The sequence below is a fragment of the Peribacillus sp. FSL P2-0133 genome (genome assembly GCF_037975445.1).
GTDB classification, from domain to species: domain Bacteria; phylum Bacillota; class Bacilli; order Bacillales; family DSM-1321; genus Peribacillus; species Peribacillus simplex_E.
This window is the reverse complement of sequence record NZ_CP150254.1, coordinates 4,146,828-4,262,170: the sequence shown is the minus strand read 5'-3', so window position 1 is coordinate 4,262,170 and position 115,343 is coordinate 4,146,828. Positions and strand designations below refer to the sequence as shown.

The following is a 115,343-nucleotide window of genomic DNA, read 5'->3' as shown; positions in this document are numbered from 1 at the left end:
GAAAAGCGTCTAGAGAAGCTGGAAGTGGATATTTATAACCATCTTAAACCGTGGGATCGTGTTCAGATTGCCCGGCATCCAGCCCGTCCGACGACGCTTGATTACATTCCGCTATTATTCAATGACTTCATCGAGTTTCATGGTGATCGTTATTATGGGGATGATGAAGCGATTGTCGCTGGAATCGCAGAATTTGATGGACTTGCCGTGACTGTCATCGGTCATCAGCGAGGTAAGGATACGAAGGAAAACATCCGTCGTAACTTTGGCATGCCCCATCCTGAAGGCTATCGAAAAGCTTTACGTTTGATGAAACAGGCGGAAAAATTCAACCGTCCGATTATTTGTTTCATTGATACGAAGGGAGCTTTCCCTGGTAAAGCTGCTGAAGAGCGCGGGCAAAGTGAAGCCATTGCGAAAAACCTTTTCGAAATGGCGGGGCTGAAGGTGCCGGTCATCAGTATTGTCATCGGTGAAGGCGGAAGCGGCGGTGCATTGGCACTTGGCGTCGGGGACCGAATTTTCATGCTTGAGAACTCAACATATTCGGTAATTTCCCCTGAAGGGGCTGCAGCCTTGCTGTGGAAGGATGCCTCTCAGGCTAAGAGGGCTGCGGAATCGATGAAAATCACGGCTCCCGATTTAAACCGCTTAGGAGTCATCGATGAGATCATTCCTGAAGTGAGGGGCGGCGCCCATCGGGATTCAAATTTACAGGCAGAAGCCATCAAGGATATCCTGAAACGTTCATTCAATGAACTTCTGCCATTGAATAGTGATGATCTTATCAACCAGCGTTATATGAAATTCAAGAAAATCGGTGAATATGAATTTGCAAAACAGCCTGAGGGAGAGCCTAAGGAAGTTGAACAGCATTCATAAACACATTTACAAAAGGGAAAACGTGCTGCCTTGGGCAACACGTTTTTTCATCCTTTCATGGGCACATATGTATTCATTACAGAAACGTGTAAAGAATATGGTTTGTGTGTAGAATGTAAACTTTTGCGCCATTTTACTTCAATTTCTGATGAGAATCGGTTAGGCTTATAACATCAAGTGAGCATCTTACTGCTTATTGAAGCTTGAAAAAGGGTACAATGATATAACGAGGCTAAAAATTGATTAGTGCTGTAGAGAGGTGACATTTATGAAAAGAATAGGTGTATTGACAAGTGGAGGAGATTCTCCTGGCATGAATGCGGCAGTCCGAGCGGTTGTCCGGAAAGCAATTTTTCATGAAATTGAGGTCTTCGGTATTTATCATGGCTATCAGGGACTGATAAATGGAAATATAAAGAAGCTTGAACTTGGATCGGTCGGGGATATCATTCATCGAGGCGGCACGATGTTACATACGGCTCGCTGTCCGGAATTTAAGACGGAGGAAGGCCAGCTGAAAGCGATTGAACAATTGAATAAACTTGGTATCGAGGGCATTGTCATCATTGGTGGCGATGGTTCATACCGCGGAGCGAAAGCTTTAACGGAAAGGGGCTTCCCTTGTATCGGAGTTCCTGGAACGATTGATAATGACATACCGGGTACGGATTTCACGATTGGTTTTGATACGGCCCTTAATACAGTCATCGATGCTATCGATAAAATTCGGGATACGGCCACTTCTCATGAAAGGACTTATGTGGTTGAAGTGATGGGAAGAGATGCCGGCGATATTGCGCTTTGGGCTGGATTGGCTGGCGGAGCTGAAACGATTCTTTGTCCTGAATATGAATATGATATAGAAGATCTGATTGGAAAGCTGAACCGCGGACATGACCGTGGGAAAAAGCATAGTATCATCATTGTAGCTGAAGGTGTTGGAAGTGCCGTTGATATCTCCAGGAAAATTGAGGAAAAGGCAGGGTTTGAAACCCGTGTAACGGTCCTGGGCCATGTCCAGCGCGGAGGATCTCCTTCGGCAAATGACCGTGTATTGGCAAGCCGGCTTGGAGCAAAAGCCGTTGAACTGCTTCTTGAAGGAAAAGGAGGCAGGGCTGTCGGGATAGAACAAAATCAACTCGTTGATTATGATATCATCGAAGCTCTTGCTAAACCGCATACAATTGATAAGAAAATGTATGAATTATCTGCTGAGCTATCCATTTAATCATTATTGATAGGAATGTTTAAAGAAGACATAAAACACTGCGCCCCTGTCTTCAAAAGGTGGACAGGCGGCAGTTTTCCTTAAAGGAGGATGACAATATGCGTAAAACCAAGATTGTTTGTACGATTGGCCCCGCAAGTGAAAGTATAGAAAAGCTGGTTCAATTAATAGAGGCGGGGATGAATGTAGCACGGCTTAACTTTTCTCATGGAAATCATGAAGAACATGCCGCTAGAATACGCAATATTAGAGAAGCGAGCGAAAAAGCGGGTAAACAGGTTGCTATCCTGTTGGATACAAAAGGACCTGAAATACGGACAAATAATATGGAGAATGATTCCATAGAGCTTGTAGCCGGCAATGAAATCATTATTTCCATGAATGAAGTCCTGGGAACACCTGAAAAATTCTCCATTACCTATGAAGGGCTTCTGCATGATGTCCACCCAGGATCTAAAATCCTTTTGGATGATGGATTGATTGGGCTTGAAGTGTTGAAGATAGATAAGGTAAGAAAAGAAATCCATACCAAGATCTTGAATAGCGGTACACTTAAAAACAAAAAAGGCGTGAATGTACCTGGAGTTTCGGTTAACCTGCCTGGCATAACGGAGAAAGATGAACAGGATATCCTTTTTGGAATCGAACAGGGTATTGACTTCATTGCTGCCTCATTTGTACGCAGGGCTTCCGATGTGCTTGAAGTAAGTGAATTATTGCAGCAAAATGGAGCGGAACATATTCAAATCATCCCTAAGATCGAAAATCAAGAGGGTGTAGACCGTCTTGATGAAATCTTGGAAGTTTCAGATGGCTTGATGGTAGCGCGTGGAGACTTGGGAGTGGAAATTCCCGCAGAAGAAGTGCCATTAGTCCAAAAACAAATGATCAAAAAATGTAATAATGCTGGAAAACCAGTAATAACGGCTACACAAATGCTCGATTCGATGCAGCGTAATCCAAGGCCGACCCGTGCAGAAGCAAGTGACGTGGCCAATGCCATATTTGATGGAACGGATGCAATCATGCTTTCTGGTGAAACAGCTGCTGGAACCTATCCTGTCGAAGCGGTGCAAACGATGCATAACATTGCTTCACGTGCTGAAACTGCCCTCGATTATCGGGATATATTATCACTCAGAAGCAAAGTGAACCGTCATAATGTCACTGATGCTATTGGCCAATCCGTTGCCCACACCGCGCTTAATCTTAATGCAGGGGCAATCATCACCCCTACGGAAAGCGGTCATACGGCCAGGATGATTTCCAAATACCGCCCTAAAGCACCGATCATTGCGGTTACATCCAATGATCATGTTACTAGAGGGCTTGCATTGGTTTGGGGAGTCTATCCGCAGATTGGTCCAAAAGCAACTACTACCGATGAAATGCTTCAAACCGCAATAGATGAAAGCTTGCATTCCGGCTTAGTTTCCCATGGGGATTTAGTCGTCATTACAGCCGGTGTGCCTGTAGGTGAAACAGGTACGACTAACTTGATGAAAATTCATGTGTTAGGAGAGGTTCTTTTGAAGGCTCAAGGAATCGGCAGGAAATCAGCTAAAGGTGAAGTGGTTATTGCTAAGAATGCCAAGGAAGCTTTGGAAAAAGTGACGGAAGGCTCTGTATTGGTTACGATCGGTTCGGACCGCGAAATGATGCCGGCGATTGAAAAGTGTGCGGCCTTGATTACGGAAGAAGGCGGTTTGACAAGCCATGCAGCTGTTGTAGGAGTCACATTGGGCATACCGGTCATCGTTGGGGCGGAGGACGCGACCAAGGTTTTCAAGGATGGTCAAAGAATAACAGTCGATGCAGGTCGCGGAGTCATTTACGATGGACATGCCAACGTTTTGTAAAACGAAATTTTGGCTGATTCCGTGCCGATGAGGTAAGATGGATGTACCGCACCAGAAATGGGCTGTGCAGGAGGAATGTAGATGAAATATTTTTTAATGTTTATCATTGCGATGCCGGTCGTTGAAATTATTGTCCTTTTGCTGTCAGGCAACCTGATTGGTTTTTGGCCAACGCTGTTCCTGATTGTAGCCACAGGCTTGATCGGAGCTTATTTGGCTAAACGGCAAGGGATGGAAACGTGGAAAAAGGCACAGGAACAGATTCGTTACGGAATGATGCCAGGAAATGAAATCATTGATGGAATCTGTATCTTTATCGGAGCTGCACTGTTGCTGTCCCCTGGGCTCATCTCGGATATCATGGGATTGATCCTAGTGTTTCCGCCAACCCGGAATCTCCTCAAACCGATTGTTATCCGGTTTATCATGAACAGGGTGAATAAAGGGAAAGTTACTATCATTCAGCATAAATAATATAAGGCTGTCTAAAGGCTTAAGCTTTTAGGCAGCCTTTTTTGGTCTGGAAAAAAGGTCAACAAAAGCATCCAAGTTTTTTATAGGGTGCTTTTTTTGATTAACAAATAGGAGTTTTAATGTTAATCGGATTTTGCCTGTTTCACAATTAAATGATGAATTCCACGAGAATGAAAAAGTGTATAATAACAGGATTTTTAAAGATTAACCCTTTGAAAACATTGGTAAATCAGGCTTTTCCATGCTTGAAAATCTTTTTTTAGATTTTTTAGAAAAAACTGGTGACAAATTTATACAACGTGTTATATAATACAAACAGGAAATAAAACAACTGTATTATAACATAAAAGAGTTGGAAAGGATGTGGAGAGGCAACATGATTACGGAAGCAAAAGGCTTACAAATTACAGGCAACATTAAGCCAGGATATGAACAGATACTTACAACGGAAGCTCTTCAATTCATCGAAAGAATTGAACGGCATTTCAATGAAAGAAGGGCAGAACTTCTAGAACGGCGGAAAAGCGTTCAGGAAGAACTGAATCAAGGTAAGCTTCCTGATTTCCTTGAAGAAACGAAGCATATTCGCGAAAGTGATTGGACGATTGCGCCCCTCCCGAATGATTTGCAGGACCGCAGGGTTGAAATCACTGGACCTGTTGATCGCAAAATGATCATTAATGCCATGAACTCAGGTGCCAATGTATTCATGGCGGACTTTGAAGATGCCAATTCACCCACTTGGGAGAATTGCATTGATGGCCAATTGAATCTGCGGGATGCAATCCGCGGAACCATTTCATTTAAAAATCCAAATGGCAAAGTGTATGAACTAAATGAAAGAACAGCTGTCCTAAAGGTAAGGCCACGCGGCTGGCATTTGGAGGAAAAACATGTCCTTTTGGATGGACAGCCTATATCAGCCAGCATTTTTGATTTTGGACTGTACTTTTACCACAACGCAAAGGCGTTGGTCGAAAAACAAAGTGGTCCATACTTTTACTTACCAAAAATGGAAAGCCATCTCGAAGCAAGATTATGGAATGACATATTCGTATATGCACAGAACGATTTGAGAATTTCGCAAGGAACCATCAAGGCAACGGTCTTGATAGAAACGATTCTTGCTGCATTCGAAATGGACGAAATTCTGTACGAGCTGAAAGAACATTCGGCAGGCCTGAACTGTGGACGCTGGGATTATATCTTTAGTTTCCTGAAAAAATTCCGTCACTCGGATGATGTCATCTTCCCAGACCGGCAGCAGGTCACGATGACCGTCCCGAACATGAGGGCGTATTCCTTACTGGCAATCAAAACATGTCACACTCGTAATGCTCCTGCAATCGGCGGGATGGCGGCGCAAATTCCTGTTAAAAATGACCCGGTTAAGAACGATGAGGCTTTTGCAAAAGTAAAGGCAGATAAAGAACGCGAAGCAAGAGACGGTCATGATGGAACATGGGTTGCCCATCCAGGTATGGTAAGCACGGCAAAAGAGGTTTTTGACCTGCTCGTCCCAAAACCGAATCAAATTTTCCGAAAACGGGAAGATGTCCATGTAACAGCTCAAGAGTTGCTGGCTGTACCGGAGGGAACGATCACAGAGGCAGGATTAAGAACGAATATTAACGTTGGCATCCAATATATCGCCTCCTGGTTAAGCGGCAGAGGTGCGGCACCCATCAATAACTTAATGGAAGATGCTGCAACCGCTGAAATTTCAAGGGCTCAAGTTTGGCAATGGATCCGTCATCCAAAAGGCATTCTCGAAGATGGCAGGAAAATAACCAAGGAATTATTCCATCAAATCAAAGAAGAAGAATTGGCGGTCATTAAATCGGAAGTAGGGGAAGGAACTTTCAAATCAGGAAAGTTTGAAGAGTCTACTAAACTATTTGAACAATTGATTGAAGCGGATGACTTTGCAGATTTCTTAACGAATGCCGCATACGAAAAATTATCTTAATATTCAAAATATAAATTAGGAGGAAATAAAGATGATGAATGAGAGAGCGCAAAAATTACAACAAAGCTGGGAAAATGACTCACGGTGGACTGGTATTAAACGTCCTTATACTGCCGAAGAAGTTATTAAACTAAGAGGTTCCATCGATATTGAACAAACATTGGCACGCCGTGGTTCTGAAAAACTATGGGATCTATTGAATACGGAGGATTTCATCAATGCATTAGGAGCATTGACTGGTAACCAAGCCATGCAGCAGGTGAAAGCTGGTTTAAAAGCAATCTACTTAAGCGGCTGGCAAGTGGCGGCAGATGCTAACATCGCAGGGCAAATGTACCCTGACCAAAGTTTATATCCAGCCAATTCCGTGCCGCAAGTAGTTAAACGCATTAATCAGACACTTCAGCGTGCAGACCAAATCAGCTTTGCTGAAGGAAAAGATGATATCGATTGGTTCGCTCCAATCGTGGCGGATGCTGAAGCAGGCTTTGGCGGTTCCCTTAACGTCTTCGAATTAATGAAAGGCATGATCGAAGCTGGAGCGGCAGGCGTTCATTTTGAAGACCAGCTTTCTTCCGAGAAAAAATGCGGTCACCTGGGCGGTAAAGTCCTTCTTCCAACCCAAACGGCAGTACGTAATTTAGTTTCCGCCCGATTGGCAGCCGACGTAATGGGTACACCGACTATCTTGATTGCCCGTACGGATGCTGATGCTGCAGATTTGATCACCGATGATATCGATCCGGTCGATGCACCATTCATCACTGGTGAAAGGACTCCAGAAGGATTCTACCGCACGAATGCAGGTCTTGACCAAGCAATTGCAAGAGGCCTTGCTTATGCGCCGTATGCCGACCTTATCTGGTGTGAGACTTCTGAACCTAATCTAGCGGATGCTCGCCGCTTTGCCGAAGCGATCCATGCAGAGTTCCCGGGCAAACTGCTAGCTTACAATTGTTCTCCATCATTTAATTGGAAAGCGAAATTAAGTGATGAAGAGATTGCAAATTATCAGGTGGAATTGGGTAAATTGGGTTATAAATTCCAATTCGTTACACTTGCAGGATTCCATTCATTGAATCATAGCATGTTCAACCTTGCTCTTGGTTATAAAGACCGCGGCATGGCTGCATACTCAGAACTTCAACAAGCGGAGTTCGCTAGTGAGCCCGACGGCTATACAGCAACACGTCATCAGCGTGAAGTGGGAACTGGTTACTTTGATGAAGTGGCACAAGTCGTTTCTGGTGGAACATCATCCACAACAGCGCTTGCAGGTTCTACTGAAACAGAACAATTCGAGACGTCAAAATAATTTTAGCTTAAAAACAAAGATCCGCCTTGTACTCAAGGCGGATTTTTAAATGGAAATGGGTGAATGCTAATAGTGTATGGAATATCTTAAGTCGTTTTCTTCGTATCCCCGATGATGAAAGTCCATATGGCCTTGAAGACATTGGCACGCTGGAGTGTATTGAATATGACAAGTACGACAGGTCCTGCAATCAGACCTAGGAAACCGATCAATTTGAAGCCGATGAACAAAGCGATGAGAGTGGCAAGCGGATCCAAACCAATACTGGAAGAAAGTACTTTTGGCTCTATTAACTGACGCTGGACAACGACGATTATGTAAAGAACGGACAAACCGATTGCAAGACTTGTATTCCCGGCAATGAATTCAAAGATGATCCAAGGAATGAAAATCGTACCTGTCCCTAAATAGGGGATGATATCGACCAGTCCGCATATCAGGGCAATGGTAATTGAATAATTCACCCCCAATATGAGAAATCCGATTAAAATCGTCACAGTCGTCAATGAAACAAGAGTGAATTGTGCACGGATAAATCCGAACAAAGCCCGTTTTAAGTCCCTGAATAAACGCTTGGCACCCGCAAAAATCTTATCAGGCAACACTTTTCCGGTCATGCGGCTAAAGGTATCCCAATCTTTGCTGATGAAGAAAGTGCCCAGCAGGGTAAAAAGGAGTGCTGTTGCTGTAGTTGGAAACCATCCGATGATTGTGGGGATGTTCTTCAAGAAAGCTTGAATGAAGCCGCTTACTCCGGTAGTGATCGATTCACCGATATTTTGGATATTCTTGAGGACTGTGTCCTGCTGTTCGGTATCCAAATTATTGAACATGGCAGCTATTTGATTATAAAAAGGGATGACGGTGGACGCGATGTATGTTTCTATATAATCCACGATGGTTTCAATATGTTTCGGGATGACTCCGGCCAGGTAATTGGTCCCTGAAATGATCTCTGTGACCAGTAAGGTGATAAGACCCGCAAATAAAAGGAAAATGAGTAAAAGGGAAACGAATACAGCCAACCCCCGTGGCAGCCTTCCTTTCCTTTCGAAAAAAGTGACCAGGGGATTCATCAAGAAAGCGATTATCATGGCAATGATGAATGGATATGTATATTTAGATAAATAAAACAAGGCGATTCCGCCTAAAATAATCCCTCCGATGACCAGTAAAGAGCGAATGAAACGATACATATATACCGGATTCAAGTCATATCCTCCTTCAATCATAAAGTTTGTATTATAATTGTAACGATGATGGAAAAGAAAGGAAAGATTCTTTCATCTTTCGGCTTAACTTTTTTCCGCCGATGCATCGTTCCATAAATCATTTTTCTCTCAGGAAACATGGGAGTTTGTTATGTTAAAATAACAAAAACAGAAGGAAGAAGGTGAAGGGAGAATGATCAACGGTCCTGTAGTATTTTTAATTCTGCTTGCTGCAATCGGTTGGTTTGGGAAAAACACCTCACTGATCATGGCTGCGGGTTTTCTTTTAAGCATGAAACTGATTGGCCTTGACGCTAAAGTGTTTCCATACCTGGAAGCGAAAGGAATCAACCTGGGCGTTACGATCATTACGATTTCGGTACTCATACCCATAGCAAACGGGGCGATAGGTTTCAAGGAACTCGGAGACGCAATAAAATCTCCCTATGCCTGGATTGCGCTTGCATCTGGAATAGCGGTTGCGCTCATAGCGAAAAATGGGATTACGCTCCTATCACATGATCCGCACATTACCACGGCTCTTGTTTTTGGGACGATTCTTGCAGTCGCATTATTCAAAGGTGTGGCTGTCGGTCCGTTAATCGGGGCGGGAATTGCTTATTTATGCATGCAAATCTTCAATTTTTTTAAATGAAGCGAGTGGCAAAGGGGAGAAAAGTCCGTCAGTTCTGGGGATATAAATTTTCTATTTAATGTTTCGTTTATTCTGCTTTGAGGCAAATTTTCAAAAAAAACGTTTTGAATCGCATAAAAAAAAGCAAGAGAATATGTAGCTAATTTTTCTAATAAAATAATAATTTTTTCACATTTTAAGTGCTTTTCATTCCCAAAAAAGTGTTTATTGTTTATAATAATGGTGTAACTGCTCTGATTTATTAAAATTGGGATTCAGAATATCATTGATATTTTTGAGGAATCTTAAAAAAAAGATGTAGTTATTGAGCAAGCGCTCACTAGGAATAGCTACAAGCATTATTTTTAGAATTTCGTTTAAAAGATTATCGTACATTTTACTATTGTTGGGGTCATATTCTGTGAACGCTTCCAATACAAGATGTATGTCTTCTGCTAAAAAATAGATGGTTGTTTACAATAGCTAATTTCTTGGAAGCGCTATATTTATACGCTAATAGCAAGGGCATAGGGGAATATTTAGGAAAAGGAGAGATTTAGTATGACAGCAACAAAAGGTCTTGAAGGTGTGGTAGCAACAACTTCATCAGTAAGCTCCATTATCGATGACACATTAACGTATGTAGGTTATGACATCGATGATTTAGCTTCTAACGCAACATTCGAGGAAGTAATCTATCTTTTATGGCACGGAGCTCTTCCGAACAAAAGCCAATTAAAAGAATTAACTCAACAGCTTGCTGAAAATGCTGAAATTCCAGCTGAAGTGGTTAATCACTTCAAAACATACCCAATCGATAAAGTACATCCAATGGGAGCTCTTCGCACTGCAGTATCTCTTCTGGGTCTTTATGATGAAGAAGCAGATGTAATGAGTGAAGATGCTAACTATCGTAAAGCAATCCGCATCCAAGCAAAAATCCCTACATTGGTAACAACTTTCGCTCGCATCCGTCAAGGGAAAGAAGCTGTTGCTCCACGTACAGATTTAAGCTTTGCTGCTAACTTCTTATATATGTTAAGCGGTAACGAACCAACGGCAATCGAAGAAGAAGCATTCAACAAAGCATTGGTTCTTCATGCTGACCATGAATTAAACGCTTCTACATTCACTGCACGCGTTTGTGTGGCTACATTATCTGATATCTATTCTGGCGTAACTTCTGCCATTGGCGCTTTAAAAGGCCCTCTTCACGGCGGAGCTAACGAACAAGTCATGAAAATGCTTACAGATATTGGTTCAGTTGAAAACGTTGAGCCATATATCAACGAAAAATTAGCCAATAAAGAAAAAATCATGGGCTTTGGCCACCGTGTATACCGTAAAGGTGATCCCCGTGCTAAACACCTTAAAGAAATGTCAAAAAAACTGACTGAACTTACTGGACAACCTCAATATTATGATATGTCCATCAAAATTCATGAAATCGTAACCGGTCAAAAAAATCTTCCACCGAACGTGGATTTCTATTCTGCTTCCGTATACCACAGTTTAGGTATCGAGCATGACCTATTTACACCAATCTTTGCTGTAAGCCGTGCTTCAGGCTGGATCGCTCATATCCTTGAGCAATATTCAAACAACCGCCTTATCCGTCCGCGTGCAGAGTATGTTGGACCAGGTATGCAAAAATACGTACCGATTGAAAAACGCTAATTAAAAGTTTTTTCGAAAAATCATTTTTTATTTCATCGAATTTGTAGTAAATTAATAGATGTGAGTAAAAAAGGTTAGTGGTTCTGCCTCATTAAATGGCAGGCCATCTAACCTTTGAATTTGAATCGGAGGTAAGAGACATGACACAAAGCCAAAAAATCACAGTTACTAACGGTGCTCTTAACGTACCAAACAATCCAATCGTTCCTTATATTGAGGGAGACGGAATCGGTCCTGATATCTGGGCTGCAGCATCCCGCGTTTTAGACGCAGCAGTTGAAAAAGCGTACAATGGCGAAAAGAAAATCGAATGGAAAGAAGTTTTAGCTGGACAAAAAGCATTTGACCAAACGGGCGAATGGCTTCCACAAGAAACTCTTGATGTCATTAACGAATATCTAATCGCTATTAAAGGACCTCTTACAACTCCAATCGGTGGCGGTATCCGCTCATTGAACGTTGCATTGCGTCAAGTATTGGACTTATTCGTATGTCTTCGTCCAGTACGTTACTTTGATGGTGTACCTTCACCGGTTAAACGTCCTGAAGACACTGACATGGTCATCTTCCGTGAAAACACTGAAGATATCTATGCTGGTATCGAATATGCAAAAGGTTCTGACCAAGCGAAGAAATTAATCGACTTCCTACAAAATGAATTCGGTGTTACAAACATCCGTTTCCCAGAAACTTCTGGTATCGGGATCAAACCGATCTCTGAAGAAGGAACGAAACGTCTTGTTCGCTCTGCACTTAACTATGCGATCAAAGAAGGCCGTAAGTCATTAACGCTTGTTCATAAAGGTAACATCATGAAATTCACTGAAGGTGCATTCAAAACTTGGGGTTATGAAGTTGCAGAACAAGAATTCGCCGATAAAGTGTTCACATGGAACCAATATGACAAAATTAAAGAAGCTGAAGGCACTGAAGCTGCTAACAAAGCACAATCTGCTGCTGAAGCTGAAGGCAAAATCATCGTTAAAGATTCCATTGCTGATATCTTCTTACAACAAATCCTGACTCGTCCTAAAGAGTTTGATGTTGTTGCAACAATGAACTTGAACGGAGATTACATTTCTGATGCATTAGCTGCACAAGTTGGCGGAATCGGTATCGCTCCAGGAGCAAACATCAACTACGAAACTGGACATGCCATCTTCGAAGCAACTCACGGAACGGCTCCTAAATATGCTGGTCTTGATAAAGTTAACCCATCTTCAGTTCTTCTTTCAGGCGTTCTTTTACTTGAGCACCTTGGCTGGAACGAAGCTGCAGACAGCATCACTAAATCAGTGGAACAAACAATTGCTTCTAAAGTTGTTACATACGACTTTGCCCGCCTAATGGAAGGTGCAACTGAAGTTAAATGTTCTGAGTTCGCAGACGAGCTTATCAAAAACCTTAAATAATTCATTATATGCTTTCTGGAAAAGTGCCTGAATGGGCTGCTTTTCCAGGAAGCTTATATATTATTTTCATGAGGATGTTAAAAGTATTCCAAAAGTATTCATATATTTTAAGGAGGAAATAACATGTCTAAACGTAAAAAAATCACAGTTGTAGGTGCTGGATTCACTGGTGCTACAGCAGCATTCCTAGCCGCTCAAAAAGAACTTGGCGATATCGTTTTAGTTGATATCCCGCAAGCTGAAAACCCTACTAAAGGTAAAGCCCTTGATATGGCGGAAGCAGGACCTGTCCTAGGTTTCGATGCTAACATCATCGGTACATCCGACTATGCAGAAACAGCTGATTCCGACGTAGTGATCATCACTGCCGGAATTGCCCGTAAACCCGGCATGAGCCGTGACGACTTAGTTCAAACTAACCAAAAAGTTATGAAATCAGTAACTAAAGAAGTCGTTAAATATTCCCCTAACACAACCATCATCGTTTTGACTAACCCTGTAGATGCAATGACTTACACTGTTTACAAAGAATCAGGTTTCCCTAAAGAACGCGTTATCGGACAATCAGGTGTCCTTGATACAGCTCGTTTCCGTACTTTCGTAGCTCAAGAATTAAACTTATCGGTTAAAGATGTAACTGGTTTCGTGCTTGGCGGACACGGAGATGATATGGTTCCATTGGTACGCTACTCTTATGCAGGCGGAATTCCTTTGGAAACATTGATCCCTAAAGATCGTTTAGAAGCAATCGTGGCTCGTACCCGCACTGGCGGCGGAGAAATCGTCAACCTTCTTGGAAACGGAAGCGCCTATTATGCACCAGCTGCATCTCTAGTGGAAATGGCTGAAGCGATCCTTAAAGACCAACGTCGCGTTCTTCCGTCCATCGCTTATCTTGAAGGTGAATACGGATTTGAAGGTATCTACCTCGGAGTGCCGACTGTTCTGGGTGCAAACGGTATTGAACAAATCATCGAACTTGAATTGACTGAAAACGAAAAAGCGGCACTTTCAAAATCAGTTGAATCAGTTAAAGCAGTAATGCAAGTCCTTCAATAAGTGATCATGATCAGACTGTTCGGATATAGGAAGAAAAGGCCATGGTCTTTTTCCGGTTCCGGGCAGTTTTTTTTCGCTTCAAAAGTCCTGGGAACTTATAAACACCCTGCTGAAGATAAGGAATAACTTACTTTCCGTTTTTTTTATGTGTAAATTTCATATAATATTCTTTATAATGGAATTGGATGAGTAGACCAAGAAATTGGTCTTTTGGGTAATACATAATTCAGGAGGATCTAATGTCAAAGAAAATTCTCGTAGTGGATGATGAACAATCAATAGTTACCTTACTTCAGTACAATTTAGAACAAGCAGGCTATTCGGTAATCACAGCTTTGGATGGAGAACAAGGGCTGGAGGCTGCCGTGGATATACGCCCCGATTTAGTGGTATTGGATTTGATGCTGCCTAAAATGGACGGGCTTGAAGTATGTAAGCAGCTTCGCCAGCAAAAAATCAATATACCGATCTTGATGCTGACAGCTAAGGACGATGAATTTGACAAGGTGCTGGGACTTGAACTAGGGGCGGATGATTATTTGACCAAGCCATTCAGTCCTAGGGAGGTAGTGGCCCGTATTAAAGCCATTTTAAGAAGATCCCAGTTACAAGCTAACGGCAGTGATTCAAGTCAGGATCAAGAAGATGGCCTATTGAAATTAGGGGAATTGAAAGTGTTCCCGGAACGATACGAAGCATTCTTTGATGAACAGCAATTAGAATTGACTCCAAAGGAATTTGAATTACTTTTATACTTGGCGAAGAATAAAGGAAGAGTGCTGACCAGGGATCAACTGCTCAGTGCGGTATGGAATTATGATTTCGCGGGAGACTCACGAATCGTCGATGTCCATATTAGCCATCTTCGTGAAAAAATAGAAAAAGATACAAAAAAACCTTTATATATCAAAACGATAAGGGGCTTGGGGTATAAGCTTGAGGAGCCTAAAAAAGAATGACGACCTATCGTAAAAAGCTCTTATATACCCTCATCACATTGGTGATGGTCGTCCTGATGGCCGTGGGCTTTTTATTAGGACACTTGTTCAAAAGCTATTATATTAAAACATTCAATGACCGTATACAGAACGAAACATTTTTCATTTCTACATATATTCAGGAGCATGGCGGAATCGAGTCCTTTTTGGAAAAAGGGAAGACGGCAAAACTGACACCCCTTTTAGATTCGAATTTAACCATTCTCTCCACGAATGGGGAAATATTATACGATTCGACATCATCCAATGAAATATTTAAAGGCCATGCCAATGTCCTTCGTAAAATAACTTTGGAAAAAGGGCTTAAGCAAGGGGAAGGGTATGAAGTGGTCGAAGGCGAATCGGACCTCCATTATTATTGGAAGACGGTTGAAAAGGATGGAGAGATTGAAGGCTTTGTCGTACATAGCAATGAAATAGAGGCCATCAATCAAGTTAATAAACAAATGTGGCAAATATTGATTATTTGTTTAGGGGTTGCCTTAATCATCATTCTCATGCTTGCGAGCAAAATCACTTCATATTATACGCGTCCGATCGAGGAGGCGACGATGGCGGCCATTGAACTGGCAAAAGGGAATTATGGAACCCGGACATTCGGGCGGCATTCCGATGAAACGGGAATGCTGACAACTTCCTTGAACATATTGGCGAGGAATCTTCAGGAAACAGAGATAGCGAGGGAAATGAATCAGGATCGTTTGGAAACACTTGTTGAAAACATCGGTAGTGGTGTCTTGCTGATCGACAGTAAAGGGTATACCACATTAATCAACCGGGAATTCAAGAAAAGCTTCCGTGTGAACTCCGCTACGTTTTTGTTTCAGGAATATTATTCGGTCATTAAAGATCAGGAAGTCATAGCCATCATCGAAGAAATCTTTCGAACGGAAAAAACGATTAAACGACAGGTGAAGATACCGCTTGCCATAGAACGTAAGCATTTTGAGATTTACGGTGCTCCCATTATCGGGAATCATGATGAATGGAAGGGGATCCTCCTCATTTTCCATGATATTACCGAATTGAAAAGGCTCGAGCAGATGCGGAAGGATTTCGTGGCTAATGTGTCCCATGAATTGAGAACCCCGATCACTTCTATTAAAGGCTTTTCTGAAACATTGTTGGATGGCGCCTTAAAAGACGAAAAGACCTTAAAGCACTTTTTATCGATTATCCTGAAAGAAAGTGATCGGCTGCAAGAACTCATTCAGGAGCTTCTGAATTTATCCAAAATGGAGCAACAGGAATTCGTTTTAAACGCAGGGGTCGTGGATATTACGAAAGTGCTTGGCGAAATACAAGAAATGCTTATAGGCAAGCTGAAAGAAAAAGAAGTATCCCTTGAAATTAAAACATCACCGGAGCCAGTATTCATTGAAGGGGAATCTGACAGGATCAAACAGGTTTTCATCAATTTGATTACGAACGCATTGACCTATACACCAAATGGCGGCAGGGTCACCGTTGATATTATTGAAAATGAACAGACGGTCGATATAGCAGTGCAAGACAGCGGGATCGGCATCGAAGAAAAAGAACTGCCGAGGATCTTTGAACGGTTTTACCGGATCGATAAGGCGAGGAGCCGCGATTCAGGAGGAACGGGCATTGGACTGGCAATCGTCAAGCATATAATAGAAGTCCATAAAGGTAAAATCAATGTGGAAAGCACACCTGGAACCGGGACGACTTTTACAGTCACATTAAATAAAAGCTTAAAAGGAATGTAGCGGATTTCTTATTTACATGTCCTTTACAATTCCTTAAAACGGACTTCATAATGCAGGGGTACAATGGTTGTACAACCCCTCATCCAAGGAGTTAAACATTGACAGAGACATAGTCTCTGTCTTTTAATTTTGGCTATATTCCCCGGGAACCATTCCTCTATCCTATTTTCCTGGGAAAATATTTGATTTTTATGAAACTTTAGGCCCTTCCTTGCGTAAATAAGATATAACTGCAAAGAAGGGGTGATACATATCGTTAGCTTAAAAAGGATATATACGATCACAGGACTTGTCTTTCTTATTTTAATTTTAGGTGTAGTTGCGATATCGACCTGGTACACGGTTGATGAATCCGATCAAGCTGTCATAATGACGTTTGGTAAAGTGGAGCAAACGATAACGGAACCAGGACTTCACTTTAAACTGCCTTGGCCCGTTCAATCGGTCGAGAAATTATCCAAAGAAACATTCAGTCTTAAATTTGGATATAAGGAAGAGGATGGAGAGGTGAAGGATTACCCGAGTGAGACTAAAATGATTACGGGTGATGAAAATATTGTGCTGGCCGACCTGGTGGTCCAGTGGAAAATCACCGACCCTCCAAAATATCTATACAATGCGGATGATCCAGAAAAAATATTATACGATACGACTTCAGCTGCATTACGGAGCATTATCGGCAGCACGAAAATCGATGATGCCCTTACATCCGGTAAAGCGCAAATCGAAGCGGATGTACGCGATTTATTGTCACAGCTAATGGAGAAATATGATGTCGGGATTTCCATATCTGCGGTTAAACTCCAGGACGTGGAGTTGCCGAATGAGGAAGTGCGGAAAGCATTTACCAATGTAACGGATGCCCGGGAAACTGCGAATACGAAAATCAACGAAGCGGATAAATATGAAAATAAGCGTATGAATGAAGCGGAAGGGGAAAAAGATGCCCTCATTTCACAGGCTAATGGGGATAAGGCTGCCCGTACGGAAGCTGCCCGCGGTGATGTAGCTGTTTTTGAAAAATTACTCAGTGAGTATAAGGGCAATAAGGGGATTACGAAGGACCGCCTTATTATTGAAACCCTTGAGGAAGTAATGCCGAATGCAGAGATTTATATTATGAATGATGATGGAAACACTATGAAGTACTTGCCGCTTCGCTCGCTCGAAAAGGAGGAAACGAAAAAAACTCCTGCCCCTGATGAAGCCGCTATACCCGAAGAAGAAACGAAAATAGGGAATGCATCGGAAGAAAAAGCGACAGGGGAAGGGGGCACTAAACAATGAGCGGAAAAATAATAGATTTCTCTGAGTTGAAAAAAGGGGATTTTCATTGGAGGGGCTATGTGAGAATCGGCATTTTCCTGATTATTTTCATCGCGTTGCTGCTAATCATCCTCACCAATGTCTATATCGTCAAAGAGGGAGAATACAAAGTCGTCCGCCAATTCGGTGAGGTGGTAAGGATCGATAAGACCCCGGGATTGAAGGCGAAGGTGCCATTCATTCAGAGTGTCATGACCTTGCCGAAGTATCAGATGACTTCTGATGTTTCCGAAGCGGAAATCAATACGAAAGATAAAAAGCGGATGCTGATCGATAACTATGCAGTTTGGAGAATAGAAGATCCGAAGAAATTGATTACAAATGCAAGGACACTTGAGAATGCCGAAACGAAAATGGAAGAGTTCATCTATTCGGCAGTTCGTTCAGAGCTGGGCCAGCTGAATTATGATGAGATCATCAATGATGAGAAATCATCCAGGGGAAGTTTAAACGACCGCATAACCGAAAAAGTCAACGAACTGCTGCAAAAGGACAGTTATGGAATCAGCTTGACGGATGTCCGGATAAAGCGGACTGACTTACCCTCCGAAAACGAAGCATCCGTCTTCAAGAGGATGATTTCCGAGCGGGAATCGAAAGCGCAAGAATACCTATCCAAAGGTGATGCGAAGAAAAACCGTATCATTGCGGATACTGATCGGAAAGTGAAAGAATTGCTCTCTACTGCAGAGGCTGATGCAGAAGTGATCAGGGCTGAAGGAGAAGGGGAAGCAGCGAAAATCTATAATAAGTCGTTTTCCAAAGATCCCGAATTCTATAAACTATACCGGACTCTTGAATCCTACAAAAAAACGATTGGAGATCAAACGGTCATCGTTCTGCCTTCGGATTCCCCTTATGCCAGCTTGTTAATGGGAAATACTAAATAACCTTGATGCCGTCATTTTTCTTTCCGCTTCTACTCATGGTAGAATAGAGAAAGAAAATGAACGGCTTTTTGCGTTTTTATATAGAAGCTATAACTACATAAACATGTATGACTGGAGGAAGACGGATTTGGATAAAAAGTTAGTACTCATAGATGGAAACAGCATTGCTTACCGTGCGTTTTTTGCGCTTCCGCTCTTGAATAATGATAAGGGGGTCCATACGAATTCCGTGTACGGATTCACCATGATGCTCAACCGCATTCTTGAAGAAGAAAAGCCAACGCACATACTTGTGGCATTCGATGCGGGTAAAACGACATTCAGACATGCATCATTTAAAGAATATAAGGGTGGGCGCCAAAAAACGCCGCCAGAATTATCGGAGCAATTCCCTTTCATTCGCGAACTGCTTGATTGTTTTCAAATAAAAAGGTATGAACTGGAGAACTACGAAGCCGATGATATTATCGGTACGCTGTCTTTACAAGCGGAAAAAGATGGTTTTGAAGTGAAGGTCATTTCCGGTGATAAGGATTTAACACAATTATCCTCCCCTAGTACGACGGTTTCCATCACGAAAAAGGGGATTACTGAAATTGAGGAATACACTCCAAAGCATATACATGAAAAATACGGTCTATCCCCTTTGCAAATCATTGATTTAAAAGGGTTGATGGGAGATGCTTCCGACAATATTCCCGGTATTCCAGGTGTTGGTGAAAAGACCGCCCTTAAATTATTGCATCAATTTGAAACGGTTGAAAACCTTCTGCAGTCGATTGATGAGGTAAGCGGACAAAAATTGAAAGAGAAAATAGAAGAACATAGAGACCTGGCCCTATTAAGCAAAGAGCTGGCTACGATAACGAGGGAAGCGCCACTTGAAGTTTCCGTAAACGAGACCGAGTACACTGGCATGGACCAGGATAGAGTCATCTCATTCTATAAGGAGCTTGGCTTTTCGACTTTGCTCGATAAATTGGATATAACGGAAAGTGCACCGCTTGAACAGGAGAAGATAGAGGTGCACACTGCCGAAATGACAGAAGCAATGTTTGCAGATGAAAGTGCCTTATATGTTGAGATATTAGAAGATAATTATCATCGTGCCGATATAATGGGGATCGCCATCAGTAATGAACAAGGTAATTTTTACTTCAATGGGGATGATGCTCTGAGTTCCGGGGCATTTAAATCCTGGGCAGAGGATGAAACAAAAAAGAAAACGGTATTCGATGCGAAGCGTACGGTTGTGGCACTGCGTCATCGAGGAGTCGAAATAAAGGGCATCGATTTTGATGTATTTTTGGCATCCTATATCCTGAATCCCGCAGAGTCAGTGGACGAAGTGGCAGAAATCACGAAAACACAAGGTGCGATCCGTCTTGAAACAGATGATGTTTTTTATGGAAAAGGTGCAAAACGCAAAATACCTGAGGAAGCGGAATTGAGGGAGCATATCGCCAGAAAATCGAAGGCGATCCTTTCTCTGAAAGAACCAATGATTGAAAAGCTGCAAGAGTTCGAGCAATTTCACCTATTTACGGAACTGGAGCTGCCACTGTCGATCATCCTGGCCAATATGGAATGGCAGGGAATCAAGGTGGATATAGGCCGATTGAAAAACATGGGACAGGAATTAGCCATTCGCTTAAGAAACATCGAAGCCCGAATTTTTGATTTGGCTGGAGAGGCGTTCAATATCAATTCACCTAAACAGCTCGGGGCCATCCTGTTTGAAAAGTTGGAGCTTCCTGTCATGAAGAAAACCAAAACAGGTTATTCGACTTCAGCCGATGTGCTGGAAAAACTGGAGAGCAAGCATGATATCGTTAAGGAGATATTGCTGTATCGCCAGCTTGGTAAGTTGCAATCAACTTATATTGAAGGGTTGCTTAAAGTGGTCAATGGCAAAACGGACAAGGTGCACACCCGGTTCAACCAAGCATTGACCCAGACCGGCCGGTTAAGTTCTACAGATCCCAATCTGCAGAATATCCCGATCAGACTGGAAGAAGGCAGGAAAATCAGGCAGGCCTTCATTCCTTCCGAAAAGGATTGGATCATTTTTGCTGCCGACTACTCCCAGATCGAGTTACGCGTCCTGGCGCATATCGCCAATGACAGCGGATTGGTGGAAGCATTCCAGGCCGGGATGGACATCCATACAAGGACAGCTATGGATGTATTCCATGTACCGGCAGAGCAAGTCACTTCGAACATGAGGCGCCATGCCAAAGCGGTCAACTTCGGAATCGTTTATGGTATAAGTGACTACGGGCTATCGCAAAGTCTTGGCATCACGAGAAAAGAAGCCGGAGAGTTCATCGAGAAGTATTTAAGAAGCTTTCCTGGTGTTCAGGAATATATGGAAGAAAGCATACATGAGGCCCGTCAAAAAGGATATAGCACGACTCTGATGCAAAGAAGGCGCTATATACCTGAGATAACAAGCAGGAATTTCAACATCAGGAGCTTTGCCGAACGGACAGCGATGAACACGCCGATTCAAGGCAGTGCCGCGGATATCATCAAGCTAGCCATGATAAACATGAATAAGCGCCTGAAACGGGAAGGTCTTAAAACGAGAATGCTTCTTCAGGTGCATGATGAATTGATTTTTGAAACTCCTCCTGAGGAACTCGAAATCCTTAAAGTGATCGTTCCGGAGGAAATGGAAAATGCCATTGAATTGAACGTGCCCCTTAAAGTGGATTATGCTTTCGGGCCAACATGGTTTGATGCCAAATAATAAAAGATAGGTGATTGCAATGCCAGAACTTCCAGAAGTGGAAACAGTCAGAAGAACGTTAGAGCAGCTCGTGCTCGGAAAAGAGATCAAGGAAGTGTCAGTCTTCTGGCCAAAGATCATAAAAGCGCCTGAGCCTGTCGAACAGTTTCAGGATGCTTTAAGGGGACAGACAATTTCTGGAATAGGCCGTCGGGGCAAGTTCCTCATTTTCACCTTGGATGATTATTCGTTGGTTTCGCATTTAAGAATGGAAGGGAAATACGGCGTGCATCCAAAAGAAGAGCCGTATGATAAGCATACCCATGTGATCTTCACTTTCACGGATGGCAGTGAACTTAGGTACAGGGATGTCCGGAAATTCGGAACGATGCATCTATTTGCCAAAGGGGAAGAACTTGAGCGGCTGCCACTGTTGCATTTAGGGCCTGAACCGCTGTCTGAAGATTTTACTGTCGAGGGGCTAAGTAGCAAGTTGGCAAGAACCAACAGGAAAATCAAGCCCGTTCTCCTTGATCAAACGGTTGTCGTCGGGATTGGGAATATATATGTAGACGAGTCGTTATTCCGTTCCGGTATCCATCCGGAGAGAATCGCTTCTTCACTCTCGTTGCAGGAAATCAAAACGTTGCATGCAGAAATCATTGCGACGTTAGGTGAAGCTGTGGAAAAAGGCGGGAGTACGATTCGTTCATACATTAATTCCCAAGGGCAAATCGGCATGTTTCAGTTGGAACTGAATGTTTATGGCCGAAAAGGCGAGAATTGCAAAATATGCGGCACGCCCCTTGAAAAACTGGTTGTTGCAGGACGCGGCACACATATTTGCCCGTCATGCCAGCCGCTAAAATAGTTAATGTTTTTTCAAACACATCGGATGGGCTCCATCCATATACTAGGGTAGCAACGAGTAGGGAAGGAGTATTATTCCGATGTGGCTACAAATTATTTTTCTCGCTTTTGCAGTTAGTATTGACGGATTTGGCGTAGGTTTGACATTCGGTATGCGGAAGATGAAAATCCCCTTAAGGTCAATAGCGGTCATCTCATTTTGTTCTGCATTGAGTTTAGGTATTGCGATGGTCATCGGACAATTCATCAGTCAGCTCATATCGATCGGGGCGGCTGAAAAAACGGGTGGCATCATCCTCATTTTCCTTGGTGCCTGGATGGTATACCAGTATTTTAAGCCTGAAAAAGATTTGAAAGAAGATAGATATCATGAAAAAATCATCTTTAATTTTGAAATTAAATCACTTGGGGTAGTCATTAATATTTTACAAAAACCATTGAATGCCGATTTTGATAAATCAGGTACGATTACGGGTGTTGAAGCGCTTGTTCTGGGGTTTGCACTTTCGCTGGATGCGTTCGGGGCCGGAGTTGGAGCGGCTATGATCGGCATTTCGCCGATTATCCTCGCAGGGTGCATCGCTGTTATGAGTTCAATTTTCATTTGGAGCGGAATTCAAAGCGGGAAATTGCTTTCAAATAATAAAGTTGTCCAGCATTTGACCTTTCTTCCAGGTGTACTATTGATTATCATCGGTTTATTCAAGTTATGATGCATGGTTAAAAGGGGGAGCTTATGGGACAAATCATTGGAATCACCGGAGGCATCGCCAGTGGGAAAAGCACCGTCAGCCTTTGTTTACAGGAACTCGGATTCACGATTGTCGATGCAGATCTGGCTTCCCGTGCTGTCGTTGAGCCAGGAGAAGAGGCCTATCATCAAGTTGTGAAGGCATTTGGTGAAGATATCTTATTGCCGGATGGGAATATAGATCGCGTAAAGCTCGGGTCGATCATATTTAATGATCAGGAAAAGAGATTGCTATTGAATGGCATCGTGCATCCTGCCGTCAGGAATTGGATGCGCCTCAAAACGGAAGAGGCACTATCATCAGGGGAAGAAACGGTGTTCATGGATATTCCGCTCCTATTCGAAAGTAAGCTGACATTCATGGTGGAAAAGTCGCTTTTGATCTATGTGGATGAGCAAGTTCAATTGCAGCGATTAATGAACAGGAATGGTCTTTCGGAGACGGAGGCACTTGCCAGGATCAATTCGCAAATGCCCTTGGCCGATAAAAAGGCTTTAGCGGATGCCGTCATCGACAATAATGGGGACATTAATGAAACGAAGAGGCAAGTGAAGTCCATACTTAGCGAATGGCATGTCATATAATTATGATAAAAAGAAGAAACCACCCGGTTTCTTCTTTTTGTGTTGAAAAAATAAGTACAATCCGCATTTTTATTAGCACAATTCCTTTGAATTATGTTATACTAATTACATGTGAAGGGTAATAAGTATAACATTAATATTTTCTGGAGGGTCCGAACAATGAATTCAAGAATAGCGATTAACGGGTTTGGGAGAATTGGAAGAATGGTTTTCCGAAAGGCCATATTAGATGAGAGTTTGGACATTGTTGCCATTAATGCAAGCTATCCAGCTGAAACTTTAGCACACTTACTAAAATATGATACGATACATGGAAAATTCGACGGTATCATTATAGCGGAAGATGATTCACTAATAGTGAATGGCCGCCGAGTAAAACTAATAAATAACCGCGATCCAAAGCTATTGCCTTGGAAAGAGATGAACATAGATATTGTAATTGAAGCTACGGGCAAATTCAATGATCGTTCTAAAGCGGCTCTTCATTTAGATGCAGGAGCAAAAAGAGTTATTTTATCAGCGCCGGGTAAAAATGAAGACGTTACCATTGTAATGGGTGTAAATCAGGAAGTGCTGGAAATTGACAAGCATTTCGTCATATCTAATGCATCTTGTACAACCAACTGTCTTGGACCGGTTGCAAAAGTGCTTGATGAAAAATTCGGCATAAACAACGGTTTAATGACAACGATCCATTCTTATACAAATGATCAAAATAATATTGATAACCCGCACAAAGACTTAAGACGTGCCCGTGCCGCTGCGGAAAGCATGATTCCTACGACTACAGGAGCTGCAAAAGCCATCTCACTAGTGTTGCCGCAATTAAAAGGCAAGCTTCATGGAATGGCGATCCGCGTACCGACACCTAACGTATCTCTAGTTGATCTTGTTGTGGATTTAAACCGTGATGTCACGATTGATGAAGTGAACCAAGCCTTCATCGATGCTTCAGAGAATGAACTCAAAGGAATTATGGAATTCACGATGGAACCTTTAGTTTCAAGTGATTTCAAAACGAATCCTCACTCTGCAATCATCGATGGTTTGACGACGATGATGATTGGGGACAGGAAAGTGAAAGTCCTTGCATGGTATGATAATGAGTGGGGTTACTCCAACCGGGTAGTGGATCTTGTGAAATTGGTGGGATCCGAGTTGAAAAAAACTTCCGAAGTCGAACTATCAGTAAAATAATGAAATAAAATCGAGCCTGCTAAAATTTTTTAGCGGGCTCAGTTTGTAGTCAAAAGGGTTTCAAAATGGTCACATTCCGAAACCTTTTTGATTTTTATTGGATTTGAAGCAGTTATAGAGAATGTTGACCCAACGCATACCATGCTTTTCTTTTGCATCTGCGGCAACTGCTCTTGGTTTTCCAACTTTCTCAATCACTTGTTTAACCAGAGGCTCTAAGATATGAATATCATGCGTATTTCCGGGTCGTCCCCAACATAAATCCATTGCGGTTTGATGCCGCATGAAACGAATAGGCAAACTTGTTTTGTTCGTTCATCCTTCAAATAGTAGCTACTCTCAGTATCAGTTGAACTGTCCTTAATCTCCTTGGTTTCTTCCTTAAATAGACTGTAGGTAAAAGGTGTTCTATCTTACTGTTAAAACAAAGTTGATTGGAACGGAAGGTACGAGGCTCCTGCGGGAAAAGCGCGTCCAAGGGAGACCCCAAAGGCGCCATGGCGCCGAGGAGGCTCCCGGAACGCCCGCGGAAAGCGAGTGCCCTACGTTCCAATCAACGGACAAATATAAAAAACCTAAAAAACAGTAGACAAACTCAATTATTATCGGGTTTGTCAACAGTCTGAGCCTGCTAAAATTTTTTAGCGGGCTATTTTTAATGCAGTGATCCATCAATTCCTGGCTGCTTTAAGGCGCTGAATAAACCCGGAAAACAGAATTCCCCCCACATTGGAACCTTCGCTATATCCCTATTACATATAAAGTTTATCTTTCCAAAATTTCAATTTGGAGTTGCAAAAAAAATTCAAACCATATATACTATGAATCGTGAACTTCTTCAAAAGCGGTTTGCATGATGGCTACTTAAAGGGTTAGGACCTCTTTGGACTAACTTTCCCCCGTGGTAGTTATCAGAACTTATTTTTAAATCATGGTAAGGGGGAAGCTTAATATGGAAACAGCTTACACTATGGAAACAATGGGTAGACATGTCATTTCTGAACTTTGGGGTTGTGACTTTGAAAAACTGAACAATATCGATTTAATTGAAAAGATTTTTGTTGATGCTGCTTTGAAATCAGGTGCAGAGGTACGGGAAGTTGCCTTTCACAAATTTGCTCCACAAGGAGTCAGCGGGGTTGTCATCATTTCTGAATCACACTTAACGATTCACAGTTTTCCAGAACACGGCTATGCGAGCATCGATGTCTATACATGCGGTAACTTGGATCCGAATATTGCGGCAGATTATATTGCAGAAGCTTTGAATGCGCAAACACGTGAAAACATAGAATTACCACGTGGATTAGGTCCTGTACAAATGAAAAAAGCTAATATAAGTGCCCTATAAAAAACACGTATACACAGAGATGCCATGGGTGCATCTCTTTTTTAATGCAATGAATCGGCAGCCTGCTCACTTTATAGCTAAGGATTGCCTTGTAGCACAAAGACCTTGATAAAGGTGCTCCAAGGGCAGAACGAATGTGCCTGCTGCTGGAAGTTACACTTTTTACTTGTACTGGCCGTTCCTTTTAATATAAGATTAAGATAGAGAAGTAAATCCTTGGGGAACATTTAGATAGGGGAGTCCTACATAAAATACGGAGCTGATAATGATGAAATGCCCATCATGTCAATATAACGGAACAAGAGTGCTCGATTCCAGGCCAGTCGATGAAAGTAAATCGATTCGACGACGCCGTGAATGTGAGGCATGTGGTTTTCGATTCACGACATTTGAAAAGGTGGAGGAAACACCGCTTATTGTAGTGAAAAAGGGCGGGACACGGGAAGAGTTCAGTCGTGATAAAATCCTGCGTGGCTTAATCAGGGCTTGCGAAAAACGCCCGGTTCCCTTGAAGGAACTAGAGCAAATTACCAGTTATGTAGAAAAAGAACTGCGCAACCAGGGCATATCGGAAGTGAAAAGCGACAATGTCGGCGAAATGGTAATGGACAAGCTGGCGGAAGTCGATGAGGTTGCCTATGTAAGGTTCGCATCCGTCTATCGGCAATTTAAAGATATCAATGTCTTTATCGATGAATTGAAAGATTTAATAAATAAGGAAAGAAAGTAGAGCTGAAGATTCACTTTGGCTCTTTTTTCACTACATCTTTTGAAAGGTTTGAATGGAGATGTCAATGCATTGGCAAGAATTGCTCCCAGCGGATTCATATTTGGTCTCATCTGCGGGGCTGCTTCATGATTATGATCGGAAAATACTTACCCGACTATATCAACCTCTTATTGGACCTATCTGCATTAGCCTATATATGACGTTATGGAGTGAGCTGGAGGAAAACAGGCTATGGTCGGAATCCTCCTCACATTATCAATTAATGAATACCATCGGCCTTAAGTTAGGTGATATTTACGAAGCACGCCTTTTACTTGAAGGAATTGGTCTGTTGAATGTATATAAGAAATCGAAAAATGAAACGAAGGAATTCATCTATGAGTTAAACCCGCCGCTTTCCCCGCAGCAGTTTTTCACGGATGGAATGCTGAATATTTACTTGTACAAAAAAATCGGCAAAGCGCAATTCAACCGGTTAAAAAGATTCTTTTGTGATGATCATATCTTAACCGATCAATATGAAGGTGTGACTAAATCTTTTGCGGAAGTATTCTCATCAGATCATTTGGACTCTTTATATGTAACGGATGAAGCGAAGAACGAATGGAAACCGATGCCTGAACAGCAATTCATCGATCGGACGGAGGGCGTCGAGCCATCGGGATTTGATGACTTATTTGATTTTGACCTTTTATTTGCCGGGATGAAATCCTCAATCGTACCGAAAAAGGCCTTTACTCCGAAAATAAAAAGTACGATTGCCAAACTTGCTTTTTTATATGGCATTGATCCGCTGGAAATGCAAAAACTAGTAATGGATGCCGTTTCATTGGATGATGAGATCGATGAGGAAGTGCTCAGAAAGGCGGCAAGGGACTGGTACCAGATCGAACGGCAGGCAGATATGCCTTCCCTAGTCAATCGGGTGCAGCCGATTCGTGAACGGACACAAAAAGAAGAACCGAAAACACAGGAACAAGAGTTAATCCGTCATTTGGAGACGATTTCCCCAAGGGAGCGACTGATGCAATTGTCTGGCGGTGCAGAGCCATCAAGCGGTGATTTAAAAGTGGTTGAGGGCGTGATGATCAATCAAAAGCTGAATCCGGGTGTCGTCAATGTCTTGATTGAATACGTCATGCTCAAAACGGATATGAAGTTCACGAAGGGCTATGTGGAAAAGCTGGCAGGCCATTGGGCACGGCTGAAGGTCTCTACGGTCGTCGAGGCGATGGAACTAGCTAAAAATGAACATAGGAAATATCAGGACTGGGCTCAAGGAAGCAGGAATGCTGCGAAGGGTAGCCGGAAAAAGGCGATACGGGAAGAAGTGGTTCCGGAGTGGCTTGAGAAAAAAGAAGAAGCACAGCTGGAGCAGAATGCAGATCAGCCTGAATTGAATGCCCAGAAACGCGAGCTACAGGAGAAATGGAAGCAGTGGAAAGCAGGAGGTGAAATGAACGATGGAAAAGATTAATAGATCCCTTAATAAATTGGCCAATACAAACCAATTTCAACAGCGTTATGAAAAGCTGAAACAGGAGATTTTTGAAGACGAACAAGTGCGGTTATTTTTGAATGCCAACAGTTCGACGGTCACGAAGGAAATGATTGATAAAAACTTGGGGAAGCTTTATGAGTTCACTTCACAAAGCAATAAATGTGATAAATGTCCAAGCTTGAATGGCTGCATCAATATGATGCAAGGGTATTATCCCAAATTGGTGGTTCAAGGGAAGGCCCTGAACCTGAATTATGAAATCTGCCCGCGGAAATTGGCAGAGGATGAAAAGCGGAAACGGGAAAAATTGATCCGCAGCCTGTATGTACCGAAGGATATTTTAAGGGCGACCATTGAGGACTTTACTCAAACGGATAATGAAAACAAACGCTTGGGTGTTTTAAGTAAGGCGATGTCGTTCATTATGGAATATGAGCCAGGTAAAATGCAAAAAGGCTTATATATATATGGGAAATTCGGTGTTGGGAAAACGTACTTATTAGGTGCGATTGCCAATGAACTTGCAGAAAGGCAAATTTCCTCCCTTATTGTCTATGTCCCTGACTACTTGCGGGAACTTAAGGGGTCGATAGGTGATAATACGGTCAATGAAAAAATTGAGATGGTGAAAACGGCGCCTGTCCTCATGCTGGATGATATTGGAGCGGAGTCCATGACGAGCTGGGGACGCGATGAGGTTTTTGGTCCGATTTTGCAATTTAGGATGCTGGAAAACCTGCCGACGTTTTTCACTTCGAATTTTGACCTGAATGGCCTGGAAAACCACCTAACCTTTTCACAGCGTGGTGAGAAGGAAGAAGTGAAGGCGGCCAGGATAATGGAAAGAATTCAATATTTAGCGGAGCCGGTCAAGCTGGATGGCTTGAATCGGAGAAGATGAAGGAAAGTGGTCTCTTAATGGAGGTCACTTTTTTCTTTTTACAAGGCCCATCCTACTTCTAAACACGTCCCCATCCCCATATACATGAACAAAGAAGCAAGGGGGAAGGGGGGATGTCGTAGTGCAAATTTCGTTTCAAAACGATTCAGAGGCAATGAAATTACTGAATTTTGTTTCTGTCCATCCACTGGGGGCAGAATTTCAAGCATACATTCGATTTCTTCCGCAACAAGGCATGCATGTGGATATGACGAAGTCTTCAGGTGATAAATGGCTAATTCTGCTTCGTGATGCATTTCATTCTTTTTTATTGGAAGAAAAGACGCTTCCTGTTCTGGAGCAAATAATAGTCGGTAAATTTTTTTATAGGGAACGGGAAGAAATTGAAGCCATCATTGAAATTGCATCATCGATCATCGAGGTGGAAAGAGCCAGGAATCAAGATGGAGCATTCAGTACGGAGAAACGATTGATTGAGGAAGGACTTCAAAGCATCTTGGCTGGGAAGGTATCTTTTTCATTCGATTCTTTTACGACCTTCCGTTTAAAATCATTTCAGCACACTTTGGAAAAGTATGTCGTTAAGGCTATTGATGAATACAAGCTGGAACAGGACTATCAAAATTTCATTGCCACTCTCCGTGATTGCCTTCATGGGCAGGAGTCGAAATTAAGAAAGCTGCACCTGGTCAACCGGGATGGTTTTCATTTCTATGATCAGAAATTCAGCAAACTCGACCGGCCAAAAATCAATAGTATGATCGACAGGAGGCTTCTTGTCAAAAGTTCACTTTTTCTCGATACGGTGATACTTGCCCCGCTTTTATCGATTGCACCCGAAAACTTGTGCATCTATACCGATGACAAGGAAGAAGGGCTGATCCAGACCATTTCAAGGATTTTCGAAGAACGGGCGACCATCTTGCCACTTTCGTCATTTTCGATGCATTTGAATGATCTTTCGTGGAAAAAAGAAAATTAACCTTGATTTTCACCGTATAACAAATTATAATTTCCTACATACTATTAAAAAACTAAAAGTTATGATGAGGACAAGGGTATTCTAGTCGCCGATTATCAGAGAGGGGAGCCAACAGGCTGTAAGCTTCCTATTCGCATGGAACACTTACCACCTTTAAACTTCGGCTCGGAAAGCAGGCATTCTGCGAATATGAGCTGACGGGAAGCTGCCGTTACCAAGTTACAAGTGCCATTTTGCCGTGAAAAGCAAGCTGGAACGAGGGTGGAACCGCGGGTTAATGATATTTATTACTAAGCTCGTCCCTGTTTTATACAGGGGCGGGCTTTTTTGTGTTGTAATGGAATCAAAAACCTGTAATTTGTTCGAACAATAAGAAGGAGTGAAACTGAATGTCAGAATTACTGAAAATATCTTTTCCTGACGGAGCGGTTAAGGAGTTTGCTAAAGGCACAACAACTGAAGACATCGCTGCATCCATCAGTCCTGGTTTAAGGAAAAAATCCATTGCCGGAAAATTCAATGGTGAATTATATGATTTGAAACGTCCGATTGAACAAGATGGTACAATCGAAATCGTCACACAGGACGCAGCGGATGCTCTTGAAGTATTGCGTCACAGTACAGCACACTTGATGGCACAAGCGATCAAACGTTTGTACAAAAACGCTAAATTCGGCGTAGGTCCGGTCATCGAGGGCGGCTTTTACTATGATATGGATCTGGAGGAATCATTGACTCCCGAAGACCTTCCATTGATTGAAAAAGAAATGAAGAAAATCGTCAACGAAAACTTGGAAATTTCCCGCATCGAAGTGAGTCGTGATGAAGCGATTTCCCGTTTTAAAGAAATCGGCGACGAGTATAAATTGGAGTTGATCGATGCGATTCCTGCCGATCAGCAGGTAACGCTTTATGAGCAGGGGGAATTTTTTGACCTTTGTCGTGGAATTCATGTTCCATCAACGGGGAAAATCAAAGAGTTCAAGCTATTGAGCATCGCTGGAGCATACTGGAGAGGCGATAGCAAAAACAAAATGCTTCAACGCATTTACGGTACGGCTTTCTATAAAAAAGAAGATTTGGCCGAACACCTCCGTTTCCTTGAAGAAGCCAAGGAACGTGACCATCGTAAAATCGGTAAAGAATTGAACTTGTTCATGAGCTCACAGAAAGTGGGGCAAGGGTTGCCGATGTGGTTGCCAAAAGGCGCGACCATCCGTCGGACAATCGAAAGATATATCGTGGACAAGGAAGAACGATTGGGTTATGACCATGTCTACACACCTGTAATGGGAAGCGTGGACCTTTATAAAACATCTGGACACTGGGATCATTACCAGGACGGCATGTTCCCTGTCATGGAAATGGAAAACGAACAGCTTGTCCTGCGTCCGATGAACTGTCCGCATCACATGATGGTCTATAAAAACAGTATCCACAGCTACCGCGAACTGCCAATTCGGATTGCCGAGCTAGGCTTGATGCACCGCTATGAAATGTCAGGTGCCCTTTCAGGCCTCCAGCGTGTACGTGGAATGACATTGAATGATGCGCACATTTTCGTCCGTCCCGACCAAATCAAAGAAGAGTTCAAGCGCGTTGTGAACCTGGTTCTGGAAGTATATAAAGATTTCGATATCAAGGATTATTCATTCCGACTGTCTTATCGCGATCCTCAGGATACAGAAAAATACTTCGATGATGATGACATGTGGGAAAAAGCACAAAGCATGTTAAAAGGCGCCATGGATGAACTTGGCCTGGATTACTTTGAAGCGGAAGGTGAAGCGGCATTCTACGGTCCTAAGCTTGATGTTCAGGTGCGTACTGCCTTAGGGAAAGATGAAACGCTTTCCACTGTTCAGCTTGATTTCTTGCTTCCTGAACGTTTTGATCTTAATTACGTCGGTGAGGACGGCAAACAGCACCGTCCGGTCGTTATCCACCGCGGCGTCGTTTCCACAATGGAACGTTTTGTCGCTTACTTGATCGAAGAATACAAGGGGGCATTCCCGACTTGGCTTGCACCTATCCAAGCGCAAGTGATTCCGGTCTCACCTGAAGTGCACTTGGATTATGCGAAAGAAGTACAGGAAAAACTTAAAGCGCAAGGCATTCGTGTCGACCTGGATACACGTGACGAGAAAATCGGTTACAAAATCCGTGAAGCGCAAATGCAAAAAATCCCGTACATGCTGGTTGTTGGAGACAATGAAGTCAAAGAAGGCAGCGTGAATGTACGTAAATATGGTGAACAAAAATCCGAAACGATCGCTTTTGAAGATTTCGTTTCAGCGATTAAGGCGGAAGTAAGCCGTTAAAAGCAAAAAGAGGGGCACATATAGTTGTGTCCCTCTTCTTAATTAAGGCATGATAAAATGAAAACATCATGTGAAAATATGTACAGCAATGAAAAGGAGGGTCAGCATGAAAAAGAAATTTTCTTATCTATTCGGACCGACATTTCTTGTCATCATTATCTTATTGTTATTGGATGATTATCGACAATATGCCATTGTCCCGGTCCTGCTTTTTTGGATAGTCCTATTTTCCTGGGACACCATTGAGAAAAAGAAAAAGGCGAAAGAAAACTCTTAGCATTTGATCGCTTCGATCAGTATGGACTGTAACCAAAGGGGGAGTGGGGATAAATGGAGATTAGAAAGGCTTCAAGGAAAGACGCGTGTAACCTGGCTGCTCTGTTCAATCATGTTGAAGATTCCGGGTATATGCTGTTCAACCCTGGGGAAAGAAAAGCGACGGGGAAACAAATGGAAAAGCAAATGGAGCAAATCGAAAAAAATCCCCTTTCCGTTTTCCTCGTTGCTGCTAGCGGCCATGAGTTGAAAGGTTATTTACTCTTATTGGGCAATCAAATGAGCCGAACGAGGCATTCAGCCAAAATCGTCATCGGCATCAATGAACAGGACAGAGGAAAAGGTATCGGTACGAAGCTATTTCAGAAAATGGAGGAGCATGCACGGACAAACGAAATACGGCGCCTGGAATTGTCCGTCATCGCAAACAACGCCATTGCGCTTTCCTTATATCGAAAGATGGGTTTTGAAAAGGAAGGAATAAAGCGGGAATCACTGTTTTTTGATGGAAAGTATCATGATGAATATTTTTTGTCCAAATTACTTTAAAAAACGTATTGTCAAATAACTGAATGTCTGATAATATTAATTTTGTTGTGAAAAACGAATAAAATTTAGCATTTGACAAGTCATCAGTGTTTATGATATATTTCTAAAGTGAATTGAATACGTGTTTGATGAAAAGAAGAAGCACCCGCTTCTCACCTGGTTGACGCAAACAATGCAGTTAACAGGTCATGATTTGATTATTTGGATCTTTCTGAATGAGTCTATCAGTGTGGGTGCAGCATGCATCCACACTTTTTTATTATGATTATATCCTGTAAGCGAGTTGTGAGCGTGACCGAATTTATTCAAATATTCGTATTCGCCAATATCTTTGGAGGTGGCTAACTATTAGTAAAGACGCGATGGTAAACGAGGGCATCCGAGCCCGTGAAGTTCGTCTTATTGACCAAAACGGAGAACAACTTGGAATTAAAACGAAATTCGAAGCATTGGAAATTGCCGCTCGTGTAAATCTTGATCTAGTTTTAGTTGCTGCAAATGCAAAGCCTCCGGTAGCCCGGATCATGGACTACGGAAAACACCGCTTCGAGCAGCAAAAGAAAGACAAGGAAGCACGTAAAAATCAAAAAGTCATCAGTCTGAAAGAGGTTCGTTTGAGCCCGACGATTGAAGAACATGATTTCAATACGAAGCTTCGCAACGGTATTAAATTCCTTGAAAAAGGCGATAAAGTAAAAGCTTCTATCCGATTCAAAGGACGTGCCATTACGCATAAGGAAATTGGTCAACGTGTACTCGTTCGTTTTTCTGAAGCATGTAAAGAAGTGGCTACAATCGAGCAACACCCAAAAATGGACGGGCGCAGCATGTTCATTATCTTAGCACCGAAAAACGAAAAGTAATTGTAAAGTAATTTGTAATGAGGAGGAATACCTTATGCCTAAAATGAAAACTCACCGCGGATCTGCTAAACGTTTCAAAAAGACTGGATCCGGCAAACTTAAGCGTTCTAACGCTTACACAAGCCATTTATTTGCTAACAAATCTACTAAGCAAAAGCGTAAGCTTCGCAAAGCTAGCCTTGTAAGCAAAGGTGACTTCAAACGTATTCGTCATATGCTAGACAACATTAAATAAGTTCGATTTATCGAGTTAAATAGGAGGGAAATAACATGCCACGTGTAAAAGGCGGTACTGTTACTCGCAAACGTCGTAAAAAGGTAATAAAATTAGCTAAAGGTTACTATGGCGCGAAACATATTCTTTTCAAAGTAGCTAACCAACAAGTAATGAAGTCAGGGAACTATGCTTTCCGTGACCGTCGTCAAAAGAAACGTGATTTCCGCAAACTTTGGATCACTCGTATCAACGCTGCAGCACGCATCAACGGTCTTTCTTACAGCCGTTTAATGCATGGTCTAAAGCTTGCTGGTATCGAAGTGAACCGCAAAATGCTTGCTGATCTTGCTGTTGCTGACGAACAAGCTTTTGCTCAATTAGCAACTGCTGCTAAACAACAATTAGACAAATAAGTCTGACTGATAAAGCCACTCTCTTTTCAAGAGGGTGGCTTTTTACATATTTAAAGGAGGGAATGAGAATGCAAGGAGTATGGTTCATTGCTGCTTATATGATCATCACGAACATCATCGGATTTGCCTTAATGGGAATCGACAAAAGGAAAGCGCGTAATGGGGAGTTCCGGATCAGCGAAAGGACACTTTGGTTTTGGGCGGTCATAGGCGGGGGGACTGGGTCCTTTTTGGGGATGAAACAATTCCGCCATAAGACGAAGCATGCCGCTTTTAAGTGGGGCCTGCCCCTATTGATGATTCTTCAGATAGCCTTATTGATCAAGATATTCATTCAATTGTAATATGTAGCCCGTATGATGTATATGCTTGTAGAAGCAGCAAAGAGTAGCTGGAGGGAGAGCATGAATGATAAACTGACACTTGTGATGAGCTACGTTCAATCTGGAAGCGTGTTTGCACCGTTGATTTTTATCACTTTTCATTTATTAAGGCAATTTTTATTCATTCCCGTCATTGTGGTTTGCATGTCTGGCGGAGTATTATTCGGGGCTGCCTTTGGAACCATCTATTCGGTAATCGGTTTGACGTTGTCCAGTATGGCCTTTTATTTCGTGATAGGCAAATTTCCGAAAACAAAGGATAGGCTGCTGCGGCTAAAGAATAAGCTGTTTGGAAATCGAAAGCTAAATAGCCGGCAAATTGCAGTACTGAGGCTAATACCATTCATACACTTTTACTTACTGTCGCTTTGCTTATTGGAATCCAATAAAGGGCTGAAAAATTATTTTTATCTATCCTTCATGACCAATCTCCCTGTAGCATTCGTATACACGGTTTTTGGCCACTATATTGCAGATTTCAGTCCAACGATGATCGTCATCATTTTATTATCCTTAACCTTATTGATATATTTATTGAGAGAGAAGCAGACGGTCGTCCCTTGGAAGGAATTTTTTCGTTCAGATGATTAATATAGAGCCTTGAGTCCATTTTTCTCAAGGCTCTTCATTACGTTTAATTTTTTTCATTTTTGTAAAAACTCCTTAACCGGGCTCTTCCAATCAATAACGGCATCCGGATAATGTTTTTTAATGGCTTCCTCGATTTTTAAGAAGTCATTTCGCTTCAAGCCTTTCAGGCCGGCCATTTTTTTAGGCCATATGAAGATGGAGATGACCTCGAAGGAGCGTTCCGTCGTCCCTAAATACTTTTCCCCTTCAAACATCACCCCGTTGTACGTCAATAAAAAATTCTTTCGTATATTGGCTGTATCGTCGAGCAGAAAGAACTTTTTCTGTTCATGTGCAAGTTCTAATTTTCTTTTCGGATTAAATAGGTATTTGATGACTGTATATATTAAGAAAATAATGAGAGTCAAAAGAATGAACCGCATGATCAATACCATGGTTCTACCTCCTTAAACAGAGTGATTCCCTTCATTTACGTATGGGTTTTTAATAAGTTTCATTTATTTGATATAATTTAGGGGAAGACGATAGAAAGAAGTGATGAAAATGAACATAGGTAAATTAATGGAAATGCAGGCAGCTTTGGACGAGCATATACAATCAAAGCATGATTTGGGTGCTGAAGATTTAGTGGAACGGAAGATACTTGCTCTTTTAGTGGAGCTTGGAGAGCTTGCCAATGAAACAAGATGTTTTAAATTCTGGAGTCTTAAAGGCCCCTCTGATAAAGAAACGATATTGGCTGAATACGTGGATGGCATTCATTTCATTTTGTCACTTGGAATCGAACGGGGATTTGTACCGGAAGTTCCATCCGCCCTCAAGGTGAATCAGGAGGATTTGACGGTTCAATTTACTGCTATTTACGGCTACATCAGTGAATTTCGCACACAGTTGACAGAGGCATCTTTCCAAAAGGTTTTTGCTGCGTATTTACATTTAGGGGAGTTGCTTGGATTTTCAGCAGTGGATGTGGAAAAAGCATATGTAAGCAAAAATGAAGTGAATTACGAAAGGCAAAAGCAAGGCTACTGATTGTTTATGCAATCGATTATCTGTATAATTATTCTTGTAATGTAAGTTATAGGGAGGTATAAGTATGGCTCAATTGGATGAAACGTTAAGGATGCTTGCTGACTTAACGGATGCTAAAGGCATCGCAGGAAATGAAAGTGAAGTAAGAAAAGTGATGACCGAATACATAACACCATTTGCGGATGAAATATCGACAGATGGCCTGGGAAGTTTGATTGCCAAGAAAACGGGTGATGAAAACGGACCGAAAATCATCGTTACCGGGCATATGGACGAGGTCGGTTTCATGATCACCCAAATTGATGATAAAGGATTTTTGCGTTTCCAGCCGGTAGGGGGTTGGTGGTCACAAGTAATGCTGGCCCAGCGCGTGACGATCGTTACAAGTAAAGGTGATCTAACTGGCATTATCGGTTCCAAGCCGCCGCACATCCTGTCAGCGGAGGCGCGGAAGAAGCCGGTTGATATTAAGGATATGTTTATTGATATCGGTGCATCCAGCAAAGAAGAGGTTAAGGAATGGGGCGTCAAGCCAGGGGATATGGTTGTGCCATATTTTGAATTCACGGTCATGAATAATGAAAAGATGCTGCTTGCCAAAGCCTGGGACAATCGAATTGGCTGTGCAATCGCCATTGATGTGCTTAAACAGCTGAAAGACAGCGACCATCCTAATGTAGTTTATGGAATTGGCGCTGTGCAAGAAGAGGTCGGCCTGCGTGGCTCCAAAACATCCACATTCAAAATTCAGCCGGATATCGGTTTTGCCGTCGATGTTGGCATTGCTGGTGATACACCGGGGGTTTCCGAAAAAGAAGCGATGAGTAAGATGGGTGAAGGCCCGCAAATCGTCATCTATGATTCATCGATGGTGGCACATAAGGGATTACGCGATTTCGTCACCGACACGGCTGATGAAATGAATATTCCTTATCAATATGAATCGATTCCAGGCGGCGGGACGGATGCCGGCTCCATCCATTTAACTGCAAATGGTGTTCCCGCACTGGCAATCACGATTGCCACACGCTACATTCATTCACACGCAGCAATGCTCCACCGGGATGATTATGAGAATGCAGTTAAGCTCATTGTCGAAGTGATCAAACGTCTCGATCGTGAAGCGGTTGATCGGATCATTTATGAGTAATATAGAAAGTTAAAAATGGAGAGACCTAATCAGGTCATCTCCATTTTCTTTTCCTTATTTCTACTTATCTTCGACGATTATATAGACCGCTTTGATGGGACCATGGACGCCGACGACAAGGTCCATTTCGATATCAGCAGAATTGCTCGGCCCTGTTATGAAGTTGATGCAGGAAGGAACGACTTCGCCCCGGGTAACTTTTGAACGGATGGCCGCTGCAGCCTGTGTCATTCGCGGAACGATGGTGCTTTTTGGAATGATGGAAACATGACAGGAAGGAAGGAAGCTGATGGAACGGCCATGGTCCTTATCGCTGAACAAGACGACGGTCGCTGATTCTGCTAGTGTCATCTCACTGAATGTGATTCCGATGTTAGCACTTTCTGCTTTTTCGATATTTTCTTTCCCGGCTTGGTGATCCCATATATGGACATCTTTTTCCTTTAAGATACCCTCCAATCCATAGTCGGAAAATCGATCGTCCTTAGGAATGATCAAGGGTCCGTTTCCAAGTTCCTCGATCACCTGTTTTAAACAATGCATCACTTGCTTGGAGTCGGTAACGTGAAACTGAGTATGCACCCGTTTACATTGCTCCTCCAATTCCGCAACAAGATCATTTGGTGTCGCATGTTTCAAAACTTCTTTTTGGGGGGCGTGCTTCCATTCCGGAACGGAGATGCCTTCCGTAATAGGAGCCCTTCCCAGGTTTTTGGCTATATTGTTTAAAAATGTCCCTTCATTATGGATGGTTCCATTCATGATGGTTTCCCTCCTTTTTCCCGATTTTTGAACCAATCTCGAAAGCTCTCTTTCCCTGGAGCAGGGAACTCGCGGCTTTCTGTCCAAGTTTTGAGTGGTCCCGGTCCTTTCGAGATGATATCCCCCGTTTTAAAAGGAGACATCGCGGATGGGGCCATTTTGGAGCCGAACTTATAAAGCATAGGCGAGGCCGCACCGATTCCGAAGGCTTTCATGGCCATCTTTTCTGAGAATGGCGCCATTTTTTCCTTTTCAACGATGACTTCACGATGCTTCCTCAGTAAGTCATGGAGAGGAATCTTAACCGGACAGGCATCTGTACAGGCTGCACAAAGAGTGGAGGCATATGGCAGCTCCTTGAAATCATCATACCCCCCGAGTAAGGGGGAAAGCACAGCACCGATTGGTCCTGGATATATTGAACCATATGAATGACCGCCAACCTGGCGATAAACCGGGCAAACATTTATACAGGCAGCACATCGAATGCATTGAAGAACGGATTGAAACTCAGTTCCTAAAATGGAGGAGCGTCCATTATCTACGATCACAAGGTGAAATTCCTCGGGGCCGTCTACATCTCCTTCATCACGCGGTCCCGTAAGTGCGGTGATGTAACTGGTCAACCTTTGGCCGACAGCGCTTCTTGTCAATAAGCTGACAAGGACTTCGAATTCATCGAATGTAGGTACAAGCCGTTCCATTCCCATCACGGTGATTTGCGTTTTTGGGAGGGCAGTGACCAAATCGGCATTTCCTTCATTCGTCACCAAACCGATCGAGCCCGTTTCCGCAATAGCGAAATTACAGCCAGTAATGCCCACATCGGCGCTTAAGAAATCTTTCCGCAGAATGCCCCGCACATGGGCGGTAAGCTCTTCCGGTTTTTCGGTTTGCGTATATGCAAGCTTTTCTTTAAAAACATCCCTAATCTGCTCCTTATTTTTATGGAGAGCAGGTGCGACGATATGGGAAGGGGGATCATGATCATCCACTTGTAGAATATATTCACCAAGGTCCGTTTCAACGACATCGAGGCCAACTGCTTCAAGAGTCGCATTCAAATTGATCTCTTCCGTGACCATCGATTTGGATTTCACGACCTTTTTGGCATTCTTTTTTACAATGACATCCTTAATGTAGCCGCTTGCTTCTTCAGCGGTTTCAGCGAAGAAGACATGACCGCCCCTTTTCGAAACGTTTTCTGCAAGCTGGTGCAAATAGAAATCAAGGTTACTAAGCACATGCTGCCGGATTTCTTCCCCAAGGGACCGCCAATCCTCCCAGCTTCCCAATTCATCAACGGCAGTCAGACGCCTTCCGTGTAATCGTTCTTGGGCACTCGATACGGCCAATCGCATAAAATCATTATGTATTCCTTCATCCACCCGGTCTTTAAACTTGGCAGAGCTGGTTTTCATAGCCATTAGTTTTTCCCTCCTCGCTTTCTTTAAATACTATTCAGGACTTCCGCGATATGAAGCACTCTCACCGGTTGCCCCTTCCTTTGGATCCGTCCGCCGATATTCATCAAACATCCTGCATCCCCGCCTATTAAAAAATCAGCGCCGGTGGCTTCAATATTGCAGACCTTCTCCTCGACCATTTGCCCGGAAATGTCCCCCATCTTAACCGAAAAGGTCCCCCCGAACCCGCAGCAGTTTTGGGCATCTGGAAGTGGTGTCATTTCCAGCCCCCTGACATGGCTTAACAAAATGGCAGGTGCTTCCTTCACCTTAAGCAGCCGTGTCATATGGCATGAAGTATGATAAGTTGCCTTTCCCTTAAGGGTCGCCCCGACATCGGTCACTTTTAAGACATCCACGATGAATTGGGTCAATTCATATGTTTTAGCCGCTAATGATTCCGCCCTCTTTTCCCATTCGGCATCGCCTTTGAAAAGGACCGGATATTCTTTGAACATCGCTGCGCAGGAACCGGAAGGGGTTACGATGTATTCAGCATCCGCGAACGTTTTAATCATCTTTTTCATAGCTTCCTTCGATTCCTTCGTATACCCGCTATTATATGCGGGCTGTCCGCAGCATATCTGGGACTCCGGGAAATCGATCTCACAGCCTAATCTCTCGAGTAGCTCCACTGTCGCTTTGCCGACATTGGATTGAAACAAATCCACTAAACATGTTGCAAAGAGAGTAACTTTCAATTTGAACTCCTCCTTATCCAAATAGGTTAACAGGTCATCTGATGACTAGAAAATGGAAAAAGGAAATGGTTAAGAGAATATACCAATTTCCAAGATTTTTTAAATGAAGTAATCGTTTTCAAAATAATATATCAATTTAATCCTTTTTTGTATAGGGTATTTTTGAAATTTAAAGGATGGTCAACTCTAATTTTGCTGATTTTTTTGGATGACCCGGTCCAGTGATTCCTCGACACTTTGAAGGTGAAACAGCATGGCACTGCGCGCTCCATCTTCATCCTTTGCCACGATTGCATCATGAATCCGGACATGCTGCTGGTAAAGCTGCTTAAGTGTCATTTCTTCGGAATAAAGCGCTATCCGGCGGATATCACCCATCTTTTCCGTCATTAATTCTGAAACGTGGTTCATCAATGTAATCAGCAGTTCATTTTGTGATGCATTTGCCACTGCAACATGGAAGGCGATATCTGCTTTATCACTGAGTTCTTCATCGTCGGATACCTTTTCCATATTAAAAAGACTTTCCTTGAGTTCGATAAGGTTTTCTTCCGTTCTCATCTTCGCTGCCACTTCTGCCGTACCGGACTCAAGTATTTTCCGGACTTCCAGTAAATGCTTGATATTGGCTTGATCCATCAAAAGGGCGGCAGACAAGGGATGGTTCATGATGGTGGGGTCGAAGGTTTTGACGAATGTTCCTTCACCTTGTTTTATTTCAATAAGACCCATTGAACTCAATGCACTTAATGCTTCGCGGATGGCCGGGCGCCCGACTTGGAAATTTTCCGCAAGCTGCTGAATGGAATCCAATTGTTCACCTGGTTTCAGGCTGCCTGACCGAATCATTTCATAAAGTTCATCGCTGACTTCTTCATAAATTTTTTTCGGCTTTATTTTTTTATATACCAAGTAGTAGCACCTCTATTTTCTATGAGTTTCTCTGGTTAATATTATATAACACAAATGATCTTTGACACTTCCAGAAGGTTAAAAAATCAACAAAAAATAAAAAAAATCTTGATTTTATATTTTTAATCATTTAATTTTAATGAGTACTCATCAAGTCATCTGATGACTTAGAATTTTCAGATATGTAAGGGGTTTCAATTAGCGGTTGATTTCTGAATTATTTAAAAAATTTATAGAAAATGGAGTCGAAATGAATGACATGGACACAAAACTTTACGCCGATCACCGATAATTTAGTTTTATCATCTCTTGCCGCACTCATTCCAATTTTTTACTTTTTTTGGGCACTTACCATCAAACGGATGAAAGGTTACATTGCAGGTATAACCACGTTGCTTGTAGCTCTTGCAGTGGCTGTATTGATATATGGAATGCCTACAGGAAAAGCAGTGATGTCCGCTTCACAAGGAGCCGTATATGGGCTGCTCCCAATCGGATGGATAATCATCACTTCCGTATTTTTGTACAAAATGACTGTTAAAAGCGGACAATTCAATATCATTCGTTCTTCGGTGCTTTCGCTTACGGAAGACCGCCGCCTCCAGGCATTATTGGTGGCATTTTCTTTCGGGGCCTTTTTAGAAGGTGCCGCGGGATTTGGGGCACCAGTTGCCATTTCAGCCGCGCTTTTGGTCGGTCTTGGATTTAACCCGCTATATGCAGCCGGGATTTGTTTGATCGCGAATACCGCTCCGGTAGCATTCGGGGCGGTTGGAATACCGATCATCGCCATGGAAGGCCCGACTGGCATAGCCGCCATGGAGATTTCAAAAATGGTCGGCCGCCAATTGCCATTCCTTTCGGCTTTCATTCCGCTATATCTCATATTAATAATGACTGGGTGGAAAAGGTCACTTGAAGTCTTGCCGGCAATATTGGTTTCCGGATTTTCCTTTGCCATCACACAGTACTTAAGTTCAAATTTTCTTGGGCCAGAATTACCGGACATCCTTTCCGCGTTAGTGTCACTATTTGCATTGGCAATTTTCCTTAAATTCTGGAAACCTAAAACGATCTTTCGCTTTGCATCCGAGGAAACGGCAGCAGCCGTCGAACCTTTATATACGGCAGAAGCGGAGACAAAATACACGAAATGGCAAATATTCCATGCTTGGTCACCATTCCTTCTGTTAACGCTTTTCATAACAATATGGGGGATGAACCCAATAAAGCCGGCACTCTCAGGGCATTATGAAGGCAACAATGCGTTGCTTGGCGGAATCAATGAAATCGGGAAACTATTAACCTTCCAAATCGAAGTCCCAGGTCTGCATAATGCGATAATCGGAAGCGATGGATTGCCGATTGCGGCTTTCTATAAAATAGAACTGCTCGGAGCGGCCGGGACTGCGATTTTACTGGCTGCCATCGTAACGAAGTTCATCGCACACATGTCTGCAAAAGACGTTTATAGCACCTTTGTTGAAGCGATGAAAGAGTTGGCAAAACCAATCTTGATGATTTCTGCCGTGGTGGCTTTTGCCTATGTAACGAATTCTTCAGGTATGTCGACAACATTAGGGATGACCCTTGCAAAATCGGGTGATTTATTTCCGTTCTTCGCACCGGTTCTCGGCTGGCTGGGTGTGTTCATTACCGGCTCGGATACATCAGCCAACCTCTTATTTGGCAGTCTGCAAAAAGTGACCGCACTTAAAGTGGGGATGGAGCCGGTCTTGGCACTTGGGGCGAATTCTTCCGGAGGGGTCACCGGAAAGATGATTTCCCCCCAATCGATAGCGATTGCATGTGCTGCCGTTGGATTGGCGGGCAGGGAATCGGAATTATTGAGATTCACGCTCAAACATAGTTTATTTTTATTGCTGCTTGTTTGTGTGATTACCTTCTTGCAAAATGGCGTCCTTTCCTGGATGATTCCATAAGTAGAATGAGGCTCCCTTTTCATAGGGGAGCCTCGAAATATTTTCAAGGCCAATCAAAAAAGGAGGACATATCATGCAATTGACAGCTGTGGCAGGAAAATTGGTTCATGAGGTTCGGAAACTGATTGATGAGGAAATCATCATTATTGATCATGCTGGCACGATTATCGCCAGCACCGATAACAGCCGTATTGGAGCTTATCATGAAGGAGCTATCCACGCTTTCAACAATCGTGAGAAATTGATCATCAATAAACAGGATGAACGAAGTTGGAAAGGAGTGAAGGCAGGTATAAATCTACCTATTTTCTTCAACCAGGAAGCAGTTTGTGTCATTGGAATTACAGGCGACCCCAAACATGTTTCCCCCTATGCGGAACTTTTAAAAAAGATGACGGAGATGTTCATTCAGGAAAGCTATCATATCGAACAAGCAGAATCCCAATCACGTCTGATGGAATTCTTTGTATTTGAATGGCATCAGCTGGAGACGTTCAATGAGCTTTTCCTTCAGAAGGCCAAGTTGCTTGGGGTCGATGTTCATGCAGACCGGATCATCACCCTTGGTGAATTTAAGACTGAGGAAATCATTGAACCTCATGTGTGGAGAACGCTTCAGATATACATAAGACAGCAGCATCCCAATGACATCGCAGTCCGATGGGGGAGGAACCAATTCGTCATTCTTTCTATAGCCGATTTCATCGGTACAAAAATCCAGCAATTAAAGAAATTAAGTAAACTCCAAAAAAAGCTGGAAGAGAGTTCGGGTTATAAAGTGTGTGCAGGAGTTAGTTCGCGTGCATCGGGATCCGCTTTCAGGTCAGCGTTTTTTAAAGCGGAACGTTCTTTGAAAATCGCGCTTCCTTCATCGGGGATCATATTAGACGAGGACTTGAAGCTTGAGGTCCTGCTTGATGAAGTTACAGCTGAAACAAGACAGGAATATTTATCCCGGACGATTCAGGAGTTGCTTCCTAATGAGGAGCTGCTTAAAACCCTTTCCATGTATTTTGCATGTGATCTATCCTTAAAGGAGACCGCTAGAGCCCTGCATATCCATATCAATACCCTCCATTACAGGCTCAAGCGCATAGAAGATTTGACCCGCCTGAATCCCAGGAAGCTAGACGATTTAGTCACTATGTATCTAGCATTAAGTATATTGGATAAACATACAAATTAATTCTATGGAAAGCTCTAAATTCTATATGTTCATACATAGATGATTGAGTGTTTTCTTTCTTATACTTACATCATATAAAATATCTCGAATTTCCTATGTTTATATGAGGAGGATGTACATGTTAACAAAACAGGTTAAGCAGCTACTTCTTACCATCGTCGGTCAGGAGAATTTCGATGACTCGAAAGTGGAATGTCTAGTCTATTCATATGATGCAACGCCAGGGTTTCAAGCGATGCCTGATGCTGTCATTAAACCGGGCTGCACAGCTGAAATCGCAGCCATCGTCAAAGTTTGCAATGAATACCATGTTCCGATCGTTCCACGCGGGTCTGGGACGAATTTAAGCGGAGGCACTTGCCCGACAGAGGGGGGGCTTGTGCTTTTATTCAATCGAATGAATTCATTACTTGAAATAGATGAGGAGAACTTAACGGCGACCGTACAGCCTGGGCTTATCACATTGGACTTGATTTCAGCAGTTGAAGAAAAGGGATTGTTTTATCCGCCGGATCCCAGTTCGATGAAAATCTCCACTATTGGCGGAAACATTAATGAGAACTCTGGTGGACTGCGAGGATTAAAGTACGGAGTCACCCGTGATTATGTCATCGGGCTAGAAGTGGTCCTTCCGAATGGGGACATCATTCGAACAGGGGGCAAGCTTGCCAAAGATGTAGCCGGATATGATTTAACGAAACTTTTTGTCGGGTCAGAAGGGACCTTGGGCATCGTAACGGAAGCGATCTTAAAGCTGATCCCAATGCCGGAAACGACAAAGACGATGCTTGCCTTATATCAAGATCTGGATGCTGCAGCCCAGTCAGTGGCCAAGATCATTTCAAATAAAATCATTCCAGTTACATTGGAATTTCTGGATCGGCCGACGTTGATCGTGGTTGAGGACTTCGCGAAAATCGGTTTGCCCACCAATGTGGAAGCCGTCCTGCTGATTGAACAAGATGGTCCGCCTGAAGTGGTGGAACGTGATATGAAAAGGATGGCCGATATTTGTCTACAGGAAAAGGCGGTTTCAGTGGAAATTGCCGAAACGGAATCTGACGCTGCCGCCTTGAAAACCGCAAGACGGACAGCCCTCTCTGCACTGGCACGCCTCAAGCCGACGACCATTTTGGAGGATGCCACCGTTCCACGGTCGGAAATTGCCAAGATGGTTAAGGCGATTAATGAGATTGCTGTCAAGCATAACGTGGACATTTGCACTTTCGGCCATGCTGGGGATGGGAACCTGCATCCAACGTGCATTACCGACGCTCGTGATCATGAGGAAATGGAGAGAGTGGAGCTCGCTTTTGCCGACATTTTTGCCGCGGCTATCGACCTTGGCGGGACGATTACCGGTGAACATGGTGTAGGGGCGATGAAGGCCCCTTATCTTGAATGGAAGCTGAAGAAAGAAGGGATTGATGCCATGAGAGCGATTAAACAAGCTTTCGATCCCAATAACATCATGAATCCCGGCAAAGTATTTGCCAAGGAAACCAGGAAAAGGGTGGTGGTTTCTTCATGACGACAGTTCAGGAAAGGGAAACCATCGCCATGCAATTCGCTGAAAAAATGAATGAAGATGAATTGTTGAATTGTATGCGCTGCGGCTTTTGCTTACCCCACTGCCCGACATATATGGAATCGGGGCTGAAGGAATCCCATTCGCCAAGGGGCCGGATTGCACTTATGAAAGCGGTGGCGGATGGTGTGATTGAGCCCGATGAGGATGTAGAACGTTCATTGAGTCTTTGCCTCGGCTGCAGGGCTTGTGAACCTGTGTGTCCTTCAGGTGTGAAATATGGACATCTTCTTGAAGAAGCAAGGGATATCATCCATCAGAATAAAAAGCATAGTTACCCTGTAAAAACGATCCGCAAGGCCGTTTTTAGTGGGTTATTCCCGCACCAGGAGCGAATGCAGGCCATGACGAGCTTGCTTGGCTTCTATCAGAGATCAGGTCTGCAATACATGGCCCGAAAAACGGGAGTCCTCAACATGCTTCCGAATAATTTGGCAACCATGGAAAAGGTGCTGCCGAAAGTCCCGAAAAAATCAGAAATGAAAAATAGGCCAACCGGGCTGCCTGCAATCGGAACCCCGCTCAAAAAGGTGGCTTTCTTTTCCGGCTGCTTGATGGATACCATGTTTTTGGAAACGAACAAGGCCACACTAAAACTTCTTCAGCTGGCAGGATGTGAAATCGTGATTCCGAAATCCCAGGCATGTTGCGGGGCGCTGCATGGGCACAGTGGTGAAAAAGCAGGTGCAAAGCAACTGGCCAAGCGTAATATAGAAGCTTTTGAAGCGGAGGAAGTTGATTATATCATTACGAATGCCGGCGGCTGTGGAGCTTTTCTCATAGATTATGACCATTTGCTCCAAGCTGAACCGGAATGGCATGACCGTGCAGTTGCATTTAAAAATAAGTTGAAAGATATCAGCGAGATACTTGTTGATTTGCGTTTCCAGGAAAAGGTTCGCTTAAAACTGCCGGCTCAATCGGTAACTTTTCAGGATTCCTGTCATTTACGGAATGTGATGAACACCTCCTTGGCTCCGCGAATTCTCCTTCAATCGATAGAAGGAATCGACTTCAGGGAAATGAAGGATGCGGATCGGTGCTGTGGCTCCGCAGGGATTTATAATATTGTTGAATCAGAGATGTCCATGAATATCCTCGACTCCAAAATGGAACACACGAAATCGACTCAGGCCGATATTGTTGTCACGGCAAACCCTGGCTGTCTATTGCAAATGCAATTGGGGATCGAGAGGGAAAACTTGGGAGAATGTACGAAAGCGGTGCATATAGCGGACCTGCTAATAAAGGCTGTGGCATTATAATAGAAGAAAAAAAATGAAATAGAATTATTTGGCTAAACATTACATTTTTATAAATGGGGAAACCCTTGAAAAGTCTGGATTTCAATTGAAAAAGCGTTCTGTGTCGAGAACAATTTGTAAATGATATAACATAAATGAAATATTCATTCCTCGTTTACTTAGGTTCATAGCGGGTAGAGTTTATACATAGCATCCACTAAACGAAACAACAAAACCTAAGGAGGAATGTAAAATGAATAAAACAGTATATGGAGTATATGAATCAAATGCAGAAGTGATCCAGGCAATTAATGCACTTAAAGCAAAGGGCTTTGAAGGGGACGATATAACGGTCGTCGCAGACAAGGAAGAAACATTGGATTTCACGAACACTCAACGTGAAACGGATGTTCATACAATGACGAATGTTCCTAACGACGAATCATTTATGGACAAGGTGGCACGTTTCTTCATGCCGGATGATACGGCAGACCTTTCAACAAGATTGGCGAATGCAGGCCTTTCGAATAGTGAAGCGGCTGAACATGTCTTTGATGTAGAAAATGGAAAAGTCCTGGTTCTGGTAGAAGAAGGTGAAGGCCATCTTGGAACGGCAAGAGATAAATTCACGACCGGAAATATGGATACTGCCGCTACACGGCTTGATACAAATTCCACCAACCAACTATATAATGGCACTGAAAAAACCGATGCATTAAATAAAGAAGGTGTTTATGGAGTCAACGGACAAGGCCGTGAATTGCCAGAGGATGAAAGGACGCTTACACTTCGGGAAGAACAGCTGAACATTGACAAAGAAAGAGTTCAGACAGGAGAAGTCGTCATTAACAAAGAAGTCAATGAACAGCATAAAACGATTAATGTCCCTGTTGAACACGAAGAAGTGACAGTCGAGCATAGATCAGATTCAGGACGTGAAGCGAACCTGGAAACCGGAAGCATTGAAGATGGGAAAACATTACGGATCCCCGTAGTTGAAGAAAAATTGGAAGTTTCGAAAAAGCCGGTCGTCACAGATGAAATTGTCATCAAGAAACATGCTGTACAAGAAACGGAACAAGTTCAGGATACTCTTAAAAAGGAAGATATCCAGCTTGATAGTACAGATGAATCAATCGTAAATGAGAAAAAGGCAACTGAACGTAGAACCGACCGCTTCTAAAGGTGAAGAAAAAAGCCTGCAGTTTTTAAAACTGCAGGCTTCTTTTGGGTCTAAAAGACTGATTAAAGGTACGAGCCTAGGGAAGGCAAACCTTTTTGTTTAATTGGCACCCATCAGGGTATAAATACACATAAGAAGAAATATCGGAATAATAGGAGGAGGAAGATGCATGGGAAAAACATTATATGGTGTTTTTAATACGGAAAGAGAAATAATCCAGGCTATTCAATCCCTCAAGGAAAAGGGGGTCCATGAAGGGGAAATAACGGTAATGGCTGATAAGAAAGAAGAATTGGATTTCGTCAATCAAAAGCGTGATCCGGATGTCGACGTCGTTACTAACTCTAACGAGGATTCCTTCATTGATAAGATGAAACACTTTTTCCTGAATGAGGGTTCTGAAGATATAAGGAACCGACTAGGTGAGTTAGGGCTTGCTGATAGTGAAGCCACCGCTTATATAAATGAAGTGGAGGCTGGAAAATTCCTGATTCTGTTAGATGAATCGGAAACCGTAACAGCACGGGAGAGCATAACTTCCAATCGCATGGAGGAAACGGACGAACCTGCAGAGAATCCGCTTAAAACAGGGGTGGTGAACAATCCGGACCCGAACCTTTTTCCTGAAACAACTGCAAATGCCTATCAAACAGGGGAAGTGGAGGCACAGCCAGGAAGAAGCGAAGAACTCCATGGGAATTCTGCGAACATCTTTGGAAATGAAGAGCTGGATACAAAGCGAGCTCAAGAAAGGGAAATCTGGGGGAACTCCACAGAAAAATTCAAGAAGAAAAAACCAGGGAATAATGAAGGAACACTAGCAAGCGACCCTCATGCAGACCCGTTTTCTGCTGATACTGATAAAGCCCTTGATGCACAAGGATCACTGGATCGGACCGAGAGCCTGAATGCCAGCGGGCAGCAAGAGGAAGGCTTGCAGGATGAATACATCAAAAATCGAATTAATACCGACAATCTGTAATACGCAAAATAACTGCCTGCACAAGGCTGTTCAGACTGTAGACAAACTAGATGAAAATCGAGTTTGTCTGCAGTTTCTTTATGGCTTGTAAAATTGGGACGTTGATTTCCATTCCAGGCATTCGCTTTACGCGGGGTCTCCCTTTGATAGAAATCATACATGATGAGTTGAAGATATTGCTTTGGTTCAGTTGGTTCGTTTGATGAAGGATATATTTTTCGAACCCTTTTTATCTGCAAACTGAACCAGGCTGTTTTTTTTAAAAAAACCTTTAGGCAAAGGGTTCCCTTGTTCATTAGTCAGGAATTCTCAATAGACTATTTGCTTGTTTATTGTTAAAGCTGCAAGGTATAATGACAAAGGTATTATTTTAAGTAGAGTAACAAGGAGGGGGAGAAACATGGAAAAAAACGTATATGGTGTTTTTGACTCTAATCCGGAACTACTTGCTGCAATTCAAGACTTAAAAGCTAAAGGCGTATCTGGCACCCAAATGACAGTAGCAGCTAATATAAAAAATAATGTGCAGCTTGGAAATGAACATACGGATATACTGATCATCGCCAATCAGGATAAGGAGGACACTCTTTTTTTAAGAATCTTCCACTACTTCACAGATGAAGGATCTGGAGATTTACGCAGCTTTTTCACGAAATACGGCTACTCTTATGATGAGACAAAAGCGATGCTCGAAGAAGTGAGCGCAAAAAAATTCATCTTGCTGCTTGATGAAGAAGTCTCCATCGAAGAACTGAAGGCTTGCGAAGCGAAATCAAAAAAATAACAGCCTTTGAAGGCTGTTATTTTTTTAATCCTGCTTCAAGGGCAGTGATCATTTCCTGTTTTTCCTGCTCAGATGAATTTTGCCAGATGACCTCGAATAAGACTCCCAATCCAGGTAGCATTTTTTCCTCGCCATTTTGTATGGCATCGACAATCGTGTCTTCCAACTGATCTTGCGAATTTCCAGATACATTTTGGATGATCGCATTACGTAAGTTTAAATTCATAATTATTCCTCCTCTAACACATAATGACTGACATTAATAGCATTTCACAAACTCACATGCAATATGTATGTGAATTGCGTTATAATAGGAAAATCAGTGTGAAGTTAAAGGAGCGTTTACCCTTGAAATATATTGAATCCGTAAAAAACCCGCAAGTTAAGCAATGGAAAAAACTTTTGACGAAAAAAGAACGAGATAAAACAGGTAAATATTTAGTCGAGGGTTTTCACCTAGTTGAAGAAGCCTTAAAAGAAGAAATCGTCTTGGAAGTGATCATCAATGAAGAAACTGAAATGCCTGCACATTTTAAGGTGGAAGGCACAGAACTCATTTATGTGAAAAATGATATTATGAAGGCGATTTGTGATACCGAAGCCCCGCAGGGAATTGCTGCTGTTTGTGAACAGAAATCAACGAGCATGGCGTCCATCAATCCGGATAAACTTTTGTTGATCGATGCTGTACAAGATCCGGGGAATATTGGAACGATGATCAGGACAGCGGATGCAGCTGGAATCGATGCAGTCATACTTGGCGAAGGGTGTGCTGACTTGTATAATCCCAAAGTGGTCCGTTCGACGCAAGGGAGCCTCTTTCATATGCCTGTCATTAAAGGGAACCTTTTCGAAATCATCGATGAGCTGAAGGAAAGCGGCACACCGGTATATGGCACGGCATTAGAAGGCGCATCGCCATTTGAAGAAGTGGAAAAGTCTTCCCGGTTTGCCTTGTTGGTCGGTAATGAAGGCCAAGGAGTATCGAAGGAATTACTGGAGAAAACGACTAAAAACCTTTATATTCCCATCTACGGAAAAAGCGAATCATTGAATGTGGGGATCGCTGCCGGGATTTTAATGTACTATTTACGAAAATCGATTTGAAACGGCCGAAGAATTATAATATAATAAAACAGAATTTTATAATGAAAACAACGATGACAAAGAGTAGTAGCTTAAGTTAACCATATCCAGGGAAAAAATGCCTTGACTGAAAGCATTTTTATGGCACTGCTTAAGGGAATTCACCTTTCGAGTTGGCATTGGGAAGACATGATGTCCGAAAAATGTTCCGGTGAAGAGCCGTTATTTTTAATGAAGTGAGTGCAGAAGTTTTTTTGTTCGTGCACTAATAAGGGTGGTACCGCGATACATAAACCTCGTCCCTTTAGGGATTGGGGTTTTTTTGTGTTCATTTTTACAAAAGGAAAATAAAGGAGGAAGACATGATGCAGGAACGTTTACTAGAACTGCAGGAAGAAGCGTTGCAAAAAGTTGCCGCCGCTTCCGAATTAAAAGAACTGAATGAAGTCCGAGTTGCTTATTTAGGGAAAAAAGGGCCAATCACTGAGGTATTACGCGGCATGGGTAAATTATCTGCCGAAGAACGCCCGAAAATCGGGGCACTGGCCAATGATGTAAGGGAAGCGATCGCAACAAAGATCGAGGAGAAACAAAAAGCACTAGAAACTGCGGCAGTCAATGCAAAGCTAGCAACTGAAACGATTGACGTCACACTTCCTGGACGTCCGGTTAACAAGGGGAATCTACACCCATTAACACGTGTCGTGGAAGAAATCGAAGACTTATTCATCGGTATGGGTTATACCGTTGCGGAAGGTCCTGAAGTCGAAAGCGACTACTACAACTTCGAGGCACTTAACTTGCCAAAAAGCCATCCGGCACGTGATATGCAGGATTCCTTCTACATAACGGATGAAATCCTGATGCGTACACACACTTCACCTGTTCAAGCCAGAACGATGGAAAAACATAAAGGGCAAGGTCCTGTTAAAATCATTTGCCCAGGAAAAGTATATCGCCGTGATAACGATGATGCTACACACTCCCATCAATTCCAGCAAATTGAGGGCTTGGTCATTGATGAGAACATCAGCATGAGCGACCTGAAAGGAACGCTGGACGTATTTGCGAAAAAAGTATTCGGGCAAGACCGAGAAATCCGTCTTCGTCCAAGTTTCTTCCCATTTACGGAGCCTTCCGTCGAAGTGGATATTTCTTGTAAAATCTGTGGTGGTAAAGGCTGCAGCGTATGTAAACAAACAGGCTGGATCGAAGTGCTTGGCGGCGGGATCGTTCATCCGAACGTCCTTGAAATGGCTGGCTTCGATTCCAAGAAATACTCTGGATTCGCATTTGGAATCGGCGTGGAACGGATTGCCATGTTGAAGTACGGTGTGGATGATATCCGTCATTTCTATACGAATGATGTTCGATTCTTAAAACAATTCAACCATCACGAAGCATAAATTTTTATTTTAAAAAGGAGGACCTACCATGTTTGTGTCATATAAATGGTTACAAGATTATGTTGACCTTTCAGGCATCAATGCGACGGAGCTAGCTGACAAAATCACGAAAAGCGGCATTGAGGTTGAAGGGGTGGAAAAGAAAAGTGAAGGGCTAAAAGGGGTCGTCATCGGGCATGTCATTGAACGTGAACAGCATCCAAATGCGGATAAATTGAATAAATGCCAAGTTGATATCGGGGCCGAAAATCCCGTTCAGATCATCTGTGGAGCACCGAATGTCGATAAAGGCCAAAAGGTCGCAGTCGCTACTGTTGGCGCAGTCCTTCCAGGTAATTTCAAAATCAAGAAAGCGAAACTTCGTGGAGAGGAATCGCACGGGATGATTTGCTCGCTTCAGGAATTGGGCTTCGAATCCAAGCTCGTTTCCAAGGATTATGCTACAGGTATCTTCGTCTTCCCTAATGATGTGGAAGTAGGGAAAGATGCATTGGAGGAACTTGGTCTAAGTGATGAAGTGCTGGAACTTGGGCTGACTCCAAACCGTTCCGACGCATTGAGCATGCTTGGTGTTGCATACGAAGTGGCAGCCATTCTAGGACGGGAAGTGAAATGGCCGGTTGTCGAGAAAGAAGAGGCAGCTGAAAAAGCAACTGATTATATCAGTGTCAAAGTTGAAGCGAAAGAAGATAACCCGATATACATTGCTAAAATCATCAAGGATGTCAAGATCGGACCCTCACCGCTTTGGATGCAGACTAGGTTGATGTCTGCAGGTATCCGACCTCATAATAATGTGGTGGATATCACGAACTACATTTTACTTGAATACGGCCAACCGCTCCATGCCTTTGATTATGACCGCTTTGGTTCAAAGGAAATCGTCATCCGCAGAGCGAAGGATGCTGAAAAAATCGTAACATTGGATGAAGCGGAACGCACTTTGACACCTGACCATTTAGTGATCACAAATGGCAGTGAGCCAGTAGCGATAGCTGGTGTGATGGGCGGAGCGGATTCCGAAGTGAAAAATGATACGACGAATATCATTATTGAAAGTGCATATTTTGCAGGTACAGTAGTTCGTAAAGCTTCAAAGGACCATGGATTACGCAGTGAAGCTAGTGCCCGCTTTGAAAAAGGTGTCGACCCGGCCCGTGTACGTGAAGCTGGAGAACGTGCTGCACAATTGATTGCACAATATGCAGGCGGAACAGTCTTACAAGGAGCAGCAGAAGTTGATGAATTGACAATGGAACCTGCGGTCATTAGCATCACTCTTGAAAAAATCAACACACTTCTTGGAACAAGCATGACCGTATCGGTTGTGGAATCGATCTTCAAACGTCTGCAATTTGGCGTTGAACTTGACAATGAAACATTCACAATCACAGTCCCGACGCGCCGTGGTGATATTACGATTGAAGCGGATTTAGTCGAAGAGGCTGCACGTTTATTTGGATATGATAACATTCCCGCTACACTGCCGATTGGTGCTGCAACCCCAGGCCAATTGACTGACTATCAAATTAAACGGCGGAAGGCACGCCGTACACTTGAAGGCGCAGGCCTTTATCAAGCGGTGACCTATTCACTGACAAGCCAGGAAAAAGCGTCCCAATTCGCATTGGAAGCAAGAGAATCCATTCGATTAGCAATGCCAATGAGTGAAGAAAGAAGCCAGCTGCGTTTAAGCATCGTGCCTCAATTGCTGGAAGTCGTGAAATATAACAATGCCCGCCAAATTGATTCACTGGCACTGTATGAAATCGGTTCGGTATTCTTTAAGCGTGATGAACAAGAACTGCCTGAAGAAAAAGAACATATTGCTGGAGCAATCACCGGCCTATGGGAGTCACATCTATGGCAAGGCGAAAAGAAACCAGTGGATTTCTTTGTAGCCAAAGGCGTGATCGAAGCATTATTCGACACACTTGGATTAGCTGATCAAATCAATTATCGCCAAGCTGAAATCAACGACATGCATCCAGGACGGACAGCGGAAGTACTATTGAATGGTGAAGTGATTGGCTTTATCGGCCAAGTGCACCCAACTGTCCAAAAAGACTTGGATATTAAAGAAACATACATTTTCGAACTTTCCTTAAAAGCATTGGCCGAAGCCGAAGTCGCGCCGATTGCGTACCAAACCATTCCGCGCTATCCATCAACCACACGCGATATCGCTCTAGTTGTGGATCAAGCTACGAAAGCCGGGGACATTCAGGATATTATTGAAGAAGCCGGTGGCAAACTGCTGAAAGAAGTAAGCATCTTCGACTTATACGAAGGTGAAAGAATGGAGGAAGGCAAGAAATCCATTGCCTACTCACTGAAATACTTCGACCCGGAACGTACTCTAACGGACGAGGACATTACAAAAGCACATGATAAAGTGCTTGAAGCCGTTAAAGAAAAAGCTGGCGCAGAACTAAGAGGATAAAACCAAAAAAACAGCTCCCTGACACATGGGGAGCTGTCTTTTTTTTGATTTTACGAGTGAAAGGAGCAAACTCACGAGTAAACGGTGCAATCTCACGAGTAAATGGCGTAAACTCACGAGTAAATGGTGCAAACTCACGAGTAAATGGCGTGAATTCACGAGTAAACGGTGCTATCTCACAAGTAAATGGCGTAAACTCACGAGTAAATCGTAAATTTACGAGTAAATAGCGTGAATTCACGAGTAAAAGGTGTAAACTCACGAGTAAACGGAGCAAACTCACGAGTAAACGGTGCAAACTCACGAGTAAACGGTGCTATCTCACAAGTAAATGGCGTAAACTCACGAGTAAATCGTAAATTCACGAGTAAACGGCGTAAACTCACGAGTAAATGGTGCAAACTCACGAGTAAATCGTAAATTTACAAGTAAATAGCGTGAATTCACGAGTAAATGGCGTAAACTCACGAGTAAATCGTAAATTTACGAGTAAACAGCGTGAATTCACGAGTAAACGGTGCTATCTCACAAGTAAACGGCGTAAACTCACGAGTAAATGGCGTAAACTCACGAGTAAACAGCGTGAATTCACGAGTAAACGGTGCTATCTCACAAGTAAACGGAGCAAACTCACGAGTAAATCGTAAATTTACGAGTAAATAGCGTGAATTCACGAGTAAATGGCGTAAACTCTCGAGTAAATGGTGCAAACTCACGAGTAAATCGTAAATTTACAAGTAAATAGCGTGAATTCACGAGTAAATGGCGTAACCTCACGAGTAAATCGTAAATTTACGAGTAAATAGCGTGAATTCACGAGAAAAAGGCGGCTGTTCCGGAAGGTCAGCCGCTTTCTTCTATTTTTGATATTTCTGTTGATATAGTCGCTTCGCTTTTTCTGTGTTGGCGAAGTGGGTTTTCGTGAATTCGTGTAATGAATCGATTCCTTTTTCATGAATCAATCTTGCGGCCGCTTCATCGACTGCAAATCCGGCACCTTTAGGAATTTTGAATCCGGCTTTTTCACTCAGCAAGTCAAAGCGTTTGACGAATGCATATCGGGCAATGATGGATGCGGCTGCTACTCCAAGATGAATGCCTTCCGCTTTTGTACATAGATAGGTGGCATTGGCCTGGAATAGTTCTTGGCCTTTGAGGTAATTGAAAAATACCTCTGGTTGAGCGAATTGATCAATAAGGACCGCTTCCGCTTGTTCCGGCTGGATTTTTTGCATGAGATTCTTGATTGCCTGGTTATGGAGGAGTGCCTTCATTTTTCCTTGTGACATTCCCTTTGCCTGCAGCGCATTATATTTCGGGTTGTCGCATGTGAGCAGGCTGAAGGGCACTACATCCTTAATCTGTTTGGCAATTTCGATGATCTGTGGATCTTTCAGATTTTTGGAATCCTGGACTCCAAGCTCCTTCAAGAGTGAGAGTTGTTCCTTTTTTGCATATACGGCTACGACGGTGATCGGGCCGAAATAGTCTCCTGTTCCGACCTCATCGGAACCGATCACTGACATGGTTCCGATATTTGCAGGCGGCGAATATCGATGGGCCTTGACTGATGCAGAGGATGCCGTTTTTTTCTTTTGAGCCGCAGCGGTGGTACCTTTTTGCCATTTTACCGCTTCTAGTTCGGCATTCTTACCTTGAAAAAGGACCTTCCCGGATTTATAGGCCGTCACCGTACATAGCGGCGGTTTTGCGGAAAAGATGCTCCCCGGCGGCAGCTTGGCGGCCAAGGATGAAGAATAATGGGACTTCATAGCCTTTATTTGTTCAGGACTGATAAGTAAAACAACATGGGACATAATGGGTTAGCTCCTAACTTCATTTTGTTTATTAGGTGATCTTCTTCCTAAATTCGCTTTCGTTTGACAAATTATTGAAATTTTTATGCGAGAAATGACGATGTACTCTCTTTCATGACGAAAAACTTCATGATATGATAGAATTAGGATTGTTTAGATTGGGGGCATCATTTTGTCAGACGATAAACGAAATAAAACAACAGTTGATATATACGGACAACCATATACAATCGTCGGCACAGAAAGCGCAAGTCATATGCGCCTGGTCGCTTCGATGGTTGACGAAAAAATGAGAGAGATCAGGATGAAAAATCCATACTTGGATACAAGCAAGCTAGCGGTACTAACGGCCGTGAATACCATCCACGAATATATTAAATTAAAAGATGAACTAGACCAGCTTCAACTGGAATTAAAGAGAGAGAAGGACTGAGTACATGCTTGATTTAGCAATTCTGGCCATTCTTTTAATCGGTTTATTAATCGGTTTAAAGCGTGGCTTCATTTTACAAATGGTTCATATGACAGGGTTCATTGTAGCCTTCATCGTCGCTTATGTATTTTACGGAGATCTTGCTCCCAATTTGAAATTGTGGATTCCGTTCCCAACGATGGGTGATTCCTCGACCCTTAATATGTTTTTCGATACAGTCGGGCTTGATACGGCGTATTACAATGCAATTGCCTTTGCAATCATTTTCTTTGCTGCCAAGATCCTTTGGCAAATGATAGGATCCATGCTCAATTTCATTACCCACCTACCGATATTAAAGCAGCTGAATCGCTGGGGTGGAGGGATATTGGGGTTTCTCGAAGTCTATCTTATCATGTTTATTATATTATATATAGCTGCCATGCTGCCAATGGATTCCATCCAGAAACCATTAACTGGCTCATTTTTGGCAGAATCGATCGTGAAACATACGCCGTTCCTTTCCGAGCAAGTGAAGGAACTTTGGTTTAATGATGTAAAACAATCTTAATGTCAGTATAAGAGGGCCTGCCTCCCTTTCTCAAAGTCCTGGATTCCTATACTTTGAACGGGGGAGGCCCCTTTTTATGTAGCAGCATGTAACTTCCCCCTATTTGATTCGAAAGTTAAGAATCTGACTGCTTGTACTTTACCTCCAAGAAAGGTATCTTTAAGAAAGTGAACAATGGACACCCTACTAATTTTTTCGGCGGTGAATTAAATGACAATTAATAAAAAAGATATCATTAAACTATTAGAAAAAATTGCAATATATATGGAACTAAAAGGAGAGAACCCGTTCAAGGTTTCAGCTTTCCGAAAGGCAGCTGGCGCCTTGGAAACGGACGAACGGAGCCTTTCAGCCATCGCTGACTTTACCGCTTTAAATGGAATCGGGAAAGGAACGGCCTCCGTCATCGAAGAGTATATAAATGAGGGGAAATCGACCGTACTTGAAGAGCTGCAGGAGCAGGTGCCAAAAGGATTGATTCCGCTTCTGCAGCTTCAAGGTCTGGGCGGGAAGAAAATTGCCAAGCTTCATAAAGAGCTGCATGTCAATGATGTGAATGATCTTAAAATCGCCTGTGAAGAAGGCAGGGTCGCGGCGCTTGCCGGTTTCGGCAAAAAAACGGAAGAGAAGATCCTGTCTGCAATTGCCGAGGCGGGTTCAAGGCCCGATCGGCTGCCCCTTGCCTTCATGAGGCCGATTGCGGATGATATTGAAACGGCCCTTGCTAACATGGAATACATCATCCGTTCTTCCAGGGCCGGCAGCATCCGGCGTATGAGGGAAACCATCAAGGACCTCGATTTCATCATCTCGACAGATCATCCCGAAGAAGTTAAGGATCAACTGCTTGCATTAACGGGGATAAAGCAGGTGATTGCGGCCGGTGATACAAAAGTATCGGTCGTGCTTGATTATGAATATGATATTTCTGTCGATTTCCGAATCGTGAAGGATCAGGAATTTATCACGACACTCCATCATTTTACAGGTTCGAAGGATCATAATGTGCGGATGCGCCAGCTTGCTAAAGATCGCGGCGAGAAAATCAGCGAATATGGGGTGGAAGTGGCTGAAACCGGTGATGTATTGACGTTTGAAACGGAAGAACAATTTTATAATCATTTTGGTCTTCCCTTCATTCCGCCAGAACTGCGTGAAGACGGAACGGAAGTGGAGCATTATGATGCTAATGAACCTCTCATATCTTTAGAGGCCATCAAAGGTGACCTGCATATGCATACCACATGGAGTGATGGGGCCCATACGATTGAAGAAATGATTGAAGCATGCCGTGCAAAAGGGTATCGGTATATGGCCATCACCGATCATTCGCAATATCTGAAAGTGGCGAACGGCTTGACCGCGGAACGTTTACGTGAACAAAAACGTATCATCCATGAACTAAATGAAAAATACGCTGACTTTACCGTTCTTTCAGGGATTGAGATGGATATACTTCCTGATGGGACCCTTGATTATGACGATGAGCTGCTTGCAGAGATGGATTTGGTGATCGCATCGATTCACTCAAGCTTTTCACAGCCTAGGGAAACGATCATGGAGCGCTTAAAAACGGCTCTGAATAATCCTCATGTAGATATCATTGCCCATCCAACGGGAAGGATCATCGGCAGACGAGCCGGATATGATGTTGATATAGAGATGCTGATCGAACTGGCCCGTGAAACGAATACTGCCTTGGAATTGAATGCGAACCCGAACCGATTGGATTTGGCACCTCCCCATCTGCGCAAGGCACAGGAAGCAGGCGTTCCGATCGTGATCAATACGGATGCCCACAGCATCGACATGCTTGAACATATGCCTGTTGGGGTCTCATCAGCTAAAAAAGGCTGGATTAAAGAATCAACGGTTCTTAATGCAAGGGATACGGATGGATTATTGGCGTTTTTAAAGAGAAATGATTAACTATTTGCCCATAAATAAGGAGGAGCTTTAACTCCATGCATAATAAAGCTTTAAAGACATTGGAATTTCATAAAATAAAAGAACAATTAATTTCACACGCATCCTCATCCATAGGAAAAGAAAAGGCAAAGCAATTGATGCCTTCCACGGATTTTGAAGAGGTGTCGAGATGGCAGGAAGAAACAGATGAGTCAGCCAAAATCGTCCGGTTGAAAGGTAACATGCCATTGGGCGGGATTTTTGATATCCGTCCGCATGCAAAAAGGGCACAGATTGGCGGAATGCTCTCACCGATGGAATTGATGGAACTTGCGAGTACGATTCGTGCCGGCAGGATCCTCAGCCGTTTCTTTGAAGAACTTGCAGAGCAGGAAATTGATGTTCCGCTTTTGGCCGAATATATCGATTCCCTTCATCCATTGATAGATTTGCAGCAGGAAATTACGTATGCAATAAGCGAACATGGTGAAGTGATGGATTCTGCCAGCGACAAGCTTCGTACCTTAAGAAACCAAATTCGGACGAACGAAAGCCGCGTCAGGGAAAAACTAGAAAGCATGATCCGTTCTTCAAATGCATCAACAATGTTATCCGATGCCATCATCACCATCCGGAATGACCGATTCGTCATCCCGGTAAAACAGGAATACCGGAGTGTGTATGGCGGGATCATCCATGATCAATCCTCATCAGGGCAGACGCTGTTCATTGAACCGCAAGCAATCGTACAGCTGAATAATGCCCTGCAGGAAACCCGAGTGAAGGAAACGCAGGAGATAGAACGGATATTGGTCGAACTATCGGAAAAAGTCGGTGCGTACACACCTGAATTGCTTCATAATGTCAAAGTGCTTGCACAAATCGATTTCCTTGTCGCCAAGGCAAAGTATGCAAAAGCGATAAAAGGGTCCAAGCCGATTCTGAATAATGAGGGACGCGTGAAATTATTCAAAGCGAAACACCCGCTCATTCCGAGTGATGTTGTCGTGGCCAATGATATTTTTCTTGGTGATGAATTTACGACAATCGTCATCACCGGTCCGAATACAGGTGGTAAGACGGTTACCCTGAAAACGATTGGCCTCTGTACGTTAATGGCCCAGTCCGGTCTGCAAATCCCTGCGCTGGATGGTTCCGAAACGGCTGTGTTTTCCTCTGTTTATGCCGATATTGGCGATGAACAGTCGATTGAACAAAGCTTAAGTACATTCTCTTCGCATATGGTCAATATTGTCGATATCCTTAAGCATGTCGATTATGACAGCCTTGTTTTATTCGATGAGCTTGGAGCGGGAACTGACCCACAGGAAGGTGCCGCTTTGGCCATTTCCATTTTGGATGAAGTGTATAAGCGCGGAGCACGTGTGATTGCAACGACACATTATCCGGAATTAAAGGCGTATGGATATGATCGGGAAGGCGTCATTAATGCAAGCGTCGAATTTAATGTGGAAACCTTGAGTCCCACCTATAAACTTTTGATCGGTGTACCAGGTAGGAGTAATGCGTTTGAAATTTCCAAACGTCTTGGTTTGGAAGAAAGCGTGATAAGCAGCGCCCGCAGCCATATTGGTGAGGATACGAATAAAGTTGAGAATATGATAGCGTCCCTTGAAGACAGCCGCAAAAAGGCCGAAGAAGAAGAACAGGAAGCCAAGAATCACCTGGAACAGGCGGAAATACTTCATAAAGACCTTCAAAGGCAAATTGGTGAATACCATGAAGAACGGGATGCGATGGTTGAAAAGGCAGCAAAAGAGGCAGCGGCAATCGTTGAAAATGCACAAAAGGAAGCGGAAGCGATTATTGCCGACTTACGTAAACTGCGACTTGAAAAGCATGCCGATGTTAAAGAGCATGAACTGATCGATGCCAAAAAGCGGCTTGAAGAAGCAGCGCCAAAAGTGAAAAAAACATCAAATAAAGCTGCAAGGCCGCTGGATAAAAGCTTGAAACCTGGAGATGAAGTAAAGGTCGTAAGCTTCGGTCAAAAAGGTCACTTGATCGAGAAGGTCTCAAATAATGAATGGCAGGTTCAAATCGGCATCATGAAAATGAAGGTGAAGGAGTCTGACCTGGAATTCATCAAGGCCACAAAAGTAAAAGAAACAAAGCCACTCACCACGATCAAAGGCCGCGATTATCACGTTAGCGTCGAACTTGACCTCCGTGGAGAACGCTTTGAAAATGCAATATCAAGAGTGGAAAAGTACATTGATGATGCTCTTTTGGCCGGTTATTCGAGTGTTTCCATCATTCATGGTAAAGGAACGGGTGCTCTTCGGTCCGGGGTCCAGGAATACTTGAAAAATCACCGCTCTGTCAAAAGGATTCGCTTCGGCGAAGCCGGTGAAGGCGGAACAGGTGTTACGGTGGTGGAATTTAAATAAAGGAAAGCGGTCACTCCGGCCATTCAGCCAAGCCGGGTGGCTAGTTACCATTCGGGAGTTGGACCATGGTGAACATGTGGGAAAATGAATATGTATATATAGCTGCTCGTTACAGTGTCGTTATTCTGTGCATGATTGTTTTTTTAGCCATTTTTGAACTTGTCACAAAGTACAAGAACTGGGAGGAAATCAAACAAGGAAACCTTTCTGTCGCGTTGGCAACAGGTGGTAAAATATTTGGGATCGCCTATGTATTCCAACAGTCCATTCTCCATCAGAATTCGCTTATTACCATGATTGGCTGGGGCGTATACGGATTTGTCCTGCTATTGATCGGTTATTTCATTTTTGAATTTATGACTCCTGGATTTAAAATAGATGAAGAGATACAAAAAGATAATCGGGCAGTTGGATTCCTATCGATGATCATATCAATCGCATTATCTTTTGTCATCGGCGCAGGGATTTCTTAATGCCCTTCGAGAGGGAGTAAGCTGTGGAGAAACTTGCAAAAGTCTTAATTGTTTGTTGCGGAATCTTTTTTCTGTTTGGAATCATTTATATGACATTCTTCAACTGAAGCGGCCATTGTGCCGCTTCTTTTATTTGAGTTCCATTAAAAAGAGTGGGGGGTGGCATGTATAATAATAATGGTCAATTTCTCATCATAGGGTCTTTATACTCTGAAATTCGGCAATTGTAAGAAAATCCCGATTGTATTATAATGAAAAGAGTATTGAGAATATTCAGAAGGAGGGGGCAAATGAGCAATAAGCCATGGCAAGCTATTTATCCGGAACAGATACCCGCTGTTTTGTCTTACGAAGATAAACCTCTTTATTCTTTTTTAAAGGAATCAGCCGAAGAATTCCCCGATAAAGTATCGATTCATTTCCAGGGAAAAGAATTAACTTTCCGGGAAGTGCATGAATCTGCTTTAAAGTTTGCTGCCTATTTAAAAAGTATCGGTCTTCAAAAAGGTGAACGTGTTGCCGTCATGCTTCCTAACTGCCCACAGGGTGTCATAGGCTTTTTTGGGATATTGATGGCCGGCGGAGTCGTGGTTCAAACGAATCCAACCTATACCGAACGTGAATTAGAATATCAAATGAAAGATTCCGGAGCTAAAATAATTTTGGCGATGGATATTTTATTTCCCCGTGTTGCAGCAGTGGCATCAAGAACGGATATAGAACATATAATTGTAACCGCTATCAAGGAATATTTACCTTTTCCAAAAAATCTTATCTATCCTTTTATTCAAAAAAAGCAATACGGCATTGTCATCAATGTGGAGCATGAAGGGAATCATCATTTATTTTCCGAAATCATGAAACGAAAGATGACTGAAGAAGTCACTGTGCCGGTCGATGTGGATAATGACCTTGCCCTTTTGCAATATACTGGTGGGACAACAGGCTTTCCCAAAGGGGTCATGCTTACCCATAAGAACTTGCTGGCAAATACGAAAATGTGCAATGCCTGGCTTTATAAAAATAAGCGCGGTGAGGAAAGGATCCTTGCGATTCTGCCTTTCTTCCATGTGTACGGTATGACTACAGTCTTGGTTCTTTCCGTCATGGAAGGGAACACCATGATCATCATGCCAAAGTTCGATGTCGAAGCGACGCTTAAAACCATCCAAAAACAGAAACCGACCATGTTTCCAGGAGCGCCAACGATGTATATCGGCCTCTTGAACCATCCGGATATCGCTAAATATGACCTTTCTTCCATCAATGCCTGTATAAGCGGTTCTGCATCATTGCCCATAGAGGTTCAAGAGCAGTTTGAGAAAATTACCGGCGGGAAGCTTGTAGAAGGCTATGGACTTTCTGAAACCTCACCGGTGACCCATGCTAATTTCATTTGGGATCAGCCGCGTGTAAAAGGAAGCATTGGGCTGCCGTGGCCGGATACTGACTCAGCGATTCTGTCCCTGGAAACCTTTGAAGAGCTACCTCCGAATGAAATAGGCGAAATTGCCATAAAAGGACCACAGGTAATGCAAGGATATTGGAACCGTCCGGATGAAACGGAAAACACCTTTAAAAATGGCTGGCTGCTTACAGGAGATCTGGGTTATATGGATGAGCAGGGGTTCTTTTTTGTGGTCGAGAGGAAAAAGGATACAATCATTGCGGGCGGTTTCAATATATATCCACGAGAGGTGGAGGAAGTGCTATACGAGCATGAGGCCATACAGGAAGTGGTTGTTGCAGGTATCCCTGACCCCTATCGCGGTGAGACCGTTAAGGCCTATGTCGTACTGAAAAAAAATGCCAGGGCCACTGAAGAGGAATTGAATGAATTTGCCAGAAAGAACCTGGCTTCCTATAAGGTGCCGCGCAGCTATGAATTCAGGGATGAACTTCCTAAAACGACGATAGGAAAGATCCTGAGAAGAGTCCTTATCGAGGAAGAAAAGAAAAAAATATCCGAGGAAAGAAAAGAAGCTTAAACAAGCACCCCTTTTAACGGAGCAGCGGAAGAAAGCTCCGTGTTTTACAGAACGGCTGGACAACCTATGGATGGGGGCTGTACAATGAACTGAAGTGAATGTCAGGACCCCTAGAAGTTTTTGCTTGACAGTAAAGGGTCGTCATTTTATGATAGAAATATGAATGATGATTCATTCATTTTCTGAAAGGGGACATCCAGTGAAAAGCAACAGACCAAAGTATAATCAAATTATTGAAGCGGCCGTTATCGTCATTGCCCAAAACGGTTACTATCAAGCCCAAGTATCCAAAATCGCCAAGCAGGCAGGCGTAGCGGATGGCACCATATATCTATATTTTAAAAATAAAGAAGATATCTTAATATCATTATTCCATGAAAAGATGGGCTCTTTTGTGGAACAGATCGAAGAAGAAATAAAAGGAAAGACCGCTGCTTCGGATAAACTGCATGTGCTCATCCAAAAACATTTTAAAAACCTTTCAGAAGACGTGAATTTAGCAATTGTCACTCAGTTGGAATTAAGACAGTCGAATAAAGAATTGCGCCTTAGAATTAATGATGTGTTAAGAGGCTATTTAAATTTAATCGATCAGATCATTATTGAAGGAAAAGAGAACGGCGAATTCCTGCCTGATTTAAATAATTTACTTGCCAGGCAGATGATCTTTGGAACGATTGACGAAACAGTGACGACTTGGGTCATGAATGAGCAAAAGTACTCTCTTCCTGACCTTGCACCAGACGTTCACCGCCTCCTAATTGGCGGCTGTGGCCTGAAAAGTTAATGATTTAAATAGAGGATGGCTAGCCATCCTCGAAAGAATCGATTAATCCTGCTTCCCCTTTATCGGGAAGTGATACATATTGAATTGTCAAAAAAGTTCGACTAGCATGCCTGGAGGGATTGATATGGAATATCTTAAGCTTTCTGTCGAAAATCATGTGGCTTTTATAACGATTGATCATGCACCTGCAAATGCGCTTTCTTCGGCTATCATCGGGGAGCTTTCACAGGCCTTCGATCATATTGGGAAAGACGAAGCCGTACGGGTTGTCCTTATTCATGGTGAAGGAAGATTCTTCTCTGCAGGAGCAGACATTAAAGAGTTTACGGAAGTGGAGAACGGGGAAGCTTTCGAGAAGCTGACCAAGAATGGTCAATCTGTATTTGAGAAAATCGAATCTTTTCCAAAACCGGTCATTGCAGCCATCCATGGAGCAGCGCTTGGCGGAGGATTGGAGCTGGCCATGGCCTGTCACATCCGATTGGTCACCGAAAGGGCTAAACTTGGTTTGCCTGAGCTGCAGTTGGGCTTAATCCCTGGATTTGCCGGGACCCAACGTCTTCCTCGTTATGTAGGCATGGCAAAGGCAGCTGAAATGCTGTTTACAAGTGAACCGATTTCAGGTACCCAAGCTGTACAATGCGGATTGGCGAATCATGCCTTTACGGATGAAGAACTGATTCCAAAAGCTAAGGAACTAGCTCATAAAATTGCCAAGAAAAGCCCAATGGCTTTAAAGTCGGCCATTGAGTTATTAAATTATTCTAAGCATGATTCCTATCATAAAGGTGTGGAAAGGGAAGCCGCCCTCTTTAGCCAAGCTTTTGATACCGCTGATGCACAAGAAGGAATCAGCGCTTTCATTGAAAAAAGGGAAGCTGTATTCAAAGGGAAATGATGATTTGGTATAAATAACTATTTTTATATATCATGCAGGATTTTGATGAAATCTGTAGAACAATACTATATATCAATAAAATTCATAATCTTCAAAACTCAAATTATTCGGGAGGTATTATCGTGAACATTTATGTACTGCTGAAAAGAACATTTGATACAGAAGAAAAAATTACACTATCCAACGGGAAAATTAATGAGGATGGAGCAGAATTCATCATTAATCCTTACGATGAGTATGCAGTTGAAGAAGCAATCCAGGTACGTGATGCACAAGGCGGCGAAGTAACGGTTATTTCTGTCGGAACAGAAGAGTCTGAAAAGCAATTACGTACAGCGCTGGCAATGGGTGCTGACAAAGCCGTATTGATAAATATAGAAGACGACATAGAAAATGGCGACCAATTCACGACTGCCAAAATTATAGGTGAATACTTAAAAGGTAAAAATGCCGATTTAATCATTGCAGGAAACGTTGCAATCGATGGCGGTTCTGGTCAAGTGGGACCACGCGTTGCCGAAATTTTAGAAATTCCTTATATTACAACCATTACTAAACTTGACATCGCAAATGGAAATGTAAGCGTTATCCGTGATGTTGAAGGGGACTCTGAAACGATCGAAGCATCCCTTCCATTGTTGGTGACAGCTCAACAAGGGCTAAATGAGCCGCGTTATCCATCATTGCCAGGAATCATGAAAGCGAAGAAAAAACCGCTTGAACAATTGGAATTGGATGACCTGGATTTGGAAGAAGAAGATGTTGAGGCAAAAACAAAAACGATTGAAATTTACCTTCCTGCTAAAAAAGAAGCTGGAAAAGTATTGGACGGAGAAATCAGTGATCAAGTTAGTGAACTTGTTCAATTATTACGAAGTGAAGCAAAAGTGATTTAATCTTAAACGCTACTTTTCTAAACAACACACCCGACAAAAATGAAAAATAGAGCACAGGAGGTTTTTATAAATGGCTAGAAAGTTTCTTGTATTGGGCGAAGTTCGTGACGGTTCACTAAGAAATGTATCATTTGAAGCTATCGGTGCGGCTAAACTTGCTGCAGATGGCGGGGAAATCGTAGGTGTTTTAGTTGGTGACAGTGTTCAAAATTTCGGAAATGAATTGATCCAGTATGGCGCAGACCGGGTTGTGGCAGTAGAGAATGATCAATTGAAACAATATACTTCAGATGGATATGCGCAAAGCTTGCTTGCCGTCATCGAGCAGGAAAAGCCAGAAGGGATTTTCTTTGGACATACAGCCCTAGGAAAAGACCTTGCACCTAAATTGGCTGGAAAGCTTGAATCAGGTTTGATCTCGGACGTTACATCCATTGAAGAAGAAGGTGGAAATATCGTTTTCACCCGCCCGATATATTCTGGTAAAGCATTTGAAAAGAAAATTGTTACGGATGGCGTGATATTCGCGACAATCCGTCCGAACAATATCGAACCATTAGCGAAAGATGAGTCCCGCTCTGGTGATGTTTCTACATTAAGTGTGGACATTAAGGATTTACGCACAATCATTAAAGATGTTGTTAGAAAAGCTAGCGAAGGGGTCGACCTTTCAGAAGCGAAAGTAATCATCGCAGGTGGACGGGGCGTGAAAAGTGAAGATGGTTTTGAACCATTAAAGGAACTTGCACAAGTTCTTGGCGGAGCGGTAGGAGCTTCTCGCGGAGCATGTGATGCGGACTATTGCGATTACTCTTTGCAAATCGGGCAAACAGGTAAAGTCGTAACACCTGACCTTTATATCGCCTGCGGAATTTCCGGTGCGATCCAGCATTTAGCGGGGATGTCCAACTCCAAGGTTATCGTTGCTATCAATAAAGACCCGGAAGCTAACATATTCAATGTGGCTGATTATGGAATTGTCGGAGACCTTTTCGAAGTCGTTCCATTACTTACGGAAGAATTCAAAAAACTAAAAGTTAACGCTTAATAGAGATAATACAGATAAGGGGGCAAGACATTTGGCATAAGCCGATACATGTCTTGCCCCTTTATTTGGGCTAAGAGGCAAGGACTCCGGCCTGCATATTTATTCTTATTTTGGACATCCTACCACTGAAGCAAAATATTAGCATCGATTCGAGCAACAATGGTATACTGTCTTTAGTTATTTGAGTAAATTTGAGGAGGAAATATATATGGCTATTGTAAATGCAACTGACCAAACTTTCACAACAGATACTAGCGAAGGTGTTGTTCTTGTAGATTTTTGGGCTCCGTGGTGCGGACCTTGTAAAATGATCGCTCCTGTTCTTCAAGAGCTTGATACTGAAATTGGCGATACAGCAAAAATCGTAAAAGTGGATGTAGATGAAAACCAAGAAACAGCAGGAAAATTCGGTGTGATGAGCATCCCGACATTAATCGTCCTTAAAGACGGTGAAGTGGTTGATAAGGTTGTTGGTTTCCAACCTAAAGAAGCACTTGCTGAACTTATTGCAAAACACGCGTAATAGTAAGATAGCTAAAAAAAGCTTCAAGTCTGCGGACTTGAAGCTTTTTTCGCTATCTTGATATATAATGATTGTAAAAATGGGAGAACAGGAGGCTGAAAGCATGAATCAACAAATAAAGAATAAACTTGCCCTTCTTCCCGATCAACCTGGTTGTTATTTAATGAAAGATCGTCAGGGAACGATCATATATGTAGGCAAAGCGAAGGTGTTGAAAAATCGTGTCCGTTCTTATTTTACGGGATCTCATGATGGAAAAACATTTCGGCTCGTGAATGAGATTGAGGATTTCGAATACATCGTCACCTCTTCCAATATCGAGGCTCTAATTTTAGAGTTGAACTTAATCAAAAAACATGACCCAAAATATAATGTCATGCTAAAGGATGATAAGACGTATCCTTTCATCAAGCTGACTGCGGAACGCCACCCACGTCTAATCATTACGCGAAAAGTAAAAAAAGACAAAGGGAAATATTTCGGTCCTTATCCGAATGCATTTGCTGCTAACGAAACGAAGAAATTGCTCGACCGCATCTATCCCCTAAGAAAATGCAATACTTTACCGGATCGCGTTTGTCTCTACTATCATCTTGGCCAGTGCCTGGCCCCGTGTGTATATGAAGTAGAGGAACAGGAATATAAAAAAATGGTGGATGATATCAACCGGTTCTTGAACGGCGGGCATACTGAAATAAAAAAAGAACTGACTGAAAAAATGCTATTGGCATCAGAAGAGCTCGATTTCGAGAGGGCCAAGGAGTTCCGTGACAAGATTGCCCACATTGATATTACGATGGAGAAGCAAAAAATGATGACGACCGATTTCATCGACAGGGATGTATTTGGCTTTGCCTATGATAAAGGCTGGATGTGCGTTCAGGTATTTTTTGTCCGGCAGGGTAAATTAATAGAAAGGGATGTTTCACTTTTTCCGGTCTACGATGAACCCGAACAGGAACTTCTCACATTCCTAGGTCAGTTTTACGAGATTACGAACCATTTTAAACCAAAGGAAATCTTGCTGCCTGAATCAGTGGATGCCGAAATGGCCGAAGGGCTGCTTGGGGTCAAAACGATTCATCCCAAAAGGGGAGCGAAAAAAGACATGCTTAATTTGGCGAATAAAAATGCCTCCATCGCCCTTCAGGAAAAATTCTCTTTGATTGAGAGGGATGAAGAAAGAACGATCAATGCGGTGGAAAACCTCGGGAACCAACTGGGTATCTACACCCCGCATCGAATTGAAGCTTTCGATAACTCCAATATCCAGGGAAGTGACCCTGTTTCCGCTTTAGTCGTGTTCATTGATGGGAAGCCGGAAAAAAGAGAGTACCGAAAATATAAGATCAAGACGGTCCAGGGACCTGATGATTATGAATCGATGCGTGAAGTGGTCAGAAGAAGGTATTCACGAGTATTGAAAGAAGGGCTGCCGCTTCCGGACTTGATCATCATTGATGGCGGAAAGGGACATGTCGAAGCCGTTCGGGATATTTTGGAAAATGAATTGGGCCTTGATATTCCGCTTTCAGGCCTCATTAAGGATGAAAAGCATAGGACATCGCAATTGATGATCGGAAATCCTCTTGAAATCGTACCTCTTGATTCACGGAGCCAGGAATTTTACCTATTGCAAAGAATTCAGGATGAAGTGCATCGGTTCGCGATTACTTTTCATCGCCAGCTACGCGGGAAAAATGCGGTTCACTCCCAGCTTGATGATATTCCAGGAGTAGGGGAAAAACGAAGGAAGCAATTATTAAGGCATTTTGGATCATTGAAGAAAATCAAAGAGGCAACAGTCGAGGAAATCATGGAAGCTGGTATGCCAAAAGGGGTAGCCGAGGGAATCGTTAGAAAATTACAAGAATAATCTTGCTACCGATGAATCACTATGCTATGATTAAAAGGAATTTTTAACTAGACAACTTAAAAGTGCTGATAGAGGTGCGGAATTCAAGAGTAAAAACCTGGAGAAGTATGAGCTTCCATGAAAGGTTTTGAAAGGGGATGACGCCGAAGGAAGACAAGACTCATACCTTGTTTTCCTGGTCCGACATTTAATAAATGGCGGATTGTCAGGGTTTATACCCTGGAGAGCTATCTCACTGTGTTTACAGTATTAGATATGTGATCACAGCAATGAGATATTTCTCATTGCTTTTTTTATTGCCTAAAAAGTAGAGAGGGTGCATGAGGATGGCATTAATCGTTCAAAAATTCGGCGGAACATCCGTCGGTAGCGTAGAAAAAATCAAAAATGTTGCCAATCGGGTAATCGAGGAAGCGGAGAATGGAAATGAGGTAGTCGTCGTTGTTTCAGCAATGGGAAAAACGACGGACCAATTGGTTTCCATGGCCCGTGATATTTCCGGAACCCCGAGCAAAAGGGAAATGGATATGCTATTGACTACTGGGGAACAGGTAACGATTTCCCTGTTAACGATGGCATTGATTGAAGAAGGACATGAAGCCATTTCGTATACTGGCTGGCAGGCTGGAATGCAAACGGAATCCGTTCATGGGAATGCCCGGATTTTAAACATCGATGCTTCAAGGATTCAAGCTCAGCTTCAAGAGAAGAAAATAGTGGTCGTGGCCGGTTTCCAGGGTAACGATGTAAATGGGGAAATCACTACCTTGGGGCGAGGCGGTTCCGATACGACGGCGGTTGCCATCGCTGCAGCGCTGAATGCGGATAGATGCGATATTTATACGGATGTAACGGGTGTTTTCACAACGGATCCACGCTACATAAAAGGCGCGCGAAAGCTCCAATCCATTTCTTACGATGAAATGCTGGAACTTGCCACCCTGGGGGCGGGCGTCCTTCATCCAAGGGCTGTCGAATATGCAAAAAATTATCAAATTCCGCTTGAAGTCCGTTCAAGCATGGAGAGAGAATCAGGAACGATCATTGAGGAGGAAGCAACTATGGAAGAAAACTTAATTGTACGCGGCATTGCTTTTGAAGACAGTATTACGAGGGTCACAATTTATGGTTTGCCCCAATCACTTGGTGCATTATCCACAATCTTCACGACACTTGCGAAAAACCGGATTAATGTGGACATCATCATTCAAAGCATGACCGCCGAGGATACGACCAATCTATCTTTTTCCACAAAAAGTGAAGATACGGAAGCGGCCTTGATCGTGCTGGAAAATAATAAAGAACGATTGGGATTCGACCGGGTCGAAACGGAGAGCGGGTTGGCCAAAGTGTCCATCGTCGGATCTGGTATGGTATCCAATCCCGGAGTGGCTGCCGAGATGTTTGAAGTGATGGCCAATACAGGCATCCAGGTGAAAATGGTCAGCACATCGGAAATTAAAGTTTCGACTGTCGTCAATGAAAAGGAAATGGTGAAGGCGGTTGAATCTCTTCATGAAGCATTTAAACTTGGTCAGCATGTAAATGTGCTAGCTTAAGTCTCAGGAGTCCAATAAAAAACAGACTTCCGGTAAAAGGGTAAGTCTGTTTTAAGGGCTCATTAGATTGGATCTCTGGGATCCCATTGGATGGTGAATATCACTTTTTTTGCGCGGCGTTTGATTTCTTCCGTTGATTCGCTGAGGAATTTTTTTTGCAGTGAAAACTGCTCGGCAAGGAAACCGGCTTCAAGCTGGAAGTGACAATCAGGGTGTAAATCCAGGCGGCGGCTGATTATTTCACCCGTCAGGGATAATTCCATCTCGTGTTTCGTATATTTCAAGATTTCCAGATTGCCCCATCCAGCGCTTTGGAAAAATTCAATAACTTCCTGATCGCCATTCAATGGGAATTTTCTTGCTAATTGTTTACCTGCCCAATAGAGGATTTGATTAGAATCTTTTCCGAGAATATCGCTCAATAGAACTTCTCTGATTAATTCGTACCCGAAAGCTGGAACTTTGAATTCTTCAGTTTGAATTTCTTCAGTATGAATCTCTTCTTCTATCGCAGCAGCAATATTTTTTTTCATAATTTATCGCCTCTTTCTGTAAATCTATTATAAACGTATTTCTTTTGCAAATTATACTGTTTTTTATTTATTTAAATAACAATTGGAAAAAAATGAGAAATTATTCCGAGATATTAATAGATTAATTAATAATTTCTCCAAAATATATACTTGACAGATAAAAAATAGACAATTTAATCCAAAAAAATCTATTCTGAAAAAGAGATTTCTTGTATCCGTTTTCTTGACGCACATAGAAGTCAGGAGTAAAATGGACATGTCACATAATTGTAAAGGGAGTATAGAGGAGTTTTCTGACTCTATACTATATTTTCACGCGGAGATAAAAGGTAGCCACCAGATTATCTTTGCATGATTTTTCACAAATTAAGGGGGGGCACTTAGTGGCAAAAAATCGTGAGTTTGGGAATCGCAGGCTTCATTCACTACTTGGAGTTATTCCGATCGGGCTGTTCTTGTTGGAACATTTAGTTACCAACTATATGGCAACAAAGGGACCGGAATCATTTAATTCAGCAGCACATTTCTTAGAAAGCATACCGTTTCGTTATTTCTTGGAAATCTTCATCATTTTCTTACCTTTGATTTATCATGCAGTTTACGGGATTTATATCGCGTTTACGGCTAAAAACAATTTGGGTAGATTTGGATTTTTCCGGAATTGGATGTTCTTTTTACAACGTCTAAGCGGAATCATTACGTTGATTTTCCTTGTTTGGCATGTTTGGTCAACTAGAATTCAAGCAGCATTAGGTGCAGAGGTTGACTTTGACATGATGGCAGAGATTTTCTCTAATCCATTTATGATTGCATTTTATTTAGTTGGGGTCATTTCGACAATTTTCCACTTCTCTAATGGATTATGGTCATTTGCAGTGAGCTGGGGTCTGACAGTATCACCAAAATCGCAAAAAATCATGACTTACGTTACTTTGATCGTTTTCGTTCTTCTTTCTTATGTAGGGGTTAGCGCAATTTTCGCTTTCGTATAAGAAGATAGAGTTCATTTATAAGTATTAGGAAAAACATAGCTTGGCTAATGGAAATAAGGGAGTGACAGAATTGGGTAAAGGTAAAATAGTTATCGTTGGTGGAGGTCTAGCTGGATTAATGGCTACGATCAAAGCAGCAGAGCTGGGACAACAGGTTGATTTATTTTCTTTAGTGCCTGTTAAACGCTCTCACTCAGTTTGTGCCCAAGGCGGAATCAACGGGGCAGTAAATACAAAAGGTGAAGGGGATTCTCCATACATCCACTTCGACGATACAGTTTATGGCGGAGATTTCTTGGCTAACCAACCGCCGGTTAAAGCGATGTGCGAAGCAGCACCATCGATCATCCACATGTTTGACCGTATGGGTGTAATGTTCAACCGTACTCCGGAAGGTCTTCTTGATTTCCGTCGTTTCGGTGGTACTCAACATAGCCGTACAGCATTCGCTGGTGCAACAACTGGTCAGCAATTACTTTACGCATTGGACGAGCAGGTTCGCCGTTATGAAGTTGAAGGCCTTGTAACGAAATATGAAGGCTGGGAATTCCTTGGAGCTGTTATCGATGATGAGCAAACAGCACGCGGTATCGTAGCTCAAAACCTGACTTCAATGGAAATCAAATCATTCCCTGGCGACGCAGTCATCATGGCAAGCGGCGGCCCTGGAATCATTTTCGGTAAATCAACTAACTCAATGATCAATACAGGATCAGCAGCTTCCATCGTTTATCAACAAGGTGTAAATTATGCAAATGGTGAGTTCATTCAAATTCACCCGACAGCAATCCCTGGAGATGACAAACTTCGTCTGATGAGTGAATCCGCTCGTGGTGAAGGTGGACGTATCTGGACATATAAAGACGGAAAACCTTGGTATTTCCTTGAAGAAAAATACCCTGCTTATGGTAATCTTGTACCTCGTGATATCGCGACTCGTGAAATCTTCGACGTATGTATGAACATGAAGCTTGGCATAAATGGAGAAAACATGGTTTACCTGGATCTATCACATAAAGATCCTAAATTACTTGATATAAAACTTGGCGGAATCATTGAAATCTACGAGAAATTCATGGGTGAAGATCCTCGTAAAGTTCCAATGAAAATTTTCCCTGCCGTTCACTATTCTATGGGCGGACTTTGGGTGGATTATGACCAAATGACTAACATCAAAGGTTTATTCGCTGCAGGTGAGTGTGATTACTCACAACATGGCGGTAACCGTCTTGGTGCGAACTCACTTCTTTCTGCAATCTATGGTGGTTCAGTCGCTGGACCGAATGCCGTTAATTATATTGAAGGCCTTGATAAAACTTCAGAATCCATTCCTTCTTCATTGTATGAAGGGTACGAAAAACAAGAACAGGAGAAATGGAATGAAGTCATGTCTCTTGATGGTAACGAAAATGCGTACATCCTTCACAAAGAACTTGGTGAGTGGATGACACAGCATGTTACTGTAGTTCGTTACAATGACAAGCTGAAAGAAACGGATAACAAGATTCTTGAGCTGATGGAACGTTACAAGAAAATTAACATCAATGACACGGCAAAATGGAGTAACCAAGGAGCAGCATTCACTAGACAGCTGCAAAACATGATGCAATTGGCTCGTGTAATCACAATTGGTGCGTTAAACCGTGACGAAAGCCGCGGAGCGCATTACAAACCTGATTTCCCGGAACGTAATGATGAGGAATTCATGAAAACTACTATGGCAACATTCAAAGGCTTGGATCAAGCACCTGAATTCCATTATGAAGATATTGATGTATCACTGATCGCACCGCGTAAACGTGACTACACTACGAAACACTAAAGAGGGGGAGCAAAAAAATGGTTGAAACTAAATCTGAGACTAAAACAGTCCGTTTTATAATCACTCGTCAAGATACACCGGATTCAGCTCCTTATGATGAGGAATTCGAATTAGCGTACCGCCCGAATATGAACGTAATTTCCGCTCTAATGGAAATTCGTCGTAATCCAGTAACTGTACAAGGCAAGCACACTACAGCAATCGCATGGGACATGAACTGTCTTGAAGAGGTATGTGGTGCTTGTTCAATGGTTATCAATGGTAAACCAAGACAATCATGTACAGCTCTTATCGATCAATTGGAGCAGCCGGTTCGTCTAGCTCCAATGCGTACATTCCCTGTTGTTCGTGACCTGCAAGTCGATCGCAGCCGTATGTTCGACTCATTGAAAAAGGTAAAAGCATGGATTCCAATCGATGGAACGTACAATCTTGGACCAGGACCTCGTATGCCAGAAAAGAAACGCCAATGGGCTTACGAGTTATCTAAATGTATGACTTGCGGTGTTTGTTTGGAAGCTTGTCCGAACGTAAACAGCAATTCAGACTTCATTGGGCCACAACCATTATCGCAAGTTCGTTTATTCAATGCACATCCAACAGGTGCAATGAACAAAGCTGAACGTTTAAATACGATCATGGGTGACGGAGGACTTGCAAACTGCGGTAACTCGCAAAACTGTGTGCAGTCTTGCCCTAAAGGAATTCCTTTAACGACTTCGATTGCCGCGTTGAACCGTGATACTACGATCCAACAATTCCGTAACTTCTTCGGAAGCGATGAAGTTTAATAATGAACATGAAAGAACCTGTATCATATGATATGGGTTCTTTTTTTTCATTGTTTTACATACGTAGACTTGGTTGGAATCGACATTGTAATAACGATTTAGGATCGAAGTGTAAATGCGGCACCAAGCCAACGGTGAAGGATTTGATTAATGAAGTGAGCTTGATAAAATTAACCTGCTTCCGATAGAAAATCCTTTTCATTATCGCTGTTTTCTTATAAAATGAGTGAATAGTCATTCAATTCAGAAAGGGTGTGCACAAGTTGGGCAGAATATCATATATCGATAATATAACGGAGTGGATCAATGATTTTTCTTTTAAACATGAGATTAAGGTCCGCTTTTCGGAAACTGATATGTTTGGGCACTTGAATAACACGATTCCTTTTACTTATTTTGAGGAGGCTCGGATTGAGTATTTCAACAGTATGGGGTTCATGAAGGATTGGACCTCGGCTGAATGCGGTGAGATGCCGGTTGTTGCAAATTTACAGTGTGATTACCTGAAGCAGGTGTTTTTCAATGATCAGTTGACAATTCATGTGAAAGCTGACCATATCGGAAATTCTTCAGTGGACATACATTATATGGGGACCAAACAAGATGGTTCAATTTGTTTAACGGGCAGGGGGACGATTGTACAAGTCTCCAAGGCCAACGGAAAGCCAGTACCTTGGACGGAAGAGATGAAGCGATCGATGTGGCATACAGAGCTGAACATTCCTAAAAATATTTCCATTTAGACAAGTAAAAGAGTCACTCCATTGCCCTAGCCGACATACTATATCTTGACTAAATAGACACCCACTCCGGGTTTTATGCTGGTGAAGGCAAGGAGGGTAACATTACTTGAAGGAGAACGAATTCACTCATAAGCCACTACTCACCAAAAGAGAAAAAGAAGTATTTGAGTTACTAGTACAAGACAAAACAACAAAAGAAATCGCAGGTGAATTGTTTATTAGCGAAAAAACAGTTCGAAACCATATTTCGAATGCGATGCAGAAGCTTGGAGTTAAAGGACGTTCGCAGGCAGTCATAGAACTCCTTCGTATGGGAGAACTTAAGCTTTAATGTGTTAACTCTTAATACGTAAGCCTTATAAATAATTTCTCTCCCGTTTATTGGCAGCATATGAGGAAGGGCAAAGCAACTTGGTTGTTTTGACTTCTTTGGATGCTGCTTATTTTTATGTATGGGGTTTCATTATGCTTCCAGGTAATCAATCTTGAAAATCATTTCACTTTCATCCAAAATGGTAGTATGATAAGTTTCATGAAGTGGGGAGCTGTGTGTATGGATGAAGAGAAGCAGGCGGCATATGTAGCCGATATCGAGAGGGAATTGCGCTATGTATCGACATGGCTTAAACAAAGGGGAAGAGAAATTCTCCATGATTATAAAATTACCATTCCTCAATTCGTGGCTTTGCAATGGCTTTTTGAATCAGGCGACATGACGATTGGCGAATTGTCCACGAAGATGTTTCTCGCCTTCAGCACAACGACGGACCTGATTGACCGCATGGAGAAACATCAACTTGTTCAGCGTGTCAGGGATGAAAAGGACCGGCGTGTGGTTCGAATTCACCTTCTTGAAGAAGGTGAACGGATTATCGAAGAAGTAATTAATAAACGGCAGCAGTACTTGAGTGGCGTGTTAGTCAATTTTAACGAATCTGACATCAGGTCCCTCAAAGGGATTCTAGCAAAACTACATCTAGAAATGAAAGAAAAATGAGGCGAGTTTTTTGAAACAACCGATAGGCATCATTGATTCAGGGGTAGGCGGCTTGACAGTAGCTAAAGAAGTCATGCGTCAGCTTCCAAATGAAAATATAATTTACTTAGGTGATACAGCAAGATGCCCTTATGGGCCGAGGACTAAAAAAGATGTCCAAACCTTCACATGGCAGATGACGAGGTTCTTGATGAAGAAGGATATAAAAATGCTGATCATCGCTTGCAATACGGCGACTGCAGCTGTACTGGATGAGATCAGGGCAATACTGCCGATTCCTGTGTTGGGTGTCATTCATCCAGGGGCAAGGGCGGCATTGAAAGTTTCTGATTCCTTGCATATTGGCGTTATTGGTACGGAAGGCACGGTAAAAAGCAAAGCTTATGACGACGCTCTTGCCTCCATCAATTCCGATGTGAAAGTAGATAGTTTAGCATGCCCGAAATTTGTCCCAATCGTGGAAAGCGGGGAGTTTCAAGGGGGTATCGTCAATAGGGTCGTGGCACAAACCTTGAACCCGTTGAAGAAAACGAAGATCGACACATTGATCCTTGGCTGTACCCATTATCCACTGCTGGGGCCTGTAATCTCTTCCTATATGGGGGATGAAGTACAAGTCATTTCCTCTGGGGAAGAGACGGCCCGTGAGGCAAGTGTCATTTTGGATTACTATAAATTAATCAATAAAAGCAAGCTCCGTCCAGTTCATCGCTTTTACACAACCGGTTCAAGAGATATGTTTGGTTCCATCGCGTCGAGCTGGCTCGGTATTCATGTCAATGACATCGAAACAATTAAAATTGATCACTTATAAGGCTTCCATTTGGAAGTCTTTTTTTTCACGAGGGGAAAAATGAAAATATATTGTTATGTATATAGCTGCAAGCCAGGAAGGATATATCGCTAGAGAAGATGGAAGCATAGAATTGGCTTTAAGGGACAGAAGGGAAAGGGATTCGATTGTTCCAATCAGGATTTCTTGAAATCCCAATGAAGCTGACAAAGATACAGCAGTACGGGCAAGTTGCCCGGCTCATTATCAGAGAGAAAAATAATTGGTCTATTTTCCCCTAGGGCTCGTATAAATAGGAGTACAAACTGTCCTAGGAGTGATTTTATGTCCAATAAATCAAAAGTAACAATGGTTGTGACCATTCTGGCATCTTCTTTTTGGCTTTCGGGCTGCGGATTATTTGGCGGTGAAGAGAAAAAGGAAATTGATCCTCCAAAGGATGTTTCTTTAGTTGAGGATGAATCTTCTTTGAAAGAAACAGAAATGAATGGTGAGGAAAAGCCAGCTGCTGATGGAGAAGAGGGTGCTGTTGAATCAAAAACGGTGAAGACGGAGTTATATTTAATTGATAAAAGCGGGTATGTGGTTCCACAGACATTGGAACTTCCTAAATCGGAAGCTGTCGCTAAACAGGCCCTTGATTACCTTGTCAGTAACGGACCAGTCACGGATAAACTTCCAAATGGGTTCAGGGCCGTCATTCCTGCCGATACCCAAATAAGCGTGAACATTAAAGACGGAGTGGCTGTAGCGGACTTTTCACCGGAGTTCAAAAACTATCAGAAAGAGGATGAACTTAAAATCCTTCAAGCCATTACATGGACCCTGACACAATTCGACTCGGTCGATAAAATCCAAATGAGAATCAATGGTGAAGATATTTCCGAAATGCCGGTCAATGGCACACCAATAGATGAAAATATCTCAAGGTCGTCAGGAATCAATATCGATACGAGTGACGTAGTCGACATTTCCAATACAAAAGCATTGACCGTTTATTATGTAGGCGGTGACGAAGAGTATACTTATTATGTTCCGGTGACGCGCAGGATCAGTGAAACGGTGTCTGATAATGTAACAGCAGTCATTAAGGAATTAACGAAGAGTCCTTCGGGTTCTAGCCTGCAAACAGGGTTCATGAGTGATGTAGCTTTACTTGACGAGCCTAAAGTGGCAGAAGGTAAGGTCAGCCTCAATTTTAACGAAAATATCCTTGGAAGCTTTAAAGAGAAAAAGGTATCACAAGAAGTCCTTGATGCCTTGGTCCTTTCTTTAACGGAACAGAAAGGAATTGAAAGCGTTGAAGTACAAGTGCAGGGCAGCGCCGATGTTCTTAATGAAGAAGGAAAGAAATTATCCGAACCAGTGGTACGTCCAGAGAAAGTCAACACAGGAAGTTTTTAAGGAACGATATTATATTAGAAATAGCAGAATGAGGCAGCCTGAAGCTGTCTCTTATTTTTTTGCCTCCAGAATTGAATTACCACCCTTTTATAGCCCCTGTCGTATAAATCTTAATTATTGCATTAGATGAAAACTAATACCCCTGCCTGGCAATTTCTTGTACCGTGAGAAAGTTTTTACATAAATAAATTTTTAAAAGGGGAAATTACTTTTAATAATGCAATCAATGGGGGGATATTATGGATCAAAAGGTAATTCAGGCTGTACACATCTATGTTTTAATCATTATGAATACAGGATTCATGGTACATGTCCTGCTCCTTCCCAATATCTTAACCGCATCTCAACGCGATGCATGGGTAAGTGTCATAATTAGTGTTGTTCCCTGTATCGTTTGGACCCTATTTATTTTTTATATTTATAAAAAACTAGATAAAGAAGATATAATCGCTTTTCTAAAAAAATGGTCTACACCTTTTGTTACATATATTTTCACTATAGCATTTGGGTTGTACTTTATATTTAACGCCTTCATTACCGTCAAATTTACAGTGATTTGGGCAAAAGCTAATTATACTCATGACATCCCAAACATCGTAGTCGTTAGCCTATTCACTTTTATTTGTATTTTTGCAACTTATAAAGGAATACGCACCATAAGTACTTTGGCTCTCCTGTTCCTTCCGTTCGTCACGTTTTTTGGGATATTTGTGGGGCTGGGGAATACGAGTAATAAGAATTACGAATTATTGTTCCCGATATTTGAAAGCGGGTATCGCAATACTCTAAATGGTATTTTGTATACGAGTGCAGGATATTTAGAAATTATCGTTTTTTTATTTTTGACTCCTTACCTGAAAGATAAGCTAAAAGCCAAGTGGCTTTTATTAGTTGGTGTAATTTTAATCATGCTGACGTTAGGGCCCCTCATGGGAGCGATTGCAGAATTTGGTTCTGTGGAAGCAGTGAAAATGAGGAATCCAGCTTATGAACAGTGGAAGTTGTTAAGGTTTGGCTATTATATTACTCGACTCGATTTCCTTTCCATTTTCCAATGGCTTTCAGGTGCCATGATTCGAATAAGTTTATGTTTATTTATAGGATATAAATTAATCTCAAATTCAAAACATCAGAAGTGGATACTGCTTTCCCTATATTCAATGATTGTTTTTGGGACGCTAATCCATTGGGATGCCACTTCATTTTTTTATTTTATATACAAATATTACTTTCCAATCAGTAGTCTGTTTCTCTTAAGTGCTGCAATTATACTGTTATTCCTTATTATAAAAAAGGGAAAAGGAAAAGGTGAAACATTATGAGGAAGGGAAAATTGAATGGAACTCCTTCTTGCATTGACCAAATCCAAAAATGGTTCGAACATTCTTCTGATGTTGTTTTAAGAAAAAAAACATTCGATCCTGATGGTCGTTATTTGTTGGGGTTTTTATATGCGCCAAACTTAGTGGATATGCAATTTATCAATGAAGTGATACTGCCTACAATATCAAAAGCGGTTCAAGAAAATGGCGAATTAACAATTGATCTATTAAGCAATATTATGGAGTTCAGTACGCTAAAAAAAGACTCCGATTTAAAAGAGGAAGTAGAAAGCATTCTTTTTTCAGGAGACCTAATCATTATTAATGAATCTTCTAATGAAATTTACTATACCCCATTAGCTAATTCCCCTAAGCGCAGTCCGGAAGAGTCCAATATAGAATCTTCCATTCGCGGACCTAGAGATGGATTTGTTGAGAATATATCGGATAACATGTCTTTAATTCGCCAAAGGTTAAAAACGTCAACACTTAAATGCATTGAATATACAATCGGGAAAAGAAGTAAAACTAAAATATTGCTACTTTATATAGATGACATTATTAATCCCTCGATTCTTTTGGATATTAAAAAACGATTGGATTCATTAAAGGTTGATATCATAGTCAGCAGTTACCAAGTTGAAGAACTCCTATATGATACTCAACTTTCCATCTTCCCTTTAATGGATTATATCGGTAGACCGGACTATGTTGTTGAATCCTTGAATCAAGGGCGCTTTGCCATTCTGGTGGACGGGAATCCGACATGCTTGATCGGACCGACCAGCATTAATCAGTTACTGTATTCTGCTGATGACGCACATGCAAGTTTTTTTTATATTAGTTTCATGCGCATCATTCGTGTATTCGCCTTATTTGTAACGGTTGCGTTACCTGGTTTTTTTATAGCGTTAGTTTCCTATCAATTCGACCAAATTCCCTTTTCACTTCTTGCGACGATTTCAATCACGAGACAAGGATTACCGATACCTGCTTCGTTGGAGGCTTTCATGATGATCATATTGTTTGAACTATTTAAAGAAGCTGGTCTTCGCCTGCCGAAAGCTGTAGGTCCGACGGTTTCTGTATTGGGTGGGTTGATCATAGGCGATGCAGCGATTCGGGCAGGGCTGACTTCACCCTCCATGCTTGTAATAATAGCTGTTACAGTTCTCGCAAGCTATACCTTAATCAATCAGAATATTGCTGGGAATATCGTTCTTATAAGGTTATTCATATTTGCCTGTTCAGCGTTTTTAGGCTTGTTTGGATTCTTCATGGGAATATTCCTTATCTTGATTGTTGTGGTTTCCTTGGAAAGTTTCGGCCAGCCTTTTGTGAATCCACTTTCCAAACCAAATAAATCGGATATGTTAAAAGTCTTATTTAGGCTACCGTATGGGATGTTAAGGCAACGGAATCAAGCTATACAGTCCACTGATAATGAACCTCAAAAGGAGTCAAACAAATGAGAAAGCTAATTGCAGTCATGGTTATTGGCTGTCAACTTTTACTGACGACAGGATGCTGGGGAATGAAGGAAATTCAAGCGCAAACATATGGATCAGCCCTAGGGATCGATTATAAAGAGGGTGAATTCATCTTATACTTTCAAGCGTTGAATTTTGCGGATATTGCAAAACAAGAGGGGGCCGCTGTATTACAAGAAAGATCTACTGTTGTCATTGGGGAAGGTAAAGGGGAAAGTATCGAGGAAGCATTTACCGAATTAGAACAACATGCTGCATTACCGCTTTATATCGGGCATATTAACTCCTTCATTTTAAGTGAGAGTGTAATCAAGAATAAAATGAAGGATTTCATTGAATATGTAGGAAAAGAGCCCTTATTGCGATACAATTCATGGCTGTTCGTTACGAACGAGGATATTAAAAAGGTGTTTGACAGTAATAGTTTCTTTAATCTTCCTAACTTATTCACGATCATTCAAAGGCCAGAGACCGTTATTAACGAGAACTATTTCATTTCTCCGTTAAAATTCAGTGAACTGGTTTCGAAGTTTTATCAACCGGTTGGTTCCATTTTAATTCCCTCTTTGGTCATAAATGAGCATCATTACTCAGAGGGCGGGAAGGAAAAGAAGATACCAACGTTGAATGGCGGCTATGTTTTATCAAAACAACAATATAAAGGGTTCGTAAGTAAACAAGATTTGATAGGTTTAAAATGGGTTGAAAATAAGGCGACAGTGCTGTTCTTTTCGCTGAACGAACAAAAGGTAAGTGTTGAAATCATGGACCCCAATACAAACATCATGGTGTTGGAACAGCAAAAGAAACCCTTATATGATTTAAAGGTTAGAGCAAATGGAATATTGAAACAAAATATAGATGACCTTGATATGGAAAAAATCGAAAAAAAGGTAGAAATAAAAGTTAAGGAAGATATTTTGAAGACATTGGAGACAGGGAGAAAAATAAATACAGACCTTTTTAACATCAGTGAAAAGGCATACAGATACCATGTAAATAAATGGGATAATAAAATTATTAATTCCTTTGATAAGACTTCAATAAATAACATAAAAGTTAATATCCATATTGAACATAGTGAAAATTACAAACGTTAGATTACAAGTTACGGCTTATTGCAGATGAGGGAGTTGTGTTAGACTAAACTTATCTGGATAATTCAGCGGCAGTTGTTGAACGTGAAAGGCAGCGCTGAATTCGTCCGTTTGGCACTGGAGAAGAAGCGGCTTTTACATATAACAAGTTACAGCGGATTCTTTCTTAGCCCCAAAAGAGCTTCATGCCGATAAAATAAAAAAGGGTGAAATGATAAATGAAGACAGTAATCATTGCAACGAAAAATAAAGGGAAAGCCAAGGAGTTCGAAAGCTTATTCTCTGCAAAAGGATATGAAGTCAAAACACTTCTCGATGTACCGGATGCTCCTGATGTTGAAGAAACAGGCACGACTTTTGAAGAAAACGCGATCCTGAAGGCAGAGGCCATTGCCCATCAGCTAGACCACTTTGTCATTGCTGATGACTCAGGATTGATTGTAGATGCATTAGAGGGCCGTCCCGGCGTATATTCAGCGCGCTATGCTGGAGAGTCCAAGAGTGATGAAGCAAACACGGAAAAAGTCCTCCGGGAGCTGGAAGGCGTGCCAAAAGAGGATAGAACGGCGAGATTTTATTGCGCATTGGCACTAGCGTCACCTAACCAGGAAACGATTACGGTATCGGGAACGATGGAAGGCTTGATAACAGAACAGCCTTCTGGAACGAATGGATTTGGTTATGATCCCATCTTTTTTGTTGAGGAACAGGGTAAAACAAACGCCGAATTGACAAAAGAGGAAAAAAACAAAATCAGCCACCGTGCCAACGCATTGAGGGCTCTAGATGAAAAACTTGATCCATTTCTAAAAAGGGAAGAAGGAATGTGACGATGAAAGTGCTAATAATGAGTGACAGTCATGGCTTAACTCATGAAATCAGCATGATTGCCGACCGTCATAAACAAGAGGTTGCTGCCATGATCCATTGCGGTGATTCAGAGTTGGAAAAAAATGACCCTCATATGTCGGAGTTCTTAGCCGTTCGTGGGAATTGTGACTATGATTCGGCATATCCGAATGATATTGTGGAGAGTATCGCAGGCAAGCGTTTCTTCCTTACGCATGGGCACCTCTATAACATAAATATGACCTTGATGAACCTATCATATAAAAGTGAAGAGACAGGGGCGGATATTATTTGCTTTGGCCATTCCCACGCTGCGGGTTCAGAATTGATTGACGGCAAGCTCTTCATCAACCCGGGAAGCATACGGCAGCCGCGTGGACGAAAAGAGAAAACCTATGCCATTTTGGATATCGGAAATGACCAACTTGAAATCATCTTTTATGACCTTGAAGGAAAAATCGTTGAGGAATTAAGAAATGCTTATCAAATGGAATGATTTCATGTATAATGAACAGGAAGCGTTTTTCCCCGCTTCCTGGTTCATAAAAAAAGAAAAAAACTTTTTTTGAAAAACCGTTGACTTTCTTTTGATATCCTACTATAATAAGAAGTGTCCTAAGGGAACAGTTAAGGTAATACATAAGTTTTACCGCAACTTATATCATAAACGTCTCAGTAGCTCAGCTGGATAGAGCAACGCCCTTCTAAGGCGTCGGTCGGGAGTTCGAATCTCTCCTGGGACACTAACTTAAAAAAGCCAAAACCTTCTAAGGTTTTGGCTTTTTTCTTTTTTTGAGCTGTATAAGTTAATGAGGGTAATTTCGATTCGCTTTCTTTTAAAATGTTCGTATAACGATAAGAAGTTTTTTATTTCATATTTATCGCAGGTGGATGACCTTTTATGTCGAACTTGTTATAAATAAGGAGATGTTTAAATGAATAAAGATAGATTATTCAAGTTCATTCAAACTTCCACTCGGGGCAATTTCTTCTCAGTCGAAATAACCGAAGATGGAACTGAAGTAGTCCAATTAGCCAAGGAGTTAGAAAAAGAAGGAAGAATCAAGTTGAGGGAATGCACCCGAAAAGAACAAGGTGTTTATCTGGAAGGAATACTTAAGTTTGTGCCTAGCAATACTTAATGAGCTCTGACGGAGGAACTATATTAGGAGTTTCATATGATCCACAGTAAAAAGCATCCATGATCGGATGCCTCAGTTTGTAGACAAAAGGGGTTCGGAATTAAAAAATTCCGAACCCCTTTTGAAATTCCCTTTGAATTTTCGCCTTAAATTAAGAGATTGGGGCCCTGCGAGCCCACTATGTTAGGCGATGCCTAGAACTTTCCATGTCAATTGGCCATCTTCTTTAAATAAAGGAGCGAAAGTAAGCACCGCCTGCATAGGCAGTTTTTTAAGTCCCCTTAAAGTAGTCCAATGCAGCCTAAGAACCAACGATAAGTCATATTTGTTTCAATAAATCATAAATGAAAGAGAAGTCAATGGCAGCCTCAATTTTACGAATCAAATGGTTCGCCGACACTAGTTGATCTAAAGTAATCATTTCAAGTTGATTTCACTGAATAGAATCATGTTTAGAAAGGCACCCTCATCACCCCAAGTTTTAATAATTCTATTTTAAAACAATAAAGATCTTAGGCAAAAAGGTTCTATCTAAAAGTTAAAACAAAGTTGATTGGAGCAGGTGTGTGAGACTCCTGCGGGAAAAGTGAGTCCAAGGGAGACCCCGCAGGCGCGGAGGTGCCGAGGAGGCTTCCGGATCGCCCGCTGAAAGCGTGTGCCTGGAGAGGAAATCAACGTTTAAATTGTACAGTCTGAGGCATCCGTGATCGGATGCCTTTTTTCTATTTAATGTTTTTTTATGATTTCACGGTTGCTGGAGTTATAAAAAAATCAGGAAAAACATTGACATAAATCAAACAAATTAATATTATGTTTATTATATTATAAACTTTATAGGGAAGTGTTTGTTTTATGAAGGACGCTGAAATGTTTTGGAGCGCGTCTCAGGATGAGCTTAAACAAGGGTATATCGAAGGTGAGAATCAATATGTTTGTTTGCTGTGCGGAAATGCAATTGAAAAGGGGATCGTATACCCGAAAGATGGGATTCTTTATGAAGCGAAGAGGTATATGGGAATTCATATTGAACATGCACACCGCTCCGTTTTCGATTACTTGATTGATCTCGATAAGAAACTTACAGGTCTCACGGACCATCAAAATCGCCTTCTTCGCCTTTTTTACCAAGGGAAGAATGATGCTGAGGTTCAGGAGGAAATGGGGATTGGGAGTCCTTCCACCATTCGGAACCATCGCTTTGTGTTGAAAGAGAAAGAGCGTCAGGCTAAGTTGTTTTTAGCCCTGATGGAACTTTTGAAAGATAAAGATGAACATGCACCGGCATTTATCTCGCTTCATCAAAAAGCAAGGATGGTCGATGATCGTTATAACGTTACCGAGGATGAAAAGGTGACTGTACTGAAAAAATACTTCCCAAAAGGCAGTCAAGATGCATTAAAGTCTTTCCCGCCAAAGGAAAAACAAAGGCTGATCATTCTCCAAGAAATTATGAACCGTTTTGAAAAAGAGCGGAAATACGAAGAGAAAGAAATCAATCAAATATTGGGTGCAGTTTATCCTGATCATGTTCTATTGAGAAGATATTTAATAGAATATGGATTCTTGGATAGAAAGCCTGATGGGAGCCAATATTGGCTGAAGAAATGATGACTGGAGGCATGAAATATGGATCGTAAAAAAGAATTGAAGCAATTATATAAAGAAACGAAAATTGAAGCAGGTGTATACCAAATCAGAAATACGGTAAATAATAAAGTCTTTATCGGAAGCACCAGGAATTTAAAGACGTTGAAGGGGAAACAATTTGAATTGGAAGTCGGAACAAACACGAATAAAGTGCTGCAAGGTGAGTGGAACGAATATGGGAAAGATGCTTTTTCTTTTGAGGTACTGCAGGTATTGAAACCGAAAGAAACAGGATTCTTTGATGCTAAACGGGAATTGAAAAAACTTGAAGAAGAGTGGTTGGAAAAAATACAGCCATACGAAGAACGGGGATACAATAGAATGAAATCCAACTGACTTGTATGTAGCCTTTAGAGATTCTCCGTGATTCTAGGCCCCTAGTTATTGGTGGTTCCTTTATCCCCTTGGAGAGAGGGGGATTGGTGTCCTTATACACGAATTACTACCATTAAACAAGGGAACTTCGGGTCTGGGTGGGAAGAAAAATAAAAGAATACATGGGAAAGGATAAAAAGAACGGCTGAATTTGGGCGTATTCAAAACAGGGAGTCATTTATGGCTCCTTTTTTGCGGGAAGAAAATCAGGGGATCTCACTTGTTGTTAGTTTTTAAATGGTTTAAGCTAGTAATGAGGGAACTTATTAAAAAAAGGGGAAACCTATGGGGGACCTTCACTAAATAATTAATTTTAGGAGTTGCGAATGAAAAAAATAGGATGGACCATAACGGGGATAGGAACAATCGTTGCGCTGGGGGCATTGCTTTATCCTTTGAATGTTATTGATAAAACACTATGTATATATTTATTACTCGGCGGTGCAGGGCTAATGTTTGTCGGGTCTATGATCAGGGCTTTTCGGCTACTGAAAAGATGATTGATTTTTAAGGTTGATTAAAATCGTGCGATTAAGGTGATGACATGGAGAAAGACCAATTGAAATATGCCCAGCAGCATTTGGCTAATGAACGTACCTTCTTAGCGTGGATAAGAACGGTTATTGCGATAGTGGGGGTTGGTTTTCTTGCGACAAGCCTGCATTTTACGATTGGTGTGCATCGGGATGCCCGGATTGACTTGATCAGTATCGTGCTTGGGATGTTTGCGTGTGCATTGGGCCTTGTGATTACAGTTCTGGCGACATTCGGTTATCTTCAGAAGAAGCGGCAAATCAATGAAGGGACGTTCCGGCCTTCAAGTGCGCACGTGATTCTAATCGCTGTTTTTATGGTCATATTGTTATCGATGATCATTTTATATTTTGTGTTCATAAAAGTTTAAAACTGTCCTAACCTATATAGGGCAGTTTTTTTTAGTTTCTACTATTATATACTTATTCTTACATTATCATGGTAAGATTTCTTCCATTAATTAAATGCAATCAAAAACGAAAGCTTGAAAAATACTGTATTTCATTTTGGGTATGAAAGAATAATTAAAAACTTTTAAAAGCAATTTCTTTCAGTATTGTGCACGTCAGCCATGGAAAAACTTAGTTTTTACCGGAAGTGTATATCAGCTGCAAGGAAAAGATCAATCAAGTTTTGTCTTTTGCCTTTCTTGAAAAAATATTTATCAGACATCATCAGTTTGTGAATAAACTTCACATGGTCAACGCAGTTTTAAACTCTTGGAAGTACTTTACTTTATTCAATTTCGATCACGTTTTAAATATTTGTTTAATTTCCATTTTGTGAGATATGATAAAGAGGAACTAAAAGGAGGTCATCAAGATGGTGGATATCAAAAAAGGTGAAAGTTCTTTTTTTGTCGAAGAATCTGGTGAGAAACTAGCGGAAATCACATTCTTTAAATCAGGTGATGATGAAATCACGGTCGATCATACCGTTGTTTCTGACAAGCTTCGCGGACAAAAGGTAGGAAATGCCCTTGTTGAAAAGGTAATAGGGTTCGCAAGGGAGGAAAAACTGAAAATTGTTCCGGTATGTTCGTTCGTTCAAAAACAATTTGAAAAAAATGCAGAATACGAGGATGTATTGGCTAAATGAACAGAGGGCTGGACCAGGGGATGAGTAATATCACCTGTGTTCAGCCCTTTGTTATTTTTTTTAGATAATCCTCACCCCGCTATTTGAGAAAATCATTACTGTTGACTGGCATCATGTGGGTAGTTCGAGGATATTTCAGTGGAGAAGTTTGTGATCACTTTAATAATTTTAATGCGATATTTGATGTTTTTAAAAATTAAAAATTGAAAAAACTTTTTTTAAAAGAATGTGGTCATGATAGGTATGTAAGCGTATACAACAAATCTTTCAATTTAGAATTATCAAAAAATTTCAAAAAACCTGTTGACTACTACCTTAAATACACGTAAGATAATCACAAATACAAGACATCAAACATAAGCATTTCGAAAAATATGAATAATGCGAAAAGCATTGAAGAGGATAAGTAGTCTTTTAAAAAGGCAGTCACAGAGAGCCGGGTAGCTGAGAGCCGGTATTGTCCCGAAAGATGAACTCACCTTGGAGTTTCAGCTTGAACGTCAGACTAGTAGGGCTGAACGGGTGCGTACCAGTACCCGTTACCAAAACAGAGAATAGTGTAGGCTATTCAAAGTGCGCATGGAGTTTCATGCGAAAAAGGGTGGTACCGTGGAGTGGCTCATCAAGCCTTTTCACCCCTTTAACTTGCCGAGTGCAAGTACATTTGGGGTGAAAAGGCTTTTTTGTATGCATAAAAAGCTGAAAATTCTGAATCTTAGGAAAACATTTAGTGGAAAAGTGAAGGAGGTTTTTACGAAATGACACAAAAGTCAGTTGTTGCTGATCGGAAGAGTGGAAAGACACATTATAGTGGAGCCGAATTTCTGCTGGATGCATTGAAAAAGGAAAATGTTGAAGTCATCTTTGGTTATCCGGGTGGATCTGTATTGCCGATTTATGACAAGCTTTACAGTTCAGAACTTTTTCATATTTTGACAAGGCACGAACAAGGTGCGATTCATGCAGCGGAAGGATACGCCAGGATTACCGGCAAGCCGGGGGTGGTCATAGTAACATCGGGTCCAGGGGCAACGAACATTGTCACCGGTTTGGCCGATGCGATGATTGACTCTTTACCGCTTGTGGTAATTTCGGGTCAGGTTGCTACAAGTGTAATTGGTTCGGACGCTTTCCAGGAAGCTGATGTACTGGGGATTACTACCCCGATTACAAAACATAACTATCAGGTAAGGAAGCCGGAAGACCTTCCGCGCATTATAAAAGAAGCCTTTTATATCGCTTCAAGCGGCCGTCCCGGTCCAGTATTAATCGATATACCTAAGGATATGGCCATTATAGAAGGTGAATCGACGGATAAGGAGCCAGAAATGGATCTCCCTGGCTATCAGCCGACGACCAAGCCTAATTACTTACAGATCAGAAAGCTTGTTGAAGCCGTAAGCGGAGCGAAAAGACCGGTCATTCTTGCAGGGGCAGGAGTCCTGCATGCAAAGGCCTCCCATCTATTAAAGGAATATGTCGAGCAGCAAGGCATTCCCGTCGTCCACACTTTATTGGGTCTTGGGGGCTTTCCGGCGGAACATCCTCTCTTTACCGGAATGGGTGGTATGCATGGTTGCTATGCAGCAAACATGGCGTTATCGAAATGTGATCTATTAATAAATATCGGTGCCAGGTTCGATGATCGATTGACTGGGAATCTAGCGAAATTCGCACAGCATGCAACAGTGGCCCATATCGATATTGATCCAGCGGAAATCGGTAAAAATGTGCCGACAAAAATTCCGGTCGTCGGAAGTGCCAAGGAAGCTCTGGCGGAGTTGATTGCGCAAAATGGCAAGAAACCGGATATTGATGTATGGACAACGCAGCTGACTGCATGGAATGAAGAGTTCCCATTGCGTTATACACATGAAGAAGGCGTACTGAAACCTCAGCGTGTCATCCAGATGCTTCATGAAAAAACGAATGGGGAGGCCATTGTTACGACGGATGTTGGACAGCATCAAATGTGGGCGGCACAATACTATCCGTTTAACAAACCGAATTCATGGGTCACTTCCGGTGGATTGGGGACGATGGGCTTTGGCTTACCTTCGGCTCTCGGAGCGCAACTGGCGAATCCGAAAGCGACGGTGCTTTCCATTTCGGGGGATGGTGGATTCCAGATGTGCCTGCAGGAACTTTCAGTCATTGCCGAAATGAATCTGCCAATCAAGATCATCATCGTCAACAACGGGGCACTCGGGATGGTAAGACAGTGGCAGGAACTCTTTCATGATAACCGCTTCTCACACAGTATTTTTCAATCGCATCCGGACTTCGTGAAATTGGCCGATGCTTATGGAATTCCGGGATACAAAGTGACGACGGAGGAAGAGGCAAGTAACTGCCTGGATGTAGCGTTAAAAACTGATGGTCCAGTGTTGATTGATTTCCGTGTAAAACAAAAAGAAAATGTCTTTCCGATGGTAGCACAAGGAAAAGGGCTTGATGAAATGGAAGGAGTTTAATCAATGAAGGGAATTCTTAGCCTCACCGTGAACAACCGGCCAGGCGTCCTGAATCGGATTACGAACCTGTTCACGAAAAGAAATTATAACATTGAAAGCATGACTGTCGGACCCTCCGAACAGGATGGCATTTCAAGGATGACCTTCGTGGTCGATGTTGATGACGAAGCTGTCATTGAACAGATCACCAAGCAATTGAATAAGCAAATCGATGTTTTGAAAGTATTTGATATTACGAATCAATCGATTGTGGCGAGGGAACTTGCACTCATTAAAATAATGGTGACCACACAAACCCGAGCCGAGATTTATTCAGTCATCGAACCCTTCCGAGCGTCAGTTATAGATGTCAGTAAAGATAGCCTGACAGTTCAAATCACTGGGGAATCGGATAAAATCGAAGCCTTCATTGAACTGATCAAGCCATATGGCATCAAGGAATTGGCAAGGACAGGGACAGCCGCCATCCCGCGTGGAATGCAAATTGCACACGCTAAGAGTGCGACAATCGTATAAAAACAAAACAAAAAACCAAAACAAAAACAATGATGAAAAGGGAGATGTAATTATTATGGCAAAAGTATATTATAACGCAGAGGCAAACGAGAATTTTTTCAACAATAAAAAGGTAGCGGTAATCGGATATGGTTCACAAGGACACGCACACGCACAAAACCTACGTGACAGCGGTGTAGATGTAATCATCGGAATCAGGAAAGGTAAATCATTCGATAAAGCGGTGGAAGACGGCTTTAATGTTTACACAGTGAAAGAAGCAGCAGAACAGGCAGACGTAATCATGAACCTATTACCGGATGAAACTCAGCCGAAAGTGTACCAAGAAGAAATCAAACCGGTATTGCGTGCAGGTCAAGCGTTAATGTTCGCACACGGATTCAACGTCCATTTCAATCAAATCGTTCCTCCGGCAGATGTAGATGTATTATTAGTCGCTCCAAAAGGTCCGGGACATCTTGTTCGCCGTACATATGAACAAGGTGCAGGGGTGCCGGCATTATTCGCCATCTATCAAAATGTAACGGGTGAAGCAAAGGAATTGGCACTTGCGTACGCTCGGGGAATCGGTTCTTTAAGAGCTGGCGGTTTGGAAACCACTTTCCAGGAAGAAACGGAAACGGATCTATTTGGAGAGCAGGCAGTACTTTGCGGCGGATTGACTGCCCTTGTGAAAGCTGGATTCGAAACCTTGACAGAAGCTGGATACCAACCGGAAGTAGCATATTTCGAGTGTTTACATGAACTTAAATTAATCATCGACCTTATGTATGAAGGCGGAATGGAAAACATGCGCTATTCCATTTCTGACACAGCTCAATGGGGAGATTTCGTTTCTGGACCACGCGTTGTGACGGAAACTACGAAAGAGTCAATGAAAGCGATCTTGAAAGACATCCAAGACGGTGAGTTCGCTAAAGGATGGATCTTGGAAAACCAAGCGAATCGTCCAGTCTTCAATGCGATCAATAATCGTGAAAACCAACATCAAATCGAAGTGGTTGGCCGTGAATTAAGAAAAATGATGCCATTCGTGAAACCTCAACAAAAAGAGAAAGAAGTGGTAGCAGTTGCGAAAAATTAATATATTTGAAACTACACTTCGAGATGGGGAGCAATCAGCCGGTGTAAATTTGAATTTTACCGAAAAACTTGAAATTGCTTATCAGCTTGAAAGATTGGGTGTTGATATAATCGAAGCCGGTTTTCCGGCAGCATCCAAAGGGGATTTCAACTCCGTACAGGAAATCGCGCGCAAAATCAAAAACAGCTCTGTCACAGGGCTGGCGCGTGCTGTAAAAGGCGATATTGATGCAGCTTGGGATTCATTAAGGGGCGGCGCAGAACCAAGATTGCATACGTTCATCGCCACTTCGCCCATTCATCGTGAATATAAGTTGAAAATGTCGAAGCAGCAAGTGATTGAAAAGTCGGTTGAAATGGTTAAGTACGGAGCAGCGCGTTTTCCGATCGTGCAATGGTCTGCAGAAGATGCAAGCCGTACAGAACTTGACTATTTGGCTGAAATCGTTGAAGCGGTCATTCAAGCTGGTGCCAAGGTCATTAACATCCCGGATACTGTAGGGTATGCAGCTCCAATCGAATACGGAAACATTTTCAGGTACCTTCGTGAACATGTTCCTTCTATTGATAAAGTTAGTTTATCCGCACACTGCCATGACGATCTTGGAATGGCGACAGCCAATTCATTGGCTGCCATCGAAGGCGGGGCTACGCAAGTCGAAGGCACAATCAACGGAATTGGAGAACGTGCCGGAAATGTGGCGCTCGAAGAAGTGGCTATGGCACTCTACATCCGTAAAGATTTCTATCAAGCGGGAACAGATCTTGTATTGAATGAAATTAAAAGGACCAGTGATTTGGTCAGCCGCCTTACGGGAATGCAAGTTCCTGCTAATAAAGCCATTATTGGTGCCAATGCATACGCACATGAATCTGGCATTCACCAGGATGGCATGTTAAAAGAAAAAACGACATACGAAATCATTTCACCTGAGCTCGTCGGTGTTTCGTCCAATTCACTTGTTCTAGGAAAGCATTCAGGACGCCATGCTTTCAAAGAAAGATTACAAGAGTTGAACTTTACGGTAACGGATGAGGAATTGAACTCGTTATTCGTCCAATTCAAGGAATTGGCCGATAACAAAAAGACGATGACAGATGAAGATATCGTTGCGCTGGTGCTTGAAGAGAAAGCGACGGATATCAGTTTTTATGACATGGTTTCCTTGCAGATTTCCCACGGTACCCATCAGACGGCGACAGCTACGGTCACACTGAAAAAAGGCGATAATGAAGAGATTCAGGAAGCGGCTACAGGTGCCGGCAGTGTTGAAGCCTTATATAACACGCTTGAAAGATGTTTGGGCAGCGAGATCAGCTTGCTGGACTATCGAATTCAATCGGTGGGCGGCGGAATGGATGCCCTTGCCCAGGTTTTTGTGAAAATTGATTATAACGGAGTGGAAACAAGCGGCCGCGGTCTCGATCAGGACGTCTTGGAAGCATCCGCCAAAGCATATTTGAATGCTGTGAACCGTGTGATCATCATGAAGGAACTAGAAGAAAAAGCAGTATTACTATAGGAAGGGGAGATTTCGATGAAAAGGAATATTGCGGTGCTTCAAGGAGATGGCATCGGGAAAGAAGTAACAAGAGGCGCTGTAGAAATCCTCGAAGCCGTTGCCCAAAGATATGGACACGATTTTGAATTTCAATATGGTGAGATTGGCGGCGGGGCCATCGATAACACAGGTTCACCCCTGCCGGATGAAACAGTGGAGATTTGTAAAAACAGCGATGCGGTATTATTAGGGGCAGTTGGAGGACCTAAGTGGGATGACCAGCCTGCGCACCTAAGACCGGAACGAGGTTTGCTGAAAATCCGAAAAGATTTGAATCTTTATGCTAACATCCGTCCAATCAGCTATTATTCCAGCTTGTCGGAATCTTCTCCTCTTAAAAAGGAATTCATTGAAGATGTGGATTTCGTTATTGTCAGGGAACTAACTGGCGGCCTTTATTTCGGAAAGCCAAGTGAACGCGTTGAAAAAGAGGGGAAAGAGGCGGTCGTCGATACACTTTTCTATCAGAAAAGCGAAATGAAGCGCATCATTGAACTTGCATTTGCATTAGCATCGGATCGCAAGAAAAAAGTAACATCCGTGGATAAAGCGAATGTTCTTGAATCCAGCAGGATGTGGCGCGAGACGGCTGAAGAAATTGCCAAGGACTATCCGGATGTAATTCTTGAACATATGCTTGTTGATAATGCAGCCATGCAATTGATTAAAAACCCGAAACAATTTGATATTATCGTGACGGAGAATATGTTCGGTGATATTTTAAGCGATGAAGCGTCGGTATTGACTGGCTCGCTTGGAATGCTTCCTTCCGCCTCTATATCAACAAAAGGGCCAAATCTATATGAACCGATTCATGGCTCTGCCCCGGATATCGCGGGGAAAAACCTGGCCAATCCGATTGGGACGATTTTATCGGCAGCTTCCATGCTGCGTCTATCCTTTGGTTTGGAAGATGAAGCGAAAGCCGTTGAGCAGGCGGTGGAAACGGTCCTTGAATATGGCTTGAGAACAGGCGATATTGCAAATGGCCAAGCGAATATTACGTCTACTTCAGAAATGATTGCAGAAATTAAAGCTAATCTTTTAGACCAGGAAGCCATTTCCAACATCATGGGAGCTTACGCATAAACTTCTTTCACGGCCTAACATTAGGCCGTGTTTTTTAAAAAAATACAAGATTGATCGAGGTGGGATAAAGATGGGAAAGTCGATTATAGAGAAAATATGGGATCGCCATATTGTAAATGAAGAGGAGAATAAACCGGATTTAATTTATATAGACCTTCAATATATTCATGAAGTGACCTCTCCGCAAGCATTTGAAGGATTGAGATTAAAAGGACGTTCAGTCAGGAGACCCGAACGTACTTTCGCGACAATGGATCATAATGTGCCAACCGTTAATCGCTATTTCATCGAGGATGATATTGCAAGGAAACAATTAGAGGCGCTTGAGCAAAACTGTAAGGAGTTCGGCATCCGTCTTGCTGATTTAGACAGCCCGGATCAAGGTATCGTTCACGTTATCGGGCCGGAATTAGGCCTTACACAGCCAGGGATGACGATTGTCTGCGGAGACAGTCATACATCCACACATGGTGCGTTTGGCTCGATTGCGTTTGGAATCGGTACGAGTGAGGTCGAGCATGTATTGGCCACACAAACCCTATGGCAAACAAAACCCAAAACATTAAAGCTTGAGGTTAATGGCAAGCTTGGTCATGGCGTGATGGCGAAAGATGTCATTTTATATGTGATTTCTAAATTCGGTGTCGATTTCGGTACGGGACATATCATTGAGTATTGTGGGGAAGTCTTCCGGGATATGTCAATGGAAGAGAGAATGACGGTTTGCAATATGTCGATCGAAGGCGGGGCAAGAGCGGGGCTGGTAGCTCCCGATGAAACAACTTTCTCCTATTTGAAAGGTCGTAAATATTTGCCGAAAGGAGAAGAGTTTGACCGCTGTGTTCAGGACTGGAAGTCACTTTCCAGTGATGAGGATGCTGTATATGACCAAGAAATCATTCTTGATGGCAGCCTGATTTCACCAATGGTTAGCTGGGGGACAAATCCTGGAATGGCTAGTGGAGTGGACGGGAAAGTACCTACCTTCGCAGAAGATATCATGGATCCTAAGGAACTGAATCGGGCCATTGAGTATATGGGTCTTGAGGAAGGCATGCCGATCACGAAAATTCCCGTACAACATGTATTCATAGGATCGTGTACCAATTCACGCATTGAGGACTTACGGCAAGCCGCAGAAATGATCGAAGGCCAAACCGTTCATAAAGGGGTTCGGGCGATGGTTGTACCCGGTTCACAAAGCGTCAAAAGGCAAGCGGAAGATGAAGGGTTGGATGAGATTTTCAAATCTGCGGGGTTCGAATGGCGTGAATCGGGCTGCAGCATGTGCCTGAGCATGAATCCTGACGTTGTTCCGGCCGGTGAGCATTGTGCATCCACAAGTAATCGGAACTTTGAAGGCAGGCAAGGAGCTGGAGCAAGAACGCACCTGGTTAGTCCAGCTATGGCAGCCGCGGCCGCCATTCATGGGAAGTTTGTCGATATCAGGAATTTGAAAAGAACTGAACAAGTCCATTAAGAATACGAATTAACCGGAGGTGCAGAGAATGGAACCCATTACTATATATAAAGGAAGAGCGGCGGCACTTGACCGTAAAAACGTGGATACGGACCAAATCATTCCAAAGCAATTTTTAAAACGGATTGAGAGAAGCGGCTTTGGCGAGTTTTTATTCTATAACTGGCGTTTTGATGAAAATGGACAGGAACGTCCAGATTTTGAATTGAATCAGCCCCATAATCAAAACACATCCATTTTAATAGCAGGTGAGAATTTTGGCTGCGGTTCTTCGCGTGAGCATGCCCCTTGGTCATTGAAAGACTATGGATTCGATATTATCATCGCTCCTTCTTATGCTGATATCTTTAAAAGTAATTGCATGAAAAATGGCATGGTTCCCATCGCTTTAACCCTGACTGAAGTAAACTATTTAATGGAGAGGGTGTCGGCACCTGATTATGAGTTGACGATCGACCTTCCCAATCAGACATTGAAAGATGGTCAAGGGTTTGAAACAAGCTTTGAAATTCATCCATATTGGAAGGAAATGCTCATCAAAGGCTGGGATGAAATTTCGATAACGCTTCAATATGATAAAGAGATTTCTGCATATGAATCTCAAAAAAAGGCAGTATCAAGTATTTAATCGAAGAAGGTCATTTCCCGTTATCCTTTCTTAATTGAAAGGAAGCGGGATTTTTTTTTATCGGGGAAAGACGAAAAGGCGTTCATCAGGCATATAATTTTTTGTGTTTCCAGCTATTACATGCTAAACTGTTTCTCAAAAAGCGAACGGTGAGGCGGAAAATAGGATGGATGATGAGAACAACGAAAAGAAGGCCGGAGAAACCAAAATTATCGCCTTTCCAAATCTCGGTGAAAGGCTGATTGTAAAAGGACTGGATGAGCTTGGAAACAGAAACTTTAAAGCGGCTGCACAGCTTTTCAGCCAAGCCAGGGAGTATGAGCCCGAAAATGATGAAGTTTGCATGGGACTAGTGGTCTCGTTAGTCGAACTTGAGTATTACCAGGAGTCAAAAGAGTTGTGTATAGAGATGCTGAATAAAGGCATCGGCGACTACTTTCAACTGATCAATATTTATTTGATGGTACTGCTGCAATTGGGCGAGCATCAGGAAATGGTCACGACGATCGAACTGCTATTTGAAGAAAGCCAAATTCCTTTTGATAAAGAGGAACATTTCGAAAAGATGCTTCAGTTCAGTAAAAGGGCCCTTGAGGATAAGAAAGAGGAGAAGGAAAGGCAAAATCAGCAGCTTTCAGAGGAATTGCAGGAGGATGAACTTTTTGAAGGGACAACGGATAATGAAATGCTTATGGTCATTTCGAAGCTCACGAATATCAATATTCGACCATTTATCCCTCAAATCTTAGAATTTCTACAAAAAGATGAGGGACACCCTTTCTTTAAAACGATGCTCCTTAACATCCTTATCGACCAGGAATATAACGAGGAAGTGACGTTGAAGAAATTCAATCAATCAAAGTCGGTCATACCAAGCGAATTGAAAAGTTTGAAGGAGACGGACTTCTATAAGAAGGTAACCGGACTGACCGAAGAGGAAATCAGTCAGGATAATCCGAGCTTATTTGAAATGGTCCATAGTTTGATTGAACGTCATTCTTTTTTATTGTTTCCTTTTGAAACCGGACCAGAAAGCTTGCCTGCATGGGCAGCTGCCTACCATGCCTTGGCGGAAGAATACATGACCGGGGAAGTTTTCATGAGGGAATTAGCGGACCTTTACCATGCTGATGAGGAAAGTGTTGCTGATATTCTATCCTATATAAAAGAAATTGAAGAAATTTCTTATCCCATTATTTAAGCTATTGCTGTTGTAACAGATTAATCCTGTGGTATAATGTAGTGGTTGTAATGTATAATCGTCTAATTTTGACGATTTCCCCAATATTTTTTGGGTATATTTGAAGGATGACTTGTTAACACTTGCAAAGCATATTCATCCAATGCTTATTATTGAAGTATATAGATTTTTGGAGGGAAACACATGTCTGTAAAATGGGAAAAACAAGAAGGTAATCAAGGCGTACTAACAATCGAAGTTGACGCTGCAAAAGTAAACGAAGGTTTAGACGCAGCTTTCAAAAAAGTAGTGAAACAAGTAAATGTACCTGGCTTCCGTAAAGGTAAAATGCCACGTCAAATGTTCGAAAAAAAATTCGGCGTAGAATCACTTTACCAAGATGCGCTTGATATCATTCTTCCAGATGCTTATGCAAATGCTGTCGAAGAAGCTGGAATTCAGCCTGTAGATCGTCCAGAAATCGACATCGAGAAAATGGAAAAAGGCGAAAACCTGATCTTCACTGCAACTGTAACAGTTAAGCCTGAAGTTAAATTGGGAGATTACAAAGGTGTTGAAGTTGAAAAATTCAATACTGAAGTAACTGACGAAGATGTTGAAAACGAATTGAAAACTTTGCAAGAGCGTCAAGCTGAGCTTGTCGTTAAAGAAGAAGGACAAGTTGCTGAAGGCGATACAGTTGTTCTTGACTTTGAAGGATTCGTTGATGGTGAAGCATTCGAAGGCGGAGCTTCAGAAAACCATTCATTGGAAATCGGTTCAAACTCTTTCATTCCAGGATTTGAAGAGCAAGTTGTAGGTCTTGAAACTGGCGCTGAAAAAGATATCGAAGTTACATTCCCTGAAGAATACCATGCAGCTGAACTTGCAGGTAAACCAGCAGTATTCAAAGTGAAAATTCACGAAATCAAAACAAAACAACTTCCTGAGTTGGATGATGAGTTCGCGAAAGATGTCGACGACGAAGTGGAAACTTTGGCTGAACTTAAAGAAAAAACAAAACATAAATTAGAGCATGACAAAAAACATGAAGAAGAAAACTTCATTCAAAACACTGTAATTGGTAAAGCTGTTGAAGGTTCAGAAATAGACGTTCCTGAAGCAATGATTTCAAACGAAGTTGACCGCATGATGAATGAGTTCTCTCAACGCATTCAATCTCAAGGTCTTAATTTGGAACTTTACTACCAATTCTCAGGTCAAGACGAAGAAGCTTTAAAAGCGCAAATGAAAGAAGAAGCTGAAGGTCAAGTTCGTACGAGCCTAACTCTTGAAGCGATCGCTGAAGTTGAAAAACTTGAAGCTACTGACGAAGATGTAGAAGCTGAACTTGCACAAATGGCTACTATGTACAATATGGAAGTTGACGCGATCAAACAAGCTCTTGGAAACTTAGAAGGAATCAAAGGCGATCTTAAAATTAAGAAAGCGATTGACTTCTTGGTAGAAAACAGCAAAACAGTTGACGCAAAATAATTTTTATTAAATAAGTAGATTAAAATATTTCCTTTAAAAAACAAGGCGCGAGTAATCGTGCCTTGTTTTATACATATTGAGAATTAGTGTAAATTTCAAATATCGGTTATTTCCTGATTGATTTTTTTTGGATTTCGGTGTAGATTAGTTCTAATACCGCATATACATATTTATACAGCAAATCCTGCTTTTAAAAATCCAAAGTTTTGGGCATACTGGTAAAGGGCAAATACATATTGATTGATTATTGTACTTATTTAACAACTCGGACCGTGAGCATTTTTGTTACTAAACTTCCAAGAACATGATAAAATGCAAAACATACTTAGGATTTTGGAATGTTTAAGTAGATGTGTGCCTAGTTTTTTTCATTACGATTGGGTACCGCTATGTAATAGAGTTGGAAGAGTATTTAAAGGGGTGAACGTACATGTTTAAATTTAATGATGAAAAAGGACAGTTAAAATGTTCTTTTTGCGGTAAAACACAAGAACAAGTCCGTAAACTGGTTGCTGGTCCAGGTGTCTATATTTGTGACGAGTGTATCGAACTTTGTACGGAGATCGTCGAAGAAGAGCTGGGCACTGATGAAGAAGTAGAATTCAGAGATGTTCCTAAACCTATGGAAATCCGTGAAATTCTTGACGAATATGTGATTGGACAAGAACAGGCAAAGAAATCTTTGGCTGTCGCTGTTTACAATCATTATAAACGTATCAATTCCAATAGCAAAGTCGACGATGTGGAGCTTTCCAAAAGTAACATCGCCCTAATCGGACCGACGGGAAGCGGGAAAACCCTTCTTGCGCAAACATTGGCGCGATTACTGAATGTTCCTTTTGCCATTGCTGATGCCACTTCATTGACGGAGGCTGGATATGTTGGGGAAGATGTCGAAAACATCCTGCTAAAATTGATCCAAGCAGCTGATTATGATGTGGAAAAAGCGGAAAAAGGCATCATTTATATTGATGAAATCGATAAAGTTGCCCGTAAATCGGAAAATCCTTCCATTACACGTGACGTGTCTGGTGAAGGTGTGCAACAGGCTTTATTGAAAATACTTGAAGGAACAGTTGCAAGCGTTCCGCCTCAAGGTGGACGTAAACATCCACATCAGGAATTCATCCAAATCGATACGACCAATATTTTGTTCATCTGCGGCGGTGCCTTTGATGGCATCGAACCGATCATCAAACGCCGTCTTGGTCAAAAAGTCATTGGCTTTGGCTCTGACGTGAAAAAGGATGATATTGCAGAAAAAGAATTGCTTTCCAAAGTCCTTCCTGAAGACTTGCTTCGTTTCGGATTAATTCCGGAATTCATCGGACGTCTTCCGGTAATTGCGACTCTTGAGCAATTGGATGAAGCTGCTTTGATTGAAATCCTTACACAGCCGAAAAATGCCCTTGTTAAACAATATCAAAAATTGCTTGAGCTTGACGATGTTGAATTGGAATTCGAACAGGAAGCGCTAAGTGAAATTGCTAAAAAGGCAATTGAACGTAAAACTGGTGCACGTGGTCTGCGCTCCATCATCGAAGGCATCATTCTTGAAGTGATGTTCGATCTGCCTTCACGTGATGATGTTGCAAAATGTGTGATCACAGGCAGCACGATTTCGAAAAACGAATCTCCAAAGCTCGTCCTAAAGGACGGTACAACCATCAAAGGACAAGAAAAGAAAACATCTGCTTGATTTATATGAAAAAGCAAGACTGCCAGTTCATCCTGGCAGTCTTTTTTCTTTGTGTTTTTCCAAATTATTGTTATTTGGGATAAAAACGCCAAAATTTTCAACGCGAATTTCTTGGATAATTTCGCCCTTCCAAAGGAGATACTAACAGAAATGACAAACTAGGAGAGTGCAGGAGGGAATACGATGAATTGGACAGGATTGGCGTTGTTTATCCAGCTGTTTTTTGGGATCATTATTGGATTGTATTTTTTGAACTTATTGAAAGGCCAGCGGACACAAAAAGTTTCCATTGACCGTGATTCACGTAAAGAGATGGACCAATTACGGAAGATGAGGTCGATTTCGTTAACAGAGCCATTGGCAGAAAAGGTTAGACCCAGCACATTTAATGAAATCATCGGTCAAGAAGATGGGATTAAATCTTTAAAAGCCGCCTTATGTGGGCCGAATCCCCAGCATGTGATAATTTACGGTCCTCCAGGGGTAGGGAAAACGGCAGCTGCCAGACTTGTTTTGGAAGAGGCGAAGAAAAATGGAAAGTCCCCCTTTAAGAATTCGGCCGTTTTCGTCGAATTGGACGCCACCACAGCCAGGTTTGATGAACGAGGAATTGCCGATCCGCTCATTGGTTCTGTGCACGATCCAATCTACCAAGGAGCTGGAGCAATGGGACAGGCTGGCATTCCGCAGCCAAAGCAGGGGGCAGTCAGCAATGCTCATGGTGGCGTACTGTTCATAGATGAAATAGGGGAGCTTCATCCAATACAGATGAATAAACTGTTAAAGGTATTGGAGGATCGTAAGGTCTTTCTGGAAAGTGCTTATTATCAAGAGGAAAATCAAAATATTCCCACTCACATCCATGATATTTTTAAAAATGGACTACCGGCTGACTTTCGGCTGATTGGAGCCACAACAAGAACGCCAAATGAAATCGCGCCTGCGATACGTTCAAGATGCATAGAAGTGTTTTTTCGTGAACTTGACCGGGATGAAATAATCACCGTGGCTAAGAATGCCTCTGATAAAGTGGGGATCACCATCAGTGAAAAGGGCTTGCAGTCGATTTCGGATTATGCCCGAAATGGCAGGGAAGCCGTCAACATGATTCAGACTCTTGCAGGAATATCAATTAATGAAAACAGGACTTTTATCAGAGAAGAAGATATAGATTGGATGGCCCATAGCAGCCAGCTGACCCAAAGAATGGACAGGAAAATAGAATCGAATTCTAAAATAGGCCTTGTCAACGGTCTTGCAGTCTATGGTCCCAATAGCGGGGCATTGCTGGAAATCGAGGTTACGGTCATGGCTGCCTCTGATGAAAAAGGTTCGATAAACATTACCGGCATCGTTGAAGAAGAAAGTATCGGCGGCGGGAGTGGCAAATCGATTCGCCGCAAGAGCATGGCAAAAGGTTCGATAGAAAATGTCATTACAGTTTTACGGTCGATGGGAGTGCCTGCCAATCAATTCGATATCCATGTGAACTTTCCGGGCGGAAGTCCAGTAGATGGCCCTTCTGCAGGAATTGCAATGGCCACAGGCATATACTCGGCCATATATAAAATCCCTGTTGATCACACCGTGGCGATGACTGGAGAAATAAGCATTCATGGCGGCGTTAAACCGATCGGCGGTGTCATTCCGAAAATCAAGGCGGCTAAACTTGCCGGGGCAAAGAAAGTAATCATTCCAGCCGAAAACATGCAGCCGCTTCTAGCTGAAATCAAGGATATAGAAATCATTCCCGTTTCGAATGTAAAAGAAGTGCTGGATCAGGCACTGAAAAAAGAATTGATATCGGAACAAATCCTTACAACCTTGGACCTATCAAAAAAAGAAAGTGTATAAAGGAAATGCCCCGGCTAAAAATAGAACCGGGGCATTTTAAGGGCCATATTGGCGTTCCCGACAAACTTGACGTAAAAATAAACACGCATTCAAACGTGCTTTTTTATCTAATATTGGAGATAATAATAGCAGTCGAAACGTGTTAAGGTAAACGAATAGACACTTCTATATAAATAGGATAGAATTGTTAAAAGGTTGAGAACATGGGTAAATAGTTTGCAACGACGATACTAATTAGATGGAGGTGTCAGGAAATGACTGATAAAGAAATCATCGTCCCCCTCCTGCCGCTTAGAGGACTGCTTGTATATCCAACGATGGTACTTCATTTAGATGTAGGCCGAGATAAATCAGTGCAAGCCCTTGAGAAAGCAATGGTGGAAGACCATCTTATATTTTTGACGACACAACAAGATGTTTCGTTGGACGAACCAGGTGAAGAAGATTTATTTACAATGGGAACTTTAACAAAGGTAAAACAGATGTTGAAGCTTCCGAATGGTACAATCCGGGTGTTGGTGGAAGGGTTGAACCGCGCAGAAGTCATTGAATTTTACGATTATGAGACACATTATGGTGCCAAGATTAAAATATATGAAGACAGTGATGAAAAGGATGCTGAACATCAAGCATTAATGCGCACACTATTGGATTATTTTGAACAATACATAAAAATGTCCAAAAAAATAACCGGTGAAACGTTTTCGTCCACTTCGGATATTGAAGAGCCTGGGCGATTAGCGGATATAATCGCTTCACACTTGCCTTTGAAATTGAAGGAGAAGCAAGAAGTGCTTGAGACCATTGATATGAAAGAGCGTTTAAGCCGTGTCATCGAGATCATCAATAACGAGAAGGAAGTTCTTTTTCTCGAGAAAAAGATCGGCCAGCGTGTTAAGCGTTCGATGGAACGGACTCAAAAGGAATATTATTTACGAGAACAAATGAAAGCGATCCAAAAGGAATTGGGCGATAAAGAAGGAAAAACAGGGGAAATTGAGGTCCTCAACGAAAAGATTGAAGAAGCGGATATGCCTGAGCACATCAAAGAAACGGCATTAAAGGAATTGGACCGTTATGAAAAAGTTCCTTCGAGCTCAGCCGAGAGTTCTGTCATCCGCAATTATATCGAATGGCTGATTTCGCTTCCGTGGACCAAGGCGACCAAAGATGACTTGAATATTCATAAAGCCGAAAAAATCCTGAACCGGGACCACCATGGTTTGGAAAAGGTGAAGGAGCGGGTGCTTGAGTATTTGGCCGTCCAGCAATTGACTAATTCATTGAAGGGACCGATCCTTTGTTTGGTGGGACCGCCAGGGGTCGGGAAAACGAGCCTGGCTAAATCGATCGCTTCATCCCTGAATAGGAATTTCGTCCGTATATCTTTAGGTGGAGTGCGCGATTAATCAGAAATCCGCGGACATCGCCGCACATATGTAGGGGCGATGCCGGGACGGATCATTCAAGGCATGAAAAAAGCAGGAACGATCAATCCTGTCTTTTTACTGGACGAAGTGGATAAGATGTCCAATGACTTTAGGGGAGATCCATCTGCAGCGATGCTGGAGGTGCTTGATCCGGAGCAAAATCATAATTTCAGTGATCATTATATTGAAGAAACCTACGATCTTTCCAAAGTCATGTTCGTCGCGACGGCGAATAATTTGGGATCGATTCCAGGTCCGCTTCGTGATCGTATGGAAATCATTTCGATTGCAGGTTATACTGAGATAGAGAAACTTCATATAGCCAAGGATCACTTGCTGCCTAGACAGCTGGAAAACCATGGTTTATTGAAGACACAACTGCAAATCCGTGAGGAAGCTCTAACAAAAATCATCCGTTACTATACTCGGGAAGCCGGTGTTCGGAGTCTGGAGCGACAGCTTGCAAGCATCTGTCGGAAGACTGCAAAAATCATCGTTTCCGGAGATAAAAAGCGGGTCGTCATTTCTGAAAAGAATGTCGAGGAGTTTTTAGGGAAAACCATGTTCCATTATGGACAGGCGGAAGTCGAGAACCAAGTCGGTGTAGCCAATGGGTTAGCGTACACGTCGGTAGGTGGCGATACGCTCCAAATCGAGGTTTCCTTATCACCAGGTAAAGGCAAGCTGATCCTGACAGGAAAGCTTGGCGATGTAATGAAAGAGTCAGCCCAGGCTGCTTTCAGTTATGTCCGTTCAAAAACCGAGAAACTTCAGATTGATGCGAACTTCCATGAAAAATATGATATCCATATTCATGTCCCTGAAGGTGCGGTCCCAAAAGATGGCCCTTCTGCAGGCATCACGATTGCAACAGCGTTAATATCGGCCCTTACAAATAGGCCGATCAGAAAAGAGGTAGGCATGACAGGCGAAATTACATTACGCGGACGGGTTCTTCCGATCGGCGGGCTTAAAGAAAAATCTTTAGCGGCCCATCGCGCAGGACTTACGAAAATCATCATCCCGCAAAATAACGAAAAGGATATTGATGATATCCCGGAAAGTGTCCGTAAAGCATTAACATTTGTTCCAGTTTCACACGTCGATGAAGTCCTTGAGCATGCATTGGTAGGTGTGAACGAATGAAAGTGACGAGTTCAGATATTGTCATCAGTGCTGTGAAGCCTGAACAATATCCAAATACCCCAATACCGGAATTTGCCTTGGCAGGCCGTTCCAACGTTGGGAAATCCAGTTTCATCAACAAAATGATCAATCGAAAAAACTTGGCGCGCACATCCTCTAAACCGGGTAAGACGCAGACCTTGAATTTTTATATCATAAATGAAGCACTCCATTTTGTGGATGTACCGGGTTATGGTTATGCAAAAGTATCTAAGACGGAGCGTGATGCTTGGGGAAAGATGATCGAAACGTACTTCACTTCCCGTGACCAGCTCCGCGCTGCGCTTCTGATCGTCGATTTGCGTCATCCCCCGACAAAGGATGATATCGCAATGTATGAATTCCTGAAGCATTATGACCTGCCCCGGATCGTTATTGCCACCAAAGCGGATAAAATTCCAAAAGGCAAATGGCAGAAGCACTTGAAAATCACGCGCCAAACGTTAAATATGGAAAAAGAAGATGAATTGCTTCTATTCTCTGGTGAAACAGGCGAAGGTAAGGAACAAGCATGGGGCGTCCTTAAGAAATATATGTAAAAGAAAAGGGTATTCCGCATCTGGAATACCCTTTTTCTTTATGGAATTCAAAAAAATTGCCAATCAAATTTTCACTTTTTTCGAACCAAAAAATAAATGCCGATTGCCATCAAGGCAAATGGCCAAAACCTTTCGATGTTCGCAGTAGTTGTATCCACAAACCCGAAAGACGTTTTGATTTTATCATAGAATAATAAAGTGATCGAGATGATGAATATTACCATGCCGTGAAACATTCCAGAATTTGTTTTACGTGCCCTTAGAATAAATCCCAGAGAGATGATTAAAATAAAGATACCTATATTATCCGGCCAAATATCCAGGTTCTCGACAATGTGGAAGTGAGCCCCGAACCCGAGTAAGATGACGCCCGGCAGGATGGACTCATATTCATTACCGCTATATGCCTGAATCAGGAAGGCGGCACCAACTATACATAATAAAGTGGGCCAGCTGAAAAAGCCTGGAAAGATTTCGATTTGAGAATGTTCAAGAAAAAAATAGAGCCCGAAACCGATTAAAACGATTCCTGGGAAAATACGCTGCGTTTTCATTTTATCCTCCTATGCAATTCGATTACTTGAAGTTTTTTGCCATTTTTGATATGTTACTTTTGTACACAATGTCGAAATATATTTGTAACTTACAAATCCGCTTAGACACCTTGTAACAATTCAGGCGTTTTGGCTGTCTTTTCCATGGTAGCATACGTTTTCATAAACTGTTCATATTATATGCGTGAAACCATTTTAGTACATGGTATAATAAATTTACATGAAAAATTTTGGGGGTGCAAAACAAAAGGATGCATATTCTAGCGGTTGGTATAAATTACAAAACTGCCCCTGTAGAAATTCGGGAAAAACTATCGTTTAACGAAGCCGAACTTGCCGAGGCAATGAAAGCTCTTAAAAATAAAAAAAGCATCTTGGAAAACATTATTATTTCTACATGCAACAGGACGGAAATATATGCGGTCGGTGACCAGCTTCATACAAGCAGGTATTATATAAAGGAATTTCTTTCGGAATGGTTTAATATCGATAAAGAAGAATTTTCTAAATATCTGTTCATTTATGAAGGTGATGGGGCTGTCGAGCATTTATTTTCAGTTACCTGCGGCCTGAATTCCATGATACTGGGAGAAACTCAGATTTTGGGACAAGTACGTTCAAGCTATCTGTTAGGTCAGAAGGAAGATACGATCGGTACCGTTTTTAACCATCTCTTCAAGCAAGCCCTTACATTAGCTAAAAAAGCTCATTCGGAAACCGAAATCAATACCAATGCCGTTTCCGTCAGCTATGCGGCAGTCGAGCTTGCAAAAAAAATCTTTGGAGGCCTGAACGGCAAGAATGTTTTGATTCTTGGGGCCGGTAAGATGGGTGAGCTGGCCATTCAAAATCTTCATAGCAATGGCGCAGACAGCATTACGGTCATTAACCGTACCTTCCAGAAGGCAGTCGACCTAGCCGAGAGATTCAATGGTACGGCGAAACAGCTTCAAGAGCTGCAATGCGCTTTAGTGGAAGCTGATATCCTGATTACTTCAACTGGATCAAAAGATCTTCTTGTAACACAGGAAATGATGTCATTCGTCAATAAGCTTCGTAAAGGCCGTCCTATTTTCATGGTCGATATCGCAGTGCCGCGTGACCTCGATCCGACATTGGCCGAGCTGGAAAATGTCTTCTTGTATGACATTGACGATCTTGAAGGGATCGTGCAAGCCAATATCGAAGAACGTAAAAAAGCTGCCGAGAAAATAGAATTGATGATCGAATCAGAAATTGTGGACTTCAACCAATGGATTAATTTGCTTGGTGTGGTTCCCGTCATTTCTTCTTTACGGGAAAAATCCCTATCGATACAGAAGGAAACGATGGAAAGCATCGAAAGAAAGCTTCCGCATTTAAGCGAACGTGACAAAAAAGTTCTGAACAAGCATACGAAAAGCATCATCAACCAAATGCTGAAAGATCCGATACTATATGCAAAAGAGCTGGCAGATGAGCCGAATGCAAAAGAGCAATTGAATAATTTCATGAAAATCTTCCATTTAGAGGAATTGATTGAAGACCAGCTGGTTGCGGATGAAAAAGAACGGAACAGCTCCAAGTCATCCCTATTGAATCCAGTTCCTGTCCAGTAATGAGGTAGATATGGAATTACTAATGACAAGATTGCATGAAGCCACTGTTTTGTTGTATGCCATCAGTATGCTTTTATATTTTATCGATTTCCTTAATAATAACCAGAAGGCGAATAGGGTCGCCTTCTGGTTGCTTTCTATTGTTTGGGTACTGCAAACAATTTTTTTGTTTCTGTATGTGTTGAAAACGGGAAGGTTCCCGGTATTGACGATTTTTGAAGGCTTATATTTTTATGCATGGGTCCTCATATCGCTATCTTTAATCATTAACCGATTGCTAAGAGTCGATTTTACGGTCTTTTTTACGAATGTATTAGGTTTCATGGTCATGGCCATCCATACCTTTGCACCTGTTCAGATAGAATCTCAAGTGCTTGCACAGCGCCTGGTTTCAGAGCTATTGCTCATACATATCACTTTTGCCATCCTATCATATGGGGCATTCACGCTTTCGTTCGTTTTTTCACTTTTATACTTAATTCAATATGATTTACTGAAAAGGAAGAAATGGGGGAAACGCCTGCTTCGACTCGGCGATTTAACAAAGCTCGAGCATATGTCTTATGTCCTCGCGGTAATAGGTGTTCCATTATTAGTGGTCTCCCTTATCCTGGGGATTCAATGGGCTTATATAAAAGTGCCTGGAGTATCCTGGCTGGACATGAAAATCATCGGCTCATTCATTTTGCTTATCGCTTACAGTGTGTTTTTATACTTGAAAATTCGGAAACAAATGTATGGAAGGACACTAGCCTTTCTGAATATTGGATCTTTCATGATTGTGTTAATTAACTTTTTCCTTTTCGGAAGCCTTTCAACATTCCACTTTTGGAATACATAGGAGGAAACTATGAGAAAAATAATTGTCGGTTCTAGACGTAGTAAATTAGCGATCACCCAAACGAACTGGGTTATCGATCAACTTAAAGAGCTTGGGGTTCCATACGAGTTCGAAGTGAAGGAAATTGTCACAAAGGGTGACCAAATCCTTGATGTAACACTTTCCAAGGTTGGCGGAAAGGGCTTATTCGTTAAAGAAATCGAACAAGCGATGCTTGATAAAGAAATTGATATGGCCGTACATAGTATGAAAGATATGCCTGCAGTGCTGCCTCCAGGCTTGACGATTGGCTGCATACCACCGAGAGAGGACCATCGGGATGCCTTGATATCAAAGAACCATGAAACCCTTTCCGAACTGAAGCCCGGCTCCATCATAGGTACAAGCAGCTTGCGCCGCGGCGCGCAAATTTTGGCTAGAAGGCCGGACCTTGAAATTAAATGGATTCGCGGTAATATCGATACCCGTCTGAATAAGCTGAAAACGGAAGATTATGATGCTATCATTTTAGCAGCGGCCGGACTATCAAGAATGGGATGGGAGCAGGACATCGTAACGGAATTTTTAGATGAGGATATTTGTATTCCGGCGGTTGGACAAGGAGCACTTTCCATTGAATGCCGCGAAGACGACAAAGATCTGTTGGCGGAACTTGCAAAATTGACCTGTGAAAAAACGAAAAGAACGGTTGAAGCGGAACGTGCCTTTTTGGATAAAATGGAAGGCGGATGCCAAGTTCCGATTGCCGGATTTGCGGTGGCAAAAGATAATGGATCCATTTCGTTGACGGCTTTAGTCGCTGCCCCGGATGGAAAGGTGATTTATAAAGAAATGGTTGAGGGTGCTGATCCCGAGGCGGTTGGGCATGCTGCTGCCAAACAGATTAGTGAAATGGGCGGTAAAGAATTGATCGATCGCGTAAAAGAAGAGCTTGATCAGTAATGAATCCCGTTCAACCTCTTAAGGATTATCAGGTATTAATCACCAGAGGGAAAGGACAGGCAGATGGTTTAAAAGAGTCGATCGAAAAAAATGGCGGAACGCCGCTTCTTGTGCCATTGCTTGAGTTCACTCTTCCTGATCATATGGAAGATGTACAACAGCGGTTAGAAGAGTTGCTTACATATGACTGGATCATTCTGACCAGTCAAAATGGGGTGGATTTCTTCTTTAAGCTACTTGGAAACCAGCCTTTAAAGCTTCCGAAAATAGCCGTAATCGGCTCCAAAACAGAAGCGGCCCTGAAACGACATGGATATAAGGCGGATTTTGTTCCAGTTCAGTTTGTTGCCGAAGGATTCGTGGCGGAGTTCAATACCCGGCTTGATCCGGGGGCACGCGTGCTGCTGGCAAAAGGAAATCTCGCAAGGGCAGTCATTGCGGAGGCGATCAATGAAGCTGGTGCATCTTGTGATGAAGTGATTATTTATCATACAGTGCTTCCCCGAAGCAGTGAAAAAAAACTGGTGCGTCTTATAAAGAACCATGAAATCGACATCATAACCTTTACGAGTTCATCGACGGTCAATCATTTTTTACAGATCATGAAACGCCATGAATTGGATACATACATAGACCGGATCATCATCGCCTGTATCGGGCCGATTGCCGCTAAAACGGCTGAAAAACATGGGCTATCCGTAGATGTCTGTCCAGATGTTTATACGACGGATGCCATGGTTGCGGAGTTAATACGCTTCATCTTGAAAAGAAGTAAAAAGGGAGGAACTTTAAAATGAAAAACATTCCATTCAATCGCCACCGCCGCTTGCGTGCAAGTGCTGGCATGAGGGCATTAGTCCGTGAAACACAATTGCATAAAGAGGATTTGATCTATCCGATCTTCGTCATCGACGGGGAAAATGTGAAAAATGAAATCAACTCTATGCCAGGCATCTATCAGCTTTCCATGGATAATCTGGGGGCCGAAATGGATGAAGTCGTGAGTTTGGGAATTAAATCAGTCATTTTATTCGGTGTCCCTTTTGATCATGATAAGGACGAACAGGGCACAGGGGCATTTCATCACAACGGACTTGTGCAAGAGGCAACCCGCTTTATTAAAAAACAATATCCTGAAGTTATTGTCATTGCGGATACCTGCCTTTGTGAGTATACAAGCCATGGCCATTGCGGGGTCGTTGAAGGGGAAAAAATCCTCAATGACGCATCTCTTGACCTTCTTGCCAAAACGGCAATCAGCCAGGCAGAGGCCGGCGCCGATATCATTGCGCCTTCCAATATGATGGACGGTTTCGTTGCGGCCATCCGTACAGGTCTGGATGAAGCGGGTTATGAAGATATTCCGATCATGTCCTATGCGGTGAAATATGCTTCGGCCTTTTACGGCCCATTCCGTGATGCTGCGAATGGTGCGCCACAATTTGGCGACAGGAAAACTTACCAAATGGATCCCGCCAATCGCCTTGAAGCGTTCCGTGAGGCTGAATCCGATGTTGCTGAAGGTGCGGATTTCCTAATCGTGAAACCAGCCCTTTCCTACATGGACATCATCAGGGACGTTAAGAATAACTTTAATCTTCCGGTTGTTTCCTATAATGTCAGCGGTGAATATTCAATGGTTAAGGCTGCTGCCCAAAATGGCTGGATTGATGAAAAAGCGATAGTGATGGAAATGCTGACAGGCTTGAAACGCGCAGGTTCCGACTTGATCATTACGTATTTTTCAAAAGAGGTAGCACGCTGGATAAACGAAGATAATCAATGATAGAAAAAATATAACCTGTAATGGAAAAAGGGGATTGAATCATGCGGTCATATGAAAAATCGAAAAAAGCGTTTGCCGAAGCAAAAAATTTGATGCCAGGCGGCGTGAACAGCCCGGTACGTGCCTTCAAATCTGTGGACATGGATCCCATTTTCATGGAGCGTGGAAAAGGCTCAAAAATGTATGATATCGATGGAAATGAATATATCGACTATGTTCTATCATGGGGACCGCTTATCCTGGGTCACACGAATGACCGTGTCGTGGAATCATTGAAAAAGGTAGCGGAATCAGGTACAAGCTTTGGAACTTCTACGCTTATAGAGAATGAACTGGCCAAGTTGGTCATTGAACGGGTGCCTTCGATTGAAATGATCCGGATGGTATCTTCAGGAACCGAAGCGACGATGAGTGCACTAAGGCTGGCACGAGGCATTACAGGCCGTGATAAAATCCTGAAATTCGAAGGTTCCTATCATGGCCATGGCGATTCATTGCTAATCAAAGCGGGTTCAGGCGTTGCAACATTAGGTTTACCGGATAGCCCTGGAGTACCGGAAGGCATTGCAAAAAATACGATTACCGTAGCATATAATGATCTTGCTGCAACCAAATATGCGTTTGAACAATTTGGCGAAGACATCGCTTGCATCATCGTAGAGCCTGTTGCAGGGAACATGGGCGTGGTTCCGCCACAACCTGGTTTCCTCGAAGGCTTACGTGAAGTGACGACCCAATACGGGGCTCTATTGATCTTTGACGAAGTTATGACAGGGTTCCGTGTCGGCTATAATTGTGCACAAGGCTATTTTGGCATCGTACCTGACCTGACTTGCCTTGGGAAAGTAATTGGCGGCGGTTTG

The 115,343-nt window shown here is 42.4% G+C and carries 104 protein-coding genes, 1 tRNA gene, 2 pseudogenes, 1 riboswitch and 3 other annotated features (2 of these 111 cut by a window edge); of the genes and pseudogenes, 96 read left to right on the top strand and 11 right to left on the bottom strand.

Annotation, left to right across the window (positions count from 1 at the left end; all coding sequences use genetic code 11):
* From accA to aceA, 6 genes are all read left to right on the top strand, one after another.
* Positions 1-882, top strand: partial view of an acetyl-CoA carboxylase carboxyl transferase subunit alpha gene (accA, locus tag MKY17_RS20480; protein WP_098369978.1) — the 3' portion only. It extends 117 nt beyond the left edge of the window; the window shows 882 of its 999 coding nt (coding positions 118-999); its start codon lies beyond the left edge, outside the window; it ends in the stop codon at positions 880-882.
* A gap of 268 nt (positions 883-1,150) precedes the next feature.
* Positions 1,151-2,110 (top strand): 6-phosphofructokinase, encoded by a 960-nt coding sequence (gene pfkA, locus MKY17_RS20475; RefSeq protein ID WP_076364752.1) that lies wholly within the window; start codon positions 1,151-1,153, stop codon positions 2,108-2,110.
* 98 nt (positions 2,111-2,208) lie between these two features.
* Positions 2,209-3,969 carry a pyruvate kinase gene (pyk, locus tag MKY17_RS20470; protein ID WP_098369979.1) on the top strand — a complete coding sequence of 587 codons (1,761 nt, stop codon included), beginning with the start codon at positions 2,209-2,211 and terminating at the stop codon, positions 3,967-3,969.
* A gap of 81 nt (positions 3,970-4,050) precedes the next feature.
* A complete protein-coding gene (locus tag MKY17_RS20465; RefSeq protein WP_098369980.1) occupies positions 4,051-4,443 on the top strand; it encodes an FxsA family protein in 393 nt (130 codons plus the stop codon).
* 376 nt (positions 4,444-4,819) lie between these two features.
* Positions 4,820-6,412 (top strand): malate synthase A, encoded by a 1,593-nt coding sequence (gene aceB / locus MKY17_RS20460; protein WP_098369981.1) that lies wholly within the window; start codon positions 4,820-4,822, stop codon positions 6,410-6,412.
* 31 nt (positions 6,413-6,443) lie between these two features.
* Complete coding sequence (aceA, locus tag MKY17_RS20455; RefSeq protein WP_098369982.1) at positions 6,444-7,727, top strand: isocitrate lyase; 1,284 nt, start codon at positions 6,444-6,446, stop codon at positions 7,725-7,727.
* Between the two features lie 86 nt (positions 7,728-7,813).
* Here aceA and ytvI read toward each other — a convergent pair whose 3' ends face one another.
* Positions 7,814-8,938, bottom strand: coding sequence for a sporulation integral membrane protein YtvI (gene ytvI, locus MKY17_RS20450; RefSeq protein ID WP_098369983.1), 1,125 nt, complete (start codon positions 8,936-8,938; stop codon positions 7,814-7,816).
* A gap of 193 nt (positions 8,939-9,131) precedes the next feature.
* Between ytvI and MKY17_RS20445 the strand changes: the two genes are divergently transcribed.
* From MKY17_RS20445 to MKY17_RS20385, 13 genes are all read left to right on the top strand, one after another.
* On the top strand, positions 9,132-9,593 hold the full coding sequence (locus MKY17_RS20445; protein ID WP_034309113.1) for a DUF441 domain-containing protein: 462 nt from the start codon (positions 9,132-9,134) through the stop codon (positions 9,591-9,593).
* Between the two features lie 540 nt (positions 9,594-10,133).
* Entirely contained in the window at positions 10,134-11,249 is a 1,116-nt protein-coding gene (citZ, locus tag MKY17_RS20440) for a citrate synthase (RefSeq protein WP_098369984.1), read from the top strand.
* Between the two features lie 95 nt (positions 11,250-11,344).
* A complete protein-coding gene (icd, locus tag MKY17_RS20435) occupies positions 11,345-12,661 on the top strand; it encodes an NADP-dependent isocitrate dehydrogenase (RefSeq protein ID WP_286176892.1) in 1,317 nt (438 codons plus the stop codon).
* Positions 12,662-12,784: 123 nt separating this feature from the next.
* The gene (mdh, locus tag MKY17_RS20430) at positions 12,785-13,720 is read left to right on the top strand and encodes a malate dehydrogenase (RefSeq protein ID WP_098369986.1); all 936 of its coding nucleotides are present in this window, start codon (positions 12,785-12,787) and stop codon (positions 13,718-13,720) included.
* Between the two features lie 239 nt (positions 13,721-13,959).
* Positions 13,960-14,679, top strand: a complete 720-nt coding sequence (locus tag MKY17_RS20425) for a response regulator transcription factor (RefSeq protein ID WP_098369987.1) — start codon at positions 13,960-13,962, stop codon at positions 14,677-14,679.
* Entirely contained in the window at positions 14,676-16,451 is a 1,776-nt protein-coding gene (locus MKY17_RS20420) for an ATP-binding protein (protein WP_098369988.1), read from the top strand. Before MKY17_RS20425 ends, MKY17_RS20420 begins: the two co-directional genes overlap by 4 nt.
* Positions 16,452-16,703: 252 nt before the next feature.
* Positions 16,704-17,738: an FtsH protease activity modulator HflK gene (gene hflK / locus MKY17_RS20415; protein WP_098370107.1), complete on the top strand. Its 1,035-nt coding sequence runs from the start codon at positions 16,704-16,706 to the stop codon at positions 17,736-17,738.
* Positions 17,735-18,667 carry a protease modulator HflC gene (locus MKY17_RS20410; RefSeq protein WP_098369989.1) on the top strand — a complete coding sequence of 311 codons (933 nt, stop codon included), beginning with the start codon at positions 17,735-17,737 and terminating at the stop codon, positions 18,665-18,667. Before hflK ends, MKY17_RS20410 begins: the two co-directional genes overlap by 4 nt.
* A gap of 127 nt (positions 18,668-18,794) precedes the next feature.
* A complete protein-coding gene (gene polA / locus MKY17_RS20405) occupies positions 18,795-21,419 on the top strand; it encodes a DNA polymerase I (protein ID WP_339200513.1) in 2,625 nt (874 codons plus the stop codon).
* A 19-nt stretch (positions 21,420-21,438) separates the two neighbouring features.
* Complete coding sequence (gene mutM / locus MKY17_RS20400; RefSeq protein ID WP_144526566.1) at positions 21,439-22,269, top strand: DNA-formamidopyrimidine glycosylase; 831 nt, start codon at positions 21,439-21,441, stop codon at positions 22,267-22,269.
* A 79-nt stretch (positions 22,270-22,348) separates the two neighbouring features.
* On the top strand, positions 22,349-22,981 hold the full coding sequence (ytaF, locus tag MKY17_RS20395) for a sporulation membrane protein YtaF (RefSeq protein WP_098369992.1): 633 nt from the start codon (positions 22,349-22,351) through the stop codon (positions 22,979-22,981).
* 23 nt (positions 22,982-23,004) lie between these two features.
* Positions 23,005-23,604 (top strand): dephospho-CoA kinase, encoded by a 600-nt coding sequence (gene coaE, locus MKY17_RS20390; protein WP_339200511.1) that lies wholly within the window; start codon positions 23,005-23,007, stop codon positions 23,602-23,604.
* 159 nt (positions 23,605-23,763) lie between these two features.
* Positions 23,764-24,801, top strand: a complete 1,038-nt coding sequence (locus MKY17_RS20385) for a glyceraldehyde-3-phosphate dehydrogenase (RefSeq protein WP_098369994.1) — start codon at positions 23,764-23,766, stop codon at positions 24,799-24,801.
* Positions 24,802-24,954: 153 nt separating this feature from the next.
* On the opposite strand, the pseudogene MKY17_RS20380 reads toward MKY17_RS20385, so the two are convergent.
* A pseudogene (locus MKY17_RS20380) lies at positions 24,955-25,187 on the bottom strand (IS5/IS1182 family transposase); the annotation flags it as partial.
* A 584-nt stretch (positions 25,188-25,771) separates the two neighbouring features.
* Between MKY17_RS20380 and speD the strand changes: the two are divergent.
* The 13 genes from speD (at position 25,772) to MKY17_RS20315 (ending at position 35,879) form a co-directional block, all read left to right on the top strand.
* The gene (gene speD / locus MKY17_RS20375) at positions 25,772-26,152 is read left to right on the top strand and encodes an adenosylmethionine decarboxylase (RefSeq protein ID WP_034311443.1); all 381 of its coding nucleotides are present in this window, start codon (positions 25,772-25,774) and stop codon (positions 26,150-26,152) included.
* 268 nt (positions 26,153-26,420) lie between these two features.
* Positions 26,421-26,882, top strand: coding sequence for a transcriptional regulator NrdR (gene nrdR / locus MKY17_RS20370; RefSeq protein ID WP_057911467.1), 462 nt, complete (start codon positions 26,421-26,423; stop codon positions 26,880-26,882).
* A 64-nt stretch (positions 26,883-26,946) separates the two neighbouring features.
* Positions 26,947-28,359, top strand: coding sequence for a DnaD domain protein (locus MKY17_RS20365; protein ID WP_286176894.1), 1,413 nt, complete (start codon positions 26,947-26,949; stop codon positions 28,357-28,359).
* Complete coding sequence (gene dnaI / locus MKY17_RS20360) at positions 28,346-29,284, top strand: primosomal protein DnaI (protein WP_098369997.1); 939 nt, start codon at positions 28,346-28,348, stop codon at positions 29,282-29,284. The genes MKY17_RS20365 and dnaI overlap by 14 nt, the downstream gene beginning before the upstream one ends.
* A 121-nt stretch (positions 29,285-29,405) precedes the next feature.
* On the top strand, positions 29,406-30,266 hold the full coding sequence (ytxC, locus tag MKY17_RS20355; RefSeq protein WP_141993892.1) for a sporulation protein YtxC: 861 nt from the start codon (positions 29,406-29,408) through the stop codon (positions 30,264-30,266).
* 389 nt (positions 30,267-30,655) lie between these two features.
* Positions 30,656-32,587, top strand: a complete 1,932-nt coding sequence (thrS, locus tag MKY17_RS20350; RefSeq protein ID WP_098369999.1) for a threonine--tRNA ligase — start codon at positions 30,656-30,658, stop codon at positions 32,585-32,587.
* A gap of 106 nt (positions 32,588-32,693) precedes the next feature.
* On the top strand, positions 32,694-32,864 hold the full coding sequence (locus MKY17_RS20345; RefSeq protein ID WP_179085987.1) for a hypothetical protein: 171 nt from the start codon (positions 32,694-32,696) through the stop codon (positions 32,862-32,864).
* Between the two features lie 53 nt (positions 32,865-32,917).
* Positions 32,918-33,412: a GNAT family N-acetyltransferase gene (locus MKY17_RS20340; protein WP_339200507.1), complete on the top strand. Its 495-nt coding sequence runs from the start codon at positions 32,918-32,920 to the stop codon at positions 33,410-33,412.
* 127 nt (positions 33,413-33,539) lie between these two features.
* Positions 33,540-33,676 (top strand) — a sequence feature (ribosomal protein L20 leader region).
* 98 nt (positions 33,677-33,774) lie between these two features.
* Complete coding sequence (gene infC / locus MKY17_RS20335) at positions 33,775-34,275, top strand: translation initiation factor IF-3 (RefSeq protein WP_034309072.1); 501 nt, start codon at positions 33,775-33,777, stop codon at positions 34,273-34,275.
* A gap of 34 nt (positions 34,276-34,309) precedes the next feature.
* Positions 34,310-34,510: a 50S ribosomal protein L35 gene (gene rpmI, locus MKY17_RS20330; RefSeq protein ID WP_034309070.1), complete on the top strand. Its 201-nt coding sequence runs from the start codon at positions 34,310-34,312 to the stop codon at positions 34,508-34,510.
* A gap of 35 nt (positions 34,511-34,545) precedes the next feature.
* Positions 34,546-34,905 (top strand): 50S ribosomal protein L20, encoded by a 360-nt coding sequence (gene rplT, locus MKY17_RS20325; RefSeq protein WP_034309067.1) that lies wholly within the window; start codon positions 34,546-34,548, stop codon positions 34,903-34,905.
* Positions 34,906-34,973: 68 nt separating this feature from the next.
* Positions 34,974-35,249 (top strand): DUF1294 domain-containing protein, encoded by a 276-nt coding sequence (locus tag MKY17_RS20320; RefSeq protein WP_098370001.1) that lies wholly within the window; start codon positions 34,974-34,976, stop codon positions 35,247-35,249.
* Positions 35,250-35,309: 60 nt separating this feature from the next.
* Positions 35,310-35,879 carry a VTT domain-containing protein gene (locus MKY17_RS20315; protein ID WP_098370002.1) on the top strand — a complete coding sequence of 190 codons (570 nt, stop codon included), beginning with the start codon at positions 35,310-35,312 and terminating at the stop codon, positions 35,877-35,879.
* A 53-nt stretch (positions 35,880-35,932) separates the two neighbouring features.
* Here the strand turns inward: MKY17_RS20315 and MKY17_RS20310 are convergent, their stop codons facing one another.
* Positions 35,933-36,313, bottom strand: a complete 381-nt coding sequence (locus MKY17_RS20310; RefSeq protein WP_339200506.1) for a sigma-w pathway protein ysdB — start codon at positions 36,311-36,313, stop codon at positions 35,933-35,935.
* A 109-nt stretch (positions 36,314-36,422) separates the two neighbouring features.
* Here MKY17_RS20310 and MKY17_RS20305 point away from each other — a divergent pair, with 109 nt between their 5' ends.
* Together MKY17_RS20305 and MKY17_RS20300 are read left to right on the top strand one after the other, a co-directional pair.
* Entirely contained in the window at positions 36,423-36,911 is a 489-nt protein-coding gene (locus MKY17_RS20305) for a dUTP diphosphatase (protein ID WP_098370004.1), read from the top strand.
* A gap of 64 nt (positions 36,912-36,975) precedes the next feature.
* Positions 36,976-38,061 carry a M42 family metallopeptidase gene (locus MKY17_RS20300; RefSeq protein WP_098370005.1) on the top strand — a complete coding sequence of 362 codons (1,086 nt, stop codon included), beginning with the start codon at positions 36,976-36,978 and terminating at the stop codon, positions 38,059-38,061.
* 60 nt (positions 38,062-38,121) lie between these two features.
* Here the strand turns inward: MKY17_RS20300 and MKY17_RS20295 are convergent, their stop codons facing one another.
* From MKY17_RS20295 to MKY17_RS20280, 4 genes are all read right to left on the bottom strand, one after another.
* On the bottom strand, positions 38,122-38,826 hold the full coding sequence (locus MKY17_RS20295) for a lactate utilization protein C (protein WP_220126993.1): 705 nt from the start codon (positions 38,824-38,826) through the stop codon (positions 38,122-38,124).
* The gene (locus MKY17_RS20290) at positions 38,820-40,250 is read right to left on the bottom strand and encodes a LutB/LldF family L-lactate oxidation iron-sulfur protein (protein WP_098370007.1); all 1,431 of its coding nucleotides are present in this window, start codon (positions 40,248-40,250) and stop codon (positions 38,820-38,822) included. The genes MKY17_RS20295 and MKY17_RS20290 overlap by 7 nt, the downstream gene beginning before the upstream one ends.
* A gap of 23 nt (positions 40,251-40,273) precedes the next feature.
* Positions 40,274-40,990: a (Fe-S)-binding protein gene (locus MKY17_RS20285; RefSeq protein ID WP_141993887.1), complete on the bottom strand. Its 717-nt coding sequence runs from the start codon at positions 40,988-40,990 to the stop codon at positions 40,274-40,276.
* Between the two features lie 186 nt (positions 40,991-41,176).
* Complete coding sequence (locus MKY17_RS20280; RefSeq protein WP_098370009.1) at positions 41,177-41,902, bottom strand: FadR/GntR family transcriptional regulator; 726 nt, start codon at positions 41,900-41,902, stop codon at positions 41,177-41,179.
* Positions 41,903-42,156: 254 nt separating this feature from the next.
* Between MKY17_RS20280 and MKY17_RS20275 the strand changes: the two genes are divergently transcribed.
* The 7 genes from MKY17_RS20275 to MKY17_RS20245 all read left to right on the top strand — a co-directional run bounded on the left by MKY17_RS20275 (position 42,157) and on the right by MKY17_RS20245 (position 50,812).
* Positions 42,157-43,845 (top strand): lactate permease LctP family transporter, encoded by a 1,689-nt coding sequence (locus MKY17_RS20275; protein WP_339200503.1) that lies wholly within the window; start codon positions 42,157-42,159, stop codon positions 43,843-43,845.
* A gap of 73 nt (positions 43,846-43,918) precedes the next feature.
* Positions 43,919-45,031: a sugar diacid recognition domain-containing protein gene (locus tag MKY17_RS20270; protein WP_339200501.1), complete on the top strand. Its 1,113-nt coding sequence runs from the start codon at positions 43,919-43,921 to the stop codon at positions 45,029-45,031.
* Positions 45,032-45,149: 118 nt separating this feature from the next.
* Positions 45,150-46,562 (top strand): glycolate oxidase subunit GlcD, encoded by a 1,413-nt coding sequence (glcD, locus tag MKY17_RS20265; RefSeq protein WP_098370012.1) that lies wholly within the window; start codon positions 45,150-45,152, stop codon positions 46,560-46,562.
* Positions 46,559-47,884: a (Fe-S)-binding protein gene (locus MKY17_RS20260; protein WP_144551157.1), complete on the top strand. Its 1,326-nt coding sequence runs from the start codon at positions 46,559-46,561 to the stop codon at positions 47,882-47,884. Before glcD ends, MKY17_RS20260 begins: the two co-directional genes overlap by 4 nt.
* Positions 47,885-48,116: 232 nt before the next feature.
* On the top strand, positions 48,117-49,046 hold the full coding sequence (locus MKY17_RS20255; protein WP_339200498.1) for a YsnF/AvaK domain-containing protein: 930 nt from the start codon (positions 48,117-48,119) through the stop codon (positions 49,044-49,046).
* Between the two features lie 169 nt (positions 49,047-49,215).
* Positions 49,216-50,028 (top strand): general stress protein, encoded by an 813-nt coding sequence (locus MKY17_RS20250; protein ID WP_098370015.1) that lies wholly within the window; start codon positions 49,216-49,218, stop codon positions 50,026-50,028.
* A 400-nt stretch (positions 50,029-50,428) separates the two neighbouring features.
* Positions 50,429-50,812 (top strand): general stress protein, encoded by a 384-nt coding sequence (locus tag MKY17_RS20245; RefSeq protein ID WP_098370016.1) that lies wholly within the window; start codon positions 50,429-50,431, stop codon positions 50,810-50,812.
* Positions 50,813-50,828: 16 nt separating this feature from the next.
* Here MKY17_RS20245 and sspI read toward each other — a convergent pair whose 3' ends face one another.
* On the bottom strand, positions 50,829-51,038 hold the full coding sequence (gene sspI / locus MKY17_RS20240; RefSeq protein WP_061464325.1) for a small acid-soluble spore protein SspI: 210 nt from the start codon (positions 51,036-51,038) through the stop codon (positions 50,829-50,831).
* 122 nt (positions 51,039-51,160) lie between these two features.
* Here sspI and MKY17_RS20235 point away from each other — a divergent pair, with 122 nt between their 5' ends.
* The 3 genes from MKY17_RS20235 (at position 51,161) to pheT (ending at position 55,747) form a co-directional block, all read left to right on the top strand.
* A complete protein-coding gene (locus tag MKY17_RS20235) occupies positions 51,161-51,919 on the top strand; it encodes an RNA methyltransferase (RefSeq protein ID WP_098370017.1) in 759 nt (252 codons plus the stop codon).
* Between the two features lie 44 nt (positions 51,920-51,963).
* Positions 51,964-52,205 (top strand) — a binding site (T-box leader).
* A 58-nt stretch (positions 52,206-52,263) separates the two neighbouring features.
* Positions 52,264-53,304: a phenylalanine--tRNA ligase subunit alpha gene (pheS, locus tag MKY17_RS20230; protein ID WP_098370018.1), complete on the top strand. Its 1,041-nt coding sequence runs from the start codon at positions 52,264-52,266 to the stop codon at positions 53,302-53,304.
* A 28-nt stretch (positions 53,305-53,332) separates the two neighbouring features.
* The gene (gene pheT / locus MKY17_RS20225) at positions 53,333-55,747 is read left to right on the top strand and encodes a phenylalanine--tRNA ligase subunit beta (RefSeq protein WP_339200493.1); all 2,415 of its coding nucleotides are present in this window, start codon (positions 53,333-53,335) and stop codon (positions 55,745-55,747) included.
* A gap of 857 nt (positions 55,748-56,604) precedes the next feature.
* On the opposite strand, the gene rnhC is transcribed toward pheT, so the two are convergent.
* Positions 56,605-57,564 (bottom strand): ribonuclease HIII, encoded by a 960-nt coding sequence (rnhC, locus tag MKY17_RS20220; RefSeq protein ID WP_098370020.1) that lies wholly within the window; start codon positions 57,562-57,564, stop codon positions 56,605-56,607.
* Positions 57,565-57,736: 172 nt separating this feature from the next.
* On the opposite strand from rnhC, the gene zapA reads away from it, so the two are divergent.
* From zapA to MKY17_RS20155, 13 genes are all read left to right on the top strand, one after another.
* Positions 57,737-57,997, top strand: coding sequence for a cell division protein ZapA (gene zapA / locus MKY17_RS20215; protein ID WP_048678967.1), 261 nt, complete (start codon positions 57,737-57,739; stop codon positions 57,995-57,997).
* Between the two features lie 4 nt (positions 57,998-58,001).
* Positions 58,002-58,547: a CvpA family protein gene (locus tag MKY17_RS20210; protein ID WP_098370021.1), complete on the top strand. Its 546-nt coding sequence runs from the start codon at positions 58,002-58,004 to the stop codon at positions 58,545-58,547.
* A 210-nt stretch (positions 58,548-58,757) separates the two neighbouring features.
* Positions 58,758-60,476, top strand: coding sequence for a DNA polymerase/3'-5' exonuclease PolX (polX, locus tag MKY17_RS20205; RefSeq protein WP_098370022.1), 1,719 nt, complete (start codon positions 58,758-58,760; stop codon positions 60,474-60,476).
* A gap of 35 nt (positions 60,477-60,511) precedes the next feature.
* Positions 60,512-62,866, top strand: a complete 2,355-nt coding sequence (locus MKY17_RS20200) for an endonuclease MutS2 (protein WP_098370023.1) — start codon at positions 60,512-60,514, stop codon at positions 62,864-62,866.
* A 65-nt stretch (positions 62,867-62,931) separates the two neighbouring features.
* Positions 62,932-63,339, top strand: coding sequence for a DUF350 domain-containing protein (locus MKY17_RS20195; RefSeq protein ID WP_098370024.1), 408 nt, complete (start codon positions 62,932-62,934; stop codon positions 63,337-63,339).
* A 290-nt stretch (positions 63,340-63,629) separates the two neighbouring features.
* Complete coding sequence (locus MKY17_RS20190; RefSeq protein ID WP_098370025.1) at positions 63,630-65,327, top strand: long-chain-fatty-acid--CoA ligase; 1,698 nt, start codon at positions 63,630-63,632, stop codon at positions 65,325-65,327.
* A gap of 199 nt (positions 65,328-65,526) precedes the next feature.
* Positions 65,527-66,114, top strand: a complete 588-nt coding sequence (locus MKY17_RS20185; protein ID WP_098370026.1) for a TetR/AcrR family transcriptional regulator — start codon at positions 65,527-65,529, stop codon at positions 66,112-66,114.
* Between the two features lie 124 nt (positions 66,115-66,238).
* Positions 66,239-67,012, top strand: coding sequence for an enoyl-CoA hydratase (locus MKY17_RS20180; RefSeq protein WP_098370027.1), 774 nt, complete (start codon positions 66,239-66,241; stop codon positions 67,010-67,012).
* Between the two features lie 122 nt (positions 67,013-67,134).
* The gene (locus tag MKY17_RS20175) at positions 67,135-67,908 is read left to right on the top strand and encodes an electron transfer flavoprotein subunit beta/FixA family protein (protein ID WP_098370028.1); all 774 of its coding nucleotides are present in this window, start codon (positions 67,135-67,137) and stop codon (positions 67,906-67,908) included.
* Positions 67,909-67,978: 70 nt separating this feature from the next.
* Positions 67,979-68,956, top strand: a complete 978-nt coding sequence (locus MKY17_RS20170) for an electron transfer flavoprotein subunit alpha/FixB family protein (protein WP_098370029.1) — start codon at positions 67,979-67,981, stop codon at positions 68,954-68,956.
* 208 nt (positions 68,957-69,164) lie between these two features.
* Complete coding sequence (gene trxA, locus MKY17_RS20165) at positions 69,165-69,479, top strand: thioredoxin (protein ID WP_034308995.1); 315 nt, start codon at positions 69,165-69,167, stop codon at positions 69,477-69,479.
* 103 nt (positions 69,480-69,582) lie between these two features.
* Entirely contained in the window at positions 69,583-71,355 is a 1,773-nt protein-coding gene (gene uvrC, locus MKY17_RS20160; protein WP_218925103.1) for an excinuclease ABC subunit UvrC, read from the top strand.
* A gap of 61 nt (positions 71,356-71,416) precedes the next feature.
* Positions 71,417-71,593, top strand: a riboswitch (Lysine riboswitch).
* Between the two features lie 88 nt (positions 71,594-71,681).
* Positions 71,682-72,914, top strand: a complete 1,233-nt coding sequence (locus tag MKY17_RS20155; RefSeq protein ID WP_098370031.1) for an aspartate kinase — start codon at positions 71,682-71,684, stop codon at positions 72,912-72,914.
* A 62-nt stretch (positions 72,915-72,976) separates the two neighbouring features.
* Here the strand turns inward: MKY17_RS20155 and MKY17_RS20150 are convergent, their stop codons facing one another.
* Positions 72,977-73,447, bottom strand: a complete 471-nt coding sequence (locus MKY17_RS20150; protein ID WP_098370032.1) for a YslB family protein — start codon at positions 73,445-73,447, stop codon at positions 72,977-72,979.
* A 383-nt stretch (positions 73,448-73,830) separates the two neighbouring features.
* On the opposite strand from MKY17_RS20150, the gene MKY17_RS20145 reads away from it, so the two are divergent.
* The 33 genes and pseudogenes from MKY17_RS20145 (at position 73,831) to yihA (ending at position 108,759) form a co-directional block, all read left to right on the top strand.
* A complete protein-coding gene (locus MKY17_RS20145; protein WP_098370033.1) occupies positions 73,831-74,439 on the top strand; it encodes a succinate dehydrogenase cytochrome b558 subunit in 609 nt (202 codons plus the stop codon).
* Between the two features lie 70 nt (positions 74,440-74,509).
* Positions 74,510-76,261 (top strand): succinate dehydrogenase flavoprotein subunit, encoded by a 1,752-nt coding sequence (gene sdhA, locus MKY17_RS20140; RefSeq protein WP_098370108.1) that lies wholly within the window; start codon positions 74,510-74,512, stop codon positions 76,259-76,261.
* Positions 76,262-76,278: 17 nt separating this feature from the next.
* Positions 76,279-77,052 carry a succinate dehydrogenase iron-sulfur subunit gene (gene sdhB / locus MKY17_RS20135; RefSeq protein WP_034308984.1) on the top strand — a complete coding sequence of 258 codons (774 nt, stop codon included), beginning with the start codon at positions 76,279-76,281 and terminating at the stop codon, positions 77,050-77,052.
* A gap of 263 nt (positions 77,053-77,315) precedes the next feature.
* Positions 77,316-77,795, top strand: a complete 480-nt coding sequence (locus MKY17_RS20130) for a thioesterase family protein (protein WP_098370034.1) — start codon at positions 77,316-77,318, stop codon at positions 77,793-77,795.
* 106 nt (positions 77,796-77,901) lie between these two features.
* Entirely contained in the window at positions 77,902-78,126 is a 225-nt protein-coding gene (locus MKY17_RS20125; RefSeq protein WP_028392149.1) for a response regulator transcription factor, read from the top strand.
* 222 nt (positions 78,127-78,348) lie between these two features.
* Positions 78,349-78,792 (top strand): MarR family transcriptional regulator, encoded by a 444-nt coding sequence (locus MKY17_RS20120; protein WP_098370109.1) that lies wholly within the window; start codon positions 78,349-78,351, stop codon positions 78,790-78,792.
* A 10-nt stretch (positions 78,793-78,802) separates the two neighbouring features.
* Positions 78,803-79,606: a glutamate racemase gene (gene racE / locus MKY17_RS20115; protein WP_098370035.1), complete on the top strand. Its 804-nt coding sequence runs from the start codon at positions 78,803-78,805 to the stop codon at positions 79,604-79,606.
* 303 nt (positions 79,607-79,909) lie between these two features.
* Positions 79,910-80,989 (top strand): GerMN domain-containing protein, encoded by a 1,080-nt coding sequence (locus tag MKY17_RS20110; RefSeq protein ID WP_098370036.1) that lies wholly within the window; start codon positions 79,910-79,912, stop codon positions 80,987-80,989.
* A gap of 239 nt (positions 80,990-81,228) precedes the next feature.
* A complete protein-coding gene (locus MKY17_RS20105; protein WP_098370037.1) occupies positions 81,229-82,311 on the top strand; it encodes an endospore germination permease in 1,083 nt (360 codons plus the stop codon).
* Positions 82,308-83,783, top strand: coding sequence for a spore germination protein (locus tag MKY17_RS20100; RefSeq protein ID WP_098370038.1), 1,476 nt, complete (start codon positions 82,308-82,310; stop codon positions 83,781-83,783). The genes MKY17_RS20105 and MKY17_RS20100 overlap by 4 nt, the downstream gene beginning before the upstream one ends.
* A complete protein-coding gene (locus MKY17_RS20095) occupies positions 83,780-84,901 on the top strand; it encodes a Ger(x)C family spore germination protein (RefSeq protein WP_098370039.1) in 1,122 nt (373 codons plus the stop codon). The genes MKY17_RS20100 and MKY17_RS20095 overlap by 4 nt, the downstream gene beginning before the upstream one ends.
* Positions 84,902-85,116: 215 nt before the next feature.
* Positions 85,117-85,728 (top strand): XTP/dITP diphosphatase, encoded by a 612-nt coding sequence (locus MKY17_RS20090; RefSeq protein WP_098370040.1) that lies wholly within the window; start codon positions 85,117-85,119, stop codon positions 85,726-85,728.
* 2 nt (positions 85,729-85,730) lie between these two features.
* On the top strand, positions 85,731-86,243 hold the full coding sequence (locus tag MKY17_RS20085; RefSeq protein ID WP_141994369.1) for a metallophosphoesterase: 513 nt from the start codon (positions 85,731-85,733) through the stop codon (positions 86,241-86,243).
* Positions 86,244-86,416: 173 nt separating this feature from the next.
* Positions 86,417-86,490 (top strand) — tRNA-Arg (locus MKY17_RS20080).
* Positions 86,491-86,682: 192 nt separating this feature from the next.
* Positions 86,683-86,889, top strand: a complete 207-nt coding sequence (locus tag MKY17_RS20075) for a hypothetical protein (protein WP_098370042.1) — start codon at positions 86,683-86,685, stop codon at positions 86,887-86,889.
* Positions 86,890-87,741: 852 nt separating this feature from the next.
* Positions 87,742-88,497 carry a DUF2087 domain-containing protein gene (locus MKY17_RS20070; RefSeq protein ID WP_098370043.1) on the top strand — a complete coding sequence of 252 codons (756 nt, stop codon included), beginning with the start codon at positions 87,742-87,744 and terminating at the stop codon, positions 88,495-88,497.
* Positions 88,498-88,515: 18 nt separating this feature from the next.
* Positions 88,516-88,872 carry a GIY-YIG nuclease family protein gene (locus MKY17_RS20065; RefSeq protein WP_098370044.1) on the top strand — a complete coding sequence of 119 codons (357 nt, stop codon included), beginning with the start codon at positions 88,516-88,518 and terminating at the stop codon, positions 88,870-88,872.
* 365 nt (positions 88,873-89,237) lie between these two features.
* On the top strand, positions 89,238-89,411 hold the full coding sequence (locus MKY17_RS20060; protein ID WP_179890986.1) for a hypothetical protein: 174 nt from the start codon (positions 89,238-89,240) through the stop codon (positions 89,409-89,411).
* 44 nt (positions 89,412-89,455) lie between these two features.
* A complete protein-coding gene (locus tag MKY17_RS20055) occupies positions 89,456-89,815 on the top strand; it encodes a DUF202 domain-containing protein (RefSeq protein WP_098370045.1) in 360 nt (119 codons plus the stop codon).
* 452 nt (positions 89,816-90,267) lie between these two features.
* The gene (locus MKY17_RS20050) at positions 90,268-90,543 is read left to right on the top strand and encodes a GNAT family N-acetyltransferase (protein ID WP_081395481.1); all 276 of its coding nucleotides are present in this window, start codon (positions 90,268-90,270) and stop codon (positions 90,541-90,543) included.
* 384 nt (positions 90,544-90,927) lie between these two features.
* Positions 90,928-91,186 (top strand) — a binding site (T-box leader).
* Positions 91,187-91,301: 115 nt separating this feature from the next.
* Entirely contained in the window at positions 91,302-93,017 is a 1,716-nt protein-coding gene (gene ilvB, locus MKY17_RS20045) for an acetolactate synthase large subunit (RefSeq protein ID WP_098370046.1), read from the top strand.
* 3 nt (positions 93,018-93,020) lie between these two features.
* Complete coding sequence (gene ilvN / locus MKY17_RS20040) at positions 93,021-93,533, top strand: acetolactate synthase small subunit (protein ID WP_098370047.1); 513 nt, start codon at positions 93,021-93,023, stop codon at positions 93,531-93,533.
* Between the two features lie 55 nt (positions 93,534-93,588).
* Positions 93,589-94,617, top strand: coding sequence for a ketol-acid reductoisomerase (gene ilvC, locus MKY17_RS20035; RefSeq protein WP_098370048.1), 1,029 nt, complete (start codon positions 93,589-93,591; stop codon positions 94,615-94,617).
* A complete protein-coding gene (locus tag MKY17_RS20030) occupies positions 94,604-96,139 on the top strand; it encodes a 2-isopropylmalate synthase (protein WP_098370049.1) in 1,536 nt (511 codons plus the stop codon). Before ilvC ends, MKY17_RS20030 begins: the two co-directional genes overlap by 14 nt.
* 15 nt (positions 96,140-96,154) lie before the next feature.
* Positions 96,155-97,267, top strand: a complete 1,113-nt coding sequence (leuB, locus tag MKY17_RS20025) for a 3-isopropylmalate dehydrogenase (RefSeq protein ID WP_098370050.1) — start codon at positions 96,155-96,157, stop codon at positions 97,265-97,267.
* A 70-nt stretch (positions 97,268-97,337) separates the two neighbouring features.
* Positions 97,338-98,747 carry a 3-isopropylmalate dehydratase large subunit gene (gene leuC / locus MKY17_RS20020; RefSeq protein ID WP_098370051.1) on the top strand — a complete coding sequence of 470 codons (1,410 nt, stop codon included), beginning with the start codon at positions 97,338-97,340 and terminating at the stop codon, positions 98,745-98,747.
* A 28-nt stretch (positions 98,748-98,775) separates the two neighbouring features.
* Positions 98,776-99,375 (top strand): 3-isopropylmalate dehydratase small subunit, encoded by a 600-nt coding sequence (gene leuD, locus MKY17_RS20015; RefSeq protein ID WP_339200483.1) that lies wholly within the window; start codon positions 98,776-98,778, stop codon positions 99,373-99,375.
* 166 nt (positions 99,376-99,541) lie between these two features.
* Complete coding sequence (locus MKY17_RS20010; RefSeq protein WP_339200482.1) at positions 99,542-100,576, top strand: tetratricopeptide repeat protein; 1,035 nt, start codon at positions 99,542-99,544, stop codon at positions 100,574-100,576.
* A 183-nt stretch (positions 100,577-100,759) separates the two neighbouring features.
* On the top strand, positions 100,760-102,052 hold the full coding sequence (gene tig, locus MKY17_RS20005; protein ID WP_098370054.1) for a trigger factor: 1,293 nt from the start codon (positions 100,760-100,762) through the stop codon (positions 102,050-102,052).
* A 430-nt stretch (positions 102,053-102,482) separates the two neighbouring features.
* Positions 102,483-103,751, top strand: coding sequence for an ATP-dependent protease ATP-binding subunit ClpX (gene clpX / locus MKY17_RS20000; RefSeq protein WP_034308926.1), 1,269 nt, complete (start codon positions 102,483-102,485; stop codon positions 103,749-103,751).
* Positions 103,752-103,934: 183 nt separating this feature from the next.
* Positions 103,935-105,605 (top strand): ATP-dependent protease LonB, encoded by a 1,671-nt coding sequence (gene lonB / locus MKY17_RS19995; protein ID WP_098370055.1) that lies wholly within the window; start codon positions 103,935-103,937, stop codon positions 105,603-105,605.
* A 254-nt stretch (positions 105,606-105,859) separates the two neighbouring features.
* Positions 105,860-108,181: pseudogene (gene lon, locus MKY17_RS19990) on the top strand (endopeptidase La).
* Positions 108,178-108,759: a ribosome biogenesis GTP-binding protein YihA/YsxC gene (yihA, locus tag MKY17_RS19985; protein WP_034308918.1), complete on the top strand. Its 582-nt coding sequence runs from the start codon at positions 108,178-108,180 to the stop codon at positions 108,757-108,759. Before lon ends, yihA begins: the two are co-directional and overlap by 4 nt.
* Before the next feature lie 71 nt (positions 108,760-108,830).
* On the opposite strand, the gene MKY17_RS19980 is transcribed toward yihA, so the two are convergent.
* Positions 108,831-109,313, bottom strand: a complete 483-nt coding sequence (locus MKY17_RS19980; RefSeq protein ID WP_098370057.1) for a DUF5668 domain-containing protein — start codon at positions 109,311-109,313, stop codon at positions 108,831-108,833.
* Between the two features lie 251 nt (positions 109,314-109,564).
* Here MKY17_RS19980 and hemA point away from each other — a divergent pair, with 251 nt between their 5' ends.
* The 6 genes in view from hemA to hemL are tightly spaced (at most 41 nt apart) and all read left to right on the top strand, a layout consistent with a single transcriptional unit that may run on beyond the window.
* Positions 109,565-110,911, top strand: coding sequence for a glutamyl-tRNA reductase (gene hemA, locus MKY17_RS19975; protein ID WP_098370058.1), 1,347 nt, complete (start codon positions 109,565-109,567; stop codon positions 110,909-110,911).
* A gap of 10 nt (positions 110,912-110,921) precedes the next feature.
* Complete coding sequence (locus MKY17_RS19970) at positions 110,922-111,752, top strand: cytochrome c biogenesis protein (RefSeq protein ID WP_048688893.1); 831 nt, start codon at positions 110,922-110,924, stop codon at positions 111,750-111,752.
* Positions 111,753-111,761: 9 nt separating this feature from the next.
* Entirely contained in the window at positions 111,762-112,694 is a 933-nt protein-coding gene (hemC, locus tag MKY17_RS19965; protein ID WP_098370059.1) for a hydroxymethylbilane synthase, read from the top strand.
* A complete protein-coding gene (locus tag MKY17_RS19960; RefSeq protein WP_098370060.1) occupies positions 112,694-113,491 on the top strand; it encodes a uroporphyrinogen-III synthase in 798 nt (265 codons plus the stop codon). The genes hemC and MKY17_RS19960 overlap by 1 nt, the downstream gene beginning before the upstream one ends.
* On the top strand, positions 113,488-114,480 hold the full coding sequence (gene hemB / locus MKY17_RS19955) for a porphobilinogen synthase (RefSeq protein ID WP_076364930.1): 993 nt from the start codon (positions 113,488-113,490) through the stop codon (positions 114,478-114,480). The genes MKY17_RS19960 and hemB overlap by 4 nt, the downstream gene beginning before the upstream one ends.
* A gap of 41 nt (positions 114,481-114,521) precedes the next feature.
* Positions 114,522-115,343, top strand: partial view of a glutamate-1-semialdehyde 2,1-aminomutase gene (gene hemL, locus MKY17_RS19950; RefSeq protein ID WP_098370061.1) — the 5' portion only. 468 nt of this gene lie beyond the right edge of the window; only the first 822 of its 1,290 coding nucleotides appear in the window; its start codon is at positions 114,522-114,524; its stop codon lies off the right edge, out of view.

Excerpts from the sequence above, each read along its gene's own strand:
- MKY17_RS20110 (WP_098370036.1), top strand. The coding sequence starts at position 79,910 with ATGTCCAATAAATCAAAAGTAACAATGGTTGTGACCATTCTGGCATCT.
- sspI (WP_061464325.1), bottom strand. The coding sequence starts at position 51,038 with ATGAATTTAAACTTACGTAATGCGATCATCCAAAATGTATCTGGAAAT.
- pfkA (WP_076364752.1), top strand. The coding sequence starts at position 1,151 with ATGAAAAGAATAGGTGTATTGACAAGTGGAGGAGATTCTCCTGGCATG.
- MKY17_RS20245 (WP_098370016.1), top strand. The coding sequence starts at position 50,429 with ATGGAAAAAAACGTATATGGTGTTTTTGACTCTAATCCGGAACTACTT.
- pyk (WP_098369979.1), top strand. The coding sequence starts at position 2,209 with ATGCGTAAAACCAAGATTGTTTGTACGATTGGCCCCGCAAGTGAAAGT.
- MKY17_RS20055 (WP_098370045.1), top strand. The coding sequence starts at position 89,456 with ATGGAGAAAGACCAATTGAAATATGCCCAGCAGCATTTGGCTAATGAA.
- MKY17_RS19960 (WP_098370060.1), top strand. The coding sequence starts at position 112,694 with ATGAATCCCGTTCAACCTCTTAAGGATTATCAGGTATTAATCACCAGA.
- tig (WP_098370054.1), top strand. The coding sequence starts at position 100,760 with ATGTCTGTAAAATGGGAAAAACAAGAAGGTAATCAAGGCGTACTAACA.
- MKY17_RS20195 (WP_098370024.1), top strand. The coding sequence starts at position 62,932 with ATGGTGAACATGTGGGAAAATGAATATGTATATATAGCTGCTCGTTAC.
- rnhC (WP_098370020.1), bottom strand. The coding sequence starts at position 57,564 with ATGTCCCATGTTGTTTTACTTATCAGTCCTGAACAAATAAAGGCTATG.
- clpX (WP_034308926.1), top strand. The coding sequence starts at position 102,483 with ATGTTTAAATTTAATGATGAAAAAGGACAGTTAAAATGTTCTTTTTGC.
- coaE (WP_339200511.1), top strand. The coding sequence starts at position 23,005 with ATGGGACAAATCATTGGAATCACCGGAGGCATCGCCAGTGGGAAAAGC.
- MKY17_RS20270 (WP_339200501.1), top strand. The coding sequence starts at position 43,919 with ATGCAATTGACAGCTGTGGCAGGAAAATTGGTTCATGAGGTTCGGAAA.
- MKY17_RS20345 (WP_179085987.1), top strand. The coding sequence starts at position 32,694 with ATGAAAAAGAAATTTTCTTATCTATTCGGACCGACATTTCTTGTCATC.
- MKY17_RS20070 (WP_098370043.1), top strand. The coding sequence starts at position 87,742 with ATGAAGGACGCTGAAATGTTTTGGAGCGCGTCTCAGGATGAGCTTAAA.
- MKY17_RS20250 (WP_098370015.1), top strand. The coding sequence starts at position 49,216 with ATGGGAAAAACATTATATGGTGTTTTTAATACGGAAAGAGAAATAATC.
- MKY17_RS20275 (WP_339200503.1), top strand. The coding sequence starts at position 42,157 with ATGACATGGACACAAAACTTTACGCCGATCACCGATAATTTAGTTTTA.
- MKY17_RS20340 (WP_339200507.1), top strand. The coding sequence starts at position 32,918 with ATGGAGATTAGAAAGGCTTCAAGGAAAGACGCGTGTAACCTGGCTGCT.
- ilvN (WP_098370047.1), top strand. The coding sequence starts at position 93,021 with ATGAAGGGAATTCTTAGCCTCACCGTGAACAACCGGCCAGGCGTCCTG.
- MKY17_RS20290 (WP_098370007.1), bottom strand. The coding sequence starts at position 40,250 with ATGGCTATGAAAACCAGCTCTGCCAAGTTTAAAGACCGGGTGGATGAA.
- yihA (WP_034308918.1), top strand. The coding sequence starts at position 108,178 with ATGAAAGTGACGAGTTCAGATATTGTCATCAGTGCTGTGAAGCCTGAA.
- icd (WP_286176892.1), top strand. The coding sequence starts at position 11,345 with ATGGCAGGCCATCTAACCTTTGAATTTGAATCGGAGGTAAGAGACATG.
- MKY17_RS20095 (WP_098370039.1), top strand. The coding sequence starts at position 83,780 with ATGAGAAAGCTAATTGCAGTCATGGTTATTGGCTGTCAACTTTTACTG.
- MKY17_RS20190 (WP_098370025.1), top strand. The coding sequence starts at position 63,630 with ATGAGCAATAAGCCATGGCAAGCTATTTATCCGGAACAGATACCCGCT.
- MKY17_RS19980 (WP_098370057.1), bottom strand. The coding sequence starts at position 109,313 with ATGAAAACGCAGCGTATTTTCCCAGGAATCGTTTTAATCGGTTTCGGG.
- leuB (WP_098370050.1), top strand. The coding sequence starts at position 96,155 with ATGAAAAGGAATATTGCGGTGCTTCAAGGAGATGGCATCGGGAAAGAA.
- MKY17_RS20060 (WP_179890986.1), top strand. The coding sequence starts at position 89,238 with ATGAAAAAAATAGGATGGACCATAACGGGGATAGGAACAATCGTTGCG.
- aceA (WP_098369982.1), top strand. The coding sequence starts at position 6,444 with ATGATGAATGAGAGAGCGCAAAAATTACAACAAAGCTGGGAAAATGAC.
- MKY17_RS20075 (WP_098370042.1), top strand. The coding sequence starts at position 86,683 with ATGAATAAAGATAGATTATTCAAGTTCATTCAAACTTCCACTCGGGGC.
- mdh (WP_098369986.1), top strand. The coding sequence starts at position 12,785 with ATGTCTAAACGTAAAAAAATCACAGTTGTAGGTGCTGGATTCACTGGT.
- pheS (WP_098370018.1), top strand. The coding sequence starts at position 52,264 with ATGCAGGAACGTTTACTAGAACTGCAGGAAGAAGCGTTGCAAAAAGTT.
- MKY17_RS20150 (WP_098370032.1), bottom strand. The coding sequence starts at position 73,447 with ATGAAAAAAAATATTGCTGCTGCGATAGAAGAAGAGATTCATACTGAA.
- ytaF (WP_098369992.1), top strand. The coding sequence starts at position 22,349 with ATGTGGCTACAAATTATTTTTCTCGCTTTTGCAGTTAGTATTGACGGA.
- MKY17_RS20050 (WP_081395481.1), top strand. The coding sequence starts at position 90,268 with ATGGTGGATATCAAAAAAGGTGAAAGTTCTTTTTTTGTCGAAGAATCT.
- ilvB (WP_098370046.1), top strand. The coding sequence starts at position 91,302 with ATGACACAAAAGTCAGTTGTTGCTGATCGGAAGAGTGGAAAGACACAT.
- nrdR (WP_057911467.1), top strand. The coding sequence starts at position 26,421 with ATGAAATGCCCATCATGTCAATATAACGGAACAAGAGTGCTCGATTCC.
- MKY17_RS20385 (WP_098369994.1), top strand. The coding sequence starts at position 23,764 with ATGAATTCAAGAATAGCGATTAACGGGTTTGGGAGAATTGGAAGAATG.
- MKY17_RS20210 (WP_098370021.1), top strand. The coding sequence starts at position 58,002 with ATGCTTGATTTAGCAATTCTGGCCATTCTTTTAATCGGTTTATTAATC.
- speD (WP_034311443.1), top strand. The coding sequence starts at position 25,772 with ATGGAAACAATGGGTAGACATGTCATTTCTGAACTTTGGGGTTGTGAC.
- dnaI (WP_098369997.1), top strand. The coding sequence starts at position 28,346 with ATGGAAAAGATTAATAGATCCCTTAATAAATTGGCCAATACAAACCAA.
- MKY17_RS20260 (WP_144551157.1), top strand. The coding sequence starts at position 46,559 with ATGACGACAGTTCAGGAAAGGGAAACCATCGCCATGCAATTCGCTGAA.
- citZ (WP_098369984.1), top strand. The coding sequence starts at position 10,134 with ATGACAGCAACAAAAGGTCTTGAAGGTGTGGTAGCAACAACTTCATCA.
- ilvC (WP_098370048.1), top strand. The coding sequence starts at position 93,589 with ATGGCAAAAGTATATTATAACGCAGAGGCAAACGAGAATTTTTTCAAC.
- MKY17_RS20120 (WP_098370109.1), top strand. The coding sequence starts at position 78,349 with ATGGATGAAGAGAAGCAGGCGGCATATGTAGCCGATATCGAGAGGGAA.
- leuD (WP_339200483.1), top strand. The coding sequence starts at position 98,776 with ATGGAACCCATTACTATATATAAAGGAAGAGCGGCGGCACTTGACCGT.
- MKY17_RS20085 (WP_141994369.1), top strand. The coding sequence starts at position 85,731 with ATGAAAGTGCTAATAATGAGTGACAGTCATGGCTTAACTCATGAAATC.
- infC (WP_034309072.1), top strand. The coding sequence starts at position 33,775 with ATGGTAAACGAGGGCATCCGAGCCCGTGAAGTTCGTCTTATTGACCAA.
- MKY17_RS19970 (WP_048688893.1), top strand. The coding sequence starts at position 110,922 with ATGGAATTACTAATGACAAGATTGCATGAAGCCACTGTTTTGTTGTAT.
- MKY17_RS20315 (WP_098370002.1), top strand. The coding sequence starts at position 35,310 with ATGAATGATAAACTGACACTTGTGATGAGCTACGTTCAATCTGGAAGC.
- glcD (WP_098370012.1), top strand. The coding sequence starts at position 45,150 with ATGTTAACAAAACAGGTTAAGCAGCTACTTCTTACCATCGTCGGTCAG.
- MKY17_RS20305 (WP_098370004.1), top strand. The coding sequence starts at position 36,423 with ATGAACATAGGTAAATTAATGGAAATGCAGGCAGCTTTGGACGAGCAT.
- rpmI (WP_034309070.1), top strand. The coding sequence starts at position 34,310 with ATGCCTAAAATGAAAACTCACCGCGGATCTGCTAAACGTTTCAAAAAG.
- MKY17_RS20090 (WP_098370040.1), top strand. The coding sequence starts at position 85,117 with ATGAAGACAGTAATCATTGCAACGAAAAATAAAGGGAAAGCCAAGGAG.
- hemA (WP_098370058.1), top strand. The coding sequence starts at position 109,565 with ATGCATATTCTAGCGGTTGGTATAAATTACAAAACTGCCCCTGTAGAA.
- MKY17_RS20365 (WP_286176894.1), top strand. The coding sequence starts at position 26,947 with ATGCATTGGCAAGAATTGCTCCCAGCGGATTCATATTTGGTCTCATCT.
- MKY17_RS20445 (WP_034309113.1), top strand. The coding sequence starts at position 9,132 with ATGATCAACGGTCCTGTAGTATTTTTAATTCTGCTTGCTGCAATCGGT.
- MKY17_RS20010 (WP_339200482.1), top strand. The coding sequence starts at position 99,542 with ATGGATGATGAGAACAACGAAAAGAAGGCCGGAGAAACCAAAATTATC.
- MKY17_RS20425 (WP_098369987.1), top strand. The coding sequence starts at position 13,960 with ATGTCAAAGAAAATTCTCGTAGTGGATGATGAACAATCAATAGTTACC.
- MKY17_RS20065 (WP_098370044.1), top strand. The coding sequence starts at position 88,516 with ATGGATCGTAAAAAAGAATTGAAGCAATTATATAAAGAAACGAAAATT.
- MKY17_RS20420 (WP_098369988.1), top strand. The coding sequence starts at position 14,676 with ATGACGACCTATCGTAAAAAGCTCTTATATACCCTCATCACATTGGTG.
- pheT (WP_339200493.1), top strand. The coding sequence starts at position 53,333 with ATGTTTGTGTCATATAAATGGTTACAAGATTATGTTGACCTTTCAGGC.
- rplT (WP_034309067.1), top strand. The coding sequence starts at position 34,546 with ATGCCACGTGTAAAAGGCGGTACTGTTACTCGCAAACGTCGTAAAAAG.
- sdhB (WP_034308984.1), top strand. The coding sequence starts at position 76,279 with ATGGTTGAAACTAAATCTGAGACTAAAACAGTCCGTTTTATAATCACT.
- MKY17_RS20465 (WP_098369980.1), top strand. The coding sequence starts at position 4,051 with ATGAAATATTTTTTAATGTTTATCATTGCGATGCCGGTCGTTGAAATT.
- MKY17_RS20320 (WP_098370001.1), top strand. The coding sequence starts at position 34,974 with ATGCAAGGAGTATGGTTCATTGCTGCTTATATGATCATCACGAACATC.
- MKY17_RS20155 (WP_098370031.1), top strand. The coding sequence starts at position 71,682 with ATGGCATTAATCGTTCAAAAATTCGGCGGAACATCCGTCGGTAGCGTA.
- hemC (WP_098370059.1), top strand. The coding sequence starts at position 111,762 with ATGAGAAAAATAATTGTCGGTTCTAGACGTAGTAAATTAGCGATCACC.
- mutM (WP_144526566.1), top strand. The coding sequence starts at position 21,439 with ATGCCAGAACTTCCAGAAGTGGAAACAGTCAGAAGAACGTTAGAGCAG.
- MKY17_RS20100 (WP_098370038.1), top strand. The coding sequence starts at position 82,308 with ATGAGGAAGGGAAAATTGAATGGAACTCCTTCTTGCATTGACCAAATC.
- MKY17_RS20200 (WP_098370023.1), top strand. The coding sequence starts at position 60,512 with ATGCATAATAAAGCTTTAAAGACATTGGAATTTCATAAAATAAAAGAA.
- MKY17_RS20180 (WP_098370027.1), top strand. The coding sequence starts at position 66,239 with ATGGAATATCTTAAGCTTTCTGTCGAAAATCATGTGGCTTTTATAACG.
- MKY17_RS20255 (WP_339200498.1), top strand. The coding sequence starts at position 48,117 with ATGAATAAAACAGTATATGGAGTATATGAATCAAATGCAGAAGTGATC.
- MKY17_RS20170 (WP_098370029.1), top strand. The coding sequence starts at position 67,979 with ATGGCTAGAAAGTTTCTTGTATTGGGCGAAGTTCGTGACGGTTCACTA.
- leuC (WP_098370051.1), top strand. The coding sequence starts at position 97,338 with ATGGGAAAGTCGATTATAGAGAAAATATGGGATCGCCATATTGTAAAT.
- aceB (WP_098369981.1), top strand. The coding sequence starts at position 4,820 with ATGATTACGGAAGCAAAAGGCTTACAAATTACAGGCAACATTAAGCCA.
- MKY17_RS20300 (WP_098370005.1), top strand. The coding sequence starts at position 36,976 with ATGGCTCAATTGGATGAAACGTTAAGGATGCTTGCTGACTTAACGGAT.
- thrS (WP_098369999.1), top strand. The coding sequence starts at position 30,656 with ATGTCAGAATTACTGAAAATATCTTTTCCTGACGGAGCGGTTAAGGAG.
- MKY17_RS20310 (WP_339200506.1), bottom strand. The coding sequence starts at position 36,313 with ATGGTATTGATCATGCGGTTCATTCTTTTGACTCTCATTATTTTCTTA.
- polX (WP_098370022.1), top strand. The coding sequence starts at position 58,758 with ATGACAATTAATAAAAAAGATATCATTAAACTATTAGAAAAAATTGCA.
- MKY17_RS20410 (WP_098369989.1), top strand. The coding sequence starts at position 17,735 with ATGAGCGGAAAAATAATAGATTTCTCTGAGTTGAAAAAAGGGGATTTT.
- hemB (WP_076364930.1), top strand. The coding sequence starts at position 113,488 with ATGAAAAACATTCCATTCAATCGCCACCGCCGCTTGCGTGCAAGTGCT.
- uvrC (WP_218925103.1), top strand. The coding sequence starts at position 69,583 with ATGAATCAACAAATAAAGAATAAACTTGCCCTTCTTCCCGATCAACCT.
- trxA (WP_034308995.1), top strand. The coding sequence starts at position 69,165 with ATGGCTATTGTAAATGCAACTGACCAAACTTTCACAACAGATACTAGC.
- lonB (WP_098370055.1), top strand. The coding sequence starts at position 103,935 with ATGAATTGGACAGGATTGGCGTTGTTTATCCAGCTGTTTTTTGGGATC.
- MKY17_RS20105 (WP_098370037.1), top strand. The coding sequence starts at position 81,229 with ATGGATCAAAAGGTAATTCAGGCTGTACACATCTATGTTTTAATCATT.